This is a genomic window from Pelomonas parva, from assembly GCF_043555835.1.
In the GTDB taxonomy this organism is placed as follows: Bacteria; Pseudomonadota; Gammaproteobacteria; order Burkholderiales; family Burkholderiaceae_C; genus Pelomonas; species Pelomonas parva.
Window position 1 is genome coordinate 277,512 of the sequence record NZ_JBIGHV010000004.1, and the last position, 112,073, is coordinate 389,584.

Here is a 112,073-nt window from a genome sequence, read left to right on the forward strand (position 1 = left end):
CGAAGGCGGTCGGGGTCTTCGTGCAAGTCCTTCAGCGACACGCCCTTGGGGCACAGATAGCCGTGGCTGAACACATCGTTGGCGGCGCCGCGGATCGTGATGACATGCGTGCCTTCGGTCTTCACCTCCAGCCCGCAGCAGGCCTCGCACAGGGGGCAGATGCGGTAGTGGCTTTCGGTCATCGTCGTCTCCGTCGTTGGACGGCGATTCTGTGACGGCAGCGACCTCAGCAGGCGTCAAGCCGGCGACACGTCACCCGGCCCGTCGCGCGCGCCAGCCGACCATCAGGCCGCCGGCCAGCAGCATCGCCAGCGTGCCGGGCTCGGGCACGGGTTGGGTGTAGGCCGAGACGCCCGCGCCGAAGTAGACGGGCACGGCCGCGGCCGAGGCGTTGGACAGAGTCAGCGTCAGCGTGCCCAGGGCGGTCTGATCGCCGGGCCCGGCGACGGAGGCGTAGCCATGGTCGCGCACGATCTGGTCCATGCCCGCAGTGCCAACGAGGCCGTAAAGCGAGGCCTGGGACGTGACCACGCTGCCGCCGGCGGCCGCGACGCTGGCGAACACGCGGTAGTCGGCCGTCAGCGTCACCGCCGTGCCGGCGCCCAGCGAGAAGCTGCCCGTCCACGGCCAGTTGCTTTCGGGCAGCGGCGCGATGGTCTTGTAGGTTTCCCACCAGGCATAGCTCTCGGTCACCATGCCGTCCTGGCCGGTGACGGCGGTGTAAAGGCCGTCGGCACTGCGGCGCGCGCTGCCTTCGAACAGGCCCAGGCTGAGCGCCACGCTGGCATCGCCCAGCGGCGGCGCGGCGGGGAAGGTGTCCAGCGCGAGGCGCTGGTCGATGTAGCCGTCGGCGTTCAACCATTTCGCATTGGTCTGCAGGCCCGCCAGCACATGGCCGCCCAGCGAAATCGTCAGCGAGGGCACCAGGCCGTCGTCGGGCGTCAGGTCCACCAGCTGCAGCCGGAACGCCGTCAGCTCCGCAGTGGCGGTGCTGGGCACCTGGGCCTGCGCCAGCGTGGCCGCCGCGAGGAGTGCAAAGGCAGGAACGGTGCGTTGGAAGCGGCTCACGGGGGATTCCTTGCGGGTTGACCGCGCGCATGTTGACAGTGGCGAGGGCTTGCTGCCAACACCTAGGAGGCTCAACCAAGGGCATGCTCGGCGGCCGGTGGTCGCGGCCGTCATCACGGCTCGCTATGCTCCGCGCCCCGATGGACAACCAACAATCCCACATCCTCGTCGAAGACGCTGGCGAGCCTGCGCCGCTGGTCATCACCTTCGGCTTCGCGTTGTGGAAGGAACCCGCGGCCTTCGACTTCGTCGGCCGCTTGCGCAAGCTCGAGTTCCTCCTCGGCCGGCCCTTCCACCGCATCCATCTGCGCGACCCAAGCATGTCCTGGTATCTGCAGGGCGTAGCCGGGCTGGGCGCGACTCTGGCAAGCACGCTGGACGAGGTGGCCGGCCAGGTGCACGCACTGTCGCCCACACGGGTGATGACGCTGGGGCAGTCCATGGGCGGCTATGGCGCGATCCGCTACGGGCTGGCGCTGGGGGCGGCGCGCATTGTCGCCATCGGCGCGCTGTCGACGATGGAGCCGGCCATCTCGCGTGAGCGGGGCGACACGCGCTGGCTGTCTGTCATGGAGCGTCTGGCGGCCCAGGGTGTGGCCGACACCGACCTGGTCGAACTCGCACGCCGCGCCGGCACGCCGCTGGAGCTGCGCCTGCACTACGGCGAGCGGCCCGACGCGCCGGAGCAGGGCGAGGTCAATCTCGACCTCTTCCACGCCGACCGCTTCGCTGCCCTGCCCGGCTGCCGCGTTACCCGACATCCGGGCTCGGACCATGTCGTCGTCAATCACCTGAAGGCCAGTCGCGAGCTTGACGCCGTGCTGTTGCACGATCTCTTCGACATTGACCCCGCGCGCCTGCACCGCCGCACCCGGCCGCTGCTGGACGACGACTGGCTGCGCTGGATCGCCGAAAACCGGCTGCGCGGCGCCGACCTCGGCAGCCAGGTTGCCGCGATGCTCCAGCGTGGCATCGACCCCATCACCGCGCGCTCGGCCATTGCCGAGGTGGAGCGAGATCCGGTCTTCCTGGCGGCGTCGCAGCTGCTGGCTACCAGTTCCCAATCGTCGGGTTCACATAGCTGAACTCGTTCGCCACATCGAGGTTGGTGTACGAGAACGACATGCTCAGCTCCAGCGAACTGACCTGGTGCCACCAGCCCAGCGGCAGGAACAGGGTGTCGCCGGGTTCCAGCACGACCTCCAGCACCTGGGCCTCGCGCAGCAGCGGGTAGCGCTGATAGTCGGGCGCATCCAGGTCGATGGGGCTGTAGACGCCCATGCGGTTGTAAAGCAGCGGCGTCTGCAGCGGCGACACGAAGCGCCAGCGCTTGCGGCCGACGACCTGGGCGTGGAAGAGCATCAGCGTGTCGTGATGCAGCGGCGTGCGCGTGCCGGCCGGGCCGAACCAGAACGACGCCGCCGTGTGCAGCAGCGCCGGGTCGCACAGGGGCGGCATGCGGCCGATGTCCTGCAGCAGCGGCAGGAACTCCGGCTTGCGCATCATCTCGTCGTTGGCGGTCAGGTAATGGTCATTCGTCGCGCCGCCGCTCATGACGAGGTCGACGAACTCGGCCACGCGCATGCGCTGGCGCAGCTGGGCCTTGTTCTGCTCGAACAGGGCGTCGGTGTTGCGGCCCACCTGCACGTCGACCTCCAGGTGGCCGAAGCGCTCGCGCAGGTCGGCGGGCGACCAGCGGCGCATGGCAGGCCAGTCCTCGGCCACGTCCTGCAGCACGACCGGCCGGCTGCCGCGCACATAGCGCTCGACGAACTCGTCACGCGACACGCCGCGGCGCTTCTCGATGACGCCGTAACCCGGGTCGCTCGCCCAGAGCTTCTGCTGGTTGGCACACACGGATTCCAGCTTGCGCAGCATCTGCTGGTGGCGCTGCGCGGTCAGGAAGACCGGGTCCTGTTCGATCTGCGCGATGGCCGCCTCGCTCAGCGTGGCGTCCAGGCCGGCGGCCACCATGGTGTCGAGCATGGACTGGGGCGAACAGCCCCAGAGCCGGTTGTCGGCCACCCAGCCCAGCCAGTCGGGTGTCAGGTCAAGCAGAGCGGCCGGCCGCGGGCGCGGCGGTGGCTTCAGAGGAGCGAGCGGCATGGCGGCATGGCGGGTGAGCGTTGCCCGCCAGCTTAGGCAGCGCGCGCGACATGCGCGTGAAGCTCAGGGCTGTTGCAACCAGTCCTGCAGTTGCGCCAGCACGGCGGCGTCGGTCTGCAGGCCCAGATGACCCAGGCCGGTGAAGAGTGCGGTGTCGGTGAAAGCCAGCCGGCGCGCGGCCTCGCGGTGCTGGCCCAGCGCGCTGGCCACGGGCACGAGGCCGTCGCCCAGCCAGCGGGCCGGCGGGCCGCTGGGCTTCTTGGCCGTCGTTGCAGCCACGGCATAACAGGCCACGCCAACGGGTAGCGGGATGCGGCTGGTCGAGCCTTCATCGGCTTCTAGCAGCGTGCCGAAGCGAAGGTCGCGGATGCCGGCGCTGCGCCGCGCGGCCAGCGCCGCCAGCGGGCGCGAGTAGGCGCTGACGCCCAGCAGCTGCTGCACCTGCTGGCCGCCGCGCTCCAGCGGCGCGCCAAGGTGGGGCGTGCCCAGCGTGATGAGGCGTTGCAGTCGTTGGGGCCAGCGTTTGCGTTGCGCCTGCGCTTGCGCGATGGCGCTGCGGGCGACGAGGCCGCCCATGCTGTGGCCCAGCAGCGTCAGCGAGCCGGGTACGCGAGTCAGCAGGTCGGCCAGCTCCGCGCCGTTTCGCCAGATGGCGCGGCCGGTGTTGTAGCGCAGGCCCAGCGGCTGGTAGCCGAGTGCGGCGAGTGAGGCGGGGAAGTCCGCGCCGTCGCGCCGCCACTGCGCCTCGTTCATGCAGAGGCCGTGCAGCAGGATGAGCGCGGGGCCGGTGGCACCGTCGACAAGCGGGTGCAGGCTCATCGGGGTGGCGAGGGGGTTGGCGGTGGCTTCGAGGTAGTCGCCGAGCACGCCATTGAGCGCGGCCAGCGTGGCGTTGGCGCGCTCGGGTGCGGCCTGGCCGAGCAAGGGCGTCAGCGCGCCGAGCGCCAGGTCCAGGCCACCGCCGACGAGCCGGGTCACGCCGCGCACGCTGCGGTAGACGAGGCCGGTGATGCCGGTGGTGCGCTCGCGTTTTGCCGTCAGTGGCAGGCGTGTGATTTCGGCATGCATGGCCTCGACGAGGTTGGTCACGCCGGTGATGGCTTCGGTCGCGAGGCGGCTGCTGCCGCGCAGGTGCTGGGCTTTGCTCATGCCTGGATCATGCGCTTGAGTGCCCGGGGGGGGTTGGTTGCTGCGCCGCTAGAACACCACCTCGGCCCTGAGCCCGCCCTCCACCCGGTTGCTCAACGCCAGCACCGCCCCCTGCCGCCGCACCAACTGCTGAGCGATGTACAGCCCCAGCCCCGTGCCGCCGGTCTCGCGGTTGCGTGAGCCCTCGACGCGCCGGAACGGCTGCCGCACCCGCTCCAGCTCCGCCTCAGGAATGCCGGGGCCGTCGTCCTCCACGATCAGCCGCGTGACGCCCGCCGACAACTCCACGCGCACACGCGCAGCGCCCGCATAGCGCAAGGCATTGCCCGCCAGGTTGTCGACGACACGGCGCAGCGCGACCGGGTCGGCACGCACCACGGCCGGCGGACCTTGGAAGCTGACGGCCGCGCCCGTCTCGGCCAGGTCGTCCACCGCCGATTGCGCCAGCGCCGACAAGTCCACCCGCTGCGGCTCGGCCACCTCCGCCGGCCGGAAGACCTCGATGACGCTCTCCACCAGCCGGTTCATCTCGCGCAGGTCGTCGATGCAGCGCTCGCGCACCCGCGCCTCCACCTCGCCCGTCTCCAGCCGCAGCCGCATGCGCGTCAGCGGCGTGCGCAGGTCGTGCGAGATGGCCGCGATCATCAGGCCGCGCTCCTCGAACTGGCCGCTCAGCTCGGCCGCCATGCGGTTGAACACGGCCGCCGCATCGCGCACCTCGCGCGTGCCCTCGCCCTCGCTCAGCGCGGGCGCGGGCCGGCCCTGGGCCAGCGCGGGCGTGAGCTGCTGCGCGGCGCTGACCAGCCGGCGCACCGGCCCCGCCAGCCAGCGCGAACCCCACCAGGCCGCCAGCGCAATGACGAACAGGCGCACGCCGTAGTCGATGACGCTGGCGGACCAGGGCAGGTCGGGTGGCAGGGACGGGAAGGTCGGCACGCGGGAAGTGGGCGCACGGCGAGGCGGCGGGCCGGCGTCGTCGAAGTGCGGCGGTGGCATCGGGCGGCCCGCGTCCGCATGCAGCGGCGGTGGGTTCGGCCGGTCGGCGCCGTCCGGGCCTGGCAGCGTCTGCGACACAAGACTCCACGCGGCCAGGTGGCTGAGTGCGAGCGCGGCCCACATAAGCAGGAAGAGCCGCAGGCCCAGGCCATCCCAGCGCTTCAGCCGCTTCAGCATGGGCTCACCTCCGCGTCGAACAGATAGCCCTCGCCGCGCACGGTGCGGATCAGCGAGGGCTCGCGCGCCGTGTCGCCCAGCTTGGCGCGCAGGCGCGACACGGCCAGGTCGATGCTGCGGTCATTGACCTCCACGCCGGGCGCGCGGGTCAGCTCGATGAGTTGGTCACGGTTGAGCACGCGGCCCGGGCGCTGCACGAAGGCGGCGAGCAGGCGGAACTCGGCGCTGGACAGCGCGATGCCCACGTCGTCGGCATTGACGAGCTGGCGCGCCAGGCGGTCGAAGCGCCAGCGGCCGAAGCGCAGCAGCCGCGTGTCGTCCTGCAGCGCGCCGCCCTTGTGCGAGCGCCGCCGCAGCGCCTGCAGCCGCGCCACCAGCTCGCGTGGCTCGAAGGGCTTGGCCAGGTAGTCGTCGGCGCCCAGCTCCAGGCCGACGACGCGGCTCATCGTGTCGCCGCGCGCGGTCAGCATCAGCACCGGCGGCGCGTCGGCCTGCGTGCCCAGCCAGCGCAGCAGCGCCAGGCCGTCCTCACCGGGCAGCATCAGGTCCAGCACGATGACGTCAGGTCTTGCCAGCGCCATGAGCTGGCGCATCGCCCGGCCGTCCGCCGCCGCGCTGACCTGCCAGCCGAAGCCCTGCAGATAGGCCGTCAGGCTGGTGCGGATCTCGGCGTCGTCGTCGACGACCAGGCAATGTCCATTCACGCCGAAATACCTACCCTCAAGGTGGCCACATAGCCGGCGGCGACGGAGCCGGTCACCGTGCACAGCTGGGTGCTGGAGCCGTCGCTGAAGATGCCGTCGCTGCTGAGGCTGATAGCGTTGTTGTTGGCAGCACTTTGCCCATAGCCGCTGGTCGCGTAGACGGCGGTGTTGACCTCCGACGGGAAGCACAGCTGCGAGGTGCGCAGCTTGTTGTTCCAGTTCGTCGCGGTCGTGGTGCTGCGGTAGATCTCGAAGTGCATGTGCGGCACGCGGCCGGCGTAGCAGCCGGGGTAGATGGTCTGAAACGTCGCCGTACCGTCCGTGCCGGTGGCCTGCACGCCGCGCAGGTAGTTCTCGCCGGTCACGCCGCTGGAGTACATGGAGTAGCGGCCCAGCGCGTCGCAATGCCACAGGTAGATGGCATAGCCGGACAGGTCGGCGCAGGCGGCGTTGGTGTTCACGAGCTCGATGATGACCTGAAGCGGCACGCCGGTGGCGATGCCGCTGGCGCCGGCGATGCTGGAACGGATGTCGCTGCGCACGACGCCCGACAGCGCCAGCACGTTGGCGACGCTGCCATTGGCGCTGTTGGAGCCGTCGCCCGGGTAGGGGCCTTCGGTCTCGGCGGGGATGACGGAGCAGCCGGCCGTGGTGGTTGTGGTGGTGCCGCCGGTGGAGGTGCTGCTGCCGGACGAGCCCGAGGACGAGGTGCTGCTCGTGCCGGCATCGCCGCCCCCGCCACAGCCCGCCAGCGCCATCGCGCCGGCGCCGCCCAGCGACATGGCGCCCGCGCCCATCAGCCAGCGCAGCGCGGTGCGGCGCTGCAAGGCCTGCTGCTGCAGGCGGGTCAGGTCATGGGCGAGGCCCAGGTCGTGGTCGTCGTTGTGGTCGTGGTGCATTGCGTCTCCTTCGATGTGGCGGATGGAGGCATTGCATCGCCCGCATGTATCGGGCGGATCGGCAGATTGTGTCGGGGCGGAAATACGGGAGCGTCAGCCCAGGATCAACTGCAACGACCCCTGCAACGCCCGCGTCAACGCCTCCAGCGCCTGCAGCAGCCGCTCGCTGCCCTGGTGCATGCGCTGCACCGCGTCGCCCTGCTCCACACGCAGGCCGCGCAGCAGCACCAGCCAGGCTTCGTCCACCTCCGCGAAGGCCGGCTGCAGCGCCGGGCCGGCCAGGGGCGCTGCGCGCACGCCGTCATAGGCCTTGATGAACTCGTCCAGGCCCGCCGCCAGGCCGCTGGCGTCATGCCCGGGCACGACCTGGGCCAGCAGGCCCTCCTTGGCCAGGCGCTGGCTCAGCAGGCGCAGCCGCGTGACCTGCGCCAGCAGGCCCACCGGCCGCTGGCCAGCGCGCTCGGACAGCCGGGCCACCAAGGTCTCGCTGCTGTCCAGCAGGCGCTGGGCGGCGCGGTCGCTGCGGGCCAGATCGGGCTGGCGGGTCGTCAGCGCGGCGTCGAGCTGCGCCCAGGCGCTGGCGACGGCGCTCAGCTCGTCGGCCAGGTCGGTGCGCAGCAGCTCGGCGAGTCGCGCCAGGTTGGCCGCCACGCGCTCGCGCGAGCCGTCCAGCAGCGCCTGGCATTCGCGGCGCTCCGGCGGCGCCAGCCGCGGCCACTGGCGCAGGGCCTGCAGCTTGACGAGGCGCTGGCTCAGCATGCGCTGCGCGCCGGCGCGCTCCAGCGCCTCGGCCAGCTCGCTGGTGTGCACAACGCTGCGCGCCACCTCGGGCAGCTTGGACTGGGTCTGCATGGCCGTGTTGCGCAGCAGCGCGAAGGCGGCGGCCTCGTCGATGCCGCGCGCCTGCATCAGCAAGCCCTTGGCGCGCTCGGTCCATTTGCGCTCGTCGAGCTTGGCCTGCGCGGCGCTGTCGCGGGCCTGCAGGTGGGCAGCCAGGTCGCGCGCCCACAGCAGCGCCTGCGCCAGCGTGGCGGCGTCCACGTCGACCGGCAGCCACTGCAGCACGCCCAGGGCCAGCAACGCCTGGCGTTCGCCCGCCTCCAGCGGCGGCGACAGCAGCACCACCGGCAGGCCGAAGGCCCTGTCAGCGTGCAGGAGACGCGCCAATTCGGTGCAATCCGGGCACCAGAGCAGCCCCAACGCCGACCCATCAGTGGGCGGAGCAAGCTCCGAAACGGTGCGCACGGCCCAGCCCTGGGCCTGCAGGGCGGTCGCCTGCGGGGGCTGTTGCGGGCTGCAGATCAGCAGGGGAACGGGTGGGGCGGCAGTGGTGTCGGACATGGCTTCAGGAATCACGCCCCAAAACGGCGCAAGAAGCAGGCCAGCCAACTCGCCGTTGAGCAGGCATGGGGTTTGCAGGTATCGGCGACGGTGCGCGCAATGGTGCGTGCACCCTCCCGCTGCGACGTCCTTGCCTCCCTGGCACGCGACCGGCGGGTCGGCGTGGGCACGCGCAGCCGCATGATTGAGCCCACGATGTCCGCATTCCAGAACTTCAAACGCGCCGGCCACTGGCCCACCTTGCTGGCGGCCTTCCTGTATTTCGACTTCTGCTTCGCCATCTGGGTGCTGAACGGCGCCATGGCGCCCTTCATCAGCGAAACGTTCTCGCTGACGCCGGCGCAGAAGGGCTTCATGATCTCGGTGCCCATCCTGGCCGGCGCGCTGATGCGCTTCCCGCTGGGCGTGCTGGCGCAGTACATCGGCCGCAAGAACGCGGCCATGGTCGAGATGAGTCTGATCATCGCGGCGCTGGGCTTCGGCTTCTTCTTCGTCGACAGCTACGACTCGGTGCTGGCCATGGGCGTGCTGCTGGGCATTGCCGGCGCCAGCTTCGGCGTGGCGCTGAGCCTGGGCTCGGGCTGGTACCCACCCAAGTACAAGGGCCTGGCCATGGGCATTGCCGGCGCCGGCAACTCGGGCACCGTGCTGGCCGTGCTGTTCGCGCCGCCGCTGGCCGCCAAGTTCGGCTGGCAGGCGGTCTACGGCCTGGCCGCGCTGACCATGCTGCTGCCCATGGCCGTGATGTGGGTCGCCGCCAAGGAGCCGCCGGACCGCGAGCACCAGAGCCTGCGCGAGCATGTGAGCTGCCTGTTCGAGAAGGACGGCTGGGTCTTCAGCCTGATCTACATCGTCAGCTTCGGCGGCTTCATCGGCCTGGCGAGCTTCCTGCCCACCTACTACTACGACCAGTTCAAGGTCACCAAGATCGAGGCCGGCCAGCTGACCATGCTGGCCACGCTGATGGGCTCGGCCGTGCGCATTGCCGGCGGCGCGCTGTCCGACCGCATCGGCGGCGTCAACACGCTGACCGGCGTGCTGGTGCTGGTGGCCGGCTCGCTGCTGGCCTGCGGCCTGGCGGGCGAGTCGCTGGTGCTGACCACGCTGCTCTTCATGCTGTGCTTCGCCGCCTTCGGCGCCGGCAATGGCGCGCTGTTCCAGCTGGTGCCGCTGCGCTGGCCGGTGACGACGGCCGTGGCCGGCTCCATGATCGGCGAGATCGGCGCTTTAGGCGGCGGCTTCCTGCCCAATGCGATGGGCCAGAGCCTGCAGCACACCGGCACCTACCTGTGGGGCTTCGTGATCTTTGCCGTGCTGTCGCTGGTGATGCTGGTGATGCTGCGCGTCGTGCAGATCCGCTGGACCCGCACCTGGGCCGAAAAGGGTGGCCGCGCCCGTGCCGCCAAGACGCCGGAAGACCAGGACCCGGTGAGCTACCAGCGCGCCTGAACCGGCGCATGATCCCGGGGCGCATCAGCGCCCCGTGCTCGCGCCAGGCTCAGCGGGGCAGGAACAGCAACCAGGCCACCAGCAGCAGGTTGAAAAGCACGGAGACCGCCAGCGCGATCTGCCAGGGCAACGCCGGGTCGCCGGCCGCGCGGGCCGCCCGCGCCGGCCCGACGTGGTCCCGCGCGGCCAGCCGTTCCAGCGCCAGCAGCAACTCGTCCGCCGTCTCGAAGCGCGTCTTGGCGTCCCGCGCGACGGCGCGCATGACGAGGCGGTCGAGCGGCATCGGCACGCTGGGCTGCAGGCGGCTCACGCTCACCGGCTCGCGCTTGTAGCGGCCGAGCTGGTAGGGCTCGATCTCGCCATAGGGCAGCCGGCCGGTGAGCGCCTGGTAGAGCGTCACTCCCAGCGCGAACAGGTCGGAGCCGGCATCGGGCGGCACGGCCGGGTCCTGCCACTGCTCGGGGTTGATGTAGCTGGGCGTGCCCGCATGCAGCTCACGCGCGGCGGCTGACACCCGCGGGCTCAGCGCGGCGCCGAGGTCCAGCACGCGCCACTGGCCGTCGTCGCCCAGATGCAGGTTGGCCGGCTTGATGTCACGGTGAATGACGCTGGCCGCATGCAACAAGCTCAGCGACCGCGCCACGGACGCCGCCAGCGCCACGGCCTGCGCCACGTCCAGCGGGCCCTTGGCCAGCAGTTGCTCCAGCGTCTGGCCGCCGTGCCAGTCGAACACCGCGTAGAAATGCGTCGCGCCGTCGGCGGGTGGATGCACGCGCACGAAGCCGCTTTCACCGCCGCGACGCCGGTGCCGCGGCGCCTCGGCCAGGCGCAGGCCCAGCCAGATCTCGTGCGCCAGCATGGCGCGCTCCTCCGGGTCGTCGGCGCGGCCGGGGCGCAGCATCTTCAGCGCGACCAGCCGGCCCGTCGCCTGTTCACGCGCCTGCAGCAGGCGGTGCACGCCGTTGTCGGCGACGACGGCCGTGACCTGGTAGCCGTCCAGCACCGCGCCCACGCCCAGCGGGCCGGGGCTGGGCAGCGTGCGACCCAGCGCGGCGAGGTCGGCCAGGCCGGGGTCGGCCAGGTCCTTCACATCCAGCACCAGGGCCGTCACGTTGTCGTGGCTGCCGGCGGCCAGGGCGGCGGCGGTGAGCGCGTCGGCGGCGGCCTGCGCGCCGGGCGTGGCGCGCAGCAGGTCGGCGATCTGGCGGCTGCGCAAGCTGCCGTGCACGCCGTCGCTGGTCAGCAGCAGGCGGTCGCCCACCTTCAGCTCGCCGGCGCTGTGGTCCAGGCGCAGCGCATCGTCCAGGCCCAGCGCACGCGTCAGGCCGGCGAAGTCGCGGCGCTCCATGCGGTGGTCCTGCGTCAGCTGCAGGCACTGGCCGTCGCGCAGCAGCCAGGCGCGGCTGTCGCCAATGTGGGCCAGCGCGTAGCGGCGGCCGCGCAGTGCCAGTGCCGTCAGCGTCGTCAGCGCCTCGCGCGGCTGGCCGTCCGGGCCAGGGCGGCGGTTGTGCGAGGCCAGCCAGGCGTTCTGGTGGCCCAGCAGCCGGTCCAGCGCGACGCTGGTGTCCCAGTCGGCGGGCACGGCGTGGAAGTCGCGCAGCAGGCTCATGACCGAGGTCTGCGCCGCCATCAGTCCTTCACCTCCGCCGCTGACGCCGTCGGCCAGCGCAGCCACCCAGCCACGCTCCGCCTCGTGCGCGGCAGGCGCCTGCACGCCCGCGAAGTCTTCATTGCGCGGGCGTTTGCCCTGCAGGCTGGAGAGGCCGGTGTCGAGTTCGAAGCGCATGCGCGTGAGTGGACCATCTGCGCAGCGTTGCCCGCAGATGGTGCGTTTTTTTGGGTGAGTGCACCCCCGCCGGGATAGCAAGCGCTTCGGCGTGGGGCGCCGCTGGGCGTTTTTCACGCTGCGGCCGGTCTGGAGGCCAGCTTCTTCGCTGGCACATCGCTTGCAAAGCAAAGGGCAGACCAGCTTTGCTGTAGAGGGGTGTGGTGATGAAGAAGTTGAAGCTCGTGATGGTGGGCAACGGCATGGCCGGCGTGCGCACACTGGAAGAGCTGCTGAAGATTGCGCCGGACCTCTACGACATCACCGTCTTCGGCGCCGAGCCCCACCCCAACTACAACCGCATCCTGCTGTCGCCGGTGCTGGCCGGCGAGCAGACGGTCGACGAGATCATCCTGAATCCGCTGAGCTGGTATGCCGACAACGGCATCACGCTGCATCTGGGCAAGACGGTCACCGCGATCGACCGTCAGCGCCGCCGCGTCGTCGCCGACGACGGCCAGGGCAACGTCATCGAGGCCGACTACGACCGCCTGCTGATCGCCACCGGCTCCAACCCCTTCGTGCTGCCGGTGCCGGGCAAGGACCTGGACGGCGTCATCGCCTACCGCGACATCGCCGACACCCACGCGATGATCGACGCGGCCACCAAGTACAAGCATGCCGTCGTCATCGGCGGCGGCCTGCTGGGGCTGGAGGCCGCCAACGGGCTGATGCTGCGCGGCATGCAGGTCACCGTCGTACACCTCAGCGGCACGTTGATGGAGCGGCAACTGGACGGCATGGCCGGCGGCCTGCTGCGTAAGTCCCTCGTCGAGCGCGGCCTGCAGTTCGCGCTGGCGGCGCAGACGCAGGCGCTGCTGCCGGGCGAGGCGGGCCGCGTGCGCGCCGTGCAGCTGAAGAACGAGCATGGCCAGCTGTTCGAAGTGCCGGCCGACCTCGTCGTCATGGCGGCCGGCGTGCGCCCCAACACCACGCTGGCCGAGAAGGCCGGCCTGCACTGCCATCGCGGCATCGTCGTCACCGACACGATGCAGACGGTCACCGACCCACGCGTCTACTCGGTGGGCGAATGCGCCGCGCACCGCGGCATCGCCTACGGCCTGGTGGCGCCGCTGTTCGAACAGGGCAAGGTCTGCGCGACGCACCTGGCCCAGTTCGGCATCGGCCGCTACCTGGGCTCGCAGGTCAGCACCAAGCTCAAGGTCACCGGCATCGACCTGTTCTCGGCCGGCAACTTCGCCGGCGGCGCGGGCACCGAGGAGATCGTGCTCAGCGACCCCTTCACGGGCGTCTACAAGAAGCTGGTGATCCAGAACGACAAGCTCGTCGGCGCCTGCCTGTACGGCGACACGCTGGACGGCAGTTGGTACTTCAAGCTGGTGCGCGAGCGCCGCGACATCAGCGGCATCCGCGACCGCCTGATGTTCGGCGAGGCCTATGCCAACGAAGTCGCTGCCTGAACCCGACATGTCCATGAACCGGCGCTCCGCCCTCCTGGGCCTGACCCTGATCGGCGCCCTGCCCTGCGCCCACGCCCGCATCGCGCGGCTGGGCGATGCCATCGACAAGGCGGGCGCGCAGCGCATGCTGAGCCAGCGCATGGGCAAGGCCTGGCTGGGCCAGCTGCGCCCCGAGCTGGCCCAGCGCGCCCGCGCCGTGCAGCAGGCCAGCGAGGCCCGCTTCGAGCGCCAGCTGGGCGAGCTGTTGAGCTATGCGCCCACGCCCGAGATCGCCGGCAGCTACCGCGCGATGCAGCACCGCTTCGGCGAGTACCGCGCGTTGCTGAAGAGCCCACCCCGCCCGGACCGGGTCGACGAGCTGATCAAGGCCTCGGGCGAGATGCTCAGCCTCGCCCATGTGGCCACGGGCCAGTTGCAGGAGCGCTCCACCGCCGCATCGGCGCGGCTGGTCAACCTGTCGGGCCGGCAGCGCATGCTGTCGCAGCGCCTGGCGCTGTTCTTCCTGGCCGACCAGCACGGCGCACGGCCCGACCTCGTGCGCCGCGAGAGCGAGAAGGCGCGCGCCGATTTCGTCACCGCCATGCGCGAGCTGGCGGACGCGCCCGAAGCGACGCCGGCCATCCGCGCCAACCTGGAGCTGGCGCAGAGCCAGTGGGTCTTCCTGCAGGCGGCGCTGGGCGGCCAGAGCCAGGGCCCGCAGGCCGCCAAGGACGTCTTCATCGCCAGCGAGAACCTGCTGACCGTCATGGAGACGGTCACCGGCCAGTTTGCCCGCCAACTGGTGCAGAGCTGAGCTGAGCACACGCACAAGAACATGAACGAGACCAAATCGACTTGCCCTTATTGCGGTGTCGGCTGCGGCGTCGTCATCGAGCATGACGGCCAGCAGATCACCGGCGTGCGCGGCGACCCCGACCACCCGGCCAACTTCGGCCGCCTGTGCACCAAGGGCACCAACCTGCACCTGACGGCCACGCCGGTCGTCATCCAGCACCAGCGCCTGCGCCAGCCACAGCGCCGTGCCGAGCGCGGTGCGCAACCCGAGGTCATCAGCTGGCGCGAAGCCAACCGCGAGATCGCCGAAAAACTGCTGGCCATCCGCGCCGAGCACGGCCCCGAGTCGATTGGCGTCTACATCTCCGGCCAGTTGCTGACCGAGGACTACCACGCCTTCAACAAGCTGGCCCGCGCCGTCATCGGCACGCCGCACATCGACTCCAACTCGCGGCTGTGCATGAGCTCGGCCGTGGTGGGCTACAAGCAGTCGCTGGGCGCCGACGCGCCGCCCTGCAGCTACGAGGACATCGAGCTGGCCGACTGCATCCTCGTCAGCGGTGCCAATCCGGCCTGGGCCCACCCCATCCTGTTCCGCCGCCTCGAAGTGGCACGCGCGGCCAAGCCCAGCCACAAGCTGATCGTCATCGACCCGCGCCGCACCGAGACCGCCGAGCTGGCCGACCTGCACCTGCAGATCCGCCCCGGCACCGACGTGGCGCTGTGCCACGGCCTGCTGCACGCCATCATCGCGCGCGGCTGGACGGCCGATGACTTCATCGCCCAGTCCACCGAAGGCTTCGACACGCTGAAGGCGCTAGTGGCCGACTGGCCGCCCGCACGCGCAGCCGAGGTCTGCGGCGTGACGGCGGCCGACATCTGGCAGGCCGCCGAGTGGTTCGCCACCTCGCCGTCGTCGCTCAGCCTGTACTGCCAGGGCCTGAACCAGAGCAGCAGCGGCACGGCCAAGAACACCGCCCTCATCAACCTGCACCTGGCCAGCGGCCAGATCGGCAAGCCCGGCGCCGGCCCCTTCTCGCTGACCGGCCAACCCAACGCCATGGGCGGCCGCGAGAGCGGCGGCATGGCCACGCTGCTGCCCGGCCACCGCGACCCGGGCAAGGCCGAGGACTGGGCCGAGATCGAGGCGCTCTGGGGCCTGGATCAGAACAGTGGCCTGCCCGGCAAACGCGGCCACACGGCGGTGGAGATGTTCGAGGCCGCTGCGCGTGGCGAGATCAAGGCGCTGTGGATCGCCTGCACGAACCCCGCCCAGTCCATGCCCGACCAGGCCACCGTGCGCCAGGCGCTGGCGCGCTGCGAGCTGGTCATCCTGCAGGAGGCCTTTGCCCACACGGCCACGGCCCGCTACGCCGACTACCTGCTGCCGGCCGCCACCTGGGGCGAGAAGGAAGGCACCGTCACCAACAGCGAACGCCGCATCAGCCGCGTGCGCGCGGCCGTGCCGGCGGCGGCCGAGTCGCGCGCCGACTGGCAGATCGTGCGCGACATTGCCGCGCTCATCGACGCCGGCCTGGGCCGCGCGCCGCGCATCGCTGCCGCGACCGCCGAAGACCTGTGGCTGGAACACCGCGACGCCACGCGCGGGCGCGACCTCGACATCACCGGCCTGTCCTGGGCCAGGCTGGAGACCGACGGCCCGCAGCAGTGGCCCTATGTCAGCGGGCCCACGGCGCGCCTTTACACCGACGGCCGCTTCGCCACCACCGACGGCCGCGCCCGCTTCATCACGCGGCCCTATCAGGCCACGGCCGAGGCGGCCAGCCCTGAGCGCCCGTTTGCGCTGACCACCGGCCGCATGCGCGACCAATGGCACGGCATGAGCCGCACCGGCAGCGTGCCGCGCCTGTTCGCGCACGAGGGCCGGCCGCTGGTGCGCATCAACCCCGGTGACGCCGCCAGCCACCAGTTGGCCGAGGGCGCGCTCGTGCTGGTGCAATCCAGCCGGGGTCAGGTCGTGCTGCCGCTCAAGCTGGACGCCAACGTGGCCCCGGCCGGTGCCGACATTGCCATGCACTGGGGCGACGAATTCATCGGTGCACAGCTGGGCGTCAACGCGGTGACGCAGGGCGCCTTCTGCCCCGACTCCAAGCAGCCCGAGCTGAAGTTCAGCGCCGTCGCCATCGAGCCGGCCCACCTGTCCTGGCGCCTCAGCGCCTGCGCCTGGGTGGCGCCCGAGGACGGCCAGCGCCTGCGCGAGCAACTGCGCGCGCTGATGCCGCGCTTCGGCTATGCGCACTGCCTGCCCGAACCGGGCAAGGGTGCCCAGGTCGGCTGGGCCTTCGAAGCCGCCTGCGCCGAGGCGCCCACACCCGAGCTGGTCGACGAGATCGCCGCGCTGCTGGGGCTGAACAGCCCGGCCGTGCTGCGCTACGCCGACGCCCGGCGCGGCCGGCTGCGCCTGCTCAAGCTCGACGGCGATGACTTGCAGGCCGCCCCGGTGCAGGCGCTGCTGCGCGTGGGCAAGCACGATGAAGGCGCCTGGCTCGTCGACCTCTGGCGCGAGCGCACGGCCGCCTGCACGGTAGGCCGCTGGCTGCTGTCCCCCGGCGCCCCGCCCACCAACACCACGCCCGCAAGCCCGCAGGTCTGCAACTGCTTCGACGTGCGCGAGGACGTCATCCGCTTCACGCTGACCCGCTGCAGCGGCACGCCGGCCGAGCGCCTGGCTCAGCTGCAGGGCGAGAAGAAGTGCGGCACGCAATGCGGCTCCTGCCTGCCGACGCTGCGCAGGCTGGTGGCCACCACACCCGAGGAGATCCCCGCATGAACTACACGGTCTCTCTTGTCGGCGCCGGCCCGGGCGACCCGGAGCTGCTGACCGTCCGTGCGCTCAAGCGCATCGAAGGCGCCGATGTCGTGCTCGCCGACGACCTCATCGACCCGCGCGTGCTGGCCCTCGTCAAGGGCCGGCTGCTGCGCGTCGGCAAGCGCGGCGGCTGCATCAGCACCGACCAGCACTTCATCCACGCGCTGATGATCAAGGAGGCCCGTGCCGGCCACCGCGTCGTGCGGCTCAAGGGCGGCGACCCCTTCGTCTTCGGCCGTGGCGGCGAGGAAGTCGACGCGCTGCGCGAGGCCGGCCTGGAGGTCGAGGTGGTGTCAGGTCTGACCAGCGGCATCGCCGGCCCGGCGGCTGTGGGCATCCCGGTGACGGACCGCCGCGCCAGCCCCGGTGTGATCCTCGTCACCGGCCATCCCGGCGAAGGCCGCGCCGAACCGGACTGGGCCGCGCTGGCCCGCACCGGCCTGACGCTGGTCATCTACATGGGCGTGGCCCGCGCGCCCGACATCACGGCCAAGCTGCTGGCCGCCGGCCTCAAGCCCGACCTGCCCGCAGCCATCGTCAGCGCCGCCCACACGGCCCAGCAGCGCCATGCCGTGACGACGCTGGCCGGCCTGCCGGACTGCATTGCACGTGAGGGGCTGAAGAGCCCGGCGTTGCTGGTGATTGGCGAGGTGGCCGCACACGCAGCGGCTGCGGATATCGAACGGCTCGTCAGTTCAGCTTGAATGAACTGACCAGCCCCGCCAGCCGCACCGCCTGCTCCTTCAGCGACTGAGCCGCTGCGGCGGACTCTTCCACCAGCGCGGCGTTCTGCTGCGTCATCTGGTCCAGCTCCGTCACGGTGCCGTTGACCTGGGCGATGCCTTGGCTCTGCTCGATGGCGGCGGCGCTGATCTCGCCAATGATGTCGGTCACGCGCTGCACCGAGCCGACGATGTCGGTCATCGTCGTGCCGGCATCGTTGACGAGCTGGGTGCCGGCCTCGACGCGCTCGACGCTGGCGCCGATCAGGCCCTTGATCTCCCGCGCTGCCTCTGCCGAGCGTTGAGCCAGCAGGCGCACCTCGCCAGCCACCACGGCGAAGCCGCGGCCCTGTTCCCCGGCCCGTGCCGCCTCGACGGCCGCGTTCAGCGCGAGGATGTTGGTCTGGAAAGCGATGCCGTCGATGGTGCCGATGATGTCGGCGATCTTGCGGCTGGCCGCATTGATCTCGCCCATGGTGCTGACCACGCGCGACACCACCTCGCCGCCCCGGCCGGCCGTCTCGGCGGCGGCGCCGGCGAGTTGCTTGGCGGTCATGGCCGAGTCGGCGCTCTGGCCAACGGTGCCGGTCAGCTGCGTCATCGAGCTGGAGGCCTGCTGCAGGTTGGAGGCCGTCTGCTCGGTGCGATGCGACAAGTCCATGTTGCCGCTGGCCACCTCGCTGGACGCGACCTGGATGCTCTCGGCCGACTCGCGCACCTGGCCGACGATCTCGGACAGCGACTTCTGCATCGCCGCCAGCGCCTGCATCATCTCGGCGGACTCGTCCGTGCCGCGCACCTGCGGGGCGCGCGACAGGTCGCCGTCGGCCATGCGTTCGGCAAAGCGCTTCGCTGCCAGCAGCGGGCCAATGATGGAGCGAGAGATGCCAACGGCCAGCACCGCACCGATGACGGTGCAGACGGCAAACGTCACCAGCAGAGCCACGAAGATGCCGCTGACCATGCCGTCGACCTGCTTGAATACGTCGTTGCCGCGGCTCGCCAGGTCCGCTTCGATGTTGTTCAACATGGCCAGCGCCGGGTCATAGGCTGCATCAGCCGCCTTGATGTCCTCGAAGGCGGACTGGGCATCGGCATAGCCATCGGCCAGCAGCTTGTCGAGCGCCGGCCTGACGGACTTGCGGTAGTCCGCCATCAGCGCACGGAATTTGGCGAGGTTGTCCTTGCTCTGCTGCTCGGCGATGACGGCGCCAAAGCGGTCCAGCGTCTTGTCCATGGCGACCTGGGCGTCGTCCCACTCCTTGCGGGCGCGGGCCATGCCGTCCTTGTTGAAGATGGTCGCTGCCATCGTCGACGTGGCCGTCTTGCTGACCAGCAACTGCGTGCGCGCGGCCACCGCGAGGTTGGTGACCGGGATGAGCTTTTGCGTGATGCCCTGGATGGCCTTCTGCGACACGTTCAGCCCGAAGCCGCCGACGGCCACCAGCAGGGCCGTCATGGTCAGGATGAGGCCGAAGGCGAGCCACAGGCGGGCTTGAATGCGTAGACGGCGCAGCATGGCGGGCTTCCTGGCAGATGAGGTTGGGCAACGGGCAGCGTTTGATTGAAGCAGAAACCCGCAGTGCGACGCCAAAACCTGCTGGTAGGCTCGCGCCATCGTTCACGGCACAGCCCTCCATGAGCTTTCTGGCCATCGACATTGGCAACACGCGGCTCAAGTGGGCCGTCTATCCGGAAGGCGCCGAGCCCGGCAGCACGCCCCTGCAGCACGGCGCCGTCTTCCTCGAAAACATCGACCGCCTGGCCGATGGCGACTGGCAAGGCCTGGCCCCGCCGGCGCGCATCCTCGGCAGCAACGTCGCCGGCGATGCCGTGCGCCGCCGCGTCGAGGAGCAGATGGAGCACTGGGACCTGACGCCGCGCTGGGTCGTGCCCAGCGCCGAGGCGGCCGGCGTGAAGAATGGCTACGACCACCCGACGCGACTGGGCGCAGACCGCTGGGTGGCCGTCATCGGCGCCCGCGCGCATGCGCTTAAGCGCGGCTTCGCCGGCCCGGTGCTGACCGTCATGGTGGGCACTGCGGTGACGGTGGACGCGCTCTCCAGCGACGGCCGCTTCCTGGGCGGCCTCATCCTGCCGGGCCACGGCATCATGCTGCGCGCACTGGAGGGCGGCACCGCCGGCCTGCGCGTGCCGACCGGCGAGGTGCGCGACTTCCCGACCAACACCAGTGACGCACTGACGACCGGAGGCACCTTTGCCATTACCGGGGCCATCGAGCGCATGTACCGGCTGCTGACCCAACGCGAGGGCCGCGCGCCGCTGCTGCTGATGACGGGTGGCGCGGGGTGGAAGGTGGCACCGGCGCTGGATGCGCCGCATGAGCTGGTCGAGGGTTTGATTTTTGATGGGTTGCTGGCGATCAACTCGGCGCGGTCCTGACGCGCCGGGCCGCATGGCAGCGGCATCCTGGTGGGCAGCGCCATCACCGCGCCGTCTTCGATTCCCGTCAACTCGCCCGGCACGCCGCACATGCTGGGCAGCTTCGCCAACCGGGCCAGCGGGCGGCTGGTGTTGGAAGTCGAGGCCGATGGGCAGGGCGGCTCGTGTTTGGGGCATCGACAGCACGGTGAATCTGAGCAGCCTGCAGATCGAGTTCTGCTTATGCGGCGCGAACTACTCGGACAACAGCGTGGCGCATCAGTTCACGTCATTCAGCTTTAGCGCGGATGGCGGCGTGGTGTTTCAGGCGTAGGCGGCGCCTGAACAGGGGACGTCGCTGCTGTCTGAGGCAGGGTTGGGTGGGGGGCTGCACAAGCCCCCTCGTGAAGCAGCAGTCTGAAGCGAGAACCCCGAAATGCGGCTGGCCTTCGGGGCGTGGATGACCGCAGCGCTGAGCGCCGCTTCGGGTAATCAGCGCAGGTCCTTGTTCTCTGGCCACTCCGCCTGGGCGAGCGACACCATGCAGGCGAACTTGGGGTTGCTCATCAACAGCTTGAAGACCTTGGCCGCCAAATCCTGTCCAGCCTCGGAGTCAGCCTCGAAGTGCACGCCGGCAACTTCGCGGTTGTACGCGACGTCGTTTGCGAGTGTGATCAAGTCCGCGCCGAGTTTGGAGAACATGGCGCCCAAGACCAGCGCGAACAGGCGTGACTGTGCGGCATGCCCGCTCGGATAGGTCGGGTGCCCGGGGTAGTTTGGGTCCGGCCTGGCAAACATCGGATTGAGGTCCTTGATGTAGGCCGAGGGTCGGGCCGCATTGAACTCTGTCTTGAAGTAGAAGAGCACGGGCAGCAACTCGTCATTGGCCGCGTTCAACAGGCGAAAGGTGATCGGCGTGTCCAGCGCCACTGGCCGACGCGCGCGAACCAAGGCCATGAGCCCCAGGTGAAGGCCTTCGACCTGACCCAGGATGCCGTGCAAGCGCATCTGCCTTTCGCCCTTGGCGGCAATCACCTTGGCGCACTGGGCCTTGAGCGTGGACTCGTCGGGCGGCAGGATCTCAATGAGCTTCTTGTCCAGCCAGTCCGGCGGGAGGTACTTGAGTTCCTTGCCGATGTACTCACGAAACACGGGCGTCCAGTCCTCAGCAGGAAACGGTTTGAGCTTCATGCCGACCCCTCAGATTTCGCCAATGGCGGCAAAGCTCAACAACGAGATCGCCAGTGCGTCCTTGGCCCAGGCCTTGCCTGGATCGGTCGCGCGCCACGCCAGCGCGTCCGCCCGCGAACCGACGATAGGCATAAAACGCAAGGCTACTCTCTTGCCATCGGATGAGGCAGGATCGGCCTCGAACTGCCAGCCCCCCATGAAGGTCGCGCCTCCAAACACGAGCGGCGGCAGGGATTCGCCCAACAGGATCTTGATCTGCGTGGTGGCGGTGTCTGGCTCAGCGTCGTCGGAGCTCTGCAGGGTCACCGGACTAACCATCTGGCCCGTCAGCGCGCGCACGGGCAGCGTGGCAGTGGCAAGCTCCAGCTCAAACGTCTCTAGCGGCGGCCACGCCGCGTCGCTCAGCGCTCTGAACACGGCGGTGGCTGTCATCGGAACAACCATCCCATCCAGATCCTTTGCCGACAACTGCTGCAGCGAATCACCGACCAGCGCCCGGAAGGTGCCGGTCGCCGTCATTGGCTGCGTGCCGACACCAGGCAAATCCTGCGACGAGATGGCCGGCAGTTCTTCGGTTGAAAGGACCTTGAACGTACCTGTCGCGGTGAACGGCGCTGCAGCCACACCATCGGGCAATGCCACCGAGCGGGCGGATGCGGTACCGAAGCCCGCGGCGTCGACAGCCACAGCTTTGATCCAACAAAAGTGGTGCTTGATACGTTCCATGCGTACTCTCCTCCTAAACTGGTTGCCACCGACGGGGGTGGTTTGATGGGGGCGCAAGAAGAATATCCAGCACGATCGAGGTCGCACAACAGCCACTTGGCCCGTGCTTTGGTATTGGTCCTATCGGTTGTGGGCGCGGCGTTGCTGACATCCGACAGCAGCCCCCCCTCACGCCCTGCTCTCATCGTCTTTCTGGGCATCGATTCGCCGAAGACCGATTTGAGCTTCCAGCGCTTCATGGCGGCAGTCGAGCGCCTGCCCGCCGCCAGCCGCCGCCGGCTCCGCGTCGAATTCACTGATTCCGGCCTTAGCAACGCTGGAACCGGCTTGTCTGCGGCCAAGCGGATGGTGAGTCTGCGTCCCGAGGTCGTCGTCGCGCCCTCTTCGGCAACTGCCAAGCTGGCCAAGGAACATCTCCGGAATACGCCCATCGTGTTCGGCAGCTTCCTGCACCCGGTTCGCTACGGGATCATCAGCTCGATGGAGACGCGCGGAGAGGCGATCACTGGCATTTGGGTTGCCGATACCCTGGATGTCAAACGCCTGGAGATCCTGCACGACGCATACCCCGTCGCAAAGCGCATCGCCGTGCTGATCGACCGCCCTTGGGGCGACTACTTCGACACCGAGAAGACCCTTTCCCCGGTGGCTGCGCGCTTAGGCCTCGAGGTGAGCGTGCTGTTCGCCGAGAACACCGCCGACGCCGAGGCATTGTTCGCCGAACCGCAGTCCAGGCTCTTCGATGCCTGGTGCCTGCCGCGCACTGGACTTGCCGGCTTGAACACGAACCTGATCGTCGGTCGCCTGCGTGAATGGGGCAAGCCTGTCATCCTGGCCAACACGGCCGACATGGCCTCCGGTGCACCGCTGTCCTATGCGCTCGACATGTCCTTTGCGTGGCCTGCCATAGCCGAACTGGTCCTGCGCATCCTCGACGGCGAACGCGCCGGCGACATTCCCGTACTGCGCCCGCAGCGCACCGTGCTCGTGGTGCGGCCAGCCCCCGCAGGCGGCTTTCCGCCTCCTAGCGCCCATGTGATCAGGCGCGCCGATGTGGTGTTGCGATGAGCCGTCAACCAGGACTGTGGGCACCATGGCGCTCGAAGACCTATCGCCCCCTGTCGCACCACTACGCCCTCAGGCTGTCGGGTCTAACGCTCAGCCTGCTGCTGCTCTCTGGCGCCTCCGAGATGTACATCGGCTATCAAGAAGCGCTGCTAAGCATCGAAGAGCGGCAGCAAGCCCTGGCTGAAGGCGCAGCGCGCGAGATCGCGGCCTACCTTGATATCGTCGACACCGGTCTGCGCGACGTCGCCAAGATGCCCTGGGGGCAACCCGGATTTGGCATCGCCCAGAGGCGCGAGGAGTTCTATCGACTCATGCAGATCGTTCCGGCAATCACCGACTTGCAGGTGGTGACCCGTGACGGACGGGAGCAGCTTGCGACTTCCAAGCATGCACCGGACCAGGTGGGTTCTCAGCAGCTCATCGAAGAACCTGCGCTCGCCCTGGTGGGCCTCAATGACGGCGTGCGCCGCGGCCGGACCTATTTCCAGGACGGCTATCTTCCGACACTACGCATGTCCATTTCCGATGGCCGAGACGCCATCGTGGCCACAGTCGACTTGCGGCTCCTGGGCGATGTTGTGACCCGGTTGCGCACCGGCGAGGCTGGGCTGGCCTATGTCGTCGATGCACAGGGGTTGCTCATCGCCCACCCGCGGGCCACTCACGCGCTCAGTCGCATGGACCTATCACGCTCCGAAGCCGTCCGCCAGGCCCGTGCAGCTGCCGCGTCCGCCAACGTTATGGTCCGCGGTCTTGCGACACATGACATCGAGGGCCGGCCCGTCATCACGACGGCCGCGACGGTACCCGGTACGGGTTGGATGGTCTTCATGGAGCAGGCGCGCAGTGAAGCGCTGAAGCCAGCCTGGGCGACGTTGACTCGCACGCTACTGCTGATGGTCATTGGCATCGTTGCCGCCCTTGCGATCGGCGTCACCTTCGCCCGCCGCATGGCAGCGCCAATCGTCGCCCTGCGCCGCGCCACAGCGCGCATCGCCAGCGGCGACCTGGATACTGCGCTCAAGGTTGATCGCCATGATGAGATCGAAGAACTCGCCCACGATTTCAATCAAATGGCCTCCCAACTACGCGACCTCTACGCCAGCCTCGAAGCCAAAGTCGCCGAGCGCACCGCCCAGCTCTCCGACGCCCGCGACGTGCTGGCCGCTCGTGCCGAAGAACTCTCCAAGCTCAAGGACGAAGCCGACCGCGCCAACGCCGCCAAGACCCGCTTTCTCGCTGCCGCCAGCCACGACCTGCGCCAGCCCATGCACTCGATCAGCCTGCTGCTCGGCGTGCTGCAAAGCCGCCTCGACAGCGCCGAACACATCGTGCTGGCCGACAAGATCCAGACCTCGGTCGCGACGATGGAGAACCTGTTCGGCAACCTGCTGGACATCTCCAAGCTCGACGCCGGCGCGGTGCAGGCGCATCTGGAGGACGTCGACCTCGGCTGGCTGCTGCATCGCCTGGAGCAGACCTGGGCGCCGCAGGCTGCCGAGAAGGGGCTGCGGCTGAGCGTGAGGGGCTGCAATGTCGTGGTCAGAGGTGATGCGGTGCTGCTGGAGCGCATCGTTGGCAATCTCGTCGCCAATGCCATCCGCTACACGCGCGAGGGCGGCGTGCTGGTGGGCTGCCGGCGGCGTGGCCGCGAGGTCGAACTGCAGGTGTGGGACAGCGGACCCGGCATCGAGCCACGCCACCGCGAGGCCATCTTCGAGGAGTTCTTCCGCATTGAGGCGCCGGGCACGGGGCAGGAGAAGGGCCTGGGCCTGGGCCTGTCCATCGTGCAGCGCTGCGCACAGATCCTGGGGTATGGCCTGAGCGTCGACAGCCGCGTCGGGCATGGCACAGTGTTTCGCCTGAAGCTGCCGCTTTCGGCAGCAACGGCAGCTTCGCCGCGCACCTCGCCGCGACTGGCGGCCAGTCAGCAAGCGTTGGCGGGCCGCTTCATCGTCGTCGTCGACGACGAAGCCATGAACGCCCAGGCCCTGGTGGACGCGCTGCGCGCCTGCCGCTGCCATGTCGTCGCCGCCGCGTCCTGCGACGAGGCGCTGGCCGAGCTGCAGCAGCATCTGCGCGTGCCCGACCTCATCGTCACCGACTACCAGCTCGGCGGCGGGCGGGACGGCTTCGAGGTCATTTCACGCCTGCGCCAGCACTACGACGACGCTATTCCCGCGCTGATGGTCACGGCCAACACCGATGCCAGCCTGCAGCCCCGCGCCGCCGCGCAACAGGCGCGTCTGCTGCACAAGCCCATCGGGCTTCAGCGCTTGCTGGACGCCATGCTGGAGTCGCTGGAGCCCTGAGCCGCCACGGGCTCTTCGAAGCGCAGCCCCATGCGGCTGGCCGCCAGCACGGCCTGGGTGCGCGTGGTCACGTTCAGCGCGCGCAGCACGGCCGAGGTATGCGCCTTGACGGTGCTCAGTGACAGGTTGAGCTGGCGCCCGATGAGCTTGGCCGGCTTGCCCTGCAGCAGCAGGTGCAGCACGTCGGCTTGGCGCGGGGTCATGCCGAGATCTGCCGGCTGCCGGCCCGATGCTGCCACCACTGCAGTTGCCGGCGCCGGTGCGGGGCTGGCCGCAGGCGCCGCGCGCGCAGCGAGAAAGACCGACGGCGGCAGGTAGATGCCCTTGGCCAGGATGAGCCGCAGCGCGCCGAGCATGACCTGCGAGGTCGAGCTCTTGGGAATGAAGCCCATCGCACCGGCGTCCAGCACGGCGAGCACGGTGTCCTTGTCGTCCGCCGAGGACATGACGACGACCGGCGCATCCGGATGGTCGGCGCGCAGACGTTTCAGCCCCTCCAGGCCCGACAAGCCCGGCAGCCCCAGGTCGATGAGCACGAGGTCGACACTGCCGCGTTGCGCCAGCACCTCGAAGGCCTCCTCGCAACTGCCCGCCTCCCAGGTCTGAAGCCCGTCCACGAGCGGCTTGAGCAGCATCGCCACGCCTTCGCGGAACAGGGCGTGGTCGTCGATCAACAGAATTCTCATGGGCGGTCTCCCCTGCCGGCAATGGTATCGGCGCTGTCCCCGCCCGCGGATCAGACCAAAGGTCTGTCCTTTTGGCCTAAGCCTCATGAGCCCGGGCGATGTACTTCTCGGCAATGGCAGCGGCACCCCGCGCTCACCAAACTTGTGGACCAGAGACGGCGCCATCGCGCCGCCAGGGCTCAGGGGGTTCCATGTTCCACGCCATTGCCGCCAATTCATCCGACCGTCCATCGGGCCTGCAGGCCCAGCCGCACCTCGTGCTGGCGGCCCTGCCGCAGCCGCTGCTCGTGCTGCGGCCCGACCGGCGCCTGCTGTTCGCCAACGCCAACGCCAATCAGCTGTTGACCGAAGGCCTGGGGCAGTCACGCGCAAGTCACCTGATGAGCATCGGCCAGCTAGACGCAATGCGCCTGGGCGAACTGCTGGCCCTGGCGGCAGCGGGCTCGTCCTCCCGCATCGCGCTGTGGTTCACGCCGAGCCTGGCCACAGGCTGGCTGCACGCCGCACCGCTGGCGCCGGCCATCGCGCTGGCAGCGGACTGGCCCACGAGCAGCGTGCTGCTGGCCGTGCACCTGGATCAACCGGCGCTGACGCAAGCCGCGCGCATCGAGGCGCTGACACGCCAGTGCCGCCTCAGCCAGGCCGAGCGCCAGGTGCTGCTGCTGCTGGCCGACGGCGAGGCGGTGGAGGCGACGTCGCGCCACCTCGGTCTGTGCGTGAGCACCGTGCGCAGCCATGTGCGCAACCTGCTGGGCAAGACGCAGGCGCCCAACCTCATGCAGCTGCTTCGATGGACGGGCAGCGCCGCCTCGCTGCCGCATTGAGCCTCAGAGAATGAACCGGCTCAGATCCTCGTTCGCCGCCAGCGCCGCCAGCTTCGCGTCCACCGCCGCGCCGTCCAGCACCAGCGTCTGACCGGAGCGGTTGGGCGCGTCGAAGCTGATCTCGTCCAGCAGCCGCTCCATCACCGTGGCCAGGCGGCGCGCGCCGATGTTCTCGGTGCGCTCGTTGACCTCGAAGGCGATCTCGGCCAGGCGGCGCACAGCCTCGGGCTGCAGGTCCAGCGTGACGCCCTCGGTGGCCAGCAAGGCCTGGTACTGCTTGACGAGGCTGGCATGCGTGCTCGTCAGGATGGCCTCGAAATCGGCCACCGACAGCGAGTCCAGCTCGACGCGGATCGGCAGCCGGCCCTGCAGCTCGGGGATCAGGTCGCTGGGCTTGGCAAGGTGGAAGGCGCCGCTGGCGATGAAGAGGATGTGGTCGGTCTTCACGAGGCCGTACTTCGTCGTCACCGTCGTGCCTTCGACGAGCGGCAGGAGGTCGCGCTGCACACCCTGGCGCGACACCTCCGCGCCGCCGTGTTCGTTGCGCGATGCCACCTTGTCGATCTCGTCGATGAAGACGATGCCCATCTCCTGCGCATTGGCCAGCGCGGCCGCGCGGATCTCTTCCTCGTTGACGAGCTTGGCCGCCTCCTCGTCGACCAGCAGCTTCAGCGCATCGGCGATCTTGAGCTTGCGGGGCTTCTTCTGCGCGCCGCCGAACTGGCTGAACATGCCCTTCAACTGCTCGGCCATGTCCTCCATGCCCGGCTGGTTGCCGAAGGGCGTCAGCAGCTCCACGCTGGGCTTAGGCGCAAGCAGGTCCAGCTCGATGTCCTTGTCGTCGAGCTGCCCCTCGCGCAGGCGCTTGCGCATGGTCTGGCGCGTGGCGTTGTCGGCGTCCATGCCGGGCAGCAGCACGTCGAGGATGCGGTCCTCGGCGGCGTCCTCGGCGCGCGTCTGGCAGCGGCGCATGGCCACTTCGCGCTCCTGCTTGACGGCCACTTCGATGAGGTCGCGGATGATGGAGTCGACATCTTTGCCGACATAGCCCACCTCGGTGAACTTGGTCGCCTCGACCTTGATGAAGGGCGCACCGGCCAGCCTGGCCAGGCGCCGTGCAATCTCGGTCTTGCCGACGCCGGTGGGGCCGATCATCAGGATGTTCTTGGGCGTGATCTCGCCGCGCAGCTTCTCGTCGACCTGCTGGCGGCGCCAGCGGTTGCGCATGGCGATGGCGACGGCACGCTTGGCGGCCTGCTGGCCGACGATGTGACGGTCCAGCTCGGAAACGATCTCTTGAGGGGTCATCGAGCTCATTCCAGAACCTCCAGCGTGTGGCTCTGGTTGGTGTAGATGCAGATCTCGCCGGCAATCTCCAGCGACTTCTTGACGATGTCCGCCGCGCTCAGCTCGGTATTGGCCAGCAGCGCCTTGGCGGCGGCCTGGGCAAAGGCGCCGCCGGAACCGATGGCGACGATGCCCTGCTCGGGCTCCAGCACGTCGCCATTGCCGGTGATGATGAGTGAGGCCGTGCGGTCGGCCACGGCCAGCATGGCCTCCAGCCGGCGCAGCACGCGGTCGGTGCGCCAGTCCCGAGTCAGCTCGACGGCGGCGCGCACGAGGTGGCCCTGGTGCTTCTCCAGCTTGGCCTCGAAGCGCTCGAACAGCGTGAACGCATCGGCGGTGGCGCCGGCAAAGCCGGCCAGCACCTGGTCGCGGTAGAGCTTGCGCACCTTGCGCGCGCTGGACTTGACGATGGTGTTGCCCAGCGTCACCTGGCCGTCGCCGCCGATGGCGACCTGCCAGCCGGTGGCCGTCTGGCGGCGCACCGAGATGATGGTGGTGCCGTGATAAACGGCGGAGGAGGAATCAGAAGACATAGGGCCTCCAGTTGGGGGCCAAGGTCCAGCCCACAAGGTTCAGTTGATGCGAACCTTCACCTTCGCATGCTCGTTGATGCCCATGGCACCGAAGAACAGCGCGACAAGGCGATGCGAATCGTTGAAGACGACCGTGCGGTTCTCGCTGCGGCGCTGCAGCACCCAGTTCAGCAGGTCGCCGGCGGCCATGAAGTCCAGCCGGATCAGCTTGGTGCAGGAGATGTTGATGAGGCTGGCGTCGCCGACTTCGCCGGACATCACCCGCAGGTTGTCGGAGATGTCGCCGCTGAGCTGGCCCATCATTTCCAGCTGGGCCACGTGCGGCTCCGTCAGCAGGCCGGTGTCCAGGAAGGTCGACTGCGCCTCGCTGGGCATCGAGGTGGTGGCCGGGCTGTTCGTCGAGCCGCCTTCGCTGCCGATGCGCACGCGGCACTTGGCGCGTTCCCAGGACGGCGGCGACACCTCGTAGGTCACGCAGTAGTCGATGGCGGCCTCGTCGAACTGGTCGGGCCGGTTGGCCAGGCGCAGCGCTTCCAGGCGCAACATCCACAGCGCCGGGTCGGTGTCGCGCTCGCCGACGGGGGCCAGCTCCTTGAGCTGGGTCAGGAAGCGGTCGCCACCCATCCAGCGCTGGTCGACCTGCTGTTGGGCCCAGGTGCGCAGCAACTGGCGCAGCTGGATGGCGGCCTCGATCTCGATCTCGTCGACGGCGCCCCAGTCGAACACCCAGGGCATGGGCAGCGTCTCGCTGCGCTTGTGCAAGGTCGTCACGTCCTCGGCGCGCAGCGTGGACGGTGCCGTCCAGCTCACCTGCCCCGCCTTGGCCATGGGCGAGCGGTTGGCCTGGCGGGCCGTCTCGGCCACCAGCCTGGGCATGGAGAACCACTGCGGCGCCGACAGGCCGAACTGCTGTGCGTACTCCACCGCCAGTACCTCGAACTTGCCCTGGGCGCCGGTGGCACGGTAGTGGTCGAACAGCACCAGCCAGGTTTCGCCATGCAGGTTGCGGCTGCCGCCGGGGCGCACCAGCTCGGTCAGCGCGCGTTCGCTGTTGTCGTAGTCGGCATTGGCGAAGGCGATGACCGCCTCGTCCAGTTCGGGGTCGTGCACCAGCTCCTGCACCTCCAGCGGCGCCGAGGACTCGGCCAGCGTGAAGGACAGCGGCATGTCCAGCGGCGGCAGGTCGGGCAGGCGGCTGGGCGGCGAAGCGGACAGTGGCGGGATGGCCGCACCCATCGTCACGGCCGCAGGCGGCGGCGGCGCGGACAGGCGCTGCACCTCCTGCGGGCTGGAGAACTCGCTGACCCGCCCGCCCGACGAGTCCATGACCGGCGGCGGCGCCGATGACGTGGACGCGAACGCCACGGGCCGCGTGCTCGTCTCGAAGAATCCGGGCTGCTGCTTGGGCACGGCCTGCGTCGTCGCAAAGCTCTCGCCCACCATCTGCTGCTCGATCTCGTCGATCTTGGCCTTCACGCCGAGGTCGATCTTGGAATTGGGTTCGCTGATGCGCTCGTCGTCACCCATGCGGGACGGCGACGAGGCCAGCGCGGCGAGTTGCTCGGGCGTCAGCCCTTCGCGGCGGATGCGGCGCAGCATGTCGAGCTCGCGCTTGCGCACGAAGTCGTTGCGGCGCTTGCGCTCCACCATCGCGCGCAACTCGGCCTTGGCGAGATCGCCCTCGGGGTCGTCCTGGCGCGAATTGATCTCCGACCAGTCCGTCGTCGGGTTGGCGACGAAGCGCGCAACCTTGCGGAAGAAGCTGTCGCCTTCCTTGGGGTCTGCGGGCTTGGACTCGGTCATGTGGTGGTCAGGGCTCAGTCCCCAAACATTTTCTGTTTCAGCTCGCGGCGCTGTTGCGCTTCGAGCGACAGCGTCGCCGTCGGGCGGGCGATCAAACGGCCGAGGCCGATGGGCTCGCCAGTCTCGTCGCAATAGCCGTAGTCGCCGCTGTCCAGTCGCGTGATCGACTGCACGATCTTCTTCAGCAGCTTGCGTTCGCGGTCGCGCGTGCGCAGTTCCAGCGCATGCTCTTCCTCGATGGTCGCGCGGTCGGCCGGGTCGGGCACGATGGTCGTGTCTTCGCGCAGGTGCTCGGTGGTCTCGCCGGCGTTGGACAACACCTCGCGCTTCAGGCCTTCCAGCTTGGCGCGGAAGAACTCGATCTGCTTGGCGTTCATGTACTCCGCGTCCGGCATGGCCAGGACTTCGGCGTCGCTCAGCTCGGCGCCGGGCTTGCTCTTCCAGGCGTTGACGAGCTTCGGGTCGCCCTTGGCGGCGATGCGCGGCGCCGCGTCGACTTCGTGGTTGGCACCGCGCGCAGGCGGCCTGGGCGGGGCAAAGCGGTCGGCGAAGCGATTCGCCGGTGCGGGCACCTCCAACATGGCGACGTCCGCGCCAATGTCGGACTTCTTTCCACCCTTGGTGGATGCGGTTTTAGGGGCCGGGGTCTTGCTCACTGTCTTCTCCTCGCTCTGGGTGTGCATCGGCGCGGTGTCAGACCTTGATCCCACTGCATTTGAAGCCGGCTGCCCAATTTTGAGCGCGGCGGATTGTAGCCATGAGGATTCGAACGTCCGCACCCCCTGGAAACAGTGCCCCAGGGACCAAAAAACATCACGCCAGGCAGCCTTCCAAACCTTGCAACAACACATCCTTCGGCAGGTCGATGCCGATGAACACCATCTTGCTCTGTTTTTTCTCGCCCGGCATCCAACGCGGGCCGAGATCGGAGCCCATCATCTGGTGCACGCCCTGGAAGATGACCTTCTTCTCCGTGCCTTTCATGTGTAGGACGCCCTTGTATCTGAGCATCTTGGGCCCGTAGACCTGCACGATGGCGCCGAGGAAGTCTTCCAGCTTGGCCGGGTTGAAGGGCTTGTCCGAACGGAAGACGAAGCTCTTCACATCGTCCTCATGGGCATGATGGTGCGGGTGATCGCAGTGCTCGCCATGCTCATGGTCGTGATGATCGTGGTCATGGTGGTGATCATGCGTGTCCGCCTTCAGGAAGTCCGGGTCGATCTCCAGCTTGGCGTTCAGGTTGAAGCCGCGCAGGTCGAAGATCTTGGCGAGCGGCACCTCGCCGAAATGCGCCGCCGTGATGGGCGCGCGCGGGTTCATGTGCTTGATGCGGTGGATCAGCGCCTCCACGGCCGCCGGCTCGACCAGGTCGCTCTTGCTGATGAAGAGCTGGTCGGCGAAACCAACCTGCATGCGCGCTTCCTGGCGGCTGTTGAGCTGCTCGTCGGCGTGCTTGGCGTCCACCAGCGTCAGCACAGAGTCCAGCAGATAGGCCTCGGCGATCTCATCGTCCATGAAGAAGGTCTGGGCCACGGGGCCGGGGTCGGCCAAGCCGGTGGTCTCGATGATGACGCGGTCGAACTTCAGCTCACCCTTGCGGCGCTTGGCGGCCAGGTCGGACAGCGTCGTACGCAAGTCCTCGCGGATCGTGCAGCAGACGCAGCCGTTGTTCATCTGGATGATCTGTTCCTCGGTGTCCGACACGAGGATGTCGGTGTCGATGTTCTCTTCGCCGAACTCGTTCTCGATGACGGCGATCTTCTGGCCGTGGGCCTCGGTCAGGATGCGCTTGAGCAGCGTGGTTTTGCCGGCGCCCAAGAAGCCGGTCAGGATGGTGGCGGGGATGAGGCCGTTGGTGGAGGAGGACATGGCGGGACCGTTTTCTGAAGAAGGCAGCGGATATCGGGACGAAGCGTTGCAAGGCAAGGGCTTGTCAAACCAATCGGCTATTCTGTCCCCTGTCGCAATACCCTGACAGTTCCCCTTGAGCGAACCGCATTCAGGCCGGCCCCCAGTTCGCGGGGCCGCCAAACACCCGCCCGAGGCCCGCAGCCTGATGGAGCGCCTGCTGGAGTTCCTGCACCCCGGCCCCGACTCCAAGTCCGAACTGATGGAAACGCTGGCCGATGCCGAGCAGCGTGAGCTGATCGAGCCCGAGTCGCGCCAGATGCTGGAAGGCGTGCTGCGCATGGCCGAGCTGTCGGCAGGCGACGCGATGGTGGCCGCACCGCGCATGGACTTGCTGGACATCGACGCGCCCTATGACGAGCTGCTGGGCCTGGTGATCGATACCGGCCACTCGCGCTTCCCGGTCTACGAGGGCACGCGCGACAACATCATCGGCATCCTGCTCGCCAAGGACTTGCTGAAGATGCAGCGCGCGCCGGAGCTGAACCTGCGTGCGCTGCTGCGGCCCACCGTCTTCGTGCCGGAGAGCAAGGGCCTGAACGAGCTGCTGCGCGACTTCCGCTCCAACCGCAACCACCTGGCCATCGTCATCGACGAGTTCGGCAACACCGCCGGCCTCATCACCATCGAGGACGTGCTGGAGGAGATCGTCGGCGAGATCGAGGACGAGTTCGACGACAAGGACGGCGAATCGGGCCTGTACACGTTGGCCGACGGCAGCCAGCGCGTGGCAGGCGATGCGAGCATCGCGGCCGTCAACGGCAGCTTTGGCCTGGCGCTGCCGGACGACGACTTCGACACCATCGGCGGCCTGGTCGCCCATGAGCATGGCCGCGTGCCGCGCCGCGGCGAGACCGTGCAGGTGGGCGGCCTCAACTTCGCCGTCATGCTGACCCGCGGCGGTGCGGTGCGCTGGTTCAAGGTCACGCGCGTGGCCGAAGGCGAGTCCGAAGCGTGAGGCTCGGCGTTGCCGCTGCGGTCGCGCTGGCCGCCGGGCTGCTGCAGACCGCCTCCTTCGCCCCCACCGAGGCGTGGTGGGCCCAGATCGCCGCCCTGGCGCTGCTGTTCGGCATGGTCGCCCACGCCACGCCGCGCGTCGCCGCCCTCTGCGGCGTGCTGTTCGGCTTCAGCTGGCTGGCCTCGGGCCTGTGGTGGCTGCACATCAGCATGCACCAGTTCGGTGGCATTCCCTGGGCGCTCGCCGCACTGGCCGTCGGGCTGCTGGCGGCTTTCCTGAGCGGCTACTACGCGCTGGCGTTGGGCCTGACTGCCCGCTGGATCAATCCCGGCCGCTGGCGGCTGCTGGCGCTGGCGCCGGCCTGGCTGCTGGCCGAGCTGGCCCGGGCGACGTGGTTCAGCGGCTTTCCGTGGATCGCCTCGGGCTATGCACACACGGTCGGGCCGCTGGCGGGCTGGGCGCCGTGGATCGGCATCTACGGCATCACCGCGCTGGCCGCGCTGGCCGCCGCCGGGCTGGTTCTGCTGCGCGAGCGCGCCTGGGCCTGGACCGCACCCGCCCTGCTGCTACCGCTGGCCGGCCTGCTGCTGCCGCAGGACTTCACGGCGTCGAGCGGCCGCATCGCTGTGTCCCTTGTCCAGCCCAGCATCCCGCAAGACCAGAAGTTCGACGCCGCCCGCTTCGCCGCCAACCTGGAGGCGCTGGCCCGGCTCATCGAGTCGGCCAAGGGTCAGGTCGTCATCACGCCGGAATCCGTCGTGCCGCTGCCGCTGGGCGAACTGGACCGGGCCACGCTCGTGCGGCTGTCCAACCCCGAGCGCCCAGCCCTGCTCGGCGCGTTCCTGGGCAACGCGGACGAAGGCTTCGTCAACTCCGTCGTCGGCCTGGGCACGGACTACCACTACGGCAAGCGCCACCTGCTGCCCTTCGGCGAGTTCATTCCGCCTGGCTTCGGCTGGTTCGTGCGGGCCATGAACATCCCGCTGGACAGCCAGGCCCGCGGCCAGCACCAGCGCCCCTGGGCCGTGGCCGGCCAGCGTCTGCGGCCGCTGATCTGCTACGAGGATCTGTTCGGCGAGGACTTTGTGCAGAGCGCTGCTTCGGATTCGGGGCCGGAGGCTGCCACCGTCTTCGTCAACGTCAGCAACCTGGCCTGGTTCGGCACGGTCATGGTCCAGGACCAGCACCTGCAGTTCTCGCAGATGCGCGCGCTGGAGTTCCAGCGGCCCGTCGTGCGCTCGACCAACACCGGCGCCACCGCCGTCGTCGACTACCTGGGCCACATCACGGCCCGCATGCCGGCGCTCGAACGCGGCGTGCTGGAAGCCACTGTCGACGGCCGCACCGGCACCACGCCCTACGCCCGTTGGCTGAACGCTTTGGGCCTGTGGCCGCTGTGGGGACTTGCGCTGTTGACCCTGATGGGACTCAAGAAGGCCGCCTCATAGAATCGGCCACCCCCTTCTCCCCCCATTCCATGCTGACCTTCCAGCAAATCATCCTGACGCTTCAGGACTATTGGTCCAAACAAGGCTGCGCACTCCTCCAGCCCTACGACATGGAAGTCGGTGCCGGCACCAGCCACACCGCCACCTTCCTGCGCGCCCTCGGCCCCGAGCCCTGGAAGGCCGGCTATGTGCAACCCAGCCGCCGCCCCAAGGACGGCCGCTACGGCGAGAACCCCAACCGCCTGCAGCACTACTACCAGTACCAGGTCGTGCTGAAGCCCGCGCCGGCCAACATCCTGGAGCTCTACCTGGGCTCGCTGGAGGCGCTGGGCTTCGACCTGAAGAAGAACGACGTGCGCTTCGTCGAGGACGACTGGGAGAACCCCACGCTCGGCTGCTGGGGCCTGGGCTGGGAGGTCTGGCTCAACGGCATGGAAGTGACGCAGTTCACCTACTTCCAGCAGGTTGGCGGCATCGACTGCAAGCCCATCACCGGCGAGATCACCTACGGGCTGGAGCGCCTGGCGATGTACCTGCAGGGCAAGGAGTCGGTGTACGACCTGGTCTACACCGATGGCCTGACCTACGGCGACGTGTTCCACCAGAACGAGGTCGAGCAGAGCACCTACAACTTCGAGCACAGCGATGTGGACTTTCTGCTGTCGGCCTTTGCCGCGCACGAGAAGAAGAGCCAGGAGCTGATGGTCGAGAAGCTCGCGCTGCCCGCCTACGAGCAACTGCTGAAGGCCGCCCACAGCTTCAACCTGCTGGACGCGCGCGGTGCGATCAGCGTGACCGAGCGCGCGGCCTACATCGGCCGCATCCGCAACCTGGCCCGTGCCGTGGCCGCGAGCTATCTCGAAAGCCGTGCGCGTCTCGGGTTCCCGATGGCGCCGAAAGCCTGGGCCGATGAAGTCGTCGCACAGATCGAACTGAAGAACAGCAAGAAGGCGGCCGCTTGATGAATCTGCTCGTTGAACTGTTTGTCGAAGAGCTGCCGCCCAAGGCGCTGAAGAAGCTGGGTGAGTCCTTTGCAGGCGTGCTGGCCGACAGCCTGAAGGCGCAAGGCCTGGCTGCTGCGGATGCCGCCGTCACGTCGTTCGCGTCGCCGCGCCGCCTGGGTGTGCATGTGGCCAACGTCGCCGCAAAGGCCGCCGACAAGGCGGTGCAGCAGAAGCTGATGCCGGTCGCCGTCGCCCTCACCGCCGACGGCCATGCCACGCCCGCACTGCTGAAGAAGCTCGCGTCCATTGGCGCCAGCCCCGAGGTCGTGCAGCAGCTCAAGCGCCTGCCCGACGGCAAGGCCGAGGCGCTGTACTGGGACAGCATGGTCGCCGGCGCCACGCTCGCGCAAGGCCTGCAGAAGGCGCTGGACGAAACGCTGGCCAAGCTGCCCATCCCCAAGGTCATGACCTACCAGCTGACCGATGGCTGGAGCGATGTGAAGTTCGTGCGCCCGGCGCATGGCCTCATCGCGCTGCACGGCAGCGACGTCGTGCCGGTCCAGGCCCTGGGCCTGACTTCCGGCCGTGTGACCAAAGGCCACCGCTTCGAGGCGCGCACGCCTGAGGTGAGCATCGAATCCGCCGACAGCTATGCCGCTCAGTTGCGCGACCAGGGCGCCGTCATCGCCAGCTTCGCCGAGCGCCGCGCCGAGATCTCGCGCCAGCTCAAGGGCGCGGCCGATGCGCTGAGCCTGACGCCGATCGACGACGGCGCGCTGCTCGATGAAGTGACCGCCCTCGTCGAGCGCCCCAATGTGCTGACCTGCGCGTTCGAAGCCGAGTTCCTGGCCGTGCCGCAAGAGTGCCTCATCCTGACGATGAAGGCCAACCAGAAGTACTTCCCGCTGCTGGACGCCCACGGCAAGCTGACGCGCCACTTCCTGGTGGTGAGCAACATCGCGCCGGCCGACGCCAGCGCCGTCGTGCAAGGCAACGAGCGCGTCGTGCGCCCGCGCCTGGCGGACGCCAAGTTCTTCTTCGACCAGGACCGCAAGAAGAAGCTCGAAGACCGCCTGCCGGGTCTCGCCAAGGTCGTCTATCACGGCAAGCTGGGCAGCCAGGGCGAGCGTGCCGAGCGCGTGCGCGCGATTGGCCATGCCATCGTCAACCAGCTGAGCATGGCCACCCTGCCCTACACGGTCGAGGCCGACGACGAGTTCAAGGTACTGGACAGCAAAGTCAAGCAGGCGTCTAGCCTCGCCAAGTGCGACCTGCTGACCGACATGGTTGGCGAGTTCCCCGAGCTGCAAGGGATCATGGGCGGCTACTACGCCCGCCACGAGGGCCTTCGCGACGGTGTGGCCATCGCCATCGAGGACCACTACAAGCCCCGCTTCGCCGGTGACGCGCTGCCGCGCAACCACACCGGCACGGTTGTGGCGCTGGCGGACAAGCTGGAGACGCTGGTGGGCCTGTTCGGCATCGGCCAGTTGCCCACCGGCGACAAGGACCCGTTCGCGCTGCGCCGCCATGCGTTGGGCGTCATCCGCATCCTCGTCGAGAAGAACCTGCCGCTGGAGCTGCCTGCGCTGATCGACGCGGCCGTGCCGGGCTTCGGCGAGCTGATCACCAGCCCGCGCGAGGCGTTGCTGACTTTCTTCGCCGACCGCCTGGCCGTGAGCCTGCGCGACCAGGGCTACAGCGCCCAGGAAGTCGACGCCGTGCTGGCGCTGAACCCCACGCGCCTGGGCGACGTGCCGAAGCGCCTTGAGGCCGTGCGCGCCTTCGCTCAGCTCTCCGAAGCCGCCTCGCTGGCGGCCGCCAACAAGCGCGTCGGCAACATCCTGAAGAAGGTCGAGGGCGAGCTGCCCACGGCCATCAACCCGGACCTGTTGCAGGAAACCGCCGAACAGGCGCTGGCCGCCGCCATTGCCGACGTGCAGCCGGCTGCCGACCTGCTGTTCGAGCAGCACGACTACACCGGCTCGCTGAAAGCCCTGGCCGCGCTGAAGGCGCCGGTCGATGCCTTCTTCGACGACGTGATGGTCAATGCCGAAGACCCGCTGCTGCGCGCCAACCGCCTCGCGCTACTGGGCCGCCTGCACGCTGCGATGAACCGCGTGGCGGACCTGTCGCGCCTCGCCAGCTGAAATGAACCGTCAACCCCCACGCTCGCTTTCGCTCGCTGCCCCCCGAGGGGGCGTTCAGCGGCTTCGGGCGGCCGGGCGCCGCTGAAGATGCGCTCCGACCACGCCCACGGCATGAAGCTGGTCATCCTCGGCCGCGACGGCACCATCAATCGCTACCGCGACGATCACGTCAAGGCACCCGAGGAGCTGGACCCGCTGCCGGGCGCGCTGGAGGCTGTCGCACGGCTGAACCATGCGGGCTGGCACACGGTGCTCGCCACCAACCAGGCCGGCATCGGCCGCGGCCTGCTCGACATGGCGTCGCTGAACGCGGTGCACGTGCGGCTGAACCAGCTGCTGGCCGAAAAGGGCGGGCGCCTGGACGCCGCCTTCTTCTGCCCGCACACGCCCGAGGAAGGCTGCGACTGCCGCAAGCCGCTGCCCGGGCTGATCCAGCAGATCGGTGAGCGCTTCGATGTCGAGCTGCCCGAGGTGCACATGGTCGGCGCGTCGCTGACCGACCTGCTGACGGCGCAGAACGCCGGCTGCATGCCTCATCTGGTGCTGACCGGCCCGTTCGGCAGCCTCGGCACCGAAGAACTCGCCAACCTGCTGGTGCAGGTGCCCAATGCCCGCGTCCACGACGACCTGATGAGCTTTGCCGACACCCTCATCCAGGAGGAGCGCCGGCGCGTTGCCGAGCTACGCGGCAAGGCCTTTTCCCCTGACACCCAGGCCGGAGACCTGAACTGATGTCCAACCTGCTGAGCGCCATCCGCTCGCTGATCTTTGTCCTCTTCCTGATCATCACGGTGATCCCCTGGGCGACGGCCGTCGTCATCCTGTCCATCTTCCTGCGCGGAGACCCCATCTACTGGGCCTGCGCCGGCTGGCTCAGGCTTGCCATCTGGGGTGCGCGCTTCATTTGCGGCATCCGCTGGCGCCTGCAAGGCATGGAGAACCTGCCGCCCGAATCCGACCGCAAGGCCGGCGTCGTGCTGCTATCCAAGCACCAGAGCACCTGGGAGACCTTTGCCTACCCGGCGCTGTTCAGCCACCCGCTGGCCTACGTCTTCAAGCGCGAGCTGCTCTACGTGCCCTTCTTCGGCTGGGCGATGGCGCGCATGGACATGATCCACATCGACCGCGGCCGCCGCACCGAGGCCTGGAACAAGGTGCTGACCCAGGGCAAGCGCCTGGGCGGCCAGGGCAACTGGGTCATCATGTTCCCCGAGGGCACGCGCATCGCGCGCGGCGAGGTGGGCGACTACAAGACCGGCGGCACCCGCCTGGCCATCGAGGCCGGCCTGCCCGTCGTGCCCATCGCGGCGACGGCGGCGCGCTGCTGGCCGCGCAAGAGCTTCCTGCTCAAGCCTGGTGTGGTGGACATCTCCATCGGCAAGCAGATTCCATCGACGGGCCGTCAGCCCGGGGAGCTGATGGCCGAGGTCAAGGACTGGATCGAAAGCGAGATGCGCCGGCTTGACCCGGAGGCCTACGCCAGCAACCCTCCGCCCGCCGGCGTCGCCGCCGCACCGGCCGCGCCGGCCGCGACCCCTCGCTGAACGACATGCCGCCCAAGCGCCCGGCCTCGCCACTCCTGCAGGACAGCCAGTTGGCGCTGTTCGAGGCCGAGGCCGACGTGGCGGCCGCCGACCCTGGCGCGGCCAAGTCCAGGCGCGAGCTGTGGCTGGGCCAGCACCGCGTGGGCTATGAACTCAGGCGCGCGCGGCGGCGCTCCATCGGTTTCGTCGTCGGGCCGCAGGGCCTGCGCGTCAGCGCGCCGCGCTGGGTGCCCATTGCCGAGATCGAGCGCGCCCTGCATCACAAGGGCGACTGGATACTGCGCAAGATCGTCGAGCAGCGCGAGCGCCAGCAACGCATGCAGGCCGCCCGCATCGACTGGATGCACGGCGGCCGCCTGCCCTACCTCGGCGAGCCGCTGACGCTGGTCGTCGCGCCGTCCGAACGCGAGATCGTGTGGGATGCCGCGACGCGAGAACTGCGCCTGCCGCTGCCCCACGACGCCAGCACCGAGCAGGTGCGCGACCTGGCGCAGTCCTGGCTGCAGGCCCGCGCGCGGGAGGACTTCCTGCCGCGCTGCCGGCAGTTCGCCGACAAGCTGGGCGTGACGATGAAGTCGCTGCGCCTGTCTGCCGCCCAGACCCGCTGGGGCAGCGCCAGCGCCGACGGCAGCATCCGCCTGAACTGGCGGCTGGTGCACTTCGCACCGGCCATCATCGACTACGTCGTCGCGCATGAACTGGCCCACTTGCGCGAGATGAACCACAGCCAGGCGTTCTGGGACACGGTGCGCTCCGTGCTGCCCGACTTCGAGCGCTCGCGCGACGCGCTGCGCGAGGAATCGATCGTGGTCCAGTGAGGCTTCGCCCCGCTGCAATGGTTTGCTGGTGAATATTCCCGGCCCCGCGCCATCCTGGCGCAGACACGTTCAGCAACACTTCATGTCGAACGCTGTCACCACAGGTACCGGAGGCCGGCTTGATCCGGCGGAGCAACGGGAGAGGTACCAATAGAGGCCGAATCGCCGCCGCTGGGCAACCTGCGGCGGCTTTTCTTTGTTTACGCGGGCACGAAACGGTAGATGCCGTCGGCGCCCAGTTCACGCCGCAGCTCACCCCTCAGCCACAACGCATGCAGGTGGGCGATGGCCTCGCCCATCGCGAAGGTGGTCTGGTGCAGATCCAGCTTGCGCTTGAACAGCACGGGGAGCAGACCTGCCGCATGCGTCGGCGCCGCGCGGCAGGCGGCCACCACCTCGGCGAGGCGTTCGCCGTGATGCTCCTGCAGCTGGTCGACACGCTCGTGCAGGCCGGTGAAGGGCTTGCCGTGCGAGGGCAGCACCAGCGTGTCGGCGGGCAGGTGCAGGTAGCGGGTGAGTGAGTCCAGATAGAGCGTCAGCGGGTCGGCCTCGGGCTCGACGTCGACGACGGACACGTTGGTCGAGATGCGCGGCAACACCATGTCGCCGCTGATCAGCAGCTTGGCTTCTTCGCAGAACAGGCTGATGTGCTCCGGCGCATGGCCGTAGCCGGCGATACAGCGCCAGCTGCGCCCGCCGATGTCGACCTCGGTGCCATCCATCAGCCGGCGGTAGCTGGACGGCACGACGGGCACCATCTTCGGGTAGTAGTCGGCGCGGTCGCGGATCTTGGCCAGCGAGTCTTCATCCGTCAGACCATGGCTGCCGAAGAAGGCTGCAGCGGCAGAGCCGCCCATGCCCACGGTGGAACTGCTGGCCAGCCGGGCCAGGTTGAAGTCGGTCGCGCTCATCCACAGGCGACAGTTCCAGCGCTCGGTCAGCCAGTGCGCCAGGCCCAGATGGTCGGGGTGGAAATGCGTGGCAATGACGCGCAGCACGGGCAGACCGTCCAGGCGCTCGGCGAAGACGGTCTCCCAGTTGACGCGCGTGTCGTCGCTGCTGATGCCGCAGTCGACGATGGTCCAGCCCTCGCGGCCGTCGATGCGATCGCGCAGCAGCCACAGGTTGATGTGGTCCAGCGCGAACGGCAGGCCCATGCGCACCCAGCGCACGCCGGGCGCCAGGTCCAGCGCTTCGCCAGGCTGGGGCAGGGTTTCGCCCAAGGGGTAATGGAGTTCGGATTCGCGCGCGTTCGCCATGGTGCTGCTCGGCTGGTCTTAGACTGACGTTAACGTCAACTCAGTTTAGCCATGCCCTCCCGCAAACCTGTCGCCGCTGCGACCGAAGCCACCTTCACGATCACGGAGCTGGCCGCCGAGTTCGACATCACGCCGCGGGCCATCCGCTTCTACGAGGAAGCCGGCCTGCTGGAGCCCGGGCGCAAGGGCCGCAACCGCGTCTACAGCCCGCGCGACCGCACGCGGCTGAAGCTGACGCTGCGCGGCAAGCGGCTGGGCCTGGCGCTGCAGGAGATCAAGCAGCTCGTCGACATGTACGACAGCCAGGCCAGCGCTGCGCCGCAGTTGCGGGCCTTCCTGGCCATGCTGGCCAGGCACCGCGAGCAGCTGGAGCAGCAGCGCGATGACATCGACGTCACGCTGGCCGAAATCCGCCAGCACGAAAAGCGCTGCCGCACCCTGCTGGGTCAAGCGTGAATCTTTGCCGCAAGGCGCAGCAAATTGCGCACTGACGCGTTCCATCGCGCCAACGTTTGCATAGAGTCCGCCCGCCGAATCGTGTCCGTCTGTCTCGACGCACTGTGCGGTTTTCATCTTTGTGGAGCTGTCATGACTCTGGGTCCGCGCCCCCGTCTAACGCTTGAACTGACTGCCATCACGGCCGCCCTGCTGCTGAGCCCGGCAGCCTTCGCCCAGACGACCGCGCCGGGCGCCAACAACGGACTGGAGCGCGCGCAGAAGGCCGCTGACGCGGTGTTCCACTGGATCAAGCTCAACGGCGAAAAGGGCGCGAACCGCCAGGCCCCGGCGGCTGCGCCGACGCCCACGCCGCCAGCAGCCGCGCCGGCGCCGCGCAGACCGGCCCCCGTCGCGGCGGCACCCCGGCCGACGACAACCCCGACCCCGGCGCCGCCGCCGGTACTGGCATCGGCCCCGGCACCGGCACCGGCGGAGCGCCCCGCATACACACCGCCCGAAAGCGCCGCACCGGCCTTCGCCGCCGCGCCTGCCGCGTCCGAATCGCAGCTCCAGGCCGACAGCGCCCCGGTGATGCTGGCCGCCGCCACGCCGACACCTGCACCCGACGCCCCGCTGACGGTGGCCGCGCGGGCCGCCGAGCCGTCGCCACCGCCGCCGCCGCAGGAGGAAGAGGCCGAGGTGCCGCTCAAGCTGCTGTCCCGCGTCAACCCGGCCATCCCGGCCCAGATGCAGCGGCAGTCCTTCCGTGACGCCTACGCCCGCGTGAAGTTCACGGTGGCACCCGATGGTTCGGTTAGCAAGGCGGAGACCATCAAGACCAGCCACAACCGCCTGGGCATGGTGGCGGTCGACGCGGTCAAGCAATGGCGCTTCGCACCCATTCCCGCACCGCGCGAAGTCGCCATCGAGTTCGCCTTCAACAACCTCGAGGACTAGGGCCTGTTAACACTACGGGAGCAGGCCCTAGGCGCCCGGCGCCGGGCAGCTCTCCAGCAGGGCTGACATCGCCTCCAGGAACACCCGCGTGCGCAGCGGCATCAGCCGCCGCTCGGGGAACACGGCCCAGCAGGTCGAGCCGGGCAGTTGCCAGTCCGGCAGCAGGCGCTGCAGTCGGCCCAGTTCCACCGAGTGGCGCACCAGCAGCCGGTCCACGCCGGCGATGCCGACGCCGCTGAGCGCCAACTGCGCCAGCAGGTTGGGCGAGTTGGCCAGCGTGCGCTGCGCCGGCCGGGCCTGCACCGGCTCGGCGCCGTCGCGCTGCAGCCACCAGGGCACGGGTTCGCCGGTGCGCGTCAGCAGCATCAGCCCGTGCATGCTGTCCAGCGCCTGCGGCAGCAGCGGCTCGCCGACGCGCGCCAGATAGTCTGAGGAGGCGTAGAGGCCCCAGTGCGTGGTCGCCAGCCGGCGCGCGGTGAGCTGGCTGTCCTCGTCCATCTGGCCCATGCGGATGGCGAGGTCGAAGCCCTCGCCGACGATGTCCACGCGCCGGGGCGTCAGGTCCAGCTCCAACTGCACCTCGGGGTAGGCCAGCGCGAACTCGGCCAGCATGCCGCCCGCCACCTTCTCGGCAAAATCCGCCGGCATGCTGACGCGCAGCCGGCCGCTGGGCTTTTGCTGGCGGTGCAAGGCCAGGGCGAGCGCGCCGTCCACCTCGGCCGCGACGGCGCGGGCATGCTCCAGCACGCCGGCGCCAAAGTCGGTCAGCGACAGCTTGCGCGTCGTGCGCAGCAGCAGCTTCTCGCCCAGGCGCGCCTCCAGCGCCGCGATGCGCCGCGACACGGTGCTCTTGGGCCAGTGCACGCGCTCGGCCGCGCGGCTGAAGCTGCCGGCCTCCATGACGCGGGCAAACAGCAGCAGGTCGTCGGCGTCGGATTCCATTTTTCGGCTCATTGATCCTTTGGCAGAACAATCTTATGCAAATCGACGCCTTCCGGCATTGATTGGCCAGTCCTAGAGTTCATTCCATTGCAACACGCCCTCCAAGGAGCACCGAATGAACATCCTGCAAATCAACGCCAGCGCCCGCCGTGCCACCGACAACGAGGGCTCCACCTCCACCCGCCTGGCCAACGAGCTGACCGCCGGCCTGCGCGCCGCCAACCCTGCAGCCACCGTCACGGTACGCGACCTGACGCTGACGCCACACCCCGTGCTGGACGAAGCCGCGCTGGGCGCTCTCTTCACGCCCGCCGACAAGCGCAGCCCCGAGCAGGCCGCCCGCGTCGCGCTGGACGACGCGCTGATTGCCGAGCTGCAGGCCGCCGACACGGTCGTCATCGGCGTGCCCATGTACAACTTCAACGTCACCGCCCAGTTCAAGAACTGGATCGACGCGGTGGCCCGCGCCGGCGTGACCTTCAAGTACACCGAGAAGGGCCCCGTGGGCCTGGCGACCGGCAAGAAGGTCTACATCGTGACCAGCCGAGGCGGCATCCACCGCGACCAGCCCAGCGACCAGATGACGCCCTATCTGCGCACCGTGCTGGCCTTCCTGGGCATGACCGACGTGGAGTTCGTCTACGCTGAAGGCATGGCCTTCGCTGCGGAACAAGGCCTGAGCCAAGCCCGCGCCCAGATCAACCAACTGCTTGCCGCCTGAACTGCGACCCCTCGTCCAAGGAAATACCTTGGCCGGTCCCCCGAGGGAACGGCGATGCATGCGGCGTTGAGCCACACGCACATCGCCGTGACGGGCCGGCTTGGGAGCGGCCCGGCGCTCGGCCCGGGAACACATGAAAGGTCCACCATGAGCACCGTCGCCACATCCCTGTTGAACCAGCCTCGCGAGGTCGAGCGCCTTGTCGCCGGTCAGCCGACCAGCGACGGTGCCGGCGTCAAGCTCAACCGCGTGCTGACGAACAACCTGCAGCGCCGGCTGGACCCCTTCCTGATGCTGGACCACTTCGGCTCGGAGAACCCGGATGACTATGTCGCCGGCTTCCCCGACCACCCGCATCGCGGCTTCGAGACCATCACCTACATGCTGCAGGGCCGCATCCGCCACCGCGACTCAGCGGGCAATGAAGGCCTGGTCAGCGACGGCGGTGTGCAATGGATGACCGCCGGCCGAGGCGTCATCCACAGCGAGCTGCCCGAGCAGCGCGAAGGCCGCATGGCCGGCTTCCAGCTGTGGCTGAACCTGCCCGCCAAGGACAAGCTGCGCGACCCCTGGTATCTCGATGTGCAGGGCGCCGACGTGCCGGAGTTTGAGCGCGACGGCGTCAAGGTGCGCGTCATCGCTGGCGAGAGCCATGGCGTGACCGGCGCCGTGCAACGCGAGGTCACCGAGCCGCTGTACCTGGACCTGCACCTGGAGCCCGGCGCGCGCTTCGAGCAGACGCTGCCGCCCACGCACAACGCCTTCGTCTTCGTCTACCAGGGCGCGTTGAAGTTCGACAGCGGCTGCCTGCAGCCGGAAGGCCGCATGGCCATCCTGGCCAACACGGCGGGCAGCGACGGCGTGCGCCTGCAGGCGGGCGATGTACCGACACGCGCCATCCTCGTCGCCGGCAAGCCGCTGGGTGAGCCGATCGCGCAGTACGGCCCCTTCGTCATGAACACCGAGGCCGAGCTGGTGCAGGCGGTGCGGGACTTCCAGGCGGGGCGATTGGCCTGATCCCAAAGCCCCTATGCCGGGCCCAAAATGCCCGGCATGGATCGTCTGCAAGCCATGGAGGTCTTCGTCGCCGTCGTCGACAGCGGCGGCTTCGCGAGCGCCGCGCGCAAGCTGGACCTGTCGGCGCCCGTCGTCACACGCGCCGTGGCCGAGCTGGAGGCTCGGCTGGGTGTGCGCCTGCTGACGCGCACGACCCGCGCCGTGCGCGTGACGGAAACCGGCGCGCGCTACGCCGAGGACTGCCGGCGCATCCTGGCCGACGTGGGCGACTCCGAGAACGCCACCAGCGGCAGCCGCAGCCAGCTCAAGGGCTTGCTCAGCGTCACCGCGCCGGTGCTGTTCGGCAACCTGCATGTCACGCCCATCGTGGCGGACTATCTGCAGCGCTACCCGGACGTCGACGCGCAATGCGTCTTCGTCGACCGCGTCGTCAACCTCGTCGACGAGGGCCTGGACGTCGCCGTGCGCATCGGCGAGCTGCCGGACTCCTCGCTGCGCGCCATCGCCGTCGGCCGCGTGCGGCGCATGCTGGTCGCCTCGCCGGGCTATGTCGCCACGCACGGCCGGCCGCAGCGGCCGGAAGAGCTGTCCGGGCATGTGCTGATCCAGCCTACCGGCGTCTCGCCCTATCCCGAATGGCGCTTTGCCGAAGGCGGTCGGCCGCTGGTGCAGCGCATCCGGCCGAGGCTGCGCACGACGACCAACGACGCGGCGCGCTCCTTCGCGCTGGCGGGCCTGGGCATCGCACGGCTGATCAGCTACCAGGTCGCCGATGCGCTCGCCAGCGGCGAGCTGCTGCCGTTGCTAGAAGATTTCGAGACGCCGCCGTTGCCCGTGCACGTCGTCCATCACGAGGGCCGGCACGCGACGCAGAAGGTGCGCGCCTTTGTGGACCTCGCCGTGGCTGCGCTGCGTGCCAATCCGGCATTGCGTTAGCGGTTCTGCGGCGCCCAATCCCTAAATTTCCAGCGCAGCGGCAAGCTGTCACGCAGCCACCAGCCCTCGTCGAGATGAAAGCGCCAGGCGCGCTCGGCGCCCTCCAGCGCCGCCAGCGCCGGCCCATCCCAAACGACCTCGGCGCGACCCGTCAGAGTCAGCAGGTCGCCGCGTTCGAAGTCGATGAAGAGCAGGCCCGCACGGCCGTCGAGCTGCAGGTTGCCCAGCGTCATGAACATGCGGTTGCCCGAATAGTCGGGCACCAGCAGTGTGCAGTCGTCCTCTTGCACGACAAATCCGGCGGGACCGCCGCGGTGCGACACATCCGCCCCGGCAGCGGCAGCGTGCGTGGCGACGAACAAGGTGTCGGCGGCGGAGATCAGCCAGGCGGCGTCGCCGTCCAACTGCGTCACAGGTTCGATGGCGCGCGGCCGCGTGTCGGCGGCGTCGCGCACCCAGGCGAACTCGCGGCCCTGGATGTATTGCGGGCAGTTGCCCACCGCCTGCTGCACACGCAGCCGCAAGCCCTCGGGCCCCGCCGCCAGCAACTCGCCGTTGACGCGGTTGCGCCGCCGCGTGTGCAACTCGATGCCCAGCAGGCCCAGCGGCGCGCCCGCGGTCATGCCGGCCGCAGCCGGGTCGCCCGGGATGGGCTCGGCGGCGAAGGTCAGATGCCAGGCATCCGGCGCCTGCACAAAGCCCGGCTGCCCCACTAGCAGCGTGGCCCAGGGCCGGCCGGCGGGGTCGACGCTGCCGGCCAGCATCATGGGTAGCTGCTCGTAGAAGCGCTGGTGCTGCTCGGGCATGTGGTCGCGCACGACGTGGCGGCCGATCTCCTGCATGCGCTCGGCCACGCCGAGGCGGGCCTGCACGGCGATCTCGCCGGCATGGAAGGGTCGCTCCATGATCAGCCTCCGCTTGCGGCCCGCAGGCCGGCCGCCGTGGGCTGGAAAGGCACGAAGCCCGGCAGCACCTCGATGCGCGCCAGCCAGGCACGCAGCGCCGGATACGGCGCGAGGTCCACATTGCCCTCGGGCGCGTTGACGATGTAGCTGTAGCCGGCAATGTCGGCCAGCGTCGCGTGGTCACCGACGAGGAAGGGGCGGCGCGCCAGCTCGCCTTCCATCACCTTGAACAAGCCATGGGCGCGGGCGATGACCTCGTCCGTATCGAAGCGGGCGCCGAACACCGTCACCAGCCGCGCCGCCGCCGGCCCGAAGGCGATCGGCCCCGACGCCACCGACAGCCAGGCCTGCACCGCCGCGCGGCCGGCAGCGTCCTGCGGCAGCCAGCGGCCGGTCGCGTCGTATTTCGTCGCCAGATAGACCAGGATGGCCGTGCTGTCCCAGACGAAGTGGCCGTCGTCATCGAGCAGCGGCAACTGGCCGAACGGATGGCGGGCGACGAACTCGGGCGCCTTGTGCGCGCGGGCCGCGAGGTCCACGTCGATGAGCTCATGCGGCAGGCCCATCAGGGACAGCGCGAGCTCGGCGCGGTGGGCGTGGCCGGACAGAGCGTGGCGGTACAGCTTGAGGGTCATGGAGGGCTCCGTTGAAGACTGATCGCCACTGTGCCCAGCAGCGCTGCGCCGCGAAACGGCGGCCTCCGCAAGTCATTCTTTCCGCCCGCGACCACAATGCCGACCATGCCCGACGCCCGCCGCCACAGCCCCGCCGCCGAACGCAACGGCCCGCCCATCCTGGCCCAGCTGCAGCGCCTGCTGCCGCCCAAGGGCGTGATGCTGGAGATCGCCAGCGGCACGGGCCAGCATGCAGCGTTCTTCAGCGCAGGTCTGCCGGGCTGGCAGTGGCAGCCTAGCGACTGCGAAGCGGGCGCGCTGCCGTCGATTGCCGCGTGGTGCGAGGGTCTGGATCGCGTGCGGCCGCCCATCACGCTGGACGTGCTCGCCGACACCTGGCCCGGCGTGCCCGCGCAGGTCGACGCCATCTACTGCGCCAACATGATCCACATCGCGCCTTGGGCCTGCACGGCCGGGCTGATGGATGGCGCCGCGCGGCATCTCGCGCCGCATGGCTTGCTGATCACGTATGGCCCCTACCTCGTCGACGGCGAGGTGACAGCGCCGAGCAACCTCGCCTTCGACGCCGACCTGCGCGCGCGCAACCCGGCCTGGGGCCTGCGCCGCCTGGCTGATGTGGCCGAGCGGGCCGCCAGCGCCGGCCTGCGCCTGCGTGAGCGCGCCGACATGCCGGCCAACAACCTGCTGCTCGTCTGGGCGCGCGCCCGCTGACGGCGGCGCGCCGCCGCTTGCAAACTTTCGCCACCCGAGGCGACCGCCGCTAACCTGGCAACCACGCGCAATGCGGGCCAGGGGAGTGGCGACCGATGAAGAACCGTTTGGCCGGAATGATCAGTCGGCGCGGCCTGGCGGCGGCACTGGCTCTGTTGACGGCCTGCGGTGGGGGCGGTGGCAGTGCCGGTGGGGCCATTGACCCGCCGCCAGTGCAACTCGCCACGCCGGGTCTGTCGGTGACCAAGCTGCGCGCTGGCACGACCAGTTGGGTGGCGTTGGTCGAGAAGGCGCGCTCACCGGAGATCCCGACGAAGCCGGAGCGGCAGCTGCTGATCTCGCAGGCCGACGGACGCAGCCGGCAGCTGGCCTACCTGCCGCCCGACGGCTGGTCGCTGCTGGACTTCGCACGGCATGCCTCGGGCGAGATCAGCCTGCTGCTGGCCAGCGACCGTGAGCTGCGCCTGCAGCGCCTGTCTGCCATCGGTCAGCTGCTGCGTGACCAGCCTTTCGTCGACCTGCTTGTGGCCACCGACGCCTTCATCGGCGACCCGCTGTCGGCACGCGACCACCAGTCGCTGCTGCCCCACTACACGCGCGACGCCGGCCGCCTGGCAGCCATCGGCGAAGACGTGGCGCTGGCCTTCCGCTCGGGGCGACACGCTGTCGTGCTGCACCGCCTCGCCTACACGGCGGCGGGCGGCTTCGCCAAGCAATGGCGCAGCCTGGTCGAGCCGGGCGTCTTCATCGGCGGGCGTTTTCTCACATCCGGCAGCTTCGATCCCTTCAAGAGCCTGGACCAGCAATGGCGCGTGGCGCTCGATGCCGATGCGCAAGGCCGAATCGCCGTGGCGGTGAGCCTTGATTTCACCGACTTGCTCGACGGCCACCGCCAGCACTTCGGCGAGGCGCTGGACCCGGCCGTCGCCAACGGCCTGCTGCTGAGCCAGTTCAACGGCAGCGGGCAGCGCCTCGGCACGGCCCTCATCGACACCCGCCAGCGCTCGGAGCTGCACGCCCTGCGCTGGGTGGGCGAACAGGTGGCTGCGGCAGGCCGCGTGCGCACACTGCAGACCCCCGAAGGCTGGGACGGCTTCCTGGCGCTGGTGCCAGCCGGCGCGACGGCGGCGTGGGCCTATCGCGTGCTGGATGTGGATGCGGGCGATGTGGTCTTCGACGTGAGCCTGCGCAGCGACGGCCGCCTGCTGGTCGCCGGCAGTAGCGGCTACACGCAGAACCCCTTGGGCGCCAGCATCTCCGAGGAGGCCAAGCCACTGCTGGGCCTGTTGTCGGCAGACGGCCAATGGCAGCAACGCATCACGCTGGCCGCCGGCCCGCGCCACAACCAGCTGCGCGCCATTGCATCCCGCAGCGATGGCAGCTGGCTGCTCGGCGGCATGGAGAACGGCCCGGGCACCCATTCGGCGGATGCGAACGCGGCGCTGCTGACTGCGGACGGCTATCTGCGCGAACAGCGCCTGTGAGCACGACGGCTGCCGTTGCACTCGATCCGGTTCCTGGCGCCGGGCGGTTGAGCTGCAAGCACGGCGGTGGGCGCTGCGCATCCATGACGGGCGGCGCCGCATCGGCCTCAGGCCGGCCCGTCCATCAGCACGCGCCAGCTCCACACCGGCCAGTCGCTGCGCGGCTGGGAGGTGTCGCCACCGTAGACCACGCCGCCACGCTCCAGCGAGCTGCCGTACTGAGCGGCAAAGCGGCGCAGGCCCTGGAAGTAGTCGGGGTTCACGGTTGCACCTGACTTGATCTCCAGCGCCCGCACCTGCGTGCCGGTGGGCAGAAGCAGGTCCACCTCGTTGCCGGTGGCGTCACGGTAGAAATGCACCGGCGAAGCGTCGCCTTGGTTGAGGCGGTCCTTGATCGCTTCCATGATGATGAAATTCTCGAACAGCGAACCCCGCAAGGGATCGCGCGCGACCTGCGCCGGTTCGCGCAGGCCGAGCAACCAACACGCCAGGCCCACATCCACGAAATACAGCTTGGGCGACTTGATGAGCCGCTTGCTGGTGTTCACGAACCAGGGCTGCACCAACTGAATGACATAGCTGGTCTGCAGCAGGCCCACCCAGGCCTGGGCGGTGGACTGGGCCACGCCGGCATCATTGGCAAGGCTGGTGAGGTTGAGCAACTGGCCCACGCGCCCTGCACACAGCCGCACGAAGCGCTCGAAGCGTTGCAGGTCGTGGACGGCCGTCAACTGGCGCAGGTCGCGCTCCACGTAGGTGGCGAAGTAGTCGCCCAGCGCCGTGCTGGGGTCCAGCCTGCGGTCATGGATGCGGGGGTAGAAGCCCGCGTGCAACCAGTCCGCCATCGGCAGTCTGCGCCGCGCGGGCGCGGCCAGCGCCACCTCTGCCGCCGTGAAGGGCAGCAGGCGCAGCACGCCGGTACGGCCGGCCAGCGACTGCGTCACGCCCTGCATCAGCTCGAACTGCTGGCTGCCCGTCAGGATGAAGCGGCCCGGCGTCGGGTCGGCATCCACCACGCCCTGCAGGTAGGAGGTGAGCTGGGGCGCACGCTGGATCTCATCGAGGATGGCGCCGCCCGGCAGCGCCGCGAGGAAGCCGCGCGGGTCGGCCAGCGCGAACTCGCGCTGGTCGGGGTCTTCCAGCGTCAGATAGGGCTTGGCGGGGAAGAGCGAACGCGCCAGCGTCGTCTTGCCGCTCTGCCGGGGGCCTACCAGCGTGACGACCGGGTACTGCTGCGCAAGGCGCTCGAACAAGGGTTGGATGTGGCGGGGGACCATGTTTGCAGCATAGTCGAGGCGTGCAAATCCACGAATTTTTCGTGGATTTGCACAACAGTAGTCATCCGCCCCGCGTGGCGCCCAGATACGTCTCTATGACCCGCGGGTCCGCCGCCAACTGATCCGCCGGCCCGCTCAACCCGAACTCCCCCGTCTCCAGCACATGGCCATGGTCCGCCACGCGCAGCGCCGCGCGGGCGTTTTGTTCGACGAGCAGGATGCTGACGCCACTTGCGCGCAGATCGTCGACGATGGCGAAGATCTCGCGCACGATCAGCGGTGCCAGGCCCAGGCTGGGTTCGTCGAGCATCAACAGCTTCGGCTGACCCATCAGCGCGCGACCCAGGGCCAGCATCTGGCGTTCGCCGCCGGACAGCGTGCCGGCCTGCTGCGCGCGGCGCTCCTTCAGGCGCGGGAAGCGCGTGTAGACACTCTCCAGCCCGTCGCGCCAACGCTTGTCGCCGAGCTTGCGGGGGCGCCACCCGCCGAGCAGCAGGTTGTCTTCCACCGTCATGCTGCCGAACAGCTCGCGCTTCTCGGGCACCAGGGCCAGGCCGGCCATGACGCGTTCTTCGAGCGTCAGCCGGGCGATGTCCTCGCCGGCAAAGCGCAGCGTGCTGCCGCGCGACGGGATGAGCCCCATCAGCGCGCCGAGCAACGTGGACTTGCCGGCGCCGTTGGGGCCGATGACGGTGACGACGCTTTTCTCTTGCGCGGCAAAGCTCAGGCCATGAAGCACCTCCGCGCGGCCGTAGCCGGCGTGCAGGTCGGTCACTTCCAAGAGCGCGCTCATTCATCCGCTCCCAGATACGCAGCACGCACCGCCGGGCTGGCCTGCACCTCGGCCGGCGTGCCTTCCATCAGCCAGCGGCCGAACTCCATGACGACGATGCGGTCGGTGAGCTTCATGACGAAGTCCATGTCGTGCTCCACCAGCAGCAGCGAGAGGCCCTCGGCTTTCAGCTGCCGCAGCACCTCGGCCAGCGCCTCCTTCTCCTTGTGGCGCAGGCCGGCGGCAGGCTCGTCCAGCAGCAGCAGAGACGGGTCGCTGGCCAGCGCGCGGGCGATCTCGACAAGGCGCTGCGGGCCCAGCGCCAGGTTGCCGGCCAGCTCGTGGGCCTGGGTCTCCAGGCCGATGCGGCGCAGCTGGCGCATCGCCTCGGCGCGGGCTTGCGCTTCCTCGGCCGCGTTCAGGCCCAGCATCGCGCGGACGGTGCCGGTCTTCGTGCGCAGGTACGTGCCTAACGCGACGTTCTCCAGCACCGTCATGTCGGGCACCAGCTTGACGTGCTGGAAGGTGCGCGACAGGCCGGCGCGGGCGATCTCGCGGCTGCTGCGGCCGTCGACGCGTTGGCCCAGCAGCTCGACCTCGCCACTGGTCAGCGGCAGCACGCCGGAGACCAGGTTGAAGGTGGTGCTCTTGCCCGCGCCGTTGGGACCGATGAGGCCGACGATGTCGCCGGCGCGGATGGCGAAGCTGATGTCGTTGACGGCGACCAGCCCGCCGAACTGCTTGCGGATGGCGCGCACTTCAAGCAGCGGCGCGCCGCGCTCGGGGTGCTTGCGCGAACTCAAAGCCGGCGCGCTTTCGTCCACCACACGCTGCCTTTTTGCCGGCAGCCAGCGTGCGATCAGCGGCCACAGCCCATCCGGCGCAAAGCGCAGCACGAGCACCAGCACGACACCGAAGACGATGATTTCGTAGTTGCCCGAACCGCCGAACACGACGGGCAGCCAGACCTTGAGCTGGTCCTCCGCCAGCTTGACCAGCGCTGCGCCGGTGAACGCGCCGCCCACCGTGCCGATGCCGCCCAGCACGGCCATGAAGAGGTATTCAATGCCGAACTTGATGCCGAACGGGGACGGGTTCACGCTCCGCTGCATGTGGGCATACAGCCAGCCCGAGACGGACGCCAGCAGCGCCGCGATGACGAACATCGTCAGCTTGTAGCGGAAGGTCGACGCGCCCATCGCCTCGGGCATGGTCGCGCCGCCGCCGCGGTTGGTGTTGAGCGCGCGCATGATGCGGCCTGGCCGCGAGTCCAGCAGCCGCGTGACGCCCAGCGCCGCCAGCATCGCGGCCAGCCAGATCAACAGGTAGATGCGGCGCTCGCTCTGGAAGCTGAAGTCGCCCAGCTGAACAGCCGGCAGGCCCAGCAGCCCGTCGTACTTGCCCAGCGCCTCCAGGTTGCCGACCAGGTAGTACAGCGCCAGGCACCAGCAGATGGTGGCCAGCGGCAGGTAGTGGCCGGACATGCGCAGCGTCAGCAGGCCGATGACCAGGGCCAGCACCAGCGTGATGGCAAGACCCGCCCCCAGGCCCAGCCACGGCGACAGACCCAGCGTCGTCGACAGGTACGCGGTCGCATAGGCGCCGATGCCGGCAAAGGCCGCCTGGCCGAAGGACGTGAGGCCGCCCACGCCGGTCAGCAGCACCAGGCCCAGCACGACGAGGGAGAACAGGCCGATGTAGTTGAGCTGCGTGATCCAGAAGTCCGGCACCGGGGCGAAGGGCAGGACGAAGACCAGGACCGCGGCGGCCACCGACAGGTGCGTGCGCGTCATGCTCAGTGCTCCTCGTGGTGCGGGTCGACGAACGACCGCCACAGCAGCACCGGCAGGATCACCGTGAAGACGATGACCTCCTTGAACGCGCTGGCCCAGAACGAGCCGAAGCTCTCGATCAGGCCCACACCGACCGCACCGGCCAGCGCCATCGGGAAGCTCGCCAGCCCGCCGAACACCGCCGCGACGAAGCCCTTCAGGCCGATCAGGAAGCCGGTGTCGTAATAGATGGTCGTGGACGGCGAGATCAGCAGGCCCGACAGCGCGCCGATGAAGGCCGCCATCGTGAAGCTCATGGACCCGGCCGCGTCGCCCGAGATGCCCATCAGCCGCGCGCCGGTGCGGTTGACGGACGTGGCCTTCAGCGCCTTGCCCGTCAGCGTGCGCTCGAAGAAGAAGAACATCGCCAGCAGCAGCACGACGGACGCGCCGAAGATGATGAGGGTCTGGCCCGTCAGGCTCAGCGGCCCGACGTCGAAGCGCGCCTCCCAGAAGGCCGGCGTGCGGTAGCCCTCGGCGCCGAAGAACACCAGGCCCAGCCCGGTCAGCGCAAAGTGCACGCCGACGGAGACGATCAGCAGCGTCAGCACACTGGCCGCCGACAGCGCCCGGTAGGCCAGCCGGTACAGCAGCGGGCCCATGGTCGTGACGATGGCCAGCGTGGCCAGCACCTGCACCCACAGCGGCGCCTGCCAGCGCAGCAGCAGCGGCGTGAGCGCGGCCAGCGCGGCGGGCAAGGCCAGCGTGCGCACCAGGGACAGCGCGATGCGCGACAGCGGGCGCCGCTCACGCAGCCCCTGCACCACGTCGAGCACCGCAGCGGCCACGGCCATCAGCAACAGCAGCCAGACGGTGCCCGGCACCTTGCCCATCTGCAGCGACGCCAGCGTCAGCGCGCCGAAGGCGACGAACTCGCCCTGAGGGATGAAGATGATGCGGGTGACCGAGAAGACCAACACCAGGGCCAGCGCGACCAGCGCGTAGATGGCCCCGTTGGTCAGGCCATCGAGGCCGAGGATGGCGGCAATCGTGAAGTCCATGGCGCAGCACGGGATGAAGGACGCCCCCATGGTATCGGCGGTATTTCGACCGTGCGGTCGGGAAATCACTCAGAGAACGGGTCAGCCACCCAGAGCGCCCGGCTGCGTCCTACAGCGGCCGGCGCCGCCGTCCCACGCGAGCGCCGGCAACGGCTGCCAGCATCGGGTCATGAAGAAGACCGTTCCCGTCATCGTGGGCTCTGTACTCGTGGCCACCGCAGCGGCCGTCCTGGTGCTGGACTGGGCAGGCTGGCCAGGCGTGGCGCCGCGCCTGGCCGAGCGCAGCGGCTTCGGGCTGACGGTGGACCCCGGCACGAAGATGCATCTGCTCTGGAGGCCGCGCCTCGAATCCTCGCAACTGCGCGTGACCGGCACCGGCGGCGAGCCCCTCGCCGACGCAGGCGGCGTGACGCTGGCCTGGCGCTGGGGCGACCTCTGGGACTGGCACCGGGGCGCGCCGCTGCGGCTGCGGCTGGTGCAGGCGGACAGCCTGCAGCTGAACTGGCAGCGCGACGCCCAGGGCCGCACGCCCTGGCCGGTGCAGCGCGGCGGCGCCGAGAAGGAGGCCACGCCAATGCCGCAGATCGACCAGCTCGTCATCCGCAACGGCACGGCCCGCCTGGACGACGTGCCGCTGCAACTGCTCGCCGACGCGCGCTTCGGCACCGAGGCCGACGGCCGCTGGAAGGCCGATGTGAAGGGCCGGCTGCGCGGCCAGCAGCTGGCGCTGAACGCCGAGGCCAGCGCCGGCATGGCCTTGCTGTCGCCGCCCGAGGCCGGCGTGCCACCGGTGCAGCTGAAGGTGGCGCTCAGCCAGGGCGCCGAGCGGCTGTCGTTCGCAGGCACGGCGGCCTCGCTGCTGGACGCACGCGCGCTGGATGGCCAGCTGCAGGTGCGCGGCAACTCGCTGGCGGCGATGGGCCGGCCCTTCGGCATCACGCTGCCCAGTACGCCGCCCTTCGACCTCGCCGGCCGGCTGCAGCATGCCGCCGGCGTGTGGCTGCTCGGCGGCGTGCGCGCGCGCATCGGCAAGAGCCAGCTGGGCGGCGACTTCGCCTTCGACACGCGGCCCGCGCGCCCGCAGCTCAGCGGCCTGCTGCGCGGCGGCCCGCTGCGCCTGCAGGACCTGGGGCCGGCCGTCGGCACCGACACGCCGCCCAGCCGCCCGGGGCGCGTGCTGCCCGACCGCGCCTTCGACCTGCCCTCACTGAACGCGATGGATGCACGCGTGGCCGTGGCGCTGAGCGAGTTCGACCTCGGCACCACGCGGCTGGAGCCGCTCGCGCCTCTGAACGGCAGCCTGGTGCTGGAAGGCGGCGTGTTGACGCTGAGCTACCTGAACGCCGGCGTGGCGGGCGGCGAGATCACCGGCTCGGCCAAGCTGGACACCCGCCCGGCGCCGCCGCTGTGGCAGGCCAGCCTGGACATCCACGGCGTGGCCGTGGAGCGCTGGATCTCGTTCAACGCGAAGTCGCTGGCCGGCCAGCCGATCACCGGCCGGCTCAAGGCCCAGCTCGACGTGCAGGGCCGCGGCCGCAGCGTCGCCGAGCTGCTGGGCAGCCTGGACGGGCCGCTGAAGCTGCGCATCGAGAACGGCAGCGTCTCCCACCTGATCACCGAGGCCATGGGCCTGGACATCGCGCAAGGCCTGGGCGTGCTGATCAGGGGCGACCAGAGCCTGCCGCTGCACTGCGCCCGCGTGGACGGCCGCTTCGTGGCCGGCGTGCTGAGGCCCCGCACCGCGCTGATGGACAACCGCGACAGCCGCATCGACATCGACGGCCGCATCAGCCTGAAGGACGAGAGCCTGGATCTGCGCCTCGTGGCCCAGCCCAAGGACTTCTCGCCACTGACGCTGCGCGCGCCGCTGCGCGTGCAGGGCACGCTGGCCGACCCGCGCGTGGCACTGGAAGGCAAGCGCCTGGGCGGCCGCGCGATCGCGGCGCTGGCAATGGGCTCACTGGCCCCGCCGGCCGCGCTGCTGGCCTTCATCGACCCCGGTGAAGACGTGCCGCCGGTGGATTGCAGCCTGGCGCCACGGGCAGCTGCGGCACCAGGCAAGAAAGGCTGATATGCAGCCGTCAGCGATGCCGGTGCGGCTGTTCGTGCACCGCGTCGAGGAACTCGGCGAGCGTCTCGCGGCAAGGGCCGTCGGGGCAGAGGAACAGGCCCTCCGCTTCGGCAGGCACATCGGCCGCGAACCCAAGCGCCGTCACGGCATTCACCGCGTCACCGCACAGCGCCACCGTGCGGCCGCAGCGCCAGGCCATCTTCAGCAAGGCCTGCAGCCGCGCGCAGCCGCTGGGCGCGGCCCAGACGTCGGAGTTCAGCACGACGAGGCCATCGGCCCAGTCCGCCGCCGGCGGCGGCTCGCCGAACTCGTCATCGAGGCGCCAGACCATGCGGCTCACATCGCGGCCGGCCAGCACCGTGAGGTCGCCCTGGTGGCGCTCCAGCGCCTCGCCCGTGCCGATGACGCAGATCAGGATCTCCGCCGCGTTCGACGACTCCGCGGCCGGCCGGGGCGGGCAGTCCGTTGCTGACATGGGCTTCTTCCTGGAAAGTGACAGCGCCACTCTGGCGCCGGCCGGCCCACCAGCCTGTGAGTTGCCGGCGCGACGCCGCGTAGGACGACATGCCGGACGGCCATGTCGCCGCGCATGGACTTTTGTGCGGAATCTAACGGCACATTGCGTGGCACTGCGCTATCGTGGCGCGACCACGGACTGTGCCGGGAGGGCGCATGGGGGTGTCACCGAGCTGGCCCTGCCGCATGGCAGCCGCCGTGCTGCCGGCGCTGCTGGCGGCGGCACCCGCGCGGGCGCAGGACCCGCTCGTCAGCCTCAGCCTGGAGGAGCTGGGCGGCCTGACGATCACGTCCGTCGCCAAGCGCGAGCAGCGCCTGGCGGACGCCGCCGCCTCGCTCTACGTCATCACCAGCGACGACATCCGCCGCAGCGGCTTCACGCGCCTGCCCGAAGTGCTGCGCCTGGCGCCCAACCTGCACGTGGCCGAGGTCTATCGCGGTGGCTATGCGATCAGCGCGCGCGGCTTCAACGGCAACTCGGCCAACAAACTGCTGGTGCTCATCGACGGCCGCTCGGTCTACACGCCGCTGTTTGCCGGCGTGTTCTGGGACGCGCAGCACGTGGCGCTGGAGGACGTGGAGCGCATCGAGGTCAGCAGCGGCCCGGGCAGCACGCTGTGGGGCGTGAACGCGGTCAACGGCGTCATCAACATCATCACCAAGCCCGCCACCGGCACGCGCGGCACGCTGGTGTCGGCGGCGGCCAGCGGCGACGAGCGCAGCGCGCTGCTGCGCCACGGCCTGGCGCTGGCCGGCGGCGACCTGCGCGTCTATCTGAAGCACGCGTCACAGCGCAGCACCGAGACCGCCGACGGCCGCCTCGTCGACGACGCCGGCCATCTGCTGCAAGGCGGCTTTCGCGCCGACTGGGGCAAAGGCAACGACCGCTTCACACTGCAGGGCGACGCCTACCGCGGCCGGCACGGCCAGCCGCTGCCGGGCAGCATCAGCGTGACGGGCGTGGACTTCGCGCTGGACACCATCCGGCTGTCGGGCGCCCACCTGCTAGCGCGCTGGGAAAAGCCGGTGGGCGGCGGTGAACTGAGCGTGCAGGGCTATCTGGACCGCACGACGCGCATCACGCCGCCCACCTTCGACGAGCGCCTGCTGATCGCCGACCTGGAGCTGCAGTACACGCTACGGCCGGCGGCGGGGCACACAGTCGTCATCGGCGCCAACCACCGCCGCTCGCGCGACGAGGTGGGGCACGGCGCGCCGGAGTTCGCGTTCCTGCCCGCGCGGCTCAACCAGTCCTGGACCAGCCTGTTCGCCCAGGACGAGATCGCGCTGACCGAGGCGCTGCGCCTGACCGTGGGCGCCCGCGCCGAACGCAACGACTACACGGGCACCGAGCTCCTGCCCAATGTGCGCCTGGCCTGGAAGGTATCGGCCGACCAGCTCTGGTGGGCCTCGGCCGCGCGCACCGTGCGGGCGCCAGCGCGGCTGGACCGCGATGCCTACATTCCCGCCGAAGCGCCTTTCCTGCTCAACGGCGGCCCGGGCTTTCGCGCCGAGACGGCCACGGTGCTGGAACTGGGCTACCGGGGCCGGCCGCTGCCCAGCTTGCGCATGGCGGCCACGGCCTTCCATGGCCGCTACGACCATCTGCGCACCCAGGAGCTGGCGCCCAGCAACACGCAGGTCTACTTCGGCAACGGCATGCGCGGGCGGGTCAGCGGGGTGGAGGCCTGGGGCATGTGGCAGGCCATGCCCACCATGCGCCTGCAGGCCGGCATGACGCTGCTGCACCCCCACCTGGCGCTGAAGCCCGGTAGCCGCGACACCGGCGACTCGGTCGCCGCCGCCGACGGCGCCATGCCGCGCCGGGTGTGGCGGCTGCGAGCGGCCTTCAACCTGCCGCACGAGGCGGAGTTCGACGCCACGCTGCGCCATGTCGGCGCGCTCAGCGCGCCCACCGTGCCGGCCTACACGGCGCTGGACCTGCGCCTGGGCGGGCGGCTGGGCCCTGACGCCGAGATTGCGCTGACCGCCCACAACCTGCTCGGCAGCGGGCACGGCGAGTTTGGCCCGGCGGAGACGCGCACCGAGGTGGGCCGCAGCATCGGCCTGCAACTGCGCTTGCGCTGGTTCTGATGGCCGCCCTGCTTGCCACCCGCCGCACCCTGATGCTGTCAGCGCTGGCGGCCGTGGGCGCAGCACACGCGACCGATGAGGCAGGCGACGGCGACGCCGAGTACCAGGTCAAGGCCGCCTTCGTCTGCAAGTTCGGCAACTACATCGACTGGCCGGGCCAGGCGCTGGGCGCGGCCGGCGAGCCCTTTCGCATCGGCGTGCTGGCCAGCGGCGCCGTGGCGGAGGAGTTCCGCCGCATGGCCGCAGCGGCGTCGGTGGCGGGCCGGCCGGTGGAGGTACGGCGGCTGGCGCGCGGCGAGGCACCGCAGGGGCTGCACGTCGTCTTCGTGTCGCGCGCCATGTCGGCTCATGCAAGCGAGGTCATCGCCGCCGTGCAGGGTCGGCCGGTGCTGACGGTGACGGAGCTCGACGCCGCCAGCTCGGCCGGCATGATCAATTTCGTCGTCGTGGACGACAAGGTGCGCTTTGACATCTGGTTGCCACACGCCGCGCAAAGCGGCCTCAAGATCAGCGTGCGCCTGCTCGGCGTGGCGCGGCGGGTCGAAGGCAGGCCATGAGCCCATTCAAGCGCTCTCTTCAGCGCAGGCTGCTCGGCGTCACGATGTTGACGTCGCTGGTGGCGCTGTTCGTGGCGCTGGGCGCCATGGTGGCCTACGACCTGCACGCCTATCACCATGGCTGGATGAGCGAACTGCAGACGCAGGCCGAGCTGCTGGGCCGCTCCACGGCGCCGGCGCTGGAGTTCGACGACCACAAGGTCGCCAGCGAGAACCTGGCGGTGCTGCGCTTGCAGCCCAAGATCAGGGCAGCGGCGCTCTACGGCACCGACGGCACGCTGTTCGCGTCCTACGACACGCCGGGCAGCACCCTCACGCTGCCGCCGCGCGTCGAGGCGCCGGGGGTGCGCCGCAGCGGCGGCGACCTGGTCGTCGTGCAGACCATCGCCCAGGACGGGCGGCTGATCGGCAGCGTGTACCTGCGCGCCGAGTACGCCCTCGTCGACCGTGTGCTGAGCTACCTGGGCATCGCCGTCGCGCTGGCGGTGCTGTCGCTGGGCGTGGCGATGCTGCTGTCGCTGCGGCTGCAGCGCGCCATCGTCCAGCCCATCCTGGCCATCAGCGACGTGGCCCAGGACGTCATGCGGCGGCAGGACTATTCCCGCCGCGCGCCCAAGGCGACGGACGACGAGGTGGGCGCGCTGGCCGATTCTTTCAACGGCATGCTGGCCGAGATCGAACGGCGCACGCAGCAGGTGTTGCGGCTGAACGAGGAGCTGGAAGCCCGCGTGCGCGACCGCACGGCGCAGCTGCAGTCGTCCAACGAGGACTTGCGCCTGGCCACGGCCGCCGCCGAGAAGGCCAACCGGGCCAAGTCGGAGTTCCTGTCCAGCATGAGCCACGAGCTGCGCACGCCGCTGAACGCCATCATCGGCTTCGGCCAGTTGCTGGGCACCGATGTCGGCACCGCCCGGCCGGAGCGGCGCCAGGAGTTCGTCGCCCACATCGTCAGCGCCGGCCGGCATCTGCTGACGCTGATCAACGAGATCCTCAACCTCGCCCGCATCGAGGCCGGCCACGTGGAGCTGTCGCTGGAGCCGGTGCTGCTGGACGAGGTGATGGCCGAGTGCCGGCAGATGATGGAGCCGACGGCGACGCAGCGCGGCATTGCGGTGCAGTTCGACGCCAGCTCCTGCCACTGCGTACTGGCCGACCGCATGCGGCTCAAGCAGGTGCTGCTCAACCTCGTCAGCAATGCGGTCAAGTACAACCGGCCCGGCGGCTCGGTCACGGTGGTGTGCAGCAGCCCCGAGCCGGCGCGCGTGCGCATCGAGGTGCGCGACACGGGCCGGGGCCTGGCGCCCGAGCAGGTGGCCGCGCTGTTCCAGCCCTTCAACCGCCTAGGCCAGGAGGGAGGCCCCGAGCAGGGCACGGGCATCGGCCTGGTCGTCACGCAGCGCCTGGTGGCGCTGATGGGCGGCAGCATCGGCGTGGACAGCGTGCCGGGCGAGGGCAGCATGTTCTGGGTGGAGCTGCAGGCCAGCGACGTGCCCGCGCGGCCGCATGTGCAGACCGACTGGGGCGACCTGACCAGCCTGTCGGCGCCGCCCGGTGCGAGCGCGCCGGCCACCGTGCTCTACGTGGAGGACAACCCGGCCAGCCGCAGGCTCGTCGAGGCCTTGCTGGCGGCGCGGCAGGACTTGCGCCTGATCCTGGCCAGCGACGGCCGTGCCGGGCTGGCGATGGCCTTTGCGGAGCGGCCCGACGTCATCCTGATGGACAACAACATGCCGACGCTGAACGGCCGCGAGGCCCAGTCCCTGCTGAAGCTGGACCCGCGCACGGCCCACATCCCCGTCATCGCCCTGACCGCCAACGCCATGCCCGAAGCGGCTGCGGCGAGCCTGGCGGCGGGCTACTTCCGCTACCTGACCAAGCCGCTGAACGCGGGCAAGCTGATGGCGGCGCTGGATGATGCGTTGAGGCTCGCGCGGCAGCGCCGCTGACACCGTTTATTGGGCCGAGCGCCGGGCCGCTCCCAAGCCGGCACGTCTGGCGATGCGGGAGCGGGGCCTTCCCCGCGAGCATCGCCGTCCCCTCGGGGGCTGAGCCCGGACACATTGCGCCCAGTGGGCGCGATGTGCCTGGCGAAGAGCTGCGGCACTGCCGCAGCGCGGTCTGCAAGACCGACTGGGTTCGCCCGCGTTCAGCGCGGCGAAGCCAGGCGAGGGGCCTCACGTTTCTGTGCCTCTTCACGCAGGCAGGTCAACATCAACTCGGCGCCTGGCGGCAGTTGGTGCCCGCGCCGCGTGACGATGCCATACGCGTCCATGCGCAGGCCCAGCGCCAGCGGCAGCACGGTCAGCAGCCCGGCGTCGAGGTAGGGCTTCACCAGCTCCTCGGGCAGGGCCACGACCATGTCGGACTGCATCAGCAGGCTGGTCACGACGGGCAGGGACAGCGTCTCCACGGCCTGCTGCGGTTGGTCCAGCCCGGCGGTGAGGAACAGCGCCGTCAGCCGGTCGCGCAGGATGCTGCCGGTGGGCGGCAGTATCCAGCTCTGGCGCGACAACTCCTTCAGGCTGAGATCGCTGCGGCCGACCAGAGGGTGGCCGGCGCGCACGATGAGGCTGTGCGGCTCGTCGATCAGCGGCTCGAAGCTGAGCTGGGCGGCGGACGCACTGTCCAGCACGCGGCCGATGACGAGGTCCAGCTCGCCGTTCTGCAGGTGCTGGATCATCAGCTTGCTGGTGTCCACCGTGATGGCCACGTGCACGCGCGGCTGGCGCGCCTTCAGCGCGACTATTGCCGCCGGCAGCAACGTGGCAGACGGCGTCAGCACCGAGCCCACCGTGACGCGGCCCGACAGGCCCGACAGCAGCTCCATGACCTCCTGATGCCCGGCGTCCAACTCGGCCAGCGCGGCGCCGGCACGGCGGATCATGACCTCGCCGTACCAGGTGGGCGCCACGCCACGCGGCAGGCGCTCGAACAGCTTCACGCCCAGCGCGTGCTCCAGGTCGGCCAGCAGCTTGGAGGCAGCCGGCTGCGTCAGGTTGGCGCCCTGCGCCGCATGCAGGATGGAGCCGTGCCGGCCCAGCTCCACCAACAGCACGAGCTGGCGGGTCTTCAGGTGGGAGCGGACGAAGCGGTCGGAGCGCGGGTCGGTCATGCCTGAATGATGCCGCCTACTCGTGGTAGAGCTGCGCGCGGCCGCCGTCGATGAGGATGTCGGTCGCGTTGATGAAGCGGGCCTCGTCGCTGGCCAGGAACAGCGCGGTGTAGGCCACCTCGATGGGCTCACCGATGCGCTTGGGCGGCAGCAGGTCGACCTGGCGCTGGCGCTCCTCGGGCGGCATGCTGGCCAGCCATTCGACGATGCGCTCGGACAGGATCAGGCCGGGCGAGATCGAGTTGACCCGCACGTTCTGCGCCGCGTACTGGATGCCCAGCGCCTTGCTCATGCCGATCAGCGCATGCTTGGCGACGGGATAGGGAAAGGTGTTGGGGATGATGCGGTGGCCGTGCACCGAGGCGATGTTGACGATGCTGCCGCCACCGCCCGCCAGCATGCCGGGCAGCACGGCACGGCTGCAGTGAAGCGCGCCTTCGAGGTCCACCGCGAAGCAGCGCTGCCACTGCGCGGTGCTCATCTCCAACGGCTCGGCGAAGACGTTCATGCCGGCGTTGTTGATGAGCACGTTGATGGGGCCAAAACGCTCGGCACCGCGCGCGGCCATGGCCTGCACGGCGGCCTCGTCAGCGATGTCGGCGGCGATGTAGATCGCATTGTCCGCGCCCAGCTCGGCCATCAGGGCGTCGCTGGCGGCATCGTCGGTCAGGCCGTTGAGGATGACCTTGGCGCCCTCGGCGACGAACAGCCGCGCCACCGCCTTGCCGATGCCCTGGCTGGAGCCGGTGACCAGCGCGACCTTGCCCTGCAGACGTGCACTCATTGCGTGTAGCGCTTCCAGATGTCCAGCACCGGCAGTGCCTTGCCCTCGAAGTCGAACAGCGTCGTGTTGGAGACCACGTTGGGCCCCGGCTGCCCGGTGCCTTCCCGCAGCGCCCAGCCGACCTTGGGGTTGGCGATCATGATCGGGTCCCAGTACAGGACGCCCAGCACGCGTGGCGTGGCTTTCATGGCGCCGAGCAGCTCGGCCATGAAGTCGCGCTGACCCTCGGGCGTGCTCATGCTGGCCGGGTAGGGGCCGTTGTGTTCGAGCTGGCCAGGCCAGCCGTCATGGCGCTTGGGCGCGAAGTTGAAGCCCGCCTCCATGATGAGGAGGTCGCTGTCGTAGCGCTTGGCCACGACCTCGCAGAAGCTGGCCAACTGGCTGACGCTCTTCTTGGTCCAGAACGGGTAGTAGGACGGGCCGATGACGTCCCACTTGACGCCCTGGGCGCGGGCGTTGTCGAACCAGTCGACGTATTTGGCCTCGTTGCCGCCATCGTCCAGGTGCAGCACGACGCGCGACGCCGGGCTGACGGCCTTCACGGCCGCGTAGCCCACCTTCAGCAGCGCGCCCAGCAGGGGCCAGACCTTGGTGCTGCCATAGGGATACATCATCCCGTGCTCGATCTCGTTGCCCAGCGACACGAACTCGGGCGCGGTGCCCTGGTCCACCAGCGCCTGCATGACCTCGCGCGTGCGTTGCTCCACCAGCGTGGCCAGACGCTTGAAGCGGGCCGTGTTGTCGGGCAGTTGCGCCAGTTCGCGGCGCCAGGCCGTGGGCGGGTCCTGCGTCTTCGAGTTGGTCCAGAAGTCGCTGTAGTGCAGCGTGAACTGGATCTGCATGCCCTGCGCCTTGGCGCGGCGGGCCAGGGCCAGCACGTCGGGCAGGTCCATCGAGCCCTCGGGCCAGTACCAGCCGTCGTTGCCGGTGCCCGGGCCCGTCTTGTCGTAAAGGCGGATGCGAGCGATGTTGTGGCCGTAGCGCTTCAGGATGGCCAGGCAGTCGCCGGGTTGGCCTTCGCGGTCCCTGTAGACGGCACCGGCGCGCTCCATCCAGGTCAGTGCGGAAATGTCGCCGCCGGCCAGGAAGGGCGTGGCGGCGTGTGCGGGCAGCGCGCTTGCGAGCGACGCTGCCAGCAGCGTGCGCCGATCAAGCACGGCGCTCGCCCCGGGTCTTGAGCTGGTCCAGCAACACGGCCGCCAGCAGGATCAAGCCGCGCACCAGGTACTGATAGAACGCATCGACGTTCAACAAGTTCATGACGTTCTCGACCGTGCCCATGATGAGCACGCCGATGACGACGCCGAAGATGCGCGCCTTGCCGCCGGCCAGCGACACGCCGCCCAGCACGCAGGCGGAGATGACGTCCAGCTCGAAGCCGGTGGCCGCGTTGGGCTGGCCGCTGGTGATGCGGGCCGACAGGATCAGGCCGGCCAGCGCAGCCACCACGCCCTGCAGCAGGAAGATCCACACGCGCAGCCGCTCGACCTTCACGCCCGCCAGCCGCGCGGCCTCGGGGTTGCCGCCGATGGCCAGCGAGTTGCGGCCGAACACGGTGTGGTTGAGCAGCACGCCGAAGATGACGAAGCAGATCACCGTCGTCCAGATCGGCAGCGACAGGCCGAACACGATGGTGTCGCCGAAGGAGATGAAGCCTTCGTCGGCGATGCCGACCGCCTGGCCCTTGGAGGCGATGAAGGCCAGACCGCGCACCATCAGCATGGTGGCCAGCGTGGCGATCAGCGCGTTGACGCGCAGGTAGGCGATCAGCACGCCGTTGCCCGCGCCGATCAGTGCGCCAGCCAGCAGGCCGGCCAAGACGGCGATGGGCACGCTGCCCGTGCTCTCCAGCACCATGGCGCCCAGCACGCCGGCGAAGGCGATCGTTGAGCCGACGCTCAGGTCGAAGTCCCGCGAGGCCAGGCAGAACATCATGGTGCAGGCCACCATGCCGATCTGCGCCACCGACAGCAGCAGGCCGGTGATGTTGGCCGTAGAGAAGAAGTTCTCGACGCTGACGGACAGGACGACGAACAGCAGCAGGTAGCCCAGCGTCATGCTGTGCTCCTTGAGCAGGGCACGGGCGGTGGAGTTCATGGCGGGGCGTGGCGTGAGAGTGGTCGTGTTCATGATCAGTGCAGGGCGGCGGCGGGTGCGCCATCAGGCAGGGCCAAAGCAAGGGCAGCGGTCTCGCTGGCGTTGGCGCGATCCAGCTCGCCGCTGATGCGGCCGTCGCGCATGACGATGAGGCGGTCGGTGATGCCCAGCACCTCGGGCAGCTCGCTGGAGATGACGATGACGCAGCAGCCCGAAGCGGCCACGTCGTGGATGATCTTGTAGATCTCGTTCTTGGCGCCCACGTCGATGCCGCGCGTCGGCTCGTCGAGGATCAGCACCTTCAGGCCCGGCTCGGCCAGCCAGCGCGCCAGGATGACCTTCTGCTGGTTGCCGCCGGACAGCAGGCGGATCTCCTGCTCGCGGTTGGGCGTCTTGATGCGCAGCTTCTTGATGAAGTCGTCGGCACGCTGAGCCTCCTGGCCGTGGCGCAGGAAGACGCCGCCGAGCAGGCCGTGGCGGCGGCAGCTGATGTTGATGTTCTCGGCCACTGACGAGTGGGCCAGGATGCCCTGCTCCTTGCGGTCCTCGGGGCACAGCACGATGCCGGCAGCGATGGCCGCCGACGGGCCGGCCGTGGACACGGGCTGGCCGTCCAGCAGCACCTCGCCGCCCCGGCGCGGGTCGGCGCCGTAGAGCAGGCGCATCAGCTCGCTGCGGCCAGCGCCCACCAGGCCGAAGAAGCCCAGCACCTCGCCGCCGCGCATCGCGAAGCTCAGCGGCTGCGGCAGGCGGGCGCTGTGCAGGCCGCGCGCCTCCAGTCGCACGGGGCCGTGCTGGCGGCTGCGGTAGTCGTAGATGTCCTGCAGCTCGCGGCCCACCATGTCGGCGATGAGCCGCTCGCGCGGCACCTCGGCCATGACGTCGTGCGTGACGATCTTGCGGCCGTCGCGGAAGATGGTGCAGGCGTCGCACAGCTCGTACAGCTCTTCGAGGCGGTGCGAGATGTAGATCAGCGTGCGCCCTTCCGCGCGCAGGCGCTTGACGAGCTTGAACAGGATCTCGGTCTCGCGGTGCGACAGGCTGCTGGTGGGCTCGTCGAAGGCGATGACCTTGGCGTCCTGCATGACGGCCTTGCAGATCTCCACCATCTGGCGCTGGGCAATGGACAGATCCGACAGGCGCGCGGCTGGGTCCAGATCCACGCCGATATTGGCCAGTTGCTCGGCCACCATCTTGCGCGCGGCCTTGTGGTCGACCAGGCCGAAGCGCGTCGGCAGGCGGCCCAGCAGCACGTTCTCGGCCACGGTCAGCTCGGCCACGTACTGCAGCTCCTGGTGAATGATGGCGATGCCGGCGGCGATGGCGTCACCGGCCGAGGTGAAGTGGCGCTCCTGGCCCTCCAGCAACAGGCGGCCGCCGTCGGGCTTGTACTGGCCACCCAGGATCTTCAGCAGCGTGCTCTTGCCCGCGCCGTTCTCGCCGAGCAGGCCCATGACCTGGCCGGCATGCGCCTCGAAGCTCACCCCGTTCAGCGCCTTGACGCCGGGGAAGACCTTGCTGATGTTGTCGAACTGCAGGACAGCCATTTCAGTGTTTCATTTCGGATTCGAAGTGCTCGCGGCGCTTGAGATTTACGGGCCGAGCGCCGGGCCGCTCCCAAGCCGGCCCGTCCTGGCGATGTGCTTGCGGCTCAATGCCGCAAGCATCGCCGTCCCCTCGGGGGACCGGCCAAGGTATTCCTTGGACGAGGGGCTCCATCACAACCCCATCTGCTTGCGGATTTCAGCCTGGTTCTTGCGCGTCATCAGGATGCCGCTGGTCAGCGTGACGGGCGGGGGCACCTTGCCCTGCGTGGCCCAGTCGAAGACCATCGCCGCCGTCTCGTAGCCATGGCGCTTCGGGCTGATCAGCACCGTGCCGTAGAAGCCGGTCGGCGTGGGCTTGGTGAACTCGTTGAGAGCGGTCTGACTGCCACCGATACCCACGGCCAGCATCGCGTCCTGCTTGATGCCCCGGCCCTCGCCGGCGCGCACCGCACCCAGCGCGGCTTCGTCGTTCAAGCCGAACGCCACCCACTTCTTGAACTTGGCGTTCTTCGTGAAGGCGATGTTGGCCGCGTTGAAGGCGCTCTCGGTGTCGGTCTTGGCCTGCGGCGCGTCGACGACGTTGGCGGCCGGCACGCCGGCAGCCTTCAGTGCGTCCGCCGCGCCCATGGTGCGGTCGCGGGCGGTGGGCAGCTGGTCGAAGGCCACGCGCAGCACGCCGACTTCGTCGAGCTTCCAGCCGCGTGCCTTGATCTCGGCGATCAGCGCCTGGCCGACCTGCTTGCCGATCTCGTAGCCTGAGATGCCCATGTGCGGGATGTCGGCGATGGGCTTGCCGGCGCCGTCGACGAGCTGGTCGTCCACGGACATGACCTTGAGCTTGTGGCGCTTGGCCGCGCGGTTCACGGCCACGCCCAGCTTCACGTCGGGCGCGCAGATGACGAAGCCGACCGCCTTCTGCGCGGCCAGGTTGTCGATGGCGGCCATCATCTTCTCGCCGTTGGGGATGCCGATCTTGACGAGCGTGAAGCCCTTGTCCTTGGCGGCCTGCTCGGCGTACTTCCACTCGTCCTGGAACCAGGGCTCCTCGGCCTGCTTGACGAGGAAGCCGATCTTGACCGGGTCGGCGGCCTGCACCGCAAAGGGCGCGGCCAGCAGGGCCAGGGTGAGAGCGCGGCGTTGGATCTTCATGGTCTTCGTCTCCGTCAGTCGTCAAACAATGTGTCTTCGATGCCCAGCGCCTGCGGCAGGCGCAGCCCGAACAGGCTGCCCGACAGCGGCTGTGCGGTCAGGGCCTCGCGGGTCATTTCGGTCCGCGCGGTGGTGAGCATCAACTGGTCCATGCCGTCACCGCCGATGGCGGGACAGCTCGTGTGGGCGGCCGGGGCGTGCGACACGCCCATCAGCTGTCCCTCGGGGTCGTAGCGTGCCACACGGCCGGCGCCCCACTGCGCATTCCACAAGCAACCTTCTGAGTCAATGACCGAGCCGTCGGGCCAAGCGTCGGCGCGGTCCATCTGCGTGAACAGGCGGACGTTGTCGACCTGGGCGGTCTCGGCGTCGTAGTCGCACTGCTGGATGCGTTGGGCAAGCGAGTCGCAGAAGTACATCGTGCGGCCGTCGACGCTGAAGCAGATGCTGTTGGCGATGGCCACCGCCGGCAGCGCCAGGCGGCGCAGGCCGTGGCGCGTCGAGTATTGATAGAAACTGGCAATGGCGCGCTTCTCCTTCGCCTCATTCAGGGTGCCGAAGACGAAATTGCCGCTGCGGTCGGTGCGGCCGTCGTTGATGCGGGTGCGCGGCTCGGCGGCGTCGACCGGGGCCAGCGTCTGCAACTGGTTCAGCTCCAGCTCGTCGCCCAGCGAGGCCACGGCCAACCGCTTGGCCAGACCCAGCAGCACGCGGCCCGAGCGGCAGTGGGCGAAGCTGCCCAGCCGGTCGGGCAGGCGGCAGAACCTCGGCCCCGGCGCGCCCGGGCGCCAGGCGAACAAGGTGGACGCCTCGATGTCGGTCCACCACCAGCGGCCGGCCCGCCACAGCAAGCCCTCGCCAAGCATGGCGCCCTGCGGCAGAACGAGTTCGAGATCGCCGGTCAGTTTCATCAGAAGCTCAGGTTAAGGAGCCGTTCCATTCCGTACAAATCGAATGTCCGGGCTTAACTATCCAAATTAGGAATACCTGACCTTCAAGGCGCGATGGCCACGCGCCGCACCGTCAGCAGCCGGGCGCCGCGCAGCTCGGCAACCTGCGTCTGGCCGGCGGCGAACGCGGGGCGCTGGGCGGCGTCGATGTAGATGGGCGCATCGGCCCGCAGCGGCAGCACGGAGAGCTTGAGGTCGGCACCCGGCTTCAGCGCGAACTGGCGCAGGCCGATCTCCCAACGCTGACCGTTGTAGTACCAGTCGTCCAGCATGGTCGTGCCCGAGAACACGCGGCCGATGTCGCCGACGAAGTCCAGCTCCAGCAGCACGTCCTCGGCCTGGGGCGCGAGTTGCTCGGGCAGCTTCAGCGACCAGGTCGCCGCGTTGGCGAAGGCCTCGGGGATGGGCTGCACGGCGGCATTGGCATGGCCGCCCCTCTTGATGGCCGGCGCATTGCCGGCCTTGCGGGTGGCGGTGATGTGCAGCGTCGGCTGGGCGGGCTCGCCGGCCAGCTCCAGGCGTTGCAGCAGGCCGTCCTGCTTGACCTGCAGGCCGGCCGCGTTCGGTTTGGCCAGGGCTGGGAACACGGCGGCACGCAGCGGCTGCGGGCCGATGCCGCGCAGCTGCAGCTTGCCGTCGGCCACCCAGGCCTGCTGCTCGCTGAAGACAAGGCGGCGCTGGCCGGCGATGTCCAGCACGCTCATCTGCTCGACCTGCTCGGGCGTCAGCAGCAGCACGCTCACCGCACGGCCATTGTTGGTGCCGATGCGCTGGAGGCTGGCGTCGGGCTTGAATGTCTTCAGGCCATCGGCCAGCGCGAATTCGGACGGGATGCCGGCCGTCGCCGCAAACACGTGCACGATGCCTTGTGCACCCGCGTCAACGCGCGTGACCAGCTGGGCTGTCGCGTGGCGCAGCTTGACGCCGTCCAGGTCGGCGTTGATCGGCCAGATGAAATAGGCGCCGTTGGCGATGTCGACCGGCTGGCTGGGCAGCGTCACCGTGCCGCCCGGCAGCTGCACCTCGAAGCGCACGGCCGTCTGCGCCGGCATCGCGTACTGACGCACATGGTTGTTGAAGAACAGGTAGCCGCTGTCGCCGTTGCTGCGCACGGACCAGCGCGGCGTCTGCAGGTCGGCCGGCGTGGCCGGCGAGCGCTCGGGCTGGCGCACGGTCATCGTCGCCAGCTGAGCGCCGTAGTCACGCAGGAAGTAGTGAAAGGGGCGCAGCTTGGCGAGCACCGGGCGCTGCTGGCCGTCCGGGCCCAGCGGCGCCTGGAAGTCGTAGCTGATGCGCGGCGTGTCGTTGTAGCCGCCGCTCAGCGTGCTTTCCTCCAGGCCCGTGCCGCCCGCGCCCACCGGGTTGCGGCCGCCGTGGAACATGTAGTAGCCTAGCAGGTTCACGCCGGAGCCGATCTGCACCGGCAGCATGGCCGCGATGTCGTCGGGCGACACCAGCGTGCGGCGGCGGTACATGGCCGGCAGGCCGGGGCCGTACTCGGCGCCGAAGAAGGGCACCTTGTCCTTGTCCGTCTCGGCCGTGCCGACACCGTGCGACTTGGTCTGCGCGCCCAGGTCGCCGCTGACGCGGGTGTTGAAGCGGAAGGCGTGCGTCTCCTTCGGAGCCAGCTCCTTGGCGCTGGCGGCCCAGGGCTCGTCCGGGTAGCCGCCGAACACCGGGATGACCTCGCCGGACGGGTAGACGGCGCCGTCCCAGCCCGTCACGGTGTACATCGGCACGTCCATGCCGGCCTTCAGCGCCAGCTTCTTCAAGGCGCTGATGTGTTCCTCGCCCTTGCCTGGGCCGCGCAGGTTGTATTCGTTCTCCAGCTGCACGCCGACGACGGGGCCGCCGTCCTTCCACAGCAGGCCCTTGATCTGCGCGCCGATCTCGGCGTAGAGCTTCTCGACATGGCCCAGGTATTCGGGGTCGTTGCTGCGCGTGGGCATGGCGTCGACGATCCAGTCCGGGATGCCGCCGTAGCGCGCCTCACCGTGGCACCAGGGGCCCAGCCGCACGACCACCTTCAGGCCGGCCGCCTGGGCCTGCTGCACGAAGCGGCGCAGGTCGTGGTTGCCCTTCCAGTTGAACGCGCCGGGCTGCTCCTGGTGGTGGTTCCAGAACACATAGCTGGCGACGATGTCGATGCCGGCGGCCTTCATCAGGCGCAGCTGGTCGGCCCATTGCGAGGCCGGGGCGCGGGTGAAGTGGTACTCGCCCATGACCGGCAGCCAGGGCTTGCCGTCCTGCAGCAGGTACTGGTTGTTCGCCGCCAGCGTCACGCCCTTGGGCGAAACCGCCGTGCCCATCTTGATGTGGCCGGTCTGCGGCGCGGGCACGGCGGAGCGGGCGTCGAGCTTGAGGGTTTCGGCGGCTACATGCGGGCCAAGCGCGGCCAGCAGCAGCGCAGCGCTGAGCGTGCGGATGCGGTTCATCGTTGTCTCCGGTGTGTCTTGTTTTTTATCGAATCAGAGCGCGCGCCAGGCCTGCACGAAGGCGCGGGCGCGCTGCGCCACGTCGGTGGCGTTTAGGCCGGGGCTGTACAGCGCCGAGCCCAGGCCGAAGCCGGCGGCGCCGGCCTTCACGTAAGGCGTCATGTTGTCGGGCGTGATGCCGCCCACCGGCAGCAGGCGCAGCTCCTTGGGCAGCACGGCGCGCATGGCCTTGACGATGGTGGGCGTCACCAGTTCGGCCGGGAACAGCTTGACCGCATCGGCACCGGCATGCACGGCCCCGAAGGCCTCGGTCGGCGTCGCCGCGCCGGGCACGCAGTACAGACCGCGCGCCTTGGCAGCACGGATCACTTCCACGTCGGCATGGGGCATGACGATGACCTTGCCGCCCGCCGCCTCGACGTCGGCCACGGCCTGCACGCTCAGCACGGTGCCGGCGCCGATGACAGCATCCGCCGGCATGCGGCGGGCCAGGCGGGCGATGGAGTCCAGCGCGTTGGGCGAGTTCAGTGGCACCTCGATGACGCGAAAGCCCTCGGCGTAGAGCGCATCGGCAATCGCCTCGACCTCCTCGGGCTTGACGCCACGCAGGATGGCGACGAGGGGGAGGTGTTTCAGTGCCTGATCAAGCATGTCAGATGAGATTCATGGTTAGCGCCAGCCGCCACAGGCCGGCGGGCGCGGTGTTGTCCAGCAGCAGCGGCTGCGGCTGGCCGAGGTGCGCGAGCGCCTGCGCATAACGCGCGCACAAGGCCGGGTCGCCGACAAGGGCGATGCGCCCCGGCGTAACGCCACGCAACTCGCTGGCGATCTCATGGCCGATCAGCAGGCCGGAGAGGTAGTCGGGCAGCTGCTCGGCGCTGAGCTGCTTGAACAGGCCCAGCGTGCGCACGGCGAACAGCTGGTGGGCCAGGCCGCCGTCCTGCTGCGCGGCGTCCACGCCCTTCAGGAAGGCCTCGGGCGACGCGGGCGAGCTGCCGTCGGACGGCATCAGGCGGTTCAGCACCGAGTGCTGGCGCAGCAGCGCGAACAGCTCGCCGGTCATGTGGGTCGCGAAACCCGTGACCTTGCCGCCGCTGACCCGCGCCCACTTGGAATGCGTGCCCGGCAGCACCAGGCAGGACTCATCCGCCAGCTCGGGGTGCAGCGCCAGCGCGCCGACGATCTGCGTCTCCTCGCCGCGCATGACATCGGGCTGGGCCGCGTCGTCGACCAGGCCCGGGATGATGCTCAGGCGCTCATCGAGCAGCAGCGTCTGGCTGGCCAGCGCGACGGCGTCTGCCGGGCAGCGCACATAGGGCGCCTCGCGCCAGCCGTACTGGCTGCCGACCATGCCGCAGGCGAGCAGCTTGAGCTGGGGGCGGTCTGCGCGCCAGTCGCCCACCAGATCGGCCAGCGCGCGGGCATAGGCCTCGGCACCGCTCAGCGTGGCGGCGCCGTCGTTGGACTGGCGCGTCTCCAGCACCTGGCCGCCGTCCCCGAGCAGGAAGGCGCGCAGCCGCGTGCTACCCCAGTCCAGGGCGATCAGACGAGCTGCGCTCATCACCATTCAGCGACGCTGCCGTCGGCGTGGCGCCAGACCGGGTTGCGCCAGTCGGACGCGGTCTTGCTGGCCTCGATGACGCGCTCCTCGTCGATCTCGACGCCCAGGCCCGGCTTGCGCAGCGGGTTGATGAAGCCGTTCTCGATGCGGAAGTCTTCCTTGTTGGTCACGAAGTCCAGCAGCTCGGCACCCTTGTTGTAGTGGATGCCCATGCTCTGCTCCTGCAGCACGGCGTTGTGGGAGACAAAGTCCACCGCCAGGCAGGACGCCAGCGCCACCGGGCCCAGCGGGCAGTGCGGCGCGAAGGCGACGTCGTAGGCCTCGGCCATGGCCGCGATCTTGAAGCACTCGGTGATGCCACCGGCATGCGACAGGTCGGGCTGGACGATGGAGATGCCACCGGCCTGGAAGACGCGTTTGAAGTCGAAGCGCGAGAACATGCGCTCGCCGGCCGCCAGCGGGATGCTGGTGTACTCGGCCAGGCGCGGGTACTGCTCGGCCTGCTCGGCCAGCACCGGCTCCTCGACGAACAGCGGGCGGTAGGGCTCCAGCGCGCGCAACAGCGGCTTGGCCATCGGCCCGGCCACGCGGCCATGGAAGTCGATGCCGAACTCGATGTCGTGGCCGAAGGCCTCGCGGATCTCGGCGATGCGGGCCACCGCCTCGTCCACCTTGCGGGCGCTGTCGACGATGGCCAGCTCCTCGGTGCCGTTCATCTTGAAGGTGTCGAAGCCGCCTTCGCGCAGCCGCTTGATGTCGCGGATGACGTCGGCCGGGCGGTCACCGCCGACCCAGGAATAGACCTTCATCTTGTCGCGCACCAGGCCGCCCAGCAGCTCGTACACGGGCTGGTTCATGACCTTGCCCTTGATGTCCCACAGCGCCTGGTCGATGCCGGCGATGGCGCTCATCAGGATGGGGCCGCCACGGTAGAAGCCGGCGCGGTACATGACCTGCCAGAGGTCGTTGATGCGGGACGGGTCCTGGCCCACCAGGTATTCCGACAGCTCGTGCACGGCCGCCTCGACGGTGCGCGCGCGACCCTCGATGACCGGCTCGCCCCAGCCGACGACACCCTCGTCGGTCTCGATCTTCAGGAACATCCACCGCGGAGGAACGCGATAGGTCGTCAGCTTCGTGATTCGCATGGCTCTTGGCTCGTTCAGGAACGATCGCGAGCTTAGGAGGGGCTGCTAGTTCTGAAATATTGTTTCTTTCGCTTGTTCTATGCCCAGTTCGTATAGAACAACGCCCGCGCTCCCCATGACAGGGCCATGTCACCCCTTTTGATTACAGGGTTAACCCCATGAATCATGGTGAAAACCCTTATACTGGCGTCGTCAACAAGGAAAGAAAGGGAAACAAATGGAACTGCTCATCATCACTCTCGCGCTCTCGGTCGTCGCCGTCGTCGGCCAATTCGGCGACGCCATCTACCGCCGCCTGACCGGCAAGATCCTCGCGATCTGATCCCAACGCCGGGCAGGTCATCTCGACGCTCGCCCGGCGCGGATCTCGTCCACCAAGCGGTGCAGATCCGCAAAGTCGAAAGGCTTCAGCAGTGCCCGCACGTGCGGGCCGAAGTCGCTCAGGTTGTTGCCCATGGCATAGCCTGACGAGAACACCACCCAGGCCTGCGGCGCGCGGCGCAGAACAGCGCGCGCCAGGTCCACGCCTGATATGCCGGTGAGGCTCACGTCCGTCACGACGACGTCGACCTCGGCGGGCTCGTAGGCGGCCAGCGCCTCCTCGGCGCGGGCGAAGGCCCGCACTGCCAGGCCCTCCTCCTCCAGCATCCAGGTGATCTGCTCGCGCAGGTCGTCGTTGTCCTCCACGAAGAAGGCGCGCAGCGGCTGCACTGCCGGCTGTGGCGTGCTTGCCGGGACGCCATCGCACGACGGCATCAGCGCTGCAGCCCGGCGATGTCGACGGGCCAGCAGCGGCCGTCGCTGGCGGTATGCACCCACATGTCCCGGTTCTCCAGCCGCGTCATCCGCGCAACGATGTTGCCCACATCATCGTCCACGACCAGCACCTGGCGGCGCCGGGGCCCGTGAACAGCTCAGCGGCCCGGCGTCCGTGCACGCCGAGAGCGTGCCAAATGCCCTGATTCGCTCCACCCAGCGGGCGGTTCTGCACCGCCTGTGTGCGCGTCTCAGCCCACTCCCCGGGGCAGGTAGGCTGGCACGGCCCCTGCTTGTATACCGATCAGAACACCGCCCGGAACTCAGCCGGGCGAGCTTCGTTGACGGAACAACCTCAGGAGAGCCGAGATGACGCGATCGCAGTGGAACCGCCGGGATTGGCTGGGCAGCGCAGGTGCTGCCGGCGCGGGCTTGATGACAGCCGGATGGAGCGGCCTGGCGCTGGCCCAGAAGCCCTTGACGCTGGGCTTCATCTACGTGGGCCCGCGCGACGACTATGGCTACAACCAGGCGCACGCCGAGTCGGTCGCGCTGCTGAAGAAGATGCCGGGCCTGAAGGTCGTGGAGGAGGAGAACGTCCCCGAGACCAACGCGGTGCAGAAGACCATGCAGGGCATGATCGCCCAGGACGGCGCGGGCCTGCTGTTCCCCACCTCCTTCGGCTACTTCGACCCGCACATCCTGGCGCTGGCGCCGAAGTACCCGAACGTGCGCTTCGCGCATTGCGGCGGGCTGTGGAATGCGGCCAAGCACCCGAAGAACGCCGGCAGCTTCTTCGGCTACATCGACGAGGCCCAGTACCTGAACGGCGTCGTCGCGGCTCATGTCACGAAGAGCAAGAAGCTCGGCTTCATCGCCGCCAAGCCCATCCCGCAGGTGTTGCGCAACATCAACGCCTTCACGATGGGCGCGCGCAGCGTCAACCCGGCCATCACGACGACGGCGATCTTCACCGGCGACTGGAGCATGCCGGTCAAGGAGGCCGAGGCCACCAACAGCCTGTCCGACCAGGGCGTGGACGTGTTCACCATGCATGTGGACGGCCCCAAGGTCATCGTCGAGACCGCAGCCAAGCGCGGCAAGTTCGTCTGCGGCTACCACGCCAGTCAAGCGAAGCTGGCACCGGCGGCGTACCTGACCGGCGCCGAGTGGAACTGGATCACTGCCTACAAGCAGATCATCGAAGCCGCGCAGACCGGCAAGCCGCATCCCAACTTCGTGCGCGGCGGCCTGAAGGACGGATTCGTCAAGATCAGCCCCTATGGCAGCTCGGTGCCCGAGGGCGCGCGCAAGCAGGCCGAGGCCATCCGCGCGCAGATGCTCAAGGGCAGCTTCGACATCTTCAAGGGCGAGTTGAAGGACAACACCGGCAAGGTGGTCATCCCAAGTGGCACGGTGCTCAAGCAGACCGACATGGTTCTTGAAGGCATGAACTACCTGGTCGAAGGCGTCATCGGCAAGGTCTGACCCTTTCACAGGAGCCGCCGCCATGGTTGCCACCTCAAGAGCCCAGGGCTTCGCCGAGGCCTTGCTGCTGCCCGTCTTTGCGCTGACGGCCGCGCTGCTGCTGTTCGGCGTCTTCGTCTGGCTGGGCGGGACCGACCCGGTGGAAGCCTGGAAGCTGCTGTTCCTGGGCGCCTTCGGCGACGCCTTCTCCTGGCAGAACACCCTCCTGCGCGCCGCGCCGCTGATGCTGACGGCGCTGGCCGTGGCGCTGCCGGCGCAGGCCGGGCTGACGATGATCGGCGGCGAGGGCGCGCTGGTGCTGGGCGCGCTGGCCTGCGCCGGCCTGCCCTACCTGTTCGCGCCGCCGGACGGCATGGTCGGCAGCATCATGGTGCTGGCAGCCGGCGCGCTGCTGGGCGGCGGCTGGGTGATGCTGTCGGGCTGGCTGCGCCAGTGGCGCGGCGTCAACGAGACCATCTCCAGCCTGCTGCTGGCCTACATCGCCATCGCGCTGTTCAAGCATTTCGTCGAGGGGCCCATGCGCGACCCGGCGAGCCTGAACAAGCCCTCCACCCACCCGCTTGCCGAGGCCCTGCGCATCGGGCCCATCATGGGCGACGCGGCCATGGAGTCGTGGCTGGGCGACGTGCACTGGGGCCTGGTCATCGGCGTCGTGCTGTGCCTTGCCTGTGGCGCCTGGCTGAGCTTCAGTGCCTCGGGCTTCGCGATGCGGGTGGTGGGCGGCAACGCCCGCACCGCGCGCCTCGTGGGCCTGCCGACCAACCGCATCATCCTGGCGGCCTGCGCCCTGGGCGGCGCGGCGGCGGGGCTGGCCGGCGCCATCGAGGTGGCGGCCGTGCACACGGCAGCCAATGCGTCGGTGATCGCGGGGCTGGGCTACACCGGCATCCTGGTCAGCTTCGTGGCTCGCCACAACCCCTGGGCCATCCCGCCGGTGGCCGTGCTGTTCGGCGGCTTCGCGGCGGCGGGCAGCCTGCTGCAGCGCCGGCTCGATTTGCCCGACGCGTCGGTGCTGGTGCTGCAGGGCTTCGCCTTCGTCTTCATCCTCGCGGCCGAGGCGCTGCGCGGGCGGCTGTTTGCGCCGCGCGCGGCGGCCAAGCGGCCCGCTCCCGCAGCGCCAGCGGCAACTGCTCAGGGGGTCGCATGAGCCTTGAACTGGCGTCCATCCCCGACCTGCTGCTCGCCGTCATCGGCGGCGCACTGCGCGTCGGCACGCCCTTCCTCTTCGTCAGCCTCGGCGAGTGCCTGACGGAGAAGAGCGGCCGCATCAACCTCGGCCTGGAGGGCGTGCTGGTGTTCGGCGCCATGGCCGGCTTCGGCGGCGCCTATCTGGGCGGCTCGCCTTGGGTGGGCGTGCTGGCGGCCTGCGGTGCGGGTGCGTTGCTGGCGCTGCTGCACGGGCTGCTGTGCTCGCTGCCGCGCGTGTCCGACATCGCCACCGGCATCGCGCTGATGCTGCTCGGCACGGGCCTGGCCTTCTACCTGGGCAAGCCGCTGATCCAGCCGCAGGCGCCGCAGATCCCGTCGCTGCAGCTGGGCGCGTGGAGCGACTCCCCGGCCGTGCAGCAAGCCCTGTCCGTCAACGCCCTCTTCCCCATCGGCGTGGCGCTGGCGGCGCTGCTGGCCTGGGGCTTCAGGAACACGCGCTGGGGCCTGGTCGTGCGCATGGCCGGCGACAGCAGCGATGCCGCGCGGGCGCTGGGCTACTCGGTCAACGCGGTGCGCATCGCGGCCACCACGGCGGGCGGCGCGATCGCCGGGCTGGGCGGGGCGTCGCTGTCGCTGTACTACCCGGGCAGCTGGAACGAAGGCCTGTCCAGCGGCCAGGGCCTGATCGCCGTGGCGCTGGTCATCTTCGCGCGCTGGCACCCGTGGCGCTGCCTGGGCGCGGCGCTGCTGTTCGGCGGCGCGGTCGCCATCGGCCCGGCGCTGCAGAGCGTGGGCGTCAGCGGCGGCTACTACTTGTTCAACGCCATGCCTTATGTGCTGACGCTGGTGATCCTCGTGGCCACCTGCTCGACCAGCCAATCCCTCAAGGGCGCGCCGGCAGAACTCGGCGTCTCCCGCTGAAAGGAACACCATGCCCACCCTGCGCTCCAAGCCCTATGCCTGGCCCTTCGACGGCAACATCAGCCCGAGCAACACGGCCCTCGTCATCATCGACATGCAGACCGACTTCTGCGGCATCGGTGGCTATGTCGACAAGATGGGCTACGACCTGTCCATGACGCGCGCGCCCATCGAGCCGCTGAAGGTGCTGCTCGCCGCTGCGCGCCGTGTCGGCATGCACGTCATCCACACCCGCGAGGGCCACCGCTCGGACCTGTCGGACCTGCCCGCCAACAAGCTGTGGCGCTCGCGGCAGATCGGCACCGAGGGCCGCGGCATCGGTGACGCCGGCCCCTGCGGCCGCATCCTGGTGCGCGGCGAACCGGGCTGGGACATCATTCCCGAGCTTTACCCGATTGCCGGCGAGCCCATCATCGACAAGCCGGGCAAGGGCAGCTTCTGCGCGACCGACCTGGATCTGGTGCTGCACACGCGCGGCATCCGCAACCTGATCCTGACCGGCATCACGACCGACGTGTGCGTGCACACGACGATGCGCGAGGCCAACGACCGCGGCTTCGAGTGCCTGATGCTGTCGGACTGCACCGGCGCCACCGATGCCGGCAACCACGCCGCCGCGCTCAACATGATCCTGATGCAGGGCGGCGTGTTCGGCGCAGTGGCCGAGTCGGCCGCCGTGCTGGACTTGCTGGGCCAACTCTGAGCACGGCGCCATCATGATTCCGCAGACCTCGCCGCCGTCCACCTCGTCGTCCGACACGCCGCACGCGCTGCACCTCGAGACCTACCGCCTCACCAAGCGCTTCGGCAGCTTCACGGCGCTGGACGACGTCTCCATCACCGTGCGGCCCGGCACCGTGCATGCGCTGCTGGGCGAGAACGGTGCGGGCAAGAGCACGCTGGTGAAGGCCATCGTCGGCTACCACCGGCCCACCGAAGGCAGCGTCCTGGTGGACGGCCGCGAGCACGACATCGCCTCGCCCGTCGTCGCCCGCGACCTGGGCCTGGGTATGGTCTACCAGCACTTCACCGTCGTGCCGGGCATGACGGTGGCCGAGAACCTGCTGCTGGCGCGCGGCAAGCTGCCCATGATGGTGGACTGGAAGGCCGCGCGCGCCGAGCTGGACGCCTTCATGAGCACCACGCCGTTCCGCCTGCCGCTGGACGCGCAGCCCGGCGACCTGTCGGCCGGTGAGAAGCAGAAGCTGGAGATCCTCAAGCAGCTGTTCCTGAAGCCGCGGCTGCTGATCCTGGACGAGCCCACCTCGGTGCTGACGCCGCAGGAGGCCGACGAGGTGCTGGGTGCGCTGCGTGACCGGGCGCACGCGATGGAATGCTCGGTGCTGATGATCACGCACAAGTTCCGCGAGGTGATGGCCTATGCCGACGACGTGAGCGTGCTGCGCAAGGGCGCGCTGGCCGCCACCGGCGCGGTGGCCGACTGCACGCCCGACAGCCTGGCCGCCGCGATGGTGGGCGAGAGCCGCAGCGACGCGGTGACCGAGAACAAGTGGGTGCGCGAAGCGCGCGAGCCCGGTGCGGTGAAGCTCGCCATCGACAAGCTGGACGTGATGGGCGACCGCGGCGAGCCGGCCGTGCGCGCGCTGTCCTTGAGCGTGCGGCGCGGCGAGATCGTCGGCATCGCCGGCGTCAGCGGCAACGGCCAGCGCGAGCTGATGCAGGCGCTGGTCGGCCAGCGCTCGCGCCTGGGCGGCCAGGTGAATGTGGACGGCGAAGCCTTCCTGGCCCGCCGCGCCGAGAACCGCGCCCGCAAGGTGCGCAGCCTGCCGGAGGAGCCGCTGGGCAATGCCTGCGTCGGGCCCTTGAGCGTGGCGCAGAACATGGCGCTGCGCAGCTTTGACGAAGCGCCCTGGGCGAGCGGCGGCCTGGTGCGCTGGGGGGCGCTGCGCGAGCGGGCGCGGGCGTGGATCGCCGAGTACGGCGTCAAGACGCAGGGCGAGCGCGCCGCCATCCGCACGCTGTCGGGCGGCAATGTGCAGCGCGCCGTGCTGGCCCGCGAGCTGGCCGGCGAGGCCGAGCTGCTGCTGGTCAGCAACCCCGTCTTCGGGCTGGACTTTGCCGCCGTCGCCGAGATCCACGGCCGCCTGATCGCCGCGCGCAACCGAGGTGCGGCGGTGCTGCTGGTCAGCGAGGACCTGGACGAACTGCTGGCGCTGGCCGACCGCATCGTCGTCATGAGCGAGGGCCGCATCGTGCACGACGTGGCTGCGGCGGAGGCCACGCGGCAGTCGCTGGGCGAGTACATGGGCGGCAAGGGGCATTGATGATGAACAAGCCGCTCACGCTCGCCACCGCGACGCCCTTTCCCTACACGTTCAACCCAGCGCATACGGCGCTGGTCGTCATCGACATGCAGCGCGACTTCATCGAGGCCGGCGGCTTCGGTGCCAGCCTGGGCAACGACGTGACGCTGCTGCAGGCCATCGTGCCCACGGTGCGCCGCATGCTGGATGCGTGGCGCTCGGTTGGCGGCGTGGTGTTGCACACCCGCGAGGCGCACCGCCCCGACCTCAGCGACTGCCCACCAGCCAAGCGCCTGCGCGGCAGCCCGACGCTGCGCATCGGTGACGTGGGGCCCATGGGCCGCGTCCTCATCGCTGGCGAGCACGGCGCCGAGATCATTCCCGAGCTGGCGCCGCTGCCGGGCGAGCTGGTGGTCGACAAGCCCGGCAAGGGCATGTTCTACGGCACGACCGTGGACGCGCTGCTGAGCCACCGCGGCATCACCCACCTGCTGTTCATGGGCGTGACCACGGAGGTCTGCGTGCAGACGTCGATGCGCGAGGCCAACGACCGCGGCTACGAGTGCCTGCTCATCGAGGACGGCACCGAGAGCTACTTCCCCGAGTTCAAGGCCGCCGCGCTGGCCATGCTGACGGCGCAGGGCGCCATCGTCGGCTGGTCGGCGCCGTCGAGCGCGGTCATCCAGGCCCTTCAAAGCGCATGACCCAAGAATCCCTGCACACCGTCGCCGACTGGCAGGCCGCCTACGCCGCAGGCGCCAGCCCCTACACCCTGCTGACCGCGCTGCTGGACCGGCTGGACCCGGCCGACCCGGCCTGGATACACCGATGCACGCCCGAGCAGCTCATCGCCCAGCTCGCCGCGCTGCCGCCGCGCAGCCCGCTCGCGCCGCTGTGGGGCGTGCCGCTGGCGGTGAAGGACAACATCGACGTGGCCGGCATGCCCACCACGGCCGCCTGCCCGGCCTTTGCCAACATGCCCGACCATTCGGCCACCTGCGTACAGCGCCTGCAGGCGGCCGGCGCCATCGTCGTGGGCAAGACCAACCTGGACCAGTTCGCCACCGGCCTGGTCGGCACGCGCTCGCCCTATGGCGAAGTGCCGAACACTTTCGAGCCGAGCTACGTCAGCGGCGGCTCCAGCTCGGGCTCGGCCTCGGTCGTGGCGCGCGGCCTGGTGCCGCTGGCGCTGGGCACGGACACCGCCGGCTCCGGCCGCGTGCCCGCCGGCTTCAACCACCTCGTTGGGCTGAAGCCCACGCCCGGCAGCGTGCCCATGCGCGGCGTGCTGCCGGCCTGCCGCACGCTGGACGTGGTGAGCGTGTTCGCGCTGACCGTGGCCGATGCGGCGCTGGCCTTCTCGCTGTTCGAGGGCGCCGAGGCGGACGAGCCGCGCTTCCACGTCGCCGCGCCGCGCCCGCCCTGGCTCGGCGGCACGCGCGCGGCGCTGCGCCTGGGCGTGCCGCTGGCGCCCGGCTGCGACGAGGCTCTGGGCTGGCCGACCGCCTTTGGCGCGGCCCAGGCGCGCGTCCACGAACTGGGCGCCGAGCTGGTGCCGCTGGACTTCGAGCTGCTGTTCGAGGTCGCCAAGCTGCTGTACGAAGGCCCATGGGTGGCGGAGCGGCTCAGCGTCGTCGACACGCTGCTGGCCGCCGACCCCGAGGCCTTCGACCGCACGGTGGCGAAGGTCATCGCCCGAGGCCACGGCCAGGACGCGGTGGCCGCCTTCCGCGGCCGCTACGAGCTGGAGACGCTGCGCGCCGAGCTGCAGAGCCTGTGGCAACAGGTGGACGCACTGCTCGTGCCCACCGCGCCCACCTGCCCCACGCGCGCCGCCGTGGCCGCCGAGCCGGTGCTGCGCAACAGCGAGCTGGGCCGATACACGAACTTCGTCAACCTGCTCGGCTGGTCCGCGCTGGCCCTGCCTTGCCAGTTGCCCGATGACAAATCCCCGCTGCCCTTCGGCATCACGCTGATCGCGCCGGGCGGCGCGGACGCGGCGCTGGTGGATTTCGGCCTGCGCTGGGAGGCCGCCGGCCCCGCGCTGCTGGGCGCCCGCCTGCGCAGCGCCAATCCCTCCGACCGCCGTGTGCAAGCCCTGCCCCGCGCCGAGCCCACGCTGCTGCTGGCCGTCGTGGGCGCCCACCTGCAAGGCCTGCCGCTGCACGGCCAGCTGAAGGAGCGCGCCGCGCGGCTGCAGGCGCGCACGCAGACCGCGCCGCGCTACCGCCTGCATGCGCTGCCCGGCACCGTGCCGCCCAAGCCCGGGCTGGCACGCGTGCCTGAGGGCGAGGCGGGTCATGCCATCGAGGTCGAGGTCTACGAGCTGCCGATGGCCAGCGTCGGCTCGCTGCTGGCGCTGATCCCGCCGCCGCTGGGCCTGGGCAACCTGGAGCTGGCCGACGGCCGCTGGGTCAAGGGTTTTATTTGCGAAGGCGCCGCGCTACTGGGCGCACCGGACATCAGCAACCACGGCGGTTGGCGCGCCTTCCTGGCGGCCTCATGATGGACACGCGCAGCTTCGACGACCCGGCCGTGCTGGCCGAACTCGGCGCCGTGTTCGAGGCCTACGAGCAGGCGCTGATGTGCAACGACGTGGCCGCGCTCAATGCCTTCTTCTGGCAGGACGAGCGCACTACGCGCTACGGCATCGCCGACCGGCAATGGGGCATCACCGAACTGGTGGCCTACCGCGCCGCCACGCCCGCGCCCAACTTCACGCGCAAGCTGGAGCACCTGCGCCTGCACGCCTTCGGGCCCGACATGGCGGTGGCGCAGGTGGAGTTCGTGCGCAGCGACACGCCGCTGCGCGGCTTCCAGACGCAGACCTGGGTGCGCCTGCCCGAAGGCTGGCGCATCGTCGCGGCGCACGTCAGCATGAGATGAGACAGCCCCTCGCCCAGTCTCGCGCTGCTGAACGCAGGCGAACCCAGTCGGTCCCCCGAGGGGACGGCGATGCTCGCGGGGGAGGCCCCGCTCGCACATCGCCAAACGGGCCGGCTTGGGAGCGGCCCGGCGCTCTGCCCGAACGCCATGCTTCATATGTCGCGGTGCCGCGGTCGCGGAATGGACAACTGTGACGAGCCGCGCGTGACTGCCGACAACGCCCCAGCCGAGGCCGCCAGCCTGACGGCCCAAGCCTATGCGCGGCTCAAGCAGCTGATCTTCGACTTCGCGCTGATGCCGGGCGACCGCGTCTCCGAGACCGAACTGGCGCAGCGCGTGCAGGTGAGCCGCACGCCGCTGCGCGCCGCCCTTCAGCGGCTGGAGCGCGAGGGCTTCCTGCACCTGCTGCCGCGCCAGGGCTGGCAGGTGGCGCCGCTGGACTTCGACGTCATGGACGAGCTGTACGACCTGCGCACGCTGATCGAGTGCGAGGCCGCCCGCCACCTGGCCGAGAGCGAGCAGCGCCCCGAGCTGCGCCAGCTGGCCGACACCTGGCTGGTGCCGCCGACCGAGCGGCTGGCCGACGCTGCGGAGGTCGGCGCGCTGGACGAGCGCTTCCACGCGCTGCTGGTGCAGGGCAGCGGCAACCGCGAGATGGCCCGCGTGCACCGCGAGATCACCGAGCGCATCCGCATCATCCGGCGACTGGACTTCACCAAGCCGGCGCGCATTGACGCCACCTACGACGAGCACGCCCGCATCGTGCGCGCCCTCACGCGGCGCCGCGCCGACGAGGCCCAACGCCTGCTGCGCGCCCACATCCAGCAAAGCAAGCTGGAGGTGCGGCACATCACGCTGGACATGCTCTACCGCGCGCGGCGACCGGCGTGATGCCGCCGCCATGCGCGCACCTCATTTCACGCTTCCCATTCACCCACCTTCGGAGCCCGCCATGAGACTGCCCACCCGCCTGATCTGCACCGCCGTTGCCGCACTCGCCGCCAGCACGGCCCACGCCGCCGACTGGAGCGACACCTCCATCGGCTACCGCTACGGCACCAAGTTCGCCGAGCCCTTCGGCACCAACGACATCAAGAAGAGCATCGTCAACCTCAACCACGCCAGCGGCTACAAGTACGGCAGCAACTTCTTCAACGCCGACCTGCTGCTGTCCGACAAGAAGGACCCGTCCAGCCCCGGCTCGGACAGTGGCGCCAGCGAGGTCTACATCGTCTACCGCCACACGCTGGACCTGGCCAAGGTGACCGACAGCAAGTTCGCCTTCGGCCCCGTGCGCGGCATGGGCATCACCGCCGGCTTCGACGCCAACGTCAAGGTGGATGCCGGCTACAACTCGCGCAAGCAGATGCTGGTGCTGGGCCCGACGTTCATGATGGACGTGCCGGGCTTCCTGAACGTCAGCGTGCTGCTGCTGAAGGAAAGCAATGCGCCCTACAACAAGTTCAGCGGCACGGGCACGCCGCGCTACGACTACAAGACGCACCTGATGCTGACGGCGGCGTGGAGCATCCCGCTGGGCAAGATGCCGCTGGCCTTCGAAGGCTTTGCCAACTACATCGCCGCCAAGGGCACGAACGAGTTCGGCGGACCGACCGGGCCGGAGTTCAACTTCGACGGCCAGGTCATGTACGACATCGGTGCCGGCGCCGGCGCCGCGCCGGGCAAGTTCAAGATCGGGCTGGAGTACCAGTACTGGCGCAACAAGTTCGGCAACCCGTACAAGGGCCCGGCGGGCCGGGGCGCCTTCGCCAAGACGCCCATGATCCGGGCGCAGTACCACTTCTGACCTTGCCGAGCCCCAACCTGGCGCATTCGTTGCATGGGTGAATCTCATGCACAGACTTGAGCTGATCGGCATCACCAAGCAATACCCCGGCGTGCGCGCCAACGACGGCATCCACTTGAAGGTGGCGCCGGGCCAGGTGCACGCCGTGCTGGGCGAGAACGGCGCCGGCAAGTCGACGCTGATGAAGATCATCTACGGCGCCACGCGGCCGGATGCCGGGCAGATGGCCTGGAACGGCCGCGAGGTCGCGGTGGCCAGCCCCGCCCAGGCCCGCGCTTTGGGCATCAGCATGGTCTACCAGCACTTCTCGCTGTTCGACACGCTGACCGCCGCCGAGAACATATGGCTGGGGCTGGACAAGGCCCTGTCGCTGGCCGAGGTGGCCGAACAGACGCGCGCGGTGTCGGCGGAGTACGGGCTGCACGTGGACCCGGCCCGCCCGGTGCACACGCTCAGCGTCGGCGAGCGCCAGCGCGTCGAGATCGTGCGCGCGCTGCTGACGCGGCCGCAGCTGCTGATCCTGGACGAGCCCACCTCCGTGCTGACGCCGCAGGCTGTCGAGAGCCTGTTCGTGACGCTGCGCCAGCTCAGCAACGAGGGCTGTTCCATCCTCTACATCAGCCACAAGCTGCACGAGATCCGCGCGCTGTGCGACCACTGCACGGTGCTGCGCGGCGGCCGCGTGGTGGGCGAGGTGGACCCGCGCCAGGAGACCAATGCCAGCCTGTCGCGGCTGATGATCGGCGCTGATGCGCCGGTGCTCAAGCCCCGCGAGGGCCAGCCGGGCGCGACGGTGTTGCGCGTCAGCAGCCTGGCGCTCCCGCAGCGCGACCCGTTTGGCGTCACGCTGGCCGACATCGGCTTGGCCGTGCGGACCGGCGAGATCGTCGGCGTGGCGGGCGTGTCGGGCAATGGCCAGCAGGAGCTGCTCGCGGCGCTGTCGGGCGAGGACCCGCGCGCGCCGGCCGGCAGCATCCGGCTGTTCGAGAAGGACATCGCCCGCGCCTCGCCCGGCCGGCGCCGTGCGGCGGGGCTGCATTTCGTGCCCGAGGAGAGGCTGGGCCGGGGCGCCGTGCCGACGCTGTCGCTGGCGATGAACACGCTGCTGACGCGCACCGAGGCGGTCTCTGCGAGCGGCTGGCTTCGCATCGGCGAGGCCCGCGCGCTGGCGGCGCGGTTGATCGAGGGTTTTCGCGTCAAGGCCCCGGGGCCGGACGCGCCGGCGCGCACGCTGTCGGGCGGCAACCTGCAGAAGTTCATCGTCGGCCGCGAGATCGACGCCGGACCCAGGCTGCTGATCGTGGCCCAGCCGACCTGGGGCGTGGACGTGGGCGCGGCCGCGCAGATCCGCGGCGAGCTGCTGCGGCTGCGCAACGAGGGCTGTGCGCTGCTGGTGTTCAGCGAGGAGCTGGACGAGTTGTTCGAGCTGTGCGACCGGCTGCATGTCATTGCGGACGGCCGGCTGTCGCCGTCGGTGCCGATTGCCGAAGCCACGCGCGAGCAGATCGGCGAATGGATGTCGGGGCTGTGGCCCGAGGAGCAGGCCCATGTTCAAGCTTGAGCCGCGCGCCCAGACCTCACTGGCGCTGGCCGTCGCCGCGCCGCTGCTGGCGCTGGCCATTACGGTGCTGATCGGCGTGGCACTGTTTACCGCGCTGGGCAAGGACCCGCTGCAGGCGCTGCGCCTGTTCTTCGTCGAGCCGCTCGCCAGCGGCCGGGCGCTGGCGGAGCTGAGCATCAAGGCCGTGCCGCTGGCGTTGATTGCGCTGGGCCTGGCGGTGTGCTTTCGCGCCGGCACCTGGAACATCGGCGCCGAGGGCCAGTTCGTGCTCGGCGCCCTGGGCGCCGGCTGGGTGGCCATGCAGGCCGGGCCGGGCGCGTCGGCCTGGTTTGTCGTGCCGGTGCTACTGGGCGGCATCGTCGGCGGCATGCTGTGGGCCGGCATCGTGGCGCTGCTGCGCGACCGCTTCAACACCAACGAGATCCTTGTCAGCCTGATGCTGGTCTACGTGGCCGGCCTGCTGCTGAACTACCTGGTCTACGGGCCCTGGAAAGACCCCGACGGCTACAACTTCCCGCAGACCGTGCTGTTCGCGCCCGGCACGAAGCTGCCGCGCCTGGTGGAGGGCCTGCGCATGAACGTCGGTGTCGTCATCGCGCTGCTGGCGGTGGTGGCGTTCGCGATCTTCCAGTTCCGTACCTACCGCGGCTATGCGTTGACCGTGGGCGGCATCGCGCCGGCCGCCGCACGCTATGCCGGCTTCTCTTCGCGCAGCGCGTTGTGGACAGGGCTTCTCCTGTCCGGCGGCATGGCGGGCCTGGCGGGCGCCTTCGAGGTGGCCGGGCCGCTGGGGCAGCTCACGCCCTATGTGCCGGTGGGCTACGGCTTCGCGGCCATCATCGTCGCCTTCGTCGGCCGGCTGCACCCGGTGGGCATCGCCTTCTCGGCCGTGCTGATGAGCATGTTCTACATCGGCGGCGAACTGGCGCAGAGCCGCATGGGCCTGCCCAAGTCGCTGACCAGCGTGTTCCAGGGCCTGCTGCTGTTCACGCTGCTCGCCTGCGACCACGGGCTGCAGTACCGCATGCGCTGGGTGGCAGCGGTGAAGGCACGGGCAGCCCTATGAATGAGATCGCGCTGCTGATCGCCGCCACGCTGAGCGCTGGCACCGTGCTCGCCATCGCCGGCCTGGGTCTGCTCATCAACGAACGGGCCGGCATCGTCAACCTGGGCGCCGAGGGCCTGATGCTGGTGGCGGCCATCGCCGGCTACGCCGCCGCCGTGCACAGCGGCTCGGACCTGCTGGGCTTCGCTGCCGGCATGGCGGCCGGTGTCGTGCTGTCGCTGTTCTTCGGGCTGCTGGTGATCTGGCTCAACACCAACCCCTACGCCACCGGCCTGGCGCTGAGCCTGTTCGGCGCCGGCTTCTCGGCCTTCGTGGGTGTGGCGTACACGCAGCAGCGGCTGTCCGAGCGGTCGCACTGGGCCGTGCCCGGGCTGAGCGACCTGCCGGTGCTGGGCAAGGCGCTGTTCGAGCATCACCCGGTCGTCTACCTGGCGATGGCACTGGCCGTGGCGCTGCACTTCTTTCTCTACCGCACTCGGGCCGGCCTGGTGCTGCGCGCGGTGGGCGAGTCGCCCGAGTCCGCCCATGCGCTGGGCTATCCGGTGCGCAAGATCCGCCTGGCTGCGGTGGCCGCAGGTGGCGCGCTGTGCGGCCTGGCCGGCGCCTACCTGTCCATCATCTACACGCCGCTGTGGGTGGAGGGCATGGTGGCCGGCAAGGGCTGGATCGCGCTGGCGCTGACGACCTTCGCCACCTGGCGGCCGGCCCGCGTGCTGCTGGGCGCCTACCTGTTCGGCGGCGTCACCATGCTGCAGTTCCACCTGCAGAGCGAGGGCGTCGACATCTCCAGCCACTGGCTCAGCATGCTGCCCTACCTGTCCACCATCGTCGTGCTGGTGCTGATCTCGCGCAACCCGGCGTGGATCAAGGCCAACATGCCCGCGTCGCTGGGCAGGCCGTTCAAGCCCGGCCATTGAACTTCTCAACCTAACCGACCCACCCCCAGGAGAACGCATGACATCCATCGCCACCCGCCGGACCTTCTCGCTCGCCGCGCTGGCTGCCGCCGCCGTGCTCGCCGGCTGCTCGAAGAAGGAGGAGGCGCCCGCCGCCGCGCCGGCCGCCTCCGCCGCCGCCAAGCCCGAGCCGCTGAAGATCGCCTTCGCCTACGTGGGCCCGGTCGGCGACGGCGGCTGGACGTTTGCGCACGACAACGGCCGCAAGGCGCTGGAGAAGGAGTTCGGCGACCGCATCGTCACCAGCTTCGTCGAGAAGGTGCCCGAGGCGGCGGACGCGGAGCGCGTCTTCAACGACCTGGTGGGCCAGGGCAACCAGCTGATCTTCGGCACCACCTTCGGCTACATGGAGCCCATGCTCAAGGTGGCGGCGGAGCACAAGGGCGTGAAGTTCGAGCACGCTACCGGCTACAAGACGGCCGACAACCTGCGCACCTACGACAGCCGCACCTATGAGGGCGCCTACCTGGCCGGCGTCATCGCCGGGGCCATGACCAAGAGCAACACTTTGGGCGTGGTCGGCTCCATCCCCATCCCCGAGGTCATCCGCAACATCAACAGCTTCACGCTCGGCGCGCAGAGCGTGAACCCCAAGATCAAGACCAAGGTCGTCTGGGTCAACGAGTGGTTCAACCCGCCCAAGGAGACCGAGGCGGCAGTAGCCCTCATCAACGGCGGCGCCGACGTGCTGATGCAGAACACCGACTCCGCCGCCGTGCTGAAGACGGCCGAGGAAAAGGGCAAGCGCGCCTTCGGCTGGGACTCCGACATGACGTCCTATGGACCCAAGGCCCACCTGGGTTCGGCCGTCATCAACTGGGCGCCGTACTACATCCAGGCCACGCGCGAGGCGCTGGACGGCAAGTGGGCCACCGGCAAGGCCTGGTGGGGCGTCAAGGAAGGCGCAATCGACATGGTCTCGGTGGCCGACGACGTGCCGGCCGACATCAAGGCCAAGGTCGAGCAGATCAAGGCCGGGCTCAAGGACGGCAGCTTCTCGATCTGGAAGGGGCCCATCGTCGACAACGCGGGCAAGGAGGTGCTGGCCAAGGACATGGTCGCAGACGACGCCTTCCTGGGTGGCGTGAAGTTCTATGTCAAAGGCGTCGAGGGCAAAGTACCAGGCGCCAAGTAAGGCACTGCTCAAATACGACCACAGAGACACGGAGGCACAGAGCATGCACAGAGAAACGCCTCTGTGACTCTGTGCCTCTGTGGTTGCATTGATTCCCCAGTGACATGACCGCCGACATCGACTTCGACCGCATCCCGCGCTCCGCCCTGCCCGGCCTGCTGGCCCGCATGCCGAAGGCCGAGCTGCATATCCACATCGAGGGCTCGCTGGAGCCCGAACTGATCTTTGCGCTGGCCCGGCGCAACGGCGTGGCCCTGCCCTATGCCAGCGTCGAGGCGCTGCGCGCGGCGTATGCGTTCACGGATCTGCAGACCTTCCTGGACATCTACTACGCCGGCGCCAGCGTGCTGCTGCACGAGCAGGACTTCTACGACATGGCCTGGGCCTACTTCGAGAAGGCGGCGCGCGACCACATCGTCCATGCCGAGCTGTTCTTCGACCCGCAGACGCACACGGCGCGCGGCGTGCCCATCGGCACCGTCATCGAAGGCCTGTCGCGCGCCTGCGCAGCTGCCCGCACGCACCTGGGCATCAGCGCGGAGCTGATCCTGTGCTTCCTGCGTCACCTGAGCGAGGCCGAGGCCTTCGCCACGCTGGAGGAGGCCCTGCCCTGGCGAGCCCACTTCATCGGGGTCGGCCTGGACAGCTCCGAGCGCGGCCATCCGCCCGGCAAGTTCACGCGCGTGTTCGTGCGCTGCGCCGAGCTGGGCCTGCACCGCGTGGCCCATGCCGGCGAGGAAGGGCCGCCGACCTACATCGAGGAAGCGCTGGACCTGCTGCGCGTGGCACGCATCGACCATGGCGTGCGCGCCATCGAGAGCCCCGCGCTGATGCAGCGCCTGGCTGCCGAGCGCGTGCCGCTGACGGTGTGCCCGCTGTCGAACGTGAAGCTCTGCGTCGTGCCCGACCTGGCCGCCCACCCGCTGCCGCAACTGCTGGCCGCCGGCCTGGCCGTGACCATCAACTCCGACGACCCGGCCTACTTCGGCGGCTACCTGAACGACAACCTCCTGGCGCTGTTCTCAGCCCAGCCGCAGTGGGGCGCGAGCGAGGCCTACACGCTTGCACGCAACAGCCTGGAGGCCAGCTTTGCGCCGGCGCAGGAGAAGGCCGCGTGGGTGCAGGCGCTGGACGCGGAGTTCCGGCAGGCGACCACTCTTTAGCGGCTATGCCTGCCACACGCCGTAACCGGCCTCGCGCAGGCCGATGGCCAGCTCCACCTCCATGTCGCGCGCCGCGCCGTAGGGCATGGGGTTGTAGACCTCGTAGAGCTCGGGCATCAGCCGCTCGCCGTACTTCAGCACGAAGCGGTTGGCCTGCACGCCGGCCATGTGCCGGTCAAAGCGCAGGTCCGGGTCCAAGCCCGTCATGCCGACATACAGGCAGGGCTTGACGATGTCGTGCTGCGGGTTGGCCTTGCGAAACGCCGGCTCGTTCCACACGCGCTCGGACAGCAGCACGACATAGACGTGGTAGTGGTCACGGGGTTGTCGGCGCGGCATCGGGGCCGCATTGTCTGTCTGGCGTCAGGCAGCGCGCGAGGGCGCTGGCCGCGTGGACCAGAGCGGCTGCCGTGCCAGCTCCGCCGCCGTGACCTCGTCGGCCGTGACGGCGTACTCGTTGCTGCCGCGCTCGACGAAATAAGCCGAGCGATAGCGCTGCAGCAGGCCGCCGAGTGCCTGGCGGGCCTGGCTGGCGGGGCCGGTGAAGGTGAGGGTCAGCGTGGTCATGGGTCGTTGCTTCCGTCAGATGAGCCGGCTGGTCGCTGCCGCCGGCCTTGCTTGAACGCGAGCGCGGCGCTGCGGTTGACGGGCAAGGTTGATACCGCTTGTGAGGCCCTGCACACAAAGTGGCGCGAGCTGACCGGGCCGGCCCCTGCGGGACACTCGCCAGCGTCCAGCATCGCCACCACACCATGAATGACAACACCACCGCCGCCCGCCCACCAGTAGCCGGGTTTTGGGTGGCCTTTCGCTTCTGGCTCAAGCTCGGCTTCATCAGCTTCGGCGGGCCAGCCGGGCAGATCGCCATCATGCACACCGAGCTGGTGGAGCGGCGCCGCTGGATCAGCGAGCGGCGTTTCCTGCATGCGCTGAACTACTGCATGCTGCTGCCCGGCCCCGAGGCCCAGCAGCTGGCCACCTACATCGGCTGGCTGATGCACCGCACCTGGGGCGGTCTCATCGCCGGCGCGCTGTTCGTGCTGCCGTCGCTGTTCATCCTCGTCGCGCTGTCCTGGGTCTACCTGGCACATGGCCAACAGCCGCTCGTGGCCGGCCTGTTCTACGGCCTCAAGCCCGCGGTGACGGCCCTGGTCGTGCACGCCGCCTATCGCATCGGCAGCCGCGCGCTGAAGAACCGCTGGCTGTGGGGCATCGCGGCGGCCGCTTTCCTCGCCATCTTTGCGCTGGACGCGCCCTTCCCGCTGATCGTGCTGGGCGCCGCGTTCATCGGCCACGTCGGCGGCCGGCACGCGCCGCAGGTGTTCGCGCTCGGCGGCGGGCATGGCGCCGCGAAGCCAGGCTACGGGCCCGCGCTGATCGACGACGACACGCCCACGCCGGCCCATGCCCGGTTCAGCCGCAGCCGCCTGGCGCGCGTGCTGGCCATCGGCACGGGTCTGTGGGCAGCCGCCATGGCCGGCCTGGTGCTGACGCACGGACTGAGCGGCGCGCTGACGCAGATGGGCTGGTTCTTCACCAAGGCCGCGCTGCTGACCTTTGGCGGCGCCTACGCCGTGCTGCCCTACGTCTACCAGGGCGCCGTCGAACAGCACCAGTGGCTGACCGGCGCGCAGATGATCGACGGGCTGGCCCTGGGCGAGACGACGCCCGGACCGCTGATCATGGTGGTGGCCTTTGTCGGCTTCGTCGGCGGCTGGACCCAGCAGCTCTTCGGGCCCGATGCCGCCTTCCTCGCCGGCGCCGTGGCCGCCTGCGTCGTCACCTTCTTCACCTTCCTGCCGTCCTTCATCTTCATCCTGGCCGGCGGGCCGGTCATCGAGTCCACCCACGGCCAGCTGAAGTTCACCGCGCCGCTGACGGCCATCACGGCGGCGGTGGTCGGCGTGATCCTGAACCTGGCGGTGTTCTTCGCCTGGCACGTGCTGTGGCCGCGAGGCTTTGCCGGGCAGTTCGACTGGCTCTCGGCGCTGATCGCCCTCGGCGCGGGCATCGCACTGTTCCGCTTCAAACTGGCCGTGCTGCCGCTGCTGGCGGTGTGCGCCGGCCTGGGTTTCAAGCTGGCGCTGCTGGGTCTGATACCCGCACGGTGATGTCTACGACGCGAACCGATGCTGGCTGCCAATGTGCCTGTGCGCCTGCCCGTCATTCGACGGTCACGCTCTTCGCCCAATTCCTCGGCTTGTGTCGTGTCGCTGCGCGCCACGACTAAACCCCGTTGAGCGGCTGCGCCGCTCAGGCCGCTTTGCGGCCCAACTGGCTACCCGCCTGCCCGTCATTCGACGGTCACGCTCTTCGCCAAATTTCTCGGCTTGTCCACATCCGTCCCCCTCGCGCACGCCGTGTGATACGCCAGCAATTGCAGCGGCACCACGTGCAGGATGGGTGACAACGCCCCGTAGTGCTCCGGCATGCGGATGACGTGCAGGCCGGCTTCGCTTTCGATGGCCGTGTCGCCGTCGGCAAACACGTAGAGCTGGCCGCCGCGCGCGCGGACTTCCTGCATGTTGCTCTTGAGCTTTTCCAGCAGCGCGTCGTTGGGCGCCACGGTCACCACGGGCATCTCGGCCGTCACCAGCGCCAGCGGGCCGTGCTTGAGCTCACCCGCTGCATAGGCCTCGGCGTGGATGTAGGTGATCTCCTTGAGCTTGAGCGCGCCTTCCATGGCGATGGGGTAGTGCAGGCCGCGCGCCAGGAACAGCGCGTTCTCCTTGCGCGCGAACTCCTCGCTCCAGGCGATGACCTGCGGCTCCAGCGCCAGCACGGCCTGCACCGCCACGGGCAGGTGGCGCAGGTCCTTCAGGTGCTGGGCCTCGTCGGCCTCGCTGAGGTGGCCGCGGGTCTGGGCCAGGGCCAAGGTCAGCAGGAACAGGCCCACCAGCTGCGTCGTGAAGGCCTTGGTGGACGCGACGCCGATCTCGACGCCCGCGCGCGTGATGTAGGCCAGCTCGCACTCGCGCACCATGGCGCTGGTCGCCACGTTGCAGATGGTCAGCGTGTGCGGCATGCCCAGTGAGCGGGCGTGCTTGAGTGCGGCGATGGTGTCGGCCGTCTCGCCGCTCTGGCTGATCGTCACGACCAGCGTGCGCGGGTCGGGCACGCTGTCGCGGTAGCGGTATTCGCTGGCGATCTCGACCGAGGTCGGGATCTTGGCGATGCTCTCCAGCCAGTACTTGGCGGTCGACCCCGAGTAGTAGCTCGTGCCGCAGGCCAGGATGAGAACCTTGTCGATCTCCTTGAACACCCGGTAAGCGCCGTCGCCGAACAGCTCGGGGCTGATGGCGGTGATGGCTTCCAGCGTGTTGGCGATGGCCGTGGGCTGCTCGAAGATTTCCTTCTGCATGTAGTGGCGGTAGGGGCCCAGTTCGGCGGCGCCGCTGTGCGCGTGCACGGTGCGGACCTCGCGCTCCACCGACTGGTAGCGGCCGGTGGCCGCGTCCAGGTGGCTGAGCCAGTAGCGGCCCAGTTGCAGGTCGACGACGTCGCCCTCTTCCAGGTAGACGATCTGGTTGGTCACGCCGGCCAGGGCCATGGCGTCGGAGGCGACGAAGTTTTCCTGTTCGCCCACGCCCAGCACCAGCGGCGAGCCCTCGCGGGCGGCGACGACGCGGTGCGGCTCGTCACGGCAGAACACGGCCACGGCGTAGGCTCCCTTCAGGCGCGGCAGGGCTTGCTGCACGGCGTCCAGCAGGTCGCCGCTGTAAAGGTGGTCGATCAGGTGGGCAATGACCTCGGTGTCGGTCTGGCTGTTGAACTGGTAGCCGCGGGCCTTCAGCTCGGCGCGCAGTTCGTCGTGGTTCTCGATGATGCCGTTGTGGACCAAGGCGATACGGCCGACGCCCGCAGCCTCGGCGTTCGGGCCCACCGAGAAGTGCGGATGCGCGTTGTGCACGGCCGGCGCGCCGTGCGTGGCCCAGCGGGTGTGGGCGATGCCGGTGCCGGAGGCGATGCCATCCTGGTCCGCCTGGTGCTGCAGCTCGGCCACGCGCGAGGTGCTGCGGGCGCGACGCAGGCCGCCGTCCTGGTGCACGGCCACGCCGCAGGAGTCGTAGCCGCGGTACTCCAGCCGCTTCAGGCCTTCAACGAGGATGGGAACGATGTTGCGCTGACTGACCGCGCCGACGATGCCGCACATGGATTGCTCTCCGATCTAGGGATGGCGCGCATGCTAGGCAAGCCGGAGCGGCAGATGCGTGCGAAATTCCACTGGATTTGGCAGGAAATTTCCCAACCATCAAACGGTGAAATTTTCATTCATACAATTTGCACAAATGAATGAATTCGACGCCATCGACCTCCGCCTGCTGGACGCGCTGCAGTCCGACGCCTCGCTGAGCAACCAGGATCTCGCCGCCCAGGTGGCGGTGTCGCCCGCCACTTGCCTGCGGCGGGTGAAGCGGCTCGTCGACGCGGGCGTCATCGAGCGGCGGGTGGCGCTGCTGTCGCCGCAGAAGCTGGGCTCCGGGCTGTCGGCCATCCTGGAGATCACGCTGGACCGCCAGGGCGCCGAGCATCTGGACGCCTTCGAGGCCCGCGCCGTGCAGGAGGCGGCCGTGCAGCAGTGCTGGCGCGTATCGCCGGGGCCGGACTTCGTGCTCGTCGTGCAGGTGGCCGACATGCCGGCCTATCACGCCTTCACGCAGCGCCTGCTGACCCAGGACGCCAACGTGCGCAACATCAAGGCCTTCTTCAGCGTGAAGCGCGCCAAGTTCGACACGCGCATCGAGCTGCCCGTGCTCAGCGCTTGAGGATGCCCAGGCCTTTCAGGTAGTCGCCCTCGGGGAAGCACACGGTCTGCGGGTGGTCGGCCGCCGCCGACAAGCGCTCGACGATGTAGCCGTCCACGCCCGCATCCAGGCCCGCGCCGGCGACGATCTTGTGGAACAGGTCGGGTGCGATGCCGCCCGAGCATGAGAAGGTGTAGAGCAGCCCGCCGTCACTCAGCAGCATGAAGGCCAGACGGTTGATGTCCTTGTAGGCCCGCGCGGCGCGCTCGGCGTGGGCCACGGTGGGCGCGAACTTCGGCGGGTCGAGCACGATGGCGTCGAAGCGCCGGCCTTCGTGCAGGCAGCGGCGCAGCGTGGCGTTCACATCGGCGTCCCAGGCCTCGTGGCGACTGGCGTCGAAGCCGTTCAGCGCGACATGCGCGTTGGCGCGCTCCAGCGCGGGGCCGGACGAATCCACACTGATGACCTGCGTCGCGCCACCCGCCAGCGCCGCGACCGAGAAGCCGCCCGTGTAGCTGAAGCAGTTCAGCACCGTCTTCACGCCGTACTGCTTCACCGCATCGGCGAAGCGCTTGCGGCTGTCGCGCTGGTCGAGGTAGTAGCCGGTCTTGTGGCCCTCGGCGACGTCCAGCGTCAGCTGCCAGTCGTGCTCGCGGATGGTCAGTGCAGATGGGCCGTCACCCCTGAGCCAGCCGGTCTGCTGGGGCAGGCCCTCCCACTCGCGGGCCTGGGCGTCGGAGCGCTCGTACAGCCGCGCCAGGCCGGTCTCGGCCAGCAGCGCGTCGGCGATCTGGGCCTTCCAGCGCTCGGCGCCGGCGCTGCCAAACTGCGCCACCAGCGTGTCGCCATAGCGATCGACGATGAGGCCGGGCAGGCCGTCGGCCTCGCCATGCACCAGCCGCCAGGCGTCGGACGCAATCGCCAGCCGCCGGCGCATCGCGATGGCCTTCGCGATGCGCCGCCTGAAGAAGGCCGCGTCGATGCGCTCGGCCTCGTCGAAGCTCCAGGCGCGCAGGCGGATCTGCGACTGCGGGCTGAACGCCGCCCAGCACAGGAAGGCGCCGTCGGCCGATTCGACGCGCACCGTCTCGCCCGCGTCGCCACCGCCGCGCGCGATGGAGCTTTCGAACACCCAGGGGTGGCGCTTGACGAGCGAGCGCTCCTTGCCGGGGCGAATCACCACTTTCTTCATCGTTGCAGCGCTCCGAAGGCGTAGCTGATCTGCAAGTGGGTCAACGGCGCGGACTGGTCGCTGCTGCGGACGGTGCGGAACTGGCCGACCCCGGCGCGCAGCCGCAGCCGCTCGGCCAGCAGCCATTGCGCCCAGACCTCGGCCTGCGTCACCGCGCCGCCACCCACCTGCACGCCGCCGCCGCCAGCCGCACCCACCAGCCATTCGGCGCCGACGCGCAGCTTGCCGCCCAGCAGCGGGTCGCTCTGCAGGCCCAGGCCGAACAGGCCGAAGGAATAGGCCCCGGCGCTGCCCACCGCCGCGCTGCCGGCTTGCGCCGTGCCGTAGAGGCGCGGCGAGAACTCGCTCGACATGTTGACGGCCAGGTGGCTGACGGCCTCGTCCGGCCGGTTCTTGAAGCGCACGCGCGGCAGGTGCATGACGCTGGCGCCGATCTGATGCACGCGCACCGTGCCGCCGGGGTCGTCACCAATCAGCGTCGGCGTGCGGTTCAGCGGCATGCTGAGCGCGGCGCGCAGATAGGGCGCGGTGTAGGCGCCGGTGGGGGCGTAGGTGAGGCCGGCGTCCAGGCGCAGGCTGGGCCCCCAGGGCGTGATCCAGCGCAGCGTCGGCCCGGCGCGCAGCAGCCAGCCGTTGCCGCTGTCGACACTGCCACCGCCTCCCAGGCCGGCGGCCAGCTGGCCGCCGAAGCGCAGGCGCGGCGTGCCGAACAAAGCCCAGTCCTGGCCGATCTGGCCCAGCACTTCCATGTAGCCGTCGACGCCGCCCTTGGCCGCGCCCGAGGCCTCGAAGCCCCACCAGCTGCCCTCGGCGATGTACTGGCGCAGTTCGGCGCCGGCCTTGCCGACCCTGCCCGAGTAAGGCGTGCCGCCACGCGTGCGGCTGGACGCCCGCGGCTGCTCCATGCCGCCGGTCAGCGTGATCTCGTCCATGCCCAGCCCCGTGCGCCGGCCGGAGCGCCCAGGCTTGCCGGCGTCGTCGGGCGAGAAGCTCGCAAAGTCCATGGACCGGCCCACGGTGAAGGCCACGCCGACGCGGCTCTTCACATTGCCGCTCGGGAAGCGGATCTGCGCGATGCCGACGCCCGTGTACCAGGGGCCGTTGTGGGTGCGCAGCGACAGCTCGGGCCGCAGCATCAGCCCGCCACCGAAGCGCATCACGTCGCTCGACAGCCCGCCCCCCGCGCCGACGTAGAGGCTGGCCGCCAGATGCGTGTTGCTGCTCAGCCGCCAGCGCCGCTGGCCCGTGAAGCCGACCGTGAAGATGCCGCCGTAGTTGCCCTTGGCCGTGCCGTAGAAGCCGGGGCCGAAGCCCCAGTCGTCGTCGTACGCCAGCATGTAGCTGATGGACGCGAAGGCCGTGCGGCCACCGTCGGGCATCTTCATGGCCGTCCAGTTGGACTCAAGGGCGGCGGGGCGGACGGTGTTCAGCCGCGCCGGGTTTGCAAAAGGCGCGTCGTCGGGAGTCGCCAGCGCACAGGCCGGCAGCAGCGCCAACAAGGCGGCAAGTCGTGATGTCATTTCTTGGCGCGGGGGTGAGCCGCGTCGTAGATGCGCGCCAGGTGCTGGTGGTCCAACTGCGTGTAGACCTGGGTCGTCGTGATGTGGGCATGGCCCAGCAACTCCTGCACGGCACGCAGGTCGCCGCTGGACTGCAGCAGGTGGGACGCAAAGCTGTGGCGCAGCATGTGCGGGTGGACGTGGGCCGGCATGCCGGCGCCGACGGCACGGGCCGAGAGCATCTTGCGCAGTGTGGAGCCGGACAGGCGATGGCCACGCGCGCCGACGAAGAGGGCGACCTCGCCGGCCGCCGCGACCTGGCCGCGCACCGCCAGCCAGGCCCGCAGCGCCTCGGCCGCCGCCTTGCCCAGCGGCGTGCTGCGGCGCTTGTCGCCCTTGCCGGTGACATGCACTTCGGCGGATTCCAGGTCCACCCAGCCTTCGGCCGCGCCGCTGGCCCGCACGTCCAGGCCGATCAGCTCGGCCGCGCGCAGGCCGGCGCCGTAGAGCAGCTCGACGATGGCGCCGTCGCGTGCCTCCAGCCGCGAATCGGCAATCTCGTCGGGCACATGGCTGGCCAGCTGCACGGCGTCGTCCACGCCCAGCGCCTTGGGCAAAGGCTTGGGTGCTTTCGGCGCGCGCAGGCCGTCAAAGGGGTTCAGCGCGACGCGGCCCTGCAGCCCTAGCCAGCGGTAGGCGCTGCGCCAGACCGACAGCAGCAGCGCGATGGACTTCGGGCCCAGGCCCTCGCGGTGCAGCAACGCGGCGAAGCGGCGGGCCTGGGTGATGCTCAAGGCGCGCACATCAACGGACGCCTCGGCCAGCATGGCCTGCAAGCGCTGCAGGCCGTCGGCGTAGAGGCTCAGCGTGCGCGGACTCAGGCGTTGCTGCACGCGGGCGTGCTGCAGGTATTCGCCGAAATCCGCCTGCAGCTGCATCAGGCGAGCAGACCCGCCAAGCCAGCGCTCGCAATTTCGCCGACGCGGTTCAAGAAGTCAGTGCCCATCTCCGCCGTGTAGCGCGTCGGGTCCGGCGAGCCCAGCACCAGCAGGCCGAAGGGCTTGCCGTCGTTGTGCTTGGCCAAACTCAGCGGGATCAACGCCAGCGAGGTCGCGGTGCCGCCGCTCTCGGACAAGCCCAGCCAGCGCGCTGCCTCGAAGCCCGAGTTCACGCCGCAATAGGGCTGGCTCAGGCTGGACGCAAAGCTGCGCACGTCCGCGCTGACCGAGGCCGCGAACTCGGCCGCCTCGTGCGCGGGCGCCACGCCCCACAGGCGCAGGCTGGCCTGCGGGATCATGAACTGGTGGCGCAGCTCGCTGAGCAGCACCTCCGGCAGCTCGGGCGTGCCCACCGCGCGCATGACGGCCAGCGTCCAGCGGTGCAGGCGGTCGGCGATGGCCGCGTTGTCCTGGCCGTTGCGGATCATGTCGATGACCCGCAGCTCCAGGCCCTTGATCTTGTCGCGCAGCATCTCGGCCTGGCGCTCCTGCAGCGACACGGCGCGCGCGCCATGCGGGTGCTGCAACTGCACGCTGGCCAGCAGCGCCGAATGCCGCTCGAAGAAGCCGGGGGTGGCCGCCAGGTAGTTGGCGATGTCGGTTTCAGTGATGCCTTGCACCGCGTCAGCGGCCGGGTTGGAACTCACAGCGTGATCTCTCCGTCGAAAACTTTCACAGCGGGGCCGGTCATCAGCACCGGGCTTTGACCGCCCGCCCATTCGATGCGCAGCAGGCCGCCACGGGTCTGCACTTCCACCACCGCATCGAGCCAGCCGGCGCGGATGCCCGCGACGACGGCCGCGCAGGCGCCCGTGCCGCAGGCCAGCGTCTCGCCGGCATCGCGCTCGTAGACGCGCAGCGCGATGCGGTCGCGGGCCAGCACCTGCATGAAGCCGGCGTTGACGCGTTTGGCAAAGCGGGGGTCGTGCTCGATCAGCGGGCCCTGGGTCAGCACCGCCGCCGTCTCGACATCGTCGACACGTTGCACCGCATGCGGGTTGCCCATGGACACCACGGCCAGCTCGGCGCCCTGGACGGGCCACAGCTCGAAGCCGTTCTCCAGGCGGGGCTCGAGGCCGCTCACGTCGAACGGCAGCGCCGCGTGGTCGAACACCGGCGGGCCCATGTCCACCGTCACGCGGCCGTCGTCCTGCAGCGTCAGCAGCAGGCGGCGGTTCATCGTGTCGACGTGGATCTCGCGCTTGGTCGTCAAACCGGCATCGACGACGAAGCGCACGAAGCAGCGCGAGCCGTTGCCGCAATGCTCCACCTCGTCGCCGGTGTTGTTGAAGATGCGGTAGCGGAAGTCCGCACCGGTGTCCGTGCTGGGCTCGATGACGAGGATCTGGTCGCAGCCGACGCCGAAGCGGCGGTCGCCGAGCAGGCGCATCTGTTCCCGCGTCAGCGCAAACGGCTCGCGGGTGGCGTCGATGACGACGAAGTCATTGCCCGCGCCGTGCATCTTGGTGAAGCGCAATCTCATAACGGCTGATTATCCGGGGCTGCGCCAATGTCCAGGCCGCGCGGCTGCTTGTAGCGGTGGTAGCCCCACAGGTACTGCCCCGGTGCGCGGCGGATGACGCTCTCCATCGCCGCATTGATGGTCGCGGCGGCGTCCTCGTTCGACGCGGCCTTGGCGATCTCGGGCGCCGGCATCACGTGCACGACGAAGCCCTCCCCGCCCGGCAGCCGCTCGCCCCAGATCAGCAGCAGCGCCGCGCCCGTCTGCTGCACGAGGCGGGCCGCCAGCGTCATCGTGTAGGCCGGCCGGCCGAAGAACGGCGCCCAGACGCCCAGGCCGTCGGGTGGCACCTGGTCCGGCAGCAGGCCGATGACCTCGCCCTTGCGCAGCGCGCGGATCATCTGGCGCACGCCGGCCAGCGTCGCCGGCGCCGTGGCCAGCCCGGGCCGCTCGCGCGAGCCGGCCATCACGTCGCGCATGCTGGCCTGGCGCGCCGGCCGATAGAGCACCGTGATGGGCGACTCCGGCGTCGTGAAGCGCTCGGCAATGGCCTGGGCGCAGATCTCGAAGCAGCCCATGTGCGGCGTCAGCATGACGAGGCCGCGCTTGTGTTCAAGCGCCGCCTCGATCAGCTCGCCGCCATCCCACTGCAGCTTGCTGCCCAGCGGCTTGCCTTTGGTTGCCACCCACAGCCAGGGCAGCTCGGCCGCCATGCGCCCGGCCGCCGCAATCGCGGGGCGGGCATCGCGCCAGGCGATGCCGGCCTGCGCCACGTTGGCCTTGAAGCGGCGCCGGTAGGTCCCCGAAGCGAAGTAGACGACCCAGCCCAACAGCGCGCCCAAAGCGTGCAAAAGGGCCAGAGGCCAAGGGGATAAAAAGCGAAAGACCCAGCTCATGTGTTTCTATACTTCGCGCATCGCCGAGTTACTGAACTACTTGCGGGGCGATTCACAAATCCTGCTAAAGCGTTCGCCGCACCTCCCGGAGCGACGGCAACGCCGACCCACCAGCAACCGGAGTTTAAAAGTGGCCAACGACTTCCTCTTCACATCTGAATCCGTTTCTGAAGGACACCCCGACAAGGTGGCCGACCAGATCTCGGACGCCATCCTCGACGCCATCTTCGAGCAGGACCCGCGCAGTCGCGTGGCCGCCGAGACGTTGTGCAACACCGGCCTCGTCGTGCTGGCTGGCGAGATCACGACGAACGCCCACGTCGACTACATCCAGGTCGCGCGCGACACCATCAAGCGCATCGGCTACGACAACACCGAGTACGGCATCGACTACAAGGGCTGCGCCGTCCTGGTCGCCTACGACAAGCAGTCCAACGACATCGCCCAGGGCGTGGACCATGCGTCCGACGACCACCTCAACATCGGCGCCGGCGACCAGGGCCTGATGTTCGGCTACGCCTGCGACGAGACGCCCGAGCTGATGCCCGCGCCCATCTACTACGCCCACCGCCTGGTGGAGCGCCAGGCCCAGCTGCGCAAGGACGGCCGCCTGCCCTTCCTGCGCCCGGACGCCAAGAGCCAGGTGACGATGCGCTATGTGGACGGCAAGCCGCACAGCATCGACACGGTCGTGCTGTCGACGCAGCACGCGCCCGAGTACAGCTTGGGCGACCGCATGACGGACGAGTTCTACGAAGCCATCCGTGAAGAGCTGATCAAGCCCGTGCTGCCGAAGAACTGGCTGACCGCCGACACCAAGTACCTGATCAACCCGACGGGTCGTTTCGTCGTCGGCGGCCCGCAGGGCGACTGCGGCCTGACCGGCCGCAAGATCATCGTCGACACCTACGGCGGCGCCTGCCCGCACGGCGGCGGCGCGTTCTCGGGCAAGGACCCGTCCAAGGTCGACCGCAGCGCCGCTTATGCAGCGCGCTATGTCGCCAAGAACATCGTCGCCGCCGGCCTGGCGCGCCAGTGCCAGATCCAGGTCGCCTACGCCATCGGCGTGGCCCGGCCGATGAACGTGACCGTCTACACCGAAGGCACGGGCGTCATCTCGGACGAGAGGCTGGCTGCCCTGGTCAACGAGCACTTCGACCTGCGCCCCAAGGGCATCATCCAGATGCTGGACCTGCTGCGCCCGATCTACTCCAAGACGGCGGCCTATGGCCACTTCGGCCGCGAAGAGCCGGAGTTCACTTGGGAAAAGACTGACAAGGCTGCAGCACTGCGCGCGGCAGCGGGCCTGTAAGGCCCCGAGCGCAGCGAGCTTGTCCGGCTTTCGGCGCAGGCTAACTTCGCGCAGCGAAGTTAAGGGCCACAGGCCCGGCCGAAGCCAACGGACTGACAAGGCTCAGGCGCTGCGCGCGGCCGCTGGGCTGTAAGCGCACCGCCTGGCGGCTTGGCCGTTCTCGGGCGACGCTCATATCGCGCAGCGATGTGAGAGGAGATCAAAAGACTCAGGCACCGCGCCCAGCAGCCAGGCTGCGAAGACCACTGTGCGAACAAACAAACACCGCCCACCGAGGCGGTGTTTTTCTTGGTGCCGACCCTTGCCTGCCGCGAGTAGAGTCAATGGGCCGGCACGGTGCGCACGCGTCGCACCGGCCCGCGAAAAACAACCTAGGAGACGGTGATGAATATGCAGTCCTTGCGCATCGGCGCGCGATTGTTTCTGGGCTTCGGGTTGGTGCTGCTGCTGCTGGCGCTGGCCGTGGGCCTGAGCTACCGGCAGATGGCCACCGTGGGCCCGCACATCGACCGGCTCATCGAACTGCAACGCCAGCAAGACCTGGCACAGGACTGGCGCACCCAGACCCAGCTCAACGTGACCCGCACCGACGCCGTCTCGCGCGCGGGCGGCTCGGGGCCGGTGGCCGAGTTCTTCGCGCCGGTCATCAAGACGACCAGCGCCAAGATCAACGAGTTGCAGGAAGGGCTGACCAAGGCGGTCGACACCGACAAGGGCAAGGCCTTGCTCGACGAGATCGCCGCGGCCCGCAAGACCTACATCGACATCCGCAACGGCGTCTTCGCCCAGCTCAAGGCCGGCGAGGCCGAGGCCGCGCTGCAGACGCTGGAGGGCAAGATGCGGCCGGCCGCCGATGCCTATGTGAAGACCATCAGCAACATCGCCGACTACCAGGGCGAGCGCGTGCGCGAAGAGACGCGCGCAGTGCTGGCCGCCGCACAGCGCACCCAGCTCGTCATGCTGGTGCTGTCCGCCATCTGCCTGAGCCTGGGCATCGCCGCCGCCTGGCTGATCACGCGCTCCGTCGTCAAGCCGCTACGCGTGGCCATCCACGAGGCGGAGGAAGTCGGCCAGGGCGACCTGTCGCGCGAAATCCGCAGCGTGGGCAGCGACGAGACGGCCCAGCTCACGCAGGCCCTGGCCAACATGCAGGCGTCCTTGCGGAACCTCGTGGGCACGGTGCGCCACAACGCCGACGGCGTGGCCACGGCCAGCTCCGAGATCTCACTGGGCAGCAACGACTTGTCCGCGCGCACCGAGCAGCAGGCCAGCGCCATTCAGCAGACGGCGGCGGCGATGGAGGAGGTGTCGGCCACCGTGAAGCTGACCGCCGACAACGCCGGGCAGGCCGACCAGCTCGCGCACGACGCCAGCGAAGTGGCGCGCAAGGGCGGTGAGGTCGTCGGTGAGGCGGTGCAGCGCATGCGCGGCATCGAGGAAAGCTCGCGCAAGATCGGCGACATCATCGGCACCATCGACGCCATCGCCTTCCAGACCAACATCCTGGCGCTGAACGCGGCCGTCGAGGCGGCCCGCGCCGGCGAACAAGGACGCGGCTTCGCGGTCGTGGCCAGCGAGGTGCGCATGCTGGCCCAGCGCAGCGCCGACGCGGCCAAGGAGATCAAGGCCTTGATCGGCGACAGCGTCGAGCGCGTCGGCCAGGGCGCCGTGCTGGTGAACCGCGCCGGCGAGACGATGGAACAGGTGGTCACTTCGATCGGCCGCGTGGCCCAGATCGTGCGCGAGATCAGCTCCGCCAGCCGCGAACAGAGCAGCGGCGTCAGCCAAGTGGGGCTGGCCATCGCGCAGATGGACCAGGCTACGCAGCAGAACGCCGCCCTCGTCGAGGAAAGCGCTGCAGCAGCCGAGAGCCTGAAGCACCAGGCGAGCGAGTTGGTGAAGCTGGTCTCGACGTTCAAGACCTGAGGCTGCGCGACCGGAACACGTCGGACACCGCCCGCACGCGGTCCGACTCGTCGCCGTTGTCGGTGACGATGACGCGAAAGCTCTCGCCGCCCGGCGCCACGCGCACGACGACATGGCCCTCGTGGCTGCGCATCTTCAGCGCGAGGCGCCGGTTCACCAGCAGGTTCTCGCGCATCAGGTGGGTGGCGTAGACCTCGCGGCGGCCGGGGTAGAAGCGCTCGTTGAGCATGTGGTCCAGCTGCTGCGGGCTGGGGTGGGACACATGCCAGGCCTGCACGACCCAGGCCTGCGGGCGCAGCGCGCGCACGACGGCGGGGTTGAGCCCGTCATAGAGGCCGTGATGGTCGGCCGTCGCCACGTCCACCGGACCGCAGGCGCGGGCGGCGGCGGTCAGCACGTCGCGCCAGGGCAGCTCGCCATCCGCGCCCTCGTTGGTGAGGTCGCCGCCGGTGAAGTAGCTGAATGGGCCGGACGAGATGCGCACGCCGGCGGAGCACATGTTCTCCGTGGGCCGGTCGCCTGGCGGCAGCGATGCCAGCGGCGGGAACAGCGCGCGGGCGTCCTCGCCCTGCCCCGTCCACACCCGGCCGTTGGCGGCGATGTTGCGCACGCCGGTGCCGAGCTGCGTCGCACTGCCCACCACGAAGCGCTCCGCCCGGCCGCCGCGCGCGACCCAGGACTCGACGAAGGCGCGGTAGTTCCTGAAGAAGTCCGCCTGCTCGATGCCGATGGCCGGATCGTCGTAGCTCGGGTAGCCGCGATCGACAAGGCGGCCCACGCGCAGCGCATCGGCCACGTCGGTGACGCCGCTCAGCCGGTAGGGGCCGCGCGTGGACGGCGGCGAGCTGGCACGCACGTCGCCGAGGTGGTCAGGGTGCAGATGGGTGACGAGCAGGCTGTCCAGGCCGTCGCGGCCCGTCGCCTTCACATGGCGCTGCACATAGCGCGCGATCCACTCGCCCGCGCGGCGCTCGGCGGAGGGGCGCGGCGCCACGGTCACGTCCAGCTCGCTCAGCATGGCGCCGGCATCGATGAGCAGGCTGGCGCCGTCCGGCAGGATGGCCAGCGTGGCATTGCCGCGGCCGGTGGCGATGTGGTGGATGTCCAGCCCGCCCGGCGTCCATGGCGCGAGCGGCTGGCCGACTTCGGCATGCGCGCGGCTGCATGCGCCGGCCATGGCGGCAGCGAGGAGGTGACGCCGCTTCATCATCAGAACCGCATCGCCGCCGTCAGCCCGACCGTGCGCGGCTCGCCCAGGTATTCGGCCCGCACCACCTGCGTGGAGCGGGTGAGGATGTAGGCGCGGTTGGCCGCGTTCTTCAGCCAGGCCAACACGCGCCAGCGCCCGTCGGCGGACTCCAGCCCCACGTTGGCGTTGACCAGTTCGTAGCCCGGGATCTGCAGGTTGGGGTCGTTGGCCGCGCCGGTGTTGTAGGAGGTCAGGCGGGCGTAGCTGACGGCGCCGATGAAGTGCCCCAGCCCCGCCAGCGGCAGCCGCAGGTCCGCCGCGACGGATGTCTTGTTGCGCGGCGTGGAGGCCAGCGGGTTGCCGGTGTAGTTGATGCTGCCGATGACAAAGCGGTCATAGCGCGCGTCCAGGTGGCCATGGTTCAGCGACAGACCCAGCCAGCTCAGCGGCTTCAGCGCCACCTCGATCTCGCGGCCCTTGATGGTCGCCTCGCTTGCGTTGGTGATGGTCAGGATGCCCGTCACCGTGTTGTTGACGAACTCCTGCTTGTCCCGGTAGCGCATGTCGAACACCGACAGGTTGATGCGCAGCCGGTTGCCGAACCACTGGGACTTCAGGCCCAGCTCCTTGTTGACGACGGTCTCCGGGTTGAACGGCGTCGTCAGCGAGGCCAGCGACGCGGCGTCGGTGTTGAAGCCGCCGGCCGTGAAGCCTTTGGTGACGCTGGCGTACAGCAGCGCCTCGCGTGACGGCTGCCAGTTCAGCGCGACGCGCGGCGTGACCTCGCTCCACGCGGCGCTCAGGCCCTGGGCCGTGAAGCTGCTGGCCGGCCGCAGCGCATCGGTGCGGACAAGGTCGGCCGTCTTGCGGTCATGCGTGTAGCGCACCCCGGCCACCAGGTCCAGGGTGGGCAGCAGATGCCAGCTGCCGTCGGCGAACAGCGAGTAGCTGCGCGTGCGCACGCGCTGGTCGGCCAGCGTGGAGCTGGCCAGCACGCCGGTGCGCGCCGCGAACCCGCGCACGCCCAGCTGGCGGCTGCCGTCCTCGTCGAGCAGGAAGGCGCCCACCTGGAAGTCGCCTGTCTTCCAGCGCGGGCTGGCATAGCGCAGCTCCTGCGACACGGTGCGCACGCGCTCGGCGTCACTCGTGACGCTCTGGCTGCCCGCCGTCAGCAGCGTGTGGGAGGCGCCGACGCCCGAGTAGTCCTCCGCCGAGCGCGAATGCCGCAGCGCCGTGACGGACGTCAGCTCACCCGCCGGCAGCGCCCATTCCAGCTTGGCCGACACGCCCCACAGCGTGCGGCCATAGCCCTGCGGCACGCCCAGTTCGGAGGTGCGTCGGTTGCCGTCGTCGCCCAGCGTCGTCGACGACAGCGTGCGGCCGCCGCTGGCGTCCTCTGCGTAGTCGGCGCTGACGAGGGCTTCCACATCCCGGCTCAGGCCCAGGCGCAGCTGGGCCCGCGCGTTGCGGCTGTCGAGGTCGTCCTGCTCGCGGCCGGTGAGCCGGTCCGAGCCGTAGCCGCCATGGCGCTTCACGGCGGCGGAGATCTTCAGCGCCTGCTCCTCGCCGAGCGGTAGGTTCGTCAGCGCGTTGACCTGCACGCTGTCGAAATTGCCCAGCGAGATCTCAGCGCGGTTGAGGCGCTGGCCATAGGCCGGCTTGGCGGTGTTGATGACGATGGCACCGCCCGTCACGTTGCGGCCGAACAGCGTGCCCTGCGGGCCCTTGAGCACCGTCAGGCTGTCCAGGTCGAACAGCTCGAAGGACGCCGCGCTGTTGCGCGGGATGAAGACATCGTCCACCACCACCGCGACCGGCTTGCTGACGCCCATCTGGTTGAAGGTGTTGTTGGCGCCGCGAATGGCGATGGTGGGGTTGGAGGGACTGAAGGCCGACACCAGCAGGCCCGGCGTCAGGCGCGAGGCGTCCTGCAGGCTGTGGATGCGGTGGGTCTCCAGCGCGGCGGCGTTGAAGGCCGTCAGCGCGATGGGCACGGTCTGCGCGGCCTCGGGGCGGCGCTGGGCGGTGACGGTGACGGTCTCCAGCGCGTTGATCTCCGGCGCCTCTGCGGCAGCTTCCGGCGCAGGCCGGTAGATCACCAGCGCCGTGCCGTCGCGACGGAACTTCAGCGGCGTGCCGGCCAGCAGCAACTCCAGCGCGCGGTCCGGCTCGTGGCTGCCCTTCACGCCCTGGGTGCGCAGGCCTTGCACGTCCTGCAGCCGGTAGATCAACTGGGCACGCGTCTCGCGGGCGAACTGGTCGATGCCTGCGCGCAGGTCGCCGGCGGCGATGTCGAAGGCCTGCATTTGAGCGTGCGCGACCAGCGGCGCCATGGCGCAGATGAGGGCCGCCATGGTGGCGCGGCCGGGGCGTTCGAACGGACTCGTCATGAGGTTTCCTTGGCAGTGTTGTCTGATCAGGAAGACGGGTGCCGCCGAGAAATCCGGTATGCCAGTTGCTTCTCTGTCCGCGATGTGCCCGGGCCCGATGGCGAAGCCGGATTCATGAAGACGTCACCGCGATACCGGATTTGTCGCGCTCGTCCGTCTACAGCAGCAAGGGGTGGGCCAACCGCCTGCGGGAGTCGTGGTGAACGATGAAGAAGTGAGCCGCTGGTTCTGCGCCGAAGTGCTGCCGCTGGAGGCCAACCTGGTGCGCTTCCTGCGCAAGCATTGGTGGGAGGCGGGCGACATCGACGACCTGCGCCAGGAGGTCTTCACGCGCATGTTCGAGCAGGGCCGCCGCCAGCCGCCGCCGGAGTCCGCGCTGGCCTTCATGCTGACCGTGGCCAGGAACCTGCTCGTGGACACCGCCCGGCGCAAGCAGGTCGTGTCCATCGAGGCCTATGCCGACGTGGACGCGCTGGCCATCGGCGTGGAGGAGCTGACGCCCGAGCGCCACCACGCCGGCCGCAGCGAACTGCGGCGGCTGCAGGCAGCGCTGGACCGGCTGCCGGCGCGCTGCCGCGAGGTGGTGCAGCTGCGCAAGGTGGACGGCCTGTCGCAACGCGAGGTGGCGGCCCGCATGGGCATTGCCGAGGACACGGTGGAGCGGCAGGTGTCCAAGGGCATCCGCGCACTGGCCGCCGCGCTGGCCGACGAAGACCCGCCGCAGCAGGCGGGCAGCTGGGCCGCAAAGCTGAGATTGAACGTGAGGAAGACAAATGGATAAAGCGCACGACCTGGACGAACAGGCGGCGGACTGGGTGGCGGCCCGGGATGGAGACCACTGGAGCCCCGCCCGCGAGCAGGAGCTGGCCGCCTGGCAGGCGCGGTCGACGGCGCACCGCGTGGCCTTCCTGCGCGCGCAACACACCTGGCAGCGGGCGGACCGGCTGCAGGTGCTGCGCGCCGGCACCGCCGAGCGGCAGACCTGGCGCGCCCGCGCCGGCCGGTGGCTGCGCGGCGGCGGCCATGCCGGCTGGGTGGGTGCGGGCGCGCTGGCCAGCGTGGCCATCGTCGGCCTGGCGGCGCTGCTGTTCAGACCTGACCCCGGCACGCAGCAGCTGGCCACCGGCATCGGCGAGAAGGCGGTGCTGGCGCTGAACGACGGCTCGCGCCTGACGCTGAACACGGCCACCCGCATCCGCACCGAGATGCAGCCCGCGCAGCGCAAGGTCTGGCTGGACGACGGCGAGGCCTACTTCGAGGTCGCGCCCGACGCCAAGCGGCCCTTTGTCGTGCAGGCGGGGCAGAGCCGCATCACCGTGCTGGGCACCAAGTTCTCGGTCTACCGCAACGGCAACGACGTGCGCGTGGCCGTCATCGAGGGGCGCGTGGCGCTCGCTGCGGGCGGCGCCGCGCCGCAGATGCTGGCGCGGGCAGACACGGCCGCCGTGTCGCCGGGCGTCATCCGTGTGCGCCAGGCCACGGCGGCGGAGTTGACCGCCGGCATGGGCTGGCTGACCGGGCAGCTGCGCTTCGACGGCGTCACGCTGGCCGCCGCCGCCGAGCAGTTCAACCGCTACAACCGCCGCAAGTTGCTCATCGACGACCCCGCAGCGGCGGCCATCCTCATCGGCGGCAGCTTCGAGGCGGGCAACGTCGAGCAGTTCGCGCGGCTGCTGGCCTCTGGCTTCGGGTTGGTGGTGCGGTTGGAGGCGGACGCCATCCACGTGGCCTCGCGCTGAGTGGCGGACTGAGCGGCGGCTTCAAGCCACGCCGCGCTGCGCGTCGCAAGCCTCCGGGAAGTGGCGGTTGAACGAGGTGCTAGGCCTCACTCAGCAGCCTGGAGGCAAACGCTGCCTTGAGCGCCATGAGGGCGAGTGCCATACCGGACCCAATGACCAAGACTGTGCACATGGGTGGACCGGTTGCCGAGTTGAGGACGGCAGTACCTACGGCCGACAGGCCCGACGCTACGGCATAGACCGTGCCGACGGCAAAGAGCTTCCAGCCACGTGAGAAAGCCTTGTCATTCTTCAGTGCCACCTGAAAGGCAAGTACCAGGAAGAGCGCGATGGCTGAGCCAATGAAGAGGAAAGGCAAAGTCATCCATTCAATCGGTGGCACCGACGCCGCGCCAGCCTTGAGTGCGGATGGCCCGCTCGCCAAGCCGGCGATGCATGCGATTGACAGGATGATGGTTCGCGTGTTCATTGGCTCAGGGGCGGGCTGTGGTTCTCGAGCAGCGGCGCTCTTCGGACTTGGCTGACTGGACGAGCGGCGGAAGGCATCGGACTCACACTCGCG

100 protein-coding genes and 1 pseudogene (1 of these 101 only partly in view) are annotated in these 112,073 nt (G+C 69.6%); 49 read left to right on the forward strand and 52 right to left on the reverse strand.

Annotation, left to right across the window (positions count from 1 at the left end; genetic code table 11):
- On the reverse strand, positions 1-182 hold the start of the coding sequence (locus ACG00Y_RS11990; protein ID WP_394479042.1) for a molybdopterin-dependent oxidoreductase. Its footprint begins 2,023 nt before the window's first position; the window shows 182 of its 2,205 coding nt (coding positions 1-182); the start codon lies at positions 180-182; the stop codon falls past the left edge of the window.
- Positions 183-252: 70 nt separating this feature from the next.
- Positions 253-1,068, reverse strand: coding sequence for a PEP-CTERM sorting domain-containing protein (locus tag ACG00Y_RS11995; RefSeq protein WP_394479044.1), 816 nt, complete (start codon positions 1,066-1,068; stop codon positions 253-255).
- A gap of 140 nt (positions 1,069-1,208) precedes the next feature.
- On the opposite strand from ACG00Y_RS11995, the gene ACG00Y_RS12000 reads away from it, so the two are divergent.
- Positions 1,209-2,153 carry an alpha/beta hydrolase gene (locus tag ACG00Y_RS12000; protein ID WP_394479045.1) on the forward strand — a complete coding sequence of 315 codons (945 nt, stop codon included), beginning with the start codon at positions 1,209-1,211 and terminating at the stop codon, positions 2,151-2,153.
- Here the strand turns inward: ACG00Y_RS12000 and ACG00Y_RS12005 are convergent.
- The 6 genes from ACG00Y_RS12005 to ACG00Y_RS12030 all read right to left on the reverse strand — a co-directional run bounded on the left by ACG00Y_RS12005 (position 2,119) and on the right by ACG00Y_RS12030 (position 8,440).
- A complete protein-coding gene (locus ACG00Y_RS12005) occupies positions 2,119-3,174 on the reverse strand; it encodes a cupin-like domain-containing protein (protein ID WP_394479047.1) in 1,056 nt (351 codons plus the stop codon). The genes ACG00Y_RS12000 and ACG00Y_RS12005 overlap by 35 nt on opposite strands.
- 63 nt (positions 3,175-3,237) lie before the next feature.
- Positions 3,238-4,323 carry an alpha/beta hydrolase gene (locus ACG00Y_RS12010; RefSeq protein ID WP_394479049.1) on the reverse strand — a complete coding sequence of 362 codons (1,086 nt, stop codon included), beginning with the start codon at positions 4,321-4,323 and terminating at the stop codon, positions 3,238-3,240.
- Positions 4,324-4,371: 48 nt separating this feature from the next.
- Positions 4,372-5,496 carry an ATP-binding protein gene (locus ACG00Y_RS12015; protein ID WP_394479050.1) on the reverse strand — a complete coding sequence of 375 codons (1,125 nt, stop codon included), beginning with the start codon at positions 5,494-5,496 and terminating at the stop codon, positions 4,372-4,374.
- Positions 5,490-6,200 carry a response regulator gene (locus ACG00Y_RS12020; RefSeq protein ID WP_394479052.1) on the reverse strand — a complete coding sequence of 237 codons (711 nt, stop codon included), beginning with the start codon at positions 6,198-6,200 and terminating at the stop codon, positions 5,490-5,492. The genes ACG00Y_RS12015 and ACG00Y_RS12020 overlap by 7 nt, the downstream gene beginning before the upstream one ends.
- Positions 6,197-7,099: a dioxygenase family protein gene (locus ACG00Y_RS12025; RefSeq protein ID WP_394479054.1), complete on the reverse strand. Its 903-nt coding sequence runs from the start codon at positions 7,097-7,099 to the stop codon at positions 6,197-6,199. Before ACG00Y_RS12025 ends, ACG00Y_RS12020 begins: the two co-directional genes overlap by 4 nt.
- A gap of 93 nt (positions 7,100-7,192) precedes the next feature.
- Positions 7,193-8,440 (reverse strand): ANTAR domain-containing response regulator, encoded by a 1,248-nt coding sequence (locus tag ACG00Y_RS12030; protein WP_394479055.1) that lies wholly within the window; start codon positions 8,438-8,440, stop codon positions 7,193-7,195.
- A gap of 195 nt (positions 8,441-8,635) precedes the next feature.
- Here ACG00Y_RS12030 and ACG00Y_RS12035 point away from each other — a divergent pair, with 195 nt between their 5' ends.
- Positions 8,636-9,889, forward strand: a complete 1,254-nt coding sequence (locus ACG00Y_RS12035) for an MFS transporter (RefSeq protein ID WP_394479057.1) — start codon at positions 8,636-8,638, stop codon at positions 9,887-9,889.
- Between the two features lie 49 nt (positions 9,890-9,938).
- On the opposite strand, the gene ACG00Y_RS12040 is transcribed toward ACG00Y_RS12035, so the two are convergent.
- Positions 9,939-11,675, reverse strand: coding sequence for a bifunctional protein-serine/threonine kinase/phosphatase (locus tag ACG00Y_RS12040; RefSeq protein WP_394479059.1), 1,737 nt, complete (start codon positions 11,673-11,675; stop codon positions 9,939-9,941).
- Positions 11,676-11,881: 206 nt separating this feature from the next.
- On the opposite strand from ACG00Y_RS12040, the pseudogene ACG00Y_RS12045 reads away from it, so the two are divergent.
- From ACG00Y_RS12045 to cobA, 4 genes and pseudogenes are all read left to right on the forward strand, one after another.
- Positions 11,882-13,111: pseudogene (locus tag ACG00Y_RS12045) on the forward strand (NAD(P)/FAD-dependent oxidoreductase); the annotation flags it as partial.
- Positions 13,112-13,148: 37 nt separating this feature from the next.
- Complete coding sequence (locus ACG00Y_RS12050; protein WP_394479060.1) at positions 13,149-13,928, forward strand: type IV pili methyl-accepting chemotaxis transducer N-terminal domain-containing protein; 780 nt, start codon at positions 13,149-13,151, stop codon at positions 13,926-13,928.
- A gap of 21 nt (positions 13,929-13,949) precedes the next feature.
- Complete coding sequence (locus ACG00Y_RS12055; protein WP_394479062.1) at positions 13,950-16,700, forward strand: nitrate reductase; 2,751 nt, start codon at positions 13,950-13,952, stop codon at positions 16,698-16,700.
- A complete protein-coding gene (gene cobA / locus ACG00Y_RS12060; protein WP_394479064.1) occupies positions 16,697-17,443 on the forward strand; it encodes a uroporphyrinogen-III C-methyltransferase in 747 nt (248 codons plus the stop codon). The genes ACG00Y_RS12055 and cobA overlap by 4 nt, the downstream gene beginning before the upstream one ends.
- Here cobA and ACG00Y_RS12065 read toward each other — a convergent pair.
- The gene (locus ACG00Y_RS12065) at positions 17,430-18,980 is read right to left on the reverse strand and encodes a methyl-accepting chemotaxis protein (RefSeq protein WP_394479066.1); all 1,551 of its coding nucleotides are present in this window, start codon (positions 18,978-18,980) and stop codon (positions 17,430-17,432) included. The two genes, cobA and ACG00Y_RS12065, sit on opposite strands and share 14 nt — an antisense overlap.
- A 119-nt stretch (positions 18,981-19,099) precedes the next feature.
- Here ACG00Y_RS12065 and ACG00Y_RS12070 point away from each other — a divergent pair, with 119 nt between their 5' ends.
- Complete coding sequence (locus ACG00Y_RS12070; protein WP_394479068.1) at positions 19,100-19,864, forward strand: type III pantothenate kinase; 765 nt, start codon at positions 19,100-19,102, stop codon at positions 19,862-19,864.
- Positions 19,865-20,335: 471 nt separating this feature from the next.
- On the opposite strand, the gene ACG00Y_RS12075 is transcribed toward ACG00Y_RS12070, so the two are convergent.
- Both ACG00Y_RS12075 and ACG00Y_RS12080 read right to left on the reverse strand, forming a co-directional pair.
- A complete protein-coding gene (locus ACG00Y_RS12075; RefSeq protein WP_394479070.1) occupies positions 20,336-21,034 on the reverse strand; it encodes a phosphatase PAP2 family protein in 699 nt (232 codons plus the stop codon).
- A 9-nt stretch (positions 21,035-21,043) separates the two neighbouring features.
- Complete coding sequence (locus ACG00Y_RS12080; RefSeq protein WP_394479071.1) at positions 21,044-21,760, reverse strand: hypothetical protein; 717 nt, start codon at positions 21,758-21,760, stop codon at positions 21,044-21,046.
- Between ACG00Y_RS12080 and ACG00Y_RS12085 the strand changes: the two genes are divergently transcribed.
- Together ACG00Y_RS12085 and ACG00Y_RS12090 are read left to right on the forward strand one after the other, a co-directional pair.
- Positions 21,743-22,828 (forward strand): ABC transporter substrate binding protein, encoded by a 1,086-nt coding sequence (locus ACG00Y_RS12085; RefSeq protein WP_394479073.1) that lies wholly within the window; start codon positions 21,743-21,745, stop codon positions 22,826-22,828. The genes ACG00Y_RS12080 and ACG00Y_RS12085 overlap by 18 nt on opposite strands.
- The gene (locus tag ACG00Y_RS12090) at positions 22,825-25,140 is read left to right on the forward strand and encodes a hybrid sensor histidine kinase/response regulator (protein ID WP_394479075.1); all 2,316 of its coding nucleotides are present in this window, start codon (positions 22,825-22,827) and stop codon (positions 25,138-25,140) included. The genes ACG00Y_RS12085 and ACG00Y_RS12090 overlap by 4 nt, the downstream gene beginning before the upstream one ends.
- On the opposite strand, the gene ACG00Y_RS12095 is transcribed toward ACG00Y_RS12090, so the two are convergent.
- Positions 25,098-25,826 (reverse strand): response regulator, encoded by a 729-nt coding sequence (locus ACG00Y_RS12095; RefSeq protein ID WP_394479077.1) that lies wholly within the window; start codon positions 25,824-25,826, stop codon positions 25,098-25,100. The two genes, ACG00Y_RS12090 and ACG00Y_RS12095, sit on opposite strands and share 43 nt — an antisense overlap.
- A 191-nt stretch (positions 25,827-26,017) precedes the next feature.
- Between ACG00Y_RS12095 and ACG00Y_RS12100 the strand changes: the two genes are divergently transcribed.
- On the forward strand, positions 26,018-26,650 hold the full coding sequence (locus tag ACG00Y_RS12100; protein ID WP_394479078.1) for a helix-turn-helix transcriptional regulator: 633 nt from the start codon (positions 26,018-26,020) through the stop codon (positions 26,648-26,650).
- A gap of 3 nt (positions 26,651-26,653) precedes the next feature.
- Here the strand turns inward: ACG00Y_RS12100 and hslU are convergent, their stop codons facing one another.
- The 5 genes from hslU to ACG00Y_RS12125 form a co-directional block, all read right to left on the reverse strand.
- Positions 26,654-27,967 carry an ATP-dependent protease ATPase subunit HslU gene (gene hslU, locus ACG00Y_RS12105; RefSeq protein ID WP_394479079.1) on the reverse strand — a complete coding sequence of 438 codons (1,314 nt, stop codon included), beginning with the start codon at positions 27,965-27,967 and terminating at the stop codon, positions 26,654-26,656.
- Positions 27,964-28,530, reverse strand: coding sequence for an ATP-dependent protease subunit HslV (gene hslV, locus ACG00Y_RS12110; RefSeq protein WP_394479081.1), 567 nt, complete (start codon positions 28,528-28,530; stop codon positions 27,964-27,966). Before hslV ends, hslU begins: the two co-directional genes overlap by 4 nt.
- A 39-nt stretch (positions 28,531-28,569) precedes the next feature.
- Positions 28,570-30,333, reverse strand: coding sequence for a hypothetical protein (locus tag ACG00Y_RS12115; protein ID WP_394479083.1), 1,764 nt, complete (start codon positions 30,331-30,333; stop codon positions 28,570-28,572).
- A 14-nt stretch (positions 30,334-30,347) separates the two neighbouring features.
- The gene (gene dksA / locus ACG00Y_RS12120) at positions 30,348-30,989 is read right to left on the reverse strand and encodes an RNA polymerase-binding protein DksA (protein ID WP_394479085.1); all 642 of its coding nucleotides are present in this window, start codon (positions 30,987-30,989) and stop codon (positions 30,348-30,350) included.
- 157 nt (positions 30,990-31,146) lie between these two features.
- The gene (locus ACG00Y_RS12125; RefSeq protein WP_394479087.1) at positions 31,147-32,202 is read right to left on the reverse strand and encodes a CobW family GTP-binding protein; all 1,056 of its coding nucleotides are present in this window, start codon (positions 32,200-32,202) and stop codon (positions 31,147-31,149) included.
- Positions 32,203-32,317: 115 nt separating this feature from the next.
- On the opposite strand from ACG00Y_RS12125, the gene ACG00Y_RS12130 reads away from it, so the two are divergent.
- The 7 genes from ACG00Y_RS12130 (at position 32,318) to ACG00Y_RS12160 (ending at position 40,103) form a co-directional block, all read left to right on the forward strand.
- Entirely contained in the window at positions 32,318-33,199 is an 882-nt protein-coding gene (locus tag ACG00Y_RS12130; protein ID WP_394479089.1) for an HlyC/CorC family transporter, read from the forward strand.
- Complete coding sequence (gene lnt, locus ACG00Y_RS12135) at positions 33,196-34,647, forward strand: apolipoprotein N-acyltransferase (RefSeq protein WP_394479091.1); 1,452 nt, start codon at positions 33,196-33,198, stop codon at positions 34,645-34,647. The genes ACG00Y_RS12130 and lnt overlap by 4 nt, the downstream gene beginning before the upstream one ends.
- 29 nt (positions 34,648-34,676) lie before the next feature.
- Positions 34,677-35,609, forward strand: a complete 933-nt coding sequence (gene glyQ / locus ACG00Y_RS12140; protein ID WP_394479093.1) for a glycine--tRNA ligase subunit alpha — start codon at positions 34,677-34,679, stop codon at positions 35,607-35,609.
- Positions 35,609-37,741 carry a glycine--tRNA ligase subunit beta gene (gene glyS, locus ACG00Y_RS12145; RefSeq protein WP_394479095.1) on the forward strand — a complete coding sequence of 711 codons (2,133 nt, stop codon included), beginning with the start codon at positions 35,609-35,611 and terminating at the stop codon, positions 37,739-37,741. Before glyQ ends, glyS begins: the two co-directional genes overlap by 1 nt.
- A gap of 87 nt (positions 37,742-37,828) precedes the next feature.
- A complete protein-coding gene (gene gmhB, locus ACG00Y_RS12150) occupies positions 37,829-38,473 on the forward strand; it encodes a D-glycero-beta-D-manno-heptose 1,7-bisphosphate 7-phosphatase (RefSeq protein ID WP_394479097.1) in 645 nt (214 codons plus the stop codon).
- Positions 38,474-38,484: 11 nt separating this feature from the next.
- Positions 38,485-39,285: a lysophospholipid acyltransferase family protein gene (locus ACG00Y_RS12155; protein WP_394479680.1), complete on the forward strand. Its 801-nt coding sequence runs from the start codon at positions 38,485-38,487 to the stop codon at positions 39,283-39,285.
- Positions 39,286-39,290: 5 nt separating this feature from the next.
- The gene (locus ACG00Y_RS12160) at positions 39,291-40,103 is read left to right on the forward strand and encodes a M48 family metallopeptidase (protein WP_394479098.1); all 813 of its coding nucleotides are present in this window, start codon (positions 39,291-39,293) and stop codon (positions 40,101-40,103) included.
- A 200-nt stretch (positions 40,104-40,303) separates the two neighbouring features.
- Here ACG00Y_RS12160 and ACG00Y_RS12165 read toward each other — a convergent pair whose 3' ends face one another.
- A complete protein-coding gene (locus ACG00Y_RS12165; RefSeq protein WP_394479100.1) occupies positions 40,304-41,362 on the reverse strand; it encodes an MBL fold metallo-hydrolase in 1,059 nt (352 codons plus the stop codon).
- Between the two features lie 51 nt (positions 41,363-41,413).
- Here ACG00Y_RS12165 and ACG00Y_RS12170 point away from each other — a divergent pair, with 51 nt between their 5' ends.
- Positions 41,414-41,818, forward strand: a complete 405-nt coding sequence (locus ACG00Y_RS12170; RefSeq protein ID WP_394479102.1) for a MerR family transcriptional regulator — start codon at positions 41,414-41,416, stop codon at positions 41,816-41,818.
- Between the two features lie 132 nt (positions 41,819-41,950).
- Positions 41,951-42,757, forward strand: coding sequence for an energy transducer TonB (locus tag ACG00Y_RS12175; protein ID WP_394479103.1), 807 nt, complete (start codon positions 41,951-41,953; stop codon positions 42,755-42,757).
- A 27-nt stretch (positions 42,758-42,784) separates the two neighbouring features.
- Here the strand turns inward: ACG00Y_RS12175 and ACG00Y_RS12180 are convergent, their stop codons facing one another.
- Positions 42,785-43,699, reverse strand: coding sequence for a LysR family transcriptional regulator (locus tag ACG00Y_RS12180; protein WP_394479105.1), 915 nt, complete (start codon positions 43,697-43,699; stop codon positions 42,785-42,787).
- A gap of 115 nt (positions 43,700-43,814) precedes the next feature.
- Here ACG00Y_RS12180 and ACG00Y_RS12185 point away from each other — a divergent pair, with 115 nt between their 5' ends.
- The 3 genes from ACG00Y_RS12185 to ACG00Y_RS12195 all read left to right on the forward strand — a co-directional run bounded on the left by ACG00Y_RS12185 (position 43,815) and on the right by ACG00Y_RS12195 (position 46,373).
- A complete protein-coding gene (locus tag ACG00Y_RS12185; RefSeq protein WP_394479107.1) occupies positions 43,815-44,420 on the forward strand; it encodes an FMN-dependent NADH-azoreductase in 606 nt (201 codons plus the stop codon).
- Positions 44,421-44,567: 147 nt separating this feature from the next.
- Positions 44,568-45,437, forward strand: coding sequence for a pirin family protein (locus ACG00Y_RS12190; protein ID WP_394479109.1), 870 nt, complete (start codon positions 44,568-44,570; stop codon positions 45,435-45,437).
- A gap of 36 nt (positions 45,438-45,473) precedes the next feature.
- Positions 45,474-46,373: a LysR family transcriptional regulator gene (locus tag ACG00Y_RS12195; protein WP_394479111.1), complete on the forward strand. Its 900-nt coding sequence runs from the start codon at positions 45,474-45,476 to the stop codon at positions 46,371-46,373.
- Here the strand turns inward: ACG00Y_RS12195 and ACG00Y_RS12200 are convergent.
- Positions 46,370-47,278, reverse strand: a complete 909-nt coding sequence (locus ACG00Y_RS12200; protein WP_394479112.1) for a pyridoxamine 5'-phosphate oxidase family protein — start codon at positions 47,276-47,278, stop codon at positions 46,370-46,372. The genes ACG00Y_RS12195 and ACG00Y_RS12200 overlap by 4 nt on opposite strands.
- 2 nt (positions 47,279-47,280) lie before the next feature.
- Entirely contained in the window at positions 47,281-47,913 is a 633-nt protein-coding gene (locus tag ACG00Y_RS12205; RefSeq protein WP_394479114.1) for a glutathione S-transferase family protein, read from the reverse strand.
- Positions 47,914-48,009: 96 nt separating this feature from the next.
- On the opposite strand from ACG00Y_RS12205, the gene ACG00Y_RS12210 reads away from it, so the two are divergent.
- Positions 48,010-48,624 (forward strand): DUF938 domain-containing protein, encoded by a 615-nt coding sequence (locus tag ACG00Y_RS12210; protein ID WP_394479116.1) that lies wholly within the window; start codon positions 48,010-48,012, stop codon positions 48,622-48,624.
- 95 nt (positions 48,625-48,719) lie between these two features.
- On the forward strand, positions 48,720-50,108 hold the full coding sequence (locus ACG00Y_RS12215) for a hypothetical protein (RefSeq protein WP_394479118.1): 1,389 nt from the start codon (positions 48,720-48,722) through the stop codon (positions 50,106-50,108).
- Positions 50,109-50,215: 107 nt separating this feature from the next.
- Here ACG00Y_RS12215 and ACG00Y_RS12220 read toward each other — a convergent pair whose 3' ends face one another.
- The 4 genes from ACG00Y_RS12220 to ACG00Y_RS12235 form a co-directional block, all read right to left on the reverse strand.
- A complete protein-coding gene (locus ACG00Y_RS12220; RefSeq protein WP_394479120.1) occupies positions 50,216-51,385 on the reverse strand; it encodes an ATP-binding protein in 1,170 nt (389 codons plus the stop codon).
- A gap of 61 nt (positions 51,386-51,446) precedes the next feature.
- Positions 51,447-52,178: an ABC transporter ATP-binding protein gene (locus ACG00Y_RS12225; RefSeq protein WP_394479122.1), complete on the reverse strand. Its 732-nt coding sequence runs from the start codon at positions 52,176-52,178 to the stop codon at positions 51,447-51,449.
- The gene (locus ACG00Y_RS12230) at positions 52,175-53,950 is read right to left on the reverse strand and encodes a branched-chain amino acid ABC transporter ATP-binding protein/permease (protein ID WP_394479124.1); all 1,776 of its coding nucleotides are present in this window, start codon (positions 53,948-53,950) and stop codon (positions 52,175-52,177) included. The genes ACG00Y_RS12225 and ACG00Y_RS12230 overlap by 4 nt, the downstream gene beginning before the upstream one ends.
- A 2-nt stretch (positions 53,951-53,952) precedes the next feature.
- Complete coding sequence (locus tag ACG00Y_RS12235) at positions 53,953-54,990, reverse strand: branched-chain amino acid ABC transporter permease (protein ID WP_394479126.1); 1,038 nt, start codon at positions 54,988-54,990, stop codon at positions 53,953-53,955.
- 169 nt (positions 54,991-55,159) lie between these two features.
- Between ACG00Y_RS12235 and ACG00Y_RS12240 the strand changes: the two genes are divergently transcribed.
- Positions 55,160-57,061, forward strand: coding sequence for an AsmA family protein (locus tag ACG00Y_RS12240; RefSeq protein WP_394479128.1), 1,902 nt, complete (start codon positions 55,160-55,162; stop codon positions 57,059-57,061).
- 10 nt (positions 57,062-57,071) lie between these two features.
- Here the strand turns inward: ACG00Y_RS12240 and ACG00Y_RS12245 are convergent, their stop codons facing one another.
- Positions 57,072-57,536: a hypothetical protein gene (locus ACG00Y_RS12245; RefSeq protein WP_394479130.1), complete on the reverse strand. Its 465-nt coding sequence runs from the start codon at positions 57,534-57,536 to the stop codon at positions 57,072-57,074.
- 227 nt (positions 57,537-57,763) lie between these two features.
- Here ACG00Y_RS12245 and ACG00Y_RS12250 point away from each other — a divergent pair, with 227 nt between their 5' ends.
- The 3 genes from ACG00Y_RS12250 to ACG00Y_RS12260 are packed head-to-tail and all read left to right on the forward strand — an operon-like array spanning position 57,764 to position 62,174.
- Positions 57,764-59,671, forward strand: coding sequence for a TOL_0244 family TonB-dependent receptor (locus tag ACG00Y_RS12250; protein ID WP_394479131.1), 1,908 nt, complete (start codon positions 57,764-57,766; stop codon positions 59,669-59,671).
- Positions 59,671-60,228 (forward strand): TOL_0243 family YfiR-like periplasmic protein, encoded by a 558-nt coding sequence (locus ACG00Y_RS12255; protein ID WP_394479133.1) that lies wholly within the window; start codon positions 59,671-59,673, stop codon positions 60,226-60,228. Before ACG00Y_RS12250 ends, ACG00Y_RS12255 begins: the two co-directional genes overlap by 1 nt.
- Positions 60,225-62,174: a sensor histidine kinase, YfiR-like protein-associated gene (locus ACG00Y_RS12260; protein ID WP_394479135.1), complete on the forward strand. Its 1,950-nt coding sequence runs from the start codon at positions 60,225-60,227 to the stop codon at positions 62,172-62,174. Before ACG00Y_RS12255 ends, ACG00Y_RS12260 begins: the two co-directional genes overlap by 4 nt.
- A gap of 200 nt (positions 62,175-62,374) precedes the next feature.
- Here ACG00Y_RS12260 and ACG00Y_RS12265 read toward each other — a convergent pair whose 3' ends face one another.
- The 13 genes from ACG00Y_RS12265 to ACG00Y_RS12325 all read right to left on the reverse strand — a co-directional run bounded on the left by ACG00Y_RS12265 (position 62,375) and on the right by ACG00Y_RS12325 (position 75,889).
- Complete coding sequence (locus ACG00Y_RS12265) at positions 62,375-63,340, reverse strand: LysR family transcriptional regulator (protein ID WP_394479137.1); 966 nt, start codon at positions 63,338-63,340, stop codon at positions 62,375-62,377.
- A gap of 16 nt (positions 63,341-63,356) precedes the next feature.
- Positions 63,357-64,124: an SDR family oxidoreductase gene (locus tag ACG00Y_RS12270; protein ID WP_394479139.1), complete on the reverse strand. Its 768-nt coding sequence runs from the start codon at positions 64,122-64,124 to the stop codon at positions 63,357-63,359.
- Positions 64,121-65,281 carry a glycoside hydrolase family 53 protein gene (locus ACG00Y_RS12275; RefSeq protein ID WP_394479141.1) on the reverse strand — a complete coding sequence of 387 codons (1,161 nt, stop codon included), beginning with the start codon at positions 65,279-65,281 and terminating at the stop codon, positions 64,121-64,123. The genes ACG00Y_RS12270 and ACG00Y_RS12275 overlap by 4 nt, the downstream gene beginning before the upstream one ends.
- Complete coding sequence (gene araH, locus ACG00Y_RS12280; protein WP_394479143.1) at positions 65,274-66,254, reverse strand: L-arabinose ABC transporter permease AraH; 981 nt, start codon at positions 66,252-66,254, stop codon at positions 65,274-65,276. Before araH ends, ACG00Y_RS12275 begins: the two co-directional genes overlap by 8 nt.
- Before the next feature lie 2 nt (positions 66,255-66,256).
- Positions 66,257-67,768, reverse strand: coding sequence for an L-arabinose ABC transporter ATP-binding protein AraG (gene araG / locus ACG00Y_RS12285; RefSeq protein WP_394479145.1), 1,512 nt, complete (start codon positions 67,766-67,768; stop codon positions 66,257-66,259).
- A gap of 171 nt (positions 67,769-67,939) precedes the next feature.
- A complete protein-coding gene (locus tag ACG00Y_RS12290) occupies positions 67,940-68,917 on the reverse strand; it encodes an arabinose ABC transporter substrate-binding protein (protein ID WP_394479147.1) in 978 nt (325 codons plus the stop codon).
- Between the two features lie 14 nt (positions 68,918-68,931).
- Positions 68,932-69,828, reverse strand: coding sequence for an SMP-30/gluconolactonase/LRE family protein (locus ACG00Y_RS12295; protein WP_394479149.1), 897 nt, complete (start codon positions 69,826-69,828; stop codon positions 68,932-68,934).
- An 83-nt stretch (positions 69,829-69,911) separates the two neighbouring features.
- Positions 69,912-72,302: a beta-galactosidase gene (locus ACG00Y_RS12300; RefSeq protein ID WP_394479151.1), complete on the reverse strand. Its 2,391-nt coding sequence runs from the start codon at positions 72,300-72,302 to the stop codon at positions 69,912-69,914.
- 33 nt (positions 72,303-72,335) lie between these two features.
- A complete protein-coding gene (locus ACG00Y_RS12305; protein WP_394479153.1) occupies positions 72,336-72,953 on the reverse strand; it encodes a 2-dehydro-3-deoxy-6-phosphogalactonate aldolase in 618 nt (205 codons plus the stop codon).
- Position 72,954: 1 nt separating this feature from the next.
- Positions 72,955-73,863 (reverse strand): 2-dehydro-3-deoxygalactonokinase, encoded by a 909-nt coding sequence (locus ACG00Y_RS12310; protein ID WP_394479155.1) that lies wholly within the window; start codon positions 73,861-73,863, stop codon positions 72,955-72,957.
- Positions 73,863-75,011: a galactonate dehydratase gene (gene dgoD / locus ACG00Y_RS12315; protein WP_394479157.1), complete on the reverse strand. Its 1,149-nt coding sequence runs from the start codon at positions 75,009-75,011 to the stop codon at positions 73,863-73,865. Before dgoD ends, ACG00Y_RS12310 begins: the two co-directional genes overlap by 1 nt.
- A 339-nt stretch (positions 75,012-75,350) precedes the next feature.
- A complete protein-coding gene (locus ACG00Y_RS12320) occupies positions 75,351-75,722 on the reverse strand; it encodes a response regulator (RefSeq protein ID WP_394479159.1) in 372 nt (123 codons plus the stop codon).
- 44 nt (positions 75,723-75,766) lie between these two features.
- A complete protein-coding gene (locus ACG00Y_RS12325; protein ID WP_394479161.1) occupies positions 75,767-75,889 on the reverse strand; it encodes a hypothetical protein in 123 nt (40 codons plus the stop codon).
- Positions 75,890-76,136: 247 nt separating this feature from the next.
- Between ACG00Y_RS12325 and ACG00Y_RS12330 the strand changes: the two genes are divergently transcribed.
- The 15 genes from ACG00Y_RS12330 (at position 76,137) to ACG00Y_RS12400 (ending at position 92,163) form a co-directional block, all read left to right on the forward strand.
- Complete coding sequence (locus ACG00Y_RS12330) at positions 76,137-77,255, forward strand: BMP family ABC transporter substrate-binding protein (protein ID WP_394479163.1); 1,119 nt, start codon at positions 76,137-76,139, stop codon at positions 77,253-77,255.
- 22 nt (positions 77,256-77,277) lie between these two features.
- Positions 77,278-78,402, forward strand: a complete 1,125-nt coding sequence (locus ACG00Y_RS12335) for an ABC transporter permease (protein WP_394479165.1) — start codon at positions 77,278-77,280, stop codon at positions 78,400-78,402.
- Positions 78,399-79,325: an ABC transporter permease gene (locus ACG00Y_RS12340; protein WP_394479167.1), complete on the forward strand. Its 927-nt coding sequence runs from the start codon at positions 78,399-78,401 to the stop codon at positions 79,323-79,325. The genes ACG00Y_RS12335 and ACG00Y_RS12340 overlap by 4 nt, the downstream gene beginning before the upstream one ends.
- A gap of 10 nt (positions 79,326-79,335) precedes the next feature.
- Complete coding sequence (biuH, locus tag ACG00Y_RS12345; protein ID WP_394479169.1) at positions 79,336-80,028, forward strand: biuret amidohydrolase; 693 nt, start codon at positions 79,336-79,338, stop codon at positions 80,026-80,028.
- A 13-nt stretch (positions 80,029-80,041) separates the two neighbouring features.
- A complete protein-coding gene (locus ACG00Y_RS12350) occupies positions 80,042-81,610 on the forward strand; it encodes an ABC transporter ATP-binding protein (protein WP_394479171.1) in 1,569 nt (522 codons plus the stop codon).
- A gap of 2 nt (positions 81,611-81,612) precedes the next feature.
- Positions 81,613-82,293 (forward strand): cysteine hydrolase family protein, encoded by a 681-nt coding sequence (locus ACG00Y_RS12355; protein WP_394479173.1) that lies wholly within the window; start codon positions 81,613-81,615, stop codon positions 82,291-82,293.
- Positions 82,290-84,095 carry an allophanate hydrolase gene (atzF, locus tag ACG00Y_RS12360; protein ID WP_394479175.1) on the forward strand — a complete coding sequence of 602 codons (1,806 nt, stop codon included), beginning with the start codon at positions 82,290-82,292 and terminating at the stop codon, positions 84,093-84,095. The genes ACG00Y_RS12355 and atzF overlap by 4 nt, the downstream gene beginning before the upstream one ends.
- Positions 84,092-84,475 (forward strand): oxalurate catabolism protein HpxZ, encoded by a 384-nt coding sequence (hpxZ, locus tag ACG00Y_RS12365; protein WP_394479177.1) that lies wholly within the window; start codon positions 84,092-84,094, stop codon positions 84,473-84,475. The genes atzF and hpxZ overlap by 4 nt, the downstream gene beginning before the upstream one ends.
- 204 nt (positions 84,476-84,679) lie before the next feature.
- Positions 84,680-85,366, forward strand: a complete 687-nt coding sequence (locus tag ACG00Y_RS12370) for a GntR family transcriptional regulator (protein WP_394479179.1) — start codon at positions 84,680-84,682, stop codon at positions 85,364-85,366.
- Positions 85,367-85,427: 61 nt separating this feature from the next.
- Entirely contained in the window at positions 85,428-86,282 is an 855-nt protein-coding gene (locus ACG00Y_RS12375) for an outer envelope protein (protein ID WP_394479181.1), read from the forward strand.
- A gap of 46 nt (positions 86,283-86,328) precedes the next feature.
- Entirely contained in the window at positions 86,329-87,843 is a 1,515-nt protein-coding gene (locus ACG00Y_RS12380) for an ABC transporter ATP-binding protein (RefSeq protein WP_394479183.1), read from the forward strand.
- Positions 87,830-88,909: an ABC transporter permease gene (locus ACG00Y_RS12385; protein ID WP_394479185.1), complete on the forward strand. Its 1,080-nt coding sequence runs from the start codon at positions 87,830-87,832 to the stop codon at positions 88,907-88,909. Before ACG00Y_RS12380 ends, ACG00Y_RS12385 begins: the two co-directional genes overlap by 14 nt.
- The gene (locus tag ACG00Y_RS12390) at positions 88,906-89,826 is read left to right on the forward strand and encodes an ABC transporter permease (RefSeq protein WP_394479187.1); all 921 of its coding nucleotides are present in this window, start codon (positions 88,906-88,908) and stop codon (positions 89,824-89,826) included. Before ACG00Y_RS12385 ends, ACG00Y_RS12390 begins: the two co-directional genes overlap by 4 nt.
- A 37-nt stretch (positions 89,827-89,863) precedes the next feature.
- Entirely contained in the window at positions 89,864-91,000 is a 1,137-nt protein-coding gene (locus ACG00Y_RS12395) for a BMP family ABC transporter substrate-binding protein (protein ID WP_394479189.1), read from the forward strand.
- Positions 91,001-91,104: 104 nt separating this feature from the next.
- Positions 91,105-92,163 (forward strand): adenosine deaminase, encoded by a 1,059-nt coding sequence (locus ACG00Y_RS12400; protein ID WP_394479191.1) that lies wholly within the window; start codon positions 91,105-91,107, stop codon positions 92,161-92,163.
- Positions 92,164-92,166: 3 nt separating this feature from the next.
- Here ACG00Y_RS12400 and ACG00Y_RS12405 read toward each other — a convergent pair whose 3' ends face one another.
- Positions 92,167-92,502 carry a hypothetical protein gene (locus ACG00Y_RS12405; RefSeq protein WP_394479193.1) on the reverse strand — a complete coding sequence of 112 codons (336 nt, stop codon included), beginning with the start codon at positions 92,500-92,502 and terminating at the stop codon, positions 92,167-92,169.
- A gap of 24 nt (positions 92,503-92,526) precedes the next feature.
- Positions 92,527-92,730 (reverse strand): hypothetical protein, encoded by a 204-nt coding sequence (locus tag ACG00Y_RS12410; RefSeq protein WP_394479194.1) that lies wholly within the window; start codon positions 92,728-92,730, stop codon positions 92,527-92,529.
- A 185-nt stretch (positions 92,731-92,915) separates the two neighbouring features.
- Between ACG00Y_RS12410 and chrA the strand changes: the two genes are divergently transcribed.
- Positions 92,916-94,274, forward strand: coding sequence for a chromate efflux transporter (chrA, locus tag ACG00Y_RS12415; RefSeq protein ID WP_394479196.1), 1,359 nt, complete (start codon positions 92,916-92,918; stop codon positions 94,272-94,274).
- 182 nt (positions 94,275-94,456) lie between these two features.
- Here chrA and glmS read toward each other — a convergent pair whose 3' ends face one another.
- The gene (glmS, locus tag ACG00Y_RS12420) at positions 94,457-96,316 is read right to left on the reverse strand and encodes a glutamine--fructose-6-phosphate transaminase (isomerizing) (RefSeq protein ID WP_394479198.1); all 1,860 of its coding nucleotides are present in this window, start codon (positions 96,314-96,316) and stop codon (positions 94,457-94,459) included.
- A gap of 136 nt (positions 96,317-96,452) precedes the next feature.
- On the opposite strand from glmS, the gene ACG00Y_RS12425 reads away from it, so the two are divergent.
- Entirely contained in the window at positions 96,453-96,929 is a 477-nt protein-coding gene (locus ACG00Y_RS12425; protein WP_394479200.1) for an Lrp/AsnC family transcriptional regulator, read from the forward strand.
- Here the strand turns inward: ACG00Y_RS12425 and ACG00Y_RS12430 are convergent.
- Genes ACG00Y_RS12430 through ACG00Y_RS12455 form a run of 6 tightly spaced genes read right to left on the reverse strand, consistent with a single transcriptional unit; the run spans position 96,919 to position 102,955 of the window.
- Positions 96,919-98,100, reverse strand: coding sequence for a class I SAM-dependent rRNA methyltransferase (locus ACG00Y_RS12430; protein WP_394479202.1), 1,182 nt, complete (start codon positions 98,098-98,100; stop codon positions 96,919-96,921). The genes ACG00Y_RS12425 and ACG00Y_RS12430 overlap by 11 nt on opposite strands.
- On the reverse strand, positions 98,097-99,620 hold the full coding sequence (locus ACG00Y_RS12435; protein ID WP_394479204.1) for a hypothetical protein: 1,524 nt from the start codon (positions 99,618-99,620) through the stop codon (positions 98,097-98,099). The genes ACG00Y_RS12430 and ACG00Y_RS12435 overlap by 4 nt, the downstream gene beginning before the upstream one ends.
- Positions 99,617-100,537 (reverse strand): tyrosine recombinase XerC, encoded by a 921-nt coding sequence (locus tag ACG00Y_RS12440; protein ID WP_394479206.1) that lies wholly within the window; start codon positions 100,535-100,537, stop codon positions 99,617-99,619. The genes ACG00Y_RS12435 and ACG00Y_RS12440 overlap by 4 nt, the downstream gene beginning before the upstream one ends.
- Complete coding sequence (locus tag ACG00Y_RS12445; RefSeq protein ID WP_394479208.1) at positions 100,537-101,244, reverse strand: DUF484 family protein; 708 nt, start codon at positions 101,242-101,244, stop codon at positions 100,537-100,539. Before ACG00Y_RS12445 ends, ACG00Y_RS12440 begins: the two co-directional genes overlap by 1 nt.
- A complete protein-coding gene (gene dapF / locus ACG00Y_RS12450; protein ID WP_394479210.1) occupies positions 101,241-102,080 on the reverse strand; it encodes a diaminopimelate epimerase in 840 nt (279 codons plus the stop codon). The genes ACG00Y_RS12445 and dapF overlap by 4 nt, the downstream gene beginning before the upstream one ends.
- Entirely contained in the window at positions 102,077-102,955 is an 879-nt protein-coding gene (locus ACG00Y_RS12455) for a lysophospholipid acyltransferase family protein (RefSeq protein ID WP_394479212.1), read from the reverse strand. Before ACG00Y_RS12455 ends, dapF begins: the two co-directional genes overlap by 4 nt.
- A 130-nt stretch (positions 102,956-103,085) precedes the next feature.
- Here ACG00Y_RS12455 and metK point away from each other — a divergent pair, with 130 nt between their 5' ends.
- Both metK and ACG00Y_RS12465 read left to right on the forward strand, forming a co-directional pair.
- Entirely contained in the window at positions 103,086-104,267 is a 1,182-nt protein-coding gene (gene metK / locus ACG00Y_RS12460) for a methionine adenosyltransferase (RefSeq protein WP_394479214.1), read from the forward strand.
- A 384-nt stretch (positions 104,268-104,651) separates the two neighbouring features.
- On the forward strand, positions 104,652-106,193 hold the full coding sequence (locus tag ACG00Y_RS12465) for a methyl-accepting chemotaxis protein (protein ID WP_394479216.1): 1,542 nt from the start codon (positions 104,652-104,654) through the stop codon (positions 106,191-106,193).
- On the opposite strand, the gene ACG00Y_RS12470 is transcribed toward ACG00Y_RS12465, so the two are convergent.
- Entirely contained in the window at positions 106,183-107,370 is a 1,188-nt protein-coding gene (locus ACG00Y_RS12470) for a ComEC/Rec2 family competence protein (protein ID WP_394479218.1), read from the reverse strand. The two genes, ACG00Y_RS12465 and ACG00Y_RS12470, sit on opposite strands and share 11 nt — an antisense overlap.
- A 32-nt stretch (positions 107,371-107,402) precedes the next feature.
- Positions 107,403-109,772, reverse strand: coding sequence for a TonB-dependent receptor domain-containing protein (locus ACG00Y_RS12475; RefSeq protein WP_394479220.1), 2,370 nt, complete (start codon positions 109,770-109,772; stop codon positions 107,403-107,405).
- A gap of 199 nt (positions 109,773-109,971) precedes the next feature.
- On the opposite strand from ACG00Y_RS12475, the gene ACG00Y_RS12480 reads away from it, so the two are divergent.
- Together ACG00Y_RS12480 and ACG00Y_RS12485 are read left to right on the forward strand one after the other, a co-directional pair.
- Positions 109,972-110,553: an RNA polymerase sigma factor gene (locus ACG00Y_RS12480; protein ID WP_394479222.1), complete on the forward strand. Its 582-nt coding sequence runs from the start codon at positions 109,972-109,974 to the stop codon at positions 110,551-110,553.
- Complete coding sequence (locus ACG00Y_RS12485) at positions 110,546-111,511, forward strand: FecR family protein (RefSeq protein ID WP_394479224.1); 966 nt, start codon at positions 110,546-110,548, stop codon at positions 111,509-111,511. The genes ACG00Y_RS12480 and ACG00Y_RS12485 overlap by 8 nt, the downstream gene beginning before the upstream one ends.
- Positions 111,512-111,590: 79 nt before the next feature.
- On the opposite strand, the gene ACG00Y_RS12490 is transcribed toward ACG00Y_RS12485, so the two are convergent.
- Positions 111,591-111,980 (reverse strand): hypothetical protein, encoded by a 390-nt coding sequence (locus tag ACG00Y_RS12490; protein ID WP_394479226.1) that lies wholly within the window; start codon positions 111,978-111,980, stop codon positions 111,591-111,593.
- Between the last annotated feature and the right edge of the window lie 93 nt (positions 111,981-112,073).

What these genes read in the sequence shown, in the direction of transcription:
- ACG00Y_RS12000 (WP_394479045.1), top strand. Translation starts at nt 1,209, where the DNA reads ATGGACAACCAACAATCCCACATCCTCGTCGAAGACGCTGGCGAGCCT.
- ACG00Y_RS12005 (WP_394479047.1), bottom strand. Translation starts at nt 3,174, where the DNA reads ATGCCGCTCGCTCCTCTGAAGCCACCGCCGCGCCCGCGGCCGGCCGCT.
- ACG00Y_RS12010 (WP_394479049.1), bottom strand. Translation starts at nt 4,323, where the DNA reads ATGAGCAAAGCCCAGCACCTGCGCGGCAGCAGCCGCCTCGCGACCGAA.
- ACG00Y_RS12015 (WP_394479050.1), bottom strand. Translation starts at nt 5,496, where the DNA reads ATGCTGAAGCGGCTGAAGCGCTGGGATGGCCTGGGCCTGCGGCTCTTC.
- ACG00Y_RS12025 (WP_394479054.1), bottom strand. Translation starts at nt 7,099, where the DNA reads ATGCACCACGACCACAACGACGACCACGACCTGGGCCTCGCCCATGAC.
- ACG00Y_RS12030 (WP_394479055.1), bottom strand. Translation starts at nt 8,440, where the DNA reads ATGTCCGACACCACTGCCGCCCCACCCGTTCCCCTGCTGATCTGCAGC.
- ACG00Y_RS12035 (WP_394479057.1), top strand. Translation starts at nt 8,636, where the DNA reads ATGTCCGCATTCCAGAACTTCAAACGCGCCGGCCACTGGCCCACCTTG.
- ACG00Y_RS12040 (WP_394479059.1), bottom strand. Translation starts at nt 11,675, where the DNA reads ATGCGCTTCGAACTCGACACCGGCCTCTCCAGCCTGCAGGGCAAACGC.
- ACG00Y_RS12050 (WP_394479060.1), top strand. Translation starts at nt 13,149, where the DNA reads ATGAACCGGCGCTCCGCCCTCCTGGGCCTGACCCTGATCGGCGCCCTG.
- ACG00Y_RS12055 (WP_394479062.1), top strand. Translation starts at nt 13,950, where the DNA reads ATGAACGAGACCAAATCGACTTGCCCTTATTGCGGTGTCGGCTGCGGC.
- cobA (WP_394479064.1), top strand. Translation starts at nt 16,697, where the DNA reads ATGAACTACACGGTCTCTCTTGTCGGCGCCGGCCCGGGCGACCCGGAG.
- ACG00Y_RS12065 (WP_394479066.1), bottom strand. Translation starts at nt 18,980, where the DNA reads ATGCTGCGCCGTCTACGCATTCAAGCCCGCCTGTGGCTCGCCTTCGGC.
- ACG00Y_RS12070 (WP_394479068.1), top strand. Translation starts at nt 19,100, where the DNA reads ATGAGCTTTCTGGCCATCGACATTGGCAACACGCGGCTCAAGTGGGCC.
- ACG00Y_RS12075 (WP_394479070.1), bottom strand. Translation starts at nt 21,034, where the DNA reads ATGAAGCTCAAACCGTTTCCTGCTGAGGACTGGACGCCCGTGTTTCGT.
- ACG00Y_RS12080 (WP_394479071.1), bottom strand. Translation starts at nt 21,760, where the DNA reads ATGGAACGTATCAAGCACCACTTTTGTTGGATCAAAGCTGTGGCTGTC.
- ACG00Y_RS12090 (WP_394479075.1), top strand. Translation starts at nt 22,825, where the DNA reads ATGAGCCGTCAACCAGGACTGTGGGCACCATGGCGCTCGAAGACCTAT.
- ACG00Y_RS12095 (WP_394479077.1), bottom strand. Translation starts at nt 25,826, where the DNA reads ATGAGAATTCTGTTGATCGACGACCACGCCCTGTTCCGCGAAGGCGTG.
- ACG00Y_RS12100 (WP_394479078.1), top strand. Translation starts at nt 26,018, where the DNA reads ATGTTCCACGCCATTGCCGCCAATTCATCCGACCGTCCATCGGGCCTG.
- hslU (WP_394479079.1), bottom strand. Translation starts at nt 27,967, where the DNA reads ATGAGCTCGATGACCCCTCAAGAGATCGTTTCCGAGCTGGACCGTCAC.
- hslV (WP_394479081.1), bottom strand. Translation starts at nt 28,530, where the DNA reads ATGTCTTCTGATTCCTCCTCCGCCGTTTATCACGGCACCACCATCATC.
- ACG00Y_RS12115 (WP_394479083.1), bottom strand. Translation starts at nt 30,333, where the DNA reads ATGACCGAGTCCAAGCCCGCAGACCCCAAGGAAGGCGACAGCTTCTTC.
- ACG00Y_RS12125 (WP_394479087.1), bottom strand. Translation starts at nt 32,202, where the DNA reads ATGTCCTCCTCCACCAACGGCCTCATCCCCGCCACCATCCTGACCGGC.
- glyQ (WP_394479093.1), top strand. Translation starts at nt 34,677, where the DNA reads ATGCTGACCTTCCAGCAAATCATCCTGACGCTTCAGGACTATTGGTCC.
- glyS (WP_394479095.1), top strand. Translation starts at nt 35,609, where the DNA reads ATGAATCTGCTCGTTGAACTGTTTGTCGAAGAGCTGCCGCCCAAGGCG.
- gmhB (WP_394479097.1), top strand. Translation starts at nt 37,829, where the DNA reads ATGCGCTCCGACCACGCCCACGGCATGAAGCTGGTCATCCTCGGCCGC.
- ACG00Y_RS12160 (WP_394479098.1), top strand. Translation starts at nt 39,291, where the DNA reads ATGCCGCCCAAGCGCCCGGCCTCGCCACTCCTGCAGGACAGCCAGTTG.
- ACG00Y_RS12165 (WP_394479100.1), bottom strand. Translation starts at nt 41,362, where the DNA reads ATGGCGAACGCGCGCGAATCCGAACTCCATTACCCCTTGGGCGAAACC.
- ACG00Y_RS12170 (WP_394479102.1), top strand. Translation starts at nt 41,414, where the DNA reads ATGCCCTCCCGCAAACCTGTCGCCGCTGCGACCGAAGCCACCTTCACG.
- ACG00Y_RS12175 (WP_394479103.1), top strand. Translation starts at nt 41,951, where the DNA reads ATGACTCTGGGTCCGCGCCCCCGTCTAACGCTTGAACTGACTGCCATC.
- ACG00Y_RS12180 (WP_394479105.1), bottom strand. Translation starts at nt 43,699, where the DNA reads ATGGAATCCGACGCCGACGACCTGCTGCTGTTTGCCCGCGTCATGGAG.
- ACG00Y_RS12185 (WP_394479107.1), top strand. Translation starts at nt 43,815, where the DNA reads ATGAACATCCTGCAAATCAACGCCAGCGCCCGCCGTGCCACCGACAAC.
- ACG00Y_RS12190 (WP_394479109.1), top strand. Translation starts at nt 44,568, where the DNA reads ATGAGCACCGTCGCCACATCCCTGTTGAACCAGCCTCGCGAGGTCGAG.
- ACG00Y_RS12195 (WP_394479111.1), top strand. Translation starts at nt 45,474, where the DNA reads ATGGATCGTCTGCAAGCCATGGAGGTCTTCGTCGCCGTCGTCGACAGC.
- ACG00Y_RS12200 (WP_394479112.1), bottom strand. Translation starts at nt 47,278, where the DNA reads ATGGAGCGACCCTTCCATGCCGGCGAGATCGCCGTGCAGGCCCGCCTC.
- ACG00Y_RS12205 (WP_394479114.1), bottom strand. Translation starts at nt 47,913, where the DNA reads ATGACCCTCAAGCTGTACCGCCACGCTCTGTCCGGCCACGCCCACCGC.
- ACG00Y_RS12210 (WP_394479116.1), top strand. Translation starts at nt 48,010, where the DNA reads ATGCCGACCATGCCCGACGCCCGCCGCCACAGCCCCGCCGCCGAACGC.
- ACG00Y_RS12215 (WP_394479118.1), top strand. Translation starts at nt 48,720, where the DNA reads ATGAAGAACCGTTTGGCCGGAATGATCAGTCGGCGCGGCCTGGCGGCG.
- ACG00Y_RS12220 (WP_394479120.1), bottom strand. Translation starts at nt 51,385, where the DNA reads ATGGTCCCCCGCCACATCCAACCCTTGTTCGAGCGCCTTGCGCAGCAG.
- ACG00Y_RS12225 (WP_394479122.1), bottom strand. Translation starts at nt 52,178, where the DNA reads ATGAGCGCGCTCTTGGAAGTGACCGACCTGCACGCCGGCTACGGCCGC.
- ACG00Y_RS12230 (WP_394479124.1), bottom strand. Translation starts at nt 53,950, where the DNA reads ATGACGCGCACGCACCTGTCGGTGGCCGCCGCGGTCCTGGTCTTCGTC.
- ACG00Y_RS12235 (WP_394479126.1), bottom strand. Translation starts at nt 54,990, where the DNA reads ATGGACTTCACGATTGCCGCCATCCTCGGCCTCGATGGCCTGACCAAC.
- ACG00Y_RS12240 (WP_394479128.1), top strand. Translation starts at nt 55,160, where the DNA reads ATGAAGAAGACCGTTCCCGTCATCGTGGGCTCTGTACTCGTGGCCACC.
- ACG00Y_RS12245 (WP_394479130.1), bottom strand. Translation starts at nt 57,536, where the DNA reads ATGTCAGCAACGGACTGCCCGCCCCGGCCGGCCGCGGAGTCGTCGAAC.
- ACG00Y_RS12250 (WP_394479131.1), top strand. Translation starts at nt 57,764, where the DNA reads ATGGCAGCCGCCGTGCTGCCGGCGCTGCTGGCGGCGGCACCCGCGCGG.
- ACG00Y_RS12255 (WP_394479133.1), top strand. Translation starts at nt 59,671, where the DNA reads ATGGCCGCCCTGCTTGCCACCCGCCGCACCCTGATGCTGTCAGCGCTG.
- ACG00Y_RS12260 (WP_394479135.1), top strand. Translation starts at nt 60,225, where the DNA reads ATGAGCCCATTCAAGCGCTCTCTTCAGCGCAGGCTGCTCGGCGTCACG.
- ACG00Y_RS12265 (WP_394479137.1), bottom strand. Translation starts at nt 63,340, where the DNA reads ATGACCGACCCGCGCTCCGACCGCTTCGTCCGCTCCCACCTGAAGACC.
- ACG00Y_RS12270 (WP_394479139.1), bottom strand. Translation starts at nt 64,124, where the DNA reads ATGAGTGCACGTCTGCAGGGCAAGGTCGCGCTGGTCACCGGCTCCAGC.
- araH (WP_394479143.1), bottom strand. Translation starts at nt 66,254, where the DNA reads ATGAACACGACCACTCTCACGCCACGCCCCGCCATGAACTCCACCGCC.
- araG (WP_394479145.1), bottom strand. Translation starts at nt 67,768, where the DNA reads ATGGCTGTCCTGCAGTTCGACAACATCAGCAAGGTCTTCCCCGGCGTC.
- ACG00Y_RS12290 (WP_394479147.1), bottom strand. Translation starts at nt 68,917, where the DNA reads ATGAAGATCCAACGCCGCGCTCTCACCCTGGCCCTGCTGGCCGCGCCC.
- ACG00Y_RS12295 (WP_394479149.1), bottom strand. Translation starts at nt 69,828, where the DNA reads ATGAAACTGACCGGCGATCTCGAACTCGTTCTGCCGCAGGGCGCCATG.
- ACG00Y_RS12300 (WP_394479151.1), bottom strand. Translation starts at nt 72,302, where the DNA reads ATGAACCGCATCCGCACGCTCAGCGCTGCGCTGCTGCTGGCCGCGCTT.
- ACG00Y_RS12305 (WP_394479153.1), bottom strand. Translation starts at nt 72,953, where the DNA reads ATGCTTGATCAGGCACTGAAACACCTCCCCCTCGTCGCCATCCTGCGT.
- ACG00Y_RS12310 (WP_394479155.1), bottom strand. Translation starts at nt 73,863, where the DNA reads ATGAGCGCAGCTCGTCTGATCGCCCTGGACTGGGGTAGCACGCGGCTG.
- dgoD (WP_394479157.1), bottom strand. Translation starts at nt 75,011, where the DNA reads ATGCGAATCACGAAGCTGACGACCTATCGCGTTCCTCCGCGGTGGATG.
- ACG00Y_RS12330 (WP_394479163.1), top strand. Translation starts at nt 76,137, where the DNA reads ATGACGCGATCGCAGTGGAACCGCCGGGATTGGCTGGGCAGCGCAGGT.
- ACG00Y_RS12335 (WP_394479165.1), top strand. Translation starts at nt 77,278, where the DNA reads ATGGTTGCCACCTCAAGAGCCCAGGGCTTCGCCGAGGCCTTGCTGCTG.
- ACG00Y_RS12340 (WP_394479167.1), top strand. Translation starts at nt 78,399, where the DNA reads ATGAGCCTTGAACTGGCGTCCATCCCCGACCTGCTGCTCGCCGTCATC.
- biuH (WP_394479169.1), top strand. Translation starts at nt 79,336, where the DNA reads ATGCCCACCCTGCGCTCCAAGCCCTATGCCTGGCCCTTCGACGGCAAC.
- ACG00Y_RS12350 (WP_394479171.1), top strand. Translation starts at nt 80,042, where the DNA reads ATGATTCCGCAGACCTCGCCGCCGTCCACCTCGTCGTCCGACACGCCG.
- ACG00Y_RS12355 (WP_394479173.1), top strand. Translation starts at nt 81,613, where the DNA reads ATGAACAAGCCGCTCACGCTCGCCACCGCGACGCCCTTTCCCTACACG.
- atzF (WP_394479175.1), top strand. Translation starts at nt 82,290, where the DNA reads ATGACCCAAGAATCCCTGCACACCGTCGCCGACTGGCAGGCCGCCTAC.
- hpxZ (WP_394479177.1), top strand. Translation starts at nt 84,092, where the DNA reads ATGATGGACACGCGCAGCTTCGACGACCCGGCCGTGCTGGCCGAACTC.
- ACG00Y_RS12375 (WP_394479181.1), top strand. Translation starts at nt 85,428, where the DNA reads ATGAGACTGCCCACCCGCCTGATCTGCACCGCCGTTGCCGCACTCGCC.
- ACG00Y_RS12380 (WP_394479183.1), top strand. Translation starts at nt 86,329, where the DNA reads ATGCACAGACTTGAGCTGATCGGCATCACCAAGCAATACCCCGGCGTG.
- ACG00Y_RS12385 (WP_394479185.1), top strand. Translation starts at nt 87,830, where the DNA reads ATGTTCAAGCTTGAGCCGCGCGCCCAGACCTCACTGGCGCTGGCCGTC.
- ACG00Y_RS12390 (WP_394479187.1), top strand. Translation starts at nt 88,906, where the DNA reads ATGAATGAGATCGCGCTGCTGATCGCCGCCACGCTGAGCGCTGGCACC.
- ACG00Y_RS12395 (WP_394479189.1), top strand. Translation starts at nt 89,864, where the DNA reads ATGACATCCATCGCCACCCGCCGGACCTTCTCGCTCGCCGCGCTGGCT.
- ACG00Y_RS12400 (WP_394479191.1), top strand. Translation starts at nt 91,105, where the DNA reads ATGACCGCCGACATCGACTTCGACCGCATCCCGCGCTCCGCCCTGCCC.
- ACG00Y_RS12405 (WP_394479193.1), bottom strand. Translation starts at nt 92,502, where the DNA reads ATGCCGCGCCGACAACCCCGTGACCACTACCACGTCTATGTCGTGCTG.
- ACG00Y_RS12410 (WP_394479194.1), bottom strand. Translation starts at nt 92,730, where the DNA reads ATGACCACGCTGACCCTCACCTTCACCGGCCCCGCCAGCCAGGCCCGC.
- chrA (WP_394479196.1), top strand. Translation starts at nt 92,916, where the DNA reads ATGAATGACAACACCACCGCCGCCCGCCCACCAGTAGCCGGGTTTTGG.
- glmS (WP_394479198.1), bottom strand. Translation starts at nt 96,316, where the DNA reads ATGTGCGGCATCGTCGGCGCGGTCAGTCAGCGCAACATCGTTCCCATC.
- ACG00Y_RS12425 (WP_394479200.1), top strand. Translation starts at nt 96,453, where the DNA reads ATGAATGAATTCGACGCCATCGACCTCCGCCTGCTGGACGCGCTGCAG.
- ACG00Y_RS12430 (WP_394479202.1), bottom strand. Translation starts at nt 98,100, where the DNA reads ATGAAGAAAGTGGTGATTCGCCCCGGCAAGGAGCGCTCGCTCGTCAAG.
- ACG00Y_RS12435 (WP_394479204.1), bottom strand. Translation starts at nt 99,620, where the DNA reads ATGACATCACGACTTGCCGCCTTGTTGGCGCTGCTGCCGGCCTGTGCG.
- ACG00Y_RS12440 (WP_394479206.1), bottom strand. Translation starts at nt 100,537, where the DNA reads ATGCAGCTGCAGGCGGATTTCGGCGAATACCTGCAGCACGCCCGCGTG.
- dapF (WP_394479210.1), bottom strand. Translation starts at nt 102,080, where the DNA reads ATGAGATTGCGCTTCACCAAGATGCACGGCGCGGGCAATGACTTCGTC.
- ACG00Y_RS12455 (WP_394479212.1), bottom strand. Translation starts at nt 102,955, where the DNA reads ATGAGCTGGGTCTTTCGCTTTTTATCCCCTTGGCCTCTGGCCCTTTTG.
- ACG00Y_RS12465 (WP_394479216.1), top strand. Translation starts at nt 104,652, where the DNA reads ATGAATATGCAGTCCTTGCGCATCGGCGCGCGATTGTTTCTGGGCTTC.
- ACG00Y_RS12470 (WP_394479218.1), bottom strand. Translation starts at nt 107,370, where the DNA reads ATGGCCGGCGCATGCAGCCGCGCGCATGCCGAAGTCGGCCAGCCGCTC.
- ACG00Y_RS12475 (WP_394479220.1), bottom strand. Translation starts at nt 109,772, where the DNA reads ATGACGAGTCCGTTCGAACGCCCCGGCCGCGCCACCATGGCGGCCCTC.
- ACG00Y_RS12485 (WP_394479224.1), top strand. Translation starts at nt 110,546, where the DNA reads ATGGATAAAGCGCACGACCTGGACGAACAGGCGGCGGACTGGGTGGCG.
- ACG00Y_RS12490 (WP_394479226.1), bottom strand. Translation starts at nt 111,980, where the DNA reads ATGAACACGCGAACCATCATCCTGTCAATCGCATGCATCGCCGGCTTG.